This is a genomic window from Agrobacterium sp. D14 (assembly GCF_001526505.1).
GTDB lineage: Bacteria > Pseudomonadota > Alphaproteobacteria > Rhizobiales > Rhizobiaceae > Agrobacterium > Agrobacterium leguminum.
In genome coordinates this window covers 1-115,343 of the sequence record NZ_ASXX01000042.1, presented here as the reverse complement: position 1 = coordinate 115,343, position 115,343 = coordinate 1, and the positions used below count along the sequence as shown (strand labels likewise).

Genomic DNA, 115,343 nt, shown 5'->3' with positions numbered 1-115,343 from the left:
ATGCTCTTCCCTTGGCGTGTACTGTTGTCAGAGGTTTTCCCTTTCCAAGAATGACAAAACAGGTACTGGCGACGCGATTCTCTGCGTCACATAATGAAGGTGGCATCAAAGCATTAACTTTTCAAGATATGGACCCTTCGACACCCAGCACATACATCATTTGTGATCGAAGGCGTCATTTACGACCGTTGCGCAGCGCCGTGGAGCTGAGCGTCGAGCGTGGACCGTGAATGAAAACCCAGGCAGGGGCCGCTTTTTTCCACAAAACGCCGGCATCGTCCTCATCCACCCGTGCATGGCTGAAGGCCTGCGCCATGGTGGAGGAGAGATAAGAGAGCGTGGAGCCTGGCCGATCGATCACGGCAATCGGGAATGTCTCGGCGATCCGCCGCCATTTCTGCCAGCGATGGAAGCTTTTCAGATTGTCCGCTCCCATGATCCAGATGAAGCGCACATGCGGGTTTTTCGCCTTCACCTTGGCGAGCGTATTGGCCGTATAGCTCATCCCGAGTGATTTTTCGAAGGCCGTCACCTTGATGCGCGGATCGTGAACCAGCTTTTCGCAGGCGGCGATACGATCTTCCAGAGACGCCAGCTCCGAACGGCTTTTCAGCGGGTTGCCCGGTGTGACGATCCACCAGAGCTGGTCTAGACCGAGCCTGCGCAGCGCAATCTCGGCCACAAGCGCGTGACCCGCATGCGGCGGATTGAAAGAACCACCGAACAGGCCAACGACCATGCCGCGCTCCACATGCGGCATGGTGAGATAACGTCTGTCGAGGCGCTTGTCAGCCGGCAAATATCAGGTCCGTGTCTGGCCGGTGCCGTGCACACGGTATTTGAACGAGGTAAGCTGCTCGACGCCGACCGGGCCCCGCGCATGCATCTTGCCCGTGGCAATGCCGATTTCAGCACCCATGCCGAATTCGCCGCCGTCCGCGAACTGCGTCGAGGCATTGTGCAGCAGAATGGCCGAATCGAGTTCGTTGAAGAAACGCGCGACCACATCGGGATCTTCGGCAATCACCGCCTCAGTGTGGTTGGACGAATAGGTGCCGATATGCTCGATCGCGCCCGAAATACCCTCCACCACGGCGACGGAAATGATCGCATCGAGATATTCGGTGCGCCAGTCCTCTTCCGTCGCCGGCGTGAGACCCGCCACCACATCGCGAACGGCCTGCGAACCGCGCACTTCGCAGCCGGCTTCGATCAAGGCTTTGACGAGCGGCGTAAGATGCGTGGAAACGGCAGCGGTATCCACCAGCAGCGTTTCGGCCGCCCCACAAATACCCGTGCGGCGCATCTTGGCATTGACGACAATACGTTTCGCCATGTCGAGATCGGCGGATTTGTCGATGTAGACATGACAAATGCCTTCCAGATGCGCGAAGACCGGCACACGGGCTTCCGACTGCACGCGCGCCACGAGGCTTTTACCACCGCGCGGCACGATGACGTCAACCGTACCGTTCAGGCCACTGAGAAGCGCGCCGACAGCGGCGCGGTCGGTCACCGGCACCAGCTGAATGGCATGCTCGGGAAGGCCGGCGATCTTCAGGCCTTCCACGAGGCAGGCATGGATAGCACGCGATGAATGTTGCGAATCCGAGCCGCCGCGCAGGATGACGGCATTGCCCGCCTTGAGGCACAAAGCGCCGGCATCCGCCGTCACATTCGGTCGGCTTTCGTAAATCACGCCGATGACGCCGAGCGGTGTGCGCACGCGCTCGATCTTCAGCCCATTCGGACGATCCCAGGCGGCGATGACTTCACCGACCGGATCGGGCAGCGCCGCAACCGAACGGATGCCTTCGGCAATACCGGCGATCCTTGCATCGTTGAGGGTCAACCTGTCCACGAAGGAAGCGGCAAGGCCTGCGCTTTCCGCCGCAGCCAGATCTTTCCTGTTGGCGGCAAGGATCGCATCCCTGGATGCCTCGATGGCGGAGGCCATGGCAAGCAGCGCGCGGTTCTTCTGGTCTGTGCCGGCGATGGACAACGGTCGCGAAGCAGCTTTCGCCTGAGCGCCGATGGTGATCATCAGCGCGTCAATATCATGGCTCTGCTTCACGGCCTGTTCAGGCATGGACCTCATCCTTCTTTGCATTTTTAACTTTGACGGCAGCGCCCGTCATCACCAGATCGTCACGATGAATCATGGCCGCCCGCCCGACATAACCGAGGATCGCCTCGATCTCGTTGGACTTGTGACCGATGATAAGACGCGCCTCTTCAGCATCGTAACCCGCAAGACCACGAGCGACTTCACGGCCTTCCGCACCGATAATGGCGATTGCGTCACCACGGCCGAAATTGCCCTTCACCAGTCGCACACCCGCCGGAAGCAGGCTTTTTCCGGCATAGAGAGCTTTTTCCGCGCCGGCATCCACATGGATTTCGCCGGCCGGCTGCAATTGCCCGGCAATCCAGGTCTTGCGCGCCGTCACCGGCGTGCCCGAAGGCGCAAACCAAGAGGAGCGCGCGCCGTTTTCAATAGCCTTCAAAGGATTAAGCGTCTTGCCGGAAGCGATGATCATGCCGCAGCCGGCAGCGGTCGCGATCTTGCCCGCATCGATCTTGGTGCGCATGCCGCCGCGTGAAAGCTCGGATGCCGCACCGCCTGCCATGGCCTCGATTTCGGGCGTAATATCGGCGATCGTCTCAAGGAATTTCGCGTCGGGATCCAGATGCGGCGGAGCCGTGTAAAGCCCGTCAATATCCGAAAGCAGCACCAGAAGATCGGCGCCCGTCATGGTCGCTACACGCGCCGCCAGACGGTCATTGTCGCCATAACGAATCTCGGTGGTCGCCACGGTATCGTTTTCATTGATGATCGGGATAGCGCCGATCTTCAGCAACTGGTTGATGGTGGCGCGCGCATTGAGATAACGGCGACGCTCTTCGGTATCGGAGAGCGTCAGAAGAATCTGGCCGGCGACGATCTCGTGCCGCGACAGGCTTTCTGACCATGCCCGCGCCAGCGCGATCTGGCCGACAGCCGCCGCCGCCTGGCTTTCTTCCAGCTTCAATGCACCGGAAGGCAGGCCAAGCACGGTGCGGCCAAGCGCGATGGCGCCCGAAGACACAACCTGCACATCCGCGCCATTTTTCTTCAGCGCGGCGATATCCTCGCAGATGGCGTCGAGCCAGTCTTTCTTGAGACCGGTCTTCCGGTCCACCAGAAGCGCCGATCCGATCTTGATGACGATCCGGTGATGGCTCGCCAGCGGCTTGCGCGTCAGGCTCATAGACGGTCGTCCTCTTCCTCGGCCTCGCTCTCGGAAGGCATCGAACGATCAGGAAGGGCGGTTTCGCCGCCATTGCTCGCCGAGACAATGATATCGCGAAGGGCGCGCAACGCTTCCGTCATGCCGATATGGGCGGCAGCGGAGAGAAGTAGCGGGGGACGGCCGCAGGCCTTCTCCAGTTCCTTGGCCTTCTTTTTCAGCTCTTTTTCATCCAGCACATCGATCTGCGACAGCGCCACGATTTCCGGCTTGTCGGTCAGCCCGCCGCCATAGGCGTCCAGCTCGGCCTTGACAGTCTTATAGGCCTTGCCGACCTTCTCCTCCTGCGCGGAAACGAGATGCAGAAGCACGCGGGTACGCTCCACATGGCCGAGGAAACGGTCACCGATGCCCACACCCTCATGTGCGCCTTCGATCAGGCCCGGAATATCGGCCAGCACGAATTCACGGCCATCGATGGTCGCGACGCCCAGGTTCGGATGAAGGGTGGTGAAGGGATAGTTGGCGATCTTCGGCCGCGCACGGGTGACCGTCGCAAGGAACGTGGATTTGCCCGCATTGGGCAGACCGACGAGACCGGCATCGGCGATCAGTTTCAGGCGAAGCCAGACTGTCTTTTCCTCGCCCGCGAGGCCCGGATTGGCATGGGTGGGCGCCTGATTGGTCGACGACTTGAAATAGGCATTGCCGAAACCGCCATTGCCGCCGGCGGCAAGACGAAAGCGCTGGCCTTCCTTCGTCAGATCGACGATCAGCGTCTCATTGTCTTCCTCGAAGATCTGCGTACCGACGGGTACCTTCAGCACCACATCCGAACCCTTGGCGCCGGTGCGGGTCTTGCCCATGCCGTGCTGTCCGATGGAGGCCTTGAAATGCTGCTGGAAGCGGAAATCGATCAGCGTGTTGAGGCCGTTGACCACCTCAACCCAGACATCGCCGCCGCGTCCGCCATCGCCACCGTCAGGACCGCCGAATTCGATGAATTTTTCGCGCCGGAAGGAAACGGCGCCCGCGCCGCCGTCGCCGGACTTGATATAGACTTTTGCTTCATCGAGAAATTTCATCGGACTGCCGTTCTGTCGGTTTGCGGACGCAACAATCTTGCCGTTGCGTCGAACAAAAATATCGTCGTTTCGAATACAAGCGCTTCTTCACGAGGTCAAAGACTATCGTGCGGGAAGCCCATGCGCGAGACAAGGCCGGTTTGGATCAAACCGGCCTTGCAATGCTCCTCAAGTACGATGCGGCTGAATGAAATCCTCAGCCGTGATCTTCGTACCGATATGCGCCACCATGGCGGCGCGCGCCGTGGCGTAGACCTGATGGCAACCGGTCACCCGGAAGCCGAGTTTTTCCTGCACGCGCAGCGAAGCGGGATTATCCGCAAATACGCCGGAGTGAAGGGCCACTCCGGGCATACGGCGGAAGAACCGCTCGACCACGGCGGCCACCGCCTCGGTCATGTAACCCTTGCCCCAGTAGAAGCGGTTCAGCCAGTAGCCGAGATGCCACTCGCCGTGCCGCAATTCCACCGAGACGACACCGATCAGGGTATCGTCGCCGCTGGTAATGGCGAAATCCCAGTCGGGCAGGGTGCCGGAGGTGCGCAAGACCAGCCATTCCAGCGCATCCTGCTTGTGGTAGGGCGCCGGAACGCGGGCCAACATTCTGGTCACGGCGAAATCGCCAAGCGATTCCGCAATGCTGCCGGCATCGGAAAGCCGCTGCGGCCGCAGCACCAGACGCTTTGTCTCGATGACAGGGCAGGGGCCGGGCGGCGCTACGGCAGTGGCGGCGCGGCGACGGGTAAGCTCTATCGTGCTCATCCCATATCCCCCCAGCTCTTCAGCGAAACCCAGGTCTTGCGGTCCAGCCTGTACCATTCGACCGGCACCATGCCGCCAAGCGCCAGAGAACCGACCATGCCGGAGCCCTGGAACTGGAAACCGCATTTCTGGATGACGCGGCGCGACGCGATGTTGGTGACCCGGCAACGGGCATCGATCTGGTCGATTTCACGCGTGCGGAAGGCCATGTCGATCAGCGCATGCGCGGCTTCCGTCATGTAACCCCGGTTCCAGTAGGGTTCCCCCAGCCAGTAACCGATTTCCAGCGTCTTTTCGTCTTCCTGGGGTTCGAGCGCGCAGCAGCCCAGAAACTCGCCATTGTCCATGCGGGTAATCGCATAGACGCACTTGCCAATCTCGCCAGCTTTGGAGCGTCGCACAAAATCCGCGGCGTCTTTGGCCGTGTAAGGGTGCGGCATACGCGACACCATGGTCGCAATATTGGCATTGTTGGCAAGATGGGCAAGGGCGTCGATGTCTTCTTCGTGAGGCTTGCGCAAAACCAGCCTCTGCGACAGTAAAACGGGGCAATCGCTCCTCGACCGATCGGGCCTCGGCCGTTCCTCGGGTGACCGTGATTGGTCAACCCTCAACAATTCAGCTTGCATGGTTCAGTCCCTCCTTGGGGTTAAAGAAAAAGGGGAGTTGGGTGGTGCCCCATCTCCCCTGTTTTCTTGACTGAACCTGATACGTCTCAGCCGGGTCGATGGGACACCGGCTGCATATGACGCTTACCGGCTTATTCTGCGGCTTCCGCTTTCGGGGCCACGGATACGAATACGCGGCCGTTGGCCTTCGTACGGAAGTTCACGTTACCTGCGGTCAGTGCGAAAATCGTGTGGTCCTTGCCGATGCCAACATTGGCGCCCGGATGCCACTGCGTGCCGCGCTGACGCAGAATAATGTTGCCTGGAATGACAGCTTCGCCGCCGAACTTCTTTACGCCAAGGCGCTTGGATTCGGAATCGCGACCGTTACGCGAGGAACCGCCAGCTTTTTTGTGTGCCATTGGAGTTCTCCTTTAAACCTTGTTTCCCGTGTCGCGCCGATCAGGCAGCAACGATGTCCGTGATGCGGACGACAGTGTGATGCTGACGATGGCCGCGCGAACGCTTGGAGTTCTGACGACGACGCTTCTTGAAGGCGATGACCTTCTTGCCGCGATTATGCTCGACAACTTCAGCCTTGACGATGGCGCCCTTGACGAAGGGTGCACCGAACTTGGCGTCGGCGCCTTCGCCAACAACGAGAACTTCGGTGAATTCTACAGTTGCGCCTGCCTCTGCTTCCAGCTTTTCGATGGTCAGCACGGCGTCGGCCGCTACGCGGTACTGCTTACCGCCGGTCTTGATGACTGCGAACATTTTTTATCCTTTCATGTTCGTTCCGGCTCTGCCCGCAAATGCAAGCTGGCCGTCTTTTTATCAGTCGGAGTAGCGGAAATCCGTCAGGACTGAATGCCCCTTTGAATGTCTGCCGGTGAAGCCGCCTTTTGAAGGGCGGAATAAACAGAAGGCGCACTACGCCATCAATTTGGGTGCCGATTACGCGAGACGCCCGTTTATGTCAAGATGACGACGGCTTGAAAAGTAACTGTAACGCCAAGAATTTCATGCTTTTTCGGCGGGTGAAGCAGTCGGGTCTCGAAATTTGTCCAGCAAGTGTTTATATGGGCCTTCCAACAAGGAGCAGAAATGGCCCGCATAGACCAGACCGACGATTGGCGGGACCGCCATGCGCCGACACTTTCCGCCTTCGAGTCGCTTGCGATCGAGGCATATGGCCACCTGCCGGAAGAATTTCGCGCGCTGACGAAAGATCTCATTATCGAGATCGCCGATTTTCCGACCGATGACGTGTTCGAAGACATGGCGCTCGAAACACCCTTCGATCTTCTCGGACTGTTCGAAGGACGCGGCATCTCCGAACGTTTCACCATGGAAACGGGTGAGATGGTGAACCGCATCACGCTTTATCGCCGTCCCATTCTCGACTACTGGGCCGAGAACGAGGAGACGCTGGGCGATATCATCACCCATGTCCTCATCCACGAAATCGGCCACCACTTCGGCCTGTCGGACGACGACATGGAGCGGATCGAAGAAAGCGCCGACGAGGCCGCCGCCGATCGCTGATCGGGGCGGCTACCGCCGCTCACTGCTCGCCGAGCTTCATGTCCGGATGGTATTCCTTGCCCTCGACCACCTTGGTCACGGCCTGGCCGCAATGCATGACGCCGCTTGCGGCGTTGAAGGCATAGCTTGGCGAACCCGCGAGTTCCCATCCCTTGTTCAACGCCTCGGTGACCCGGTGACAGAATTTCGCGTCGTCCGGACCGGTTATGAAACGATAGACCTTCACGTCTTATTTGCCTCTCTTTGTGCGATGATATCGGCCACGGCGACCAACCTTTCGGCCTGCTCCACATGCAGCCGTTCGATCATTCGCCCGTTCATGTTGATGACGTTCAATTCCACAGATTCGGGTTTTGCGAAAGCGGCAATGATCTCGCGGGCTTCCGCAACAGCGGCATCGTCCGGGGCGAAGCGCTGATTGGCCGGCTCGATCTGTGCCGGGTGGATCAGCATCTTGCCATCGAACCCCATGGCGCGACCCTGCTCACATTCGGCTTCGAAAGCGGCGATATCGCGGAAATCGTTCGAGACGCTGTCGATGACATCCAGACCATAGGCACGGGCGGCAAGCACCACCTGCATCATCCAGGGCACGAGATAAGTGCGTCCAGGAAGGGCCGGCACCCGCGTTTCCTTGCGGAGATCGTTGAGCCCGATGACAAAAGCCGAAAGCCGCGCATCCGGCGTATGGGCCGCATCAGCAATTGAGGCGGCATTCAGGACACCAAGCGGCGTTTCGATCATCGCCCAGATTTTCAGGTGCTCCGGCACATCCGCCTCGGCCAGAAGATCAGCCACCTCGTGAATATCGGCCGGCTGCTCCACCTTCGGCAAAAGAATTGCATCCGGCCGGCAGGAAAGCACAAGCTGCAAATCCGCCTTCCCATCCGGCGTGGAGAGCGGGTTGATGCGGATAATGATCTCGCCCGCTGCAAAAGGCGCTTCCGAAAACAGCTTTTGCAGATTGTCCCGCGCCTCGTCCTTCATCCCGGGTGCGACCGAATCCTCCAGATCGAGGATCACTCCGTCACAATCGAGATCGCGGATTTTTTCCAGTGCCCGGACATTGATGGCCGGCACGGAGAGCAACGAACGACGTGGTCTCACAAGAATATTTTCGGAAAAGTTGACCATGCCGCACTTGTGTCAAGCTTTTGTGACATCTGCAAGCTGACAATCCACTGAATCCTCTTGCAAGCCGGAAGAAGAAGGCCCACATTCGTCTGGATAGAAAGGTTTGGATCATGCAAGGCATACGTTCGTTTTTCATCGCCGCATCCGGCATTGCAATTCTGGCGATAGTCGCCCTGTTCACCGCGTCGCTCACGGTCGCTTTCATCGGCGTGCTCGCGGTTCTCAGTGCTGCCCGCCTGCTTTCCTCGCGTCTTAAGCCGGCCCCCATTCCGGTCAAGCCCCGTAACCAGCGCGATATGCGCGTCTGGAACGACGGCAAGGGCACGATTATCGATCTCTGAGATCGTCTCGAATCGGCAAAAATGCCAGAGCGCCGCGCGCGGCGTACCGAAGAACGCGGGTTTGCGCTTCTAAAGTGATGAGTTTTGCAGTATTTCCCGGCAGAACACGTCCGGTGAGCTTTAACCAGCCCCGGATTTTGTCGAAGGGAAACACGGGAAGCGACAGATGGAAAAATTCACCAAGCTGACGGGCGTTGCCGCGCCCATGCCGGTGGTCAATATCGACACCGATATGATCATTCCGAAGGACTATCTGAAGACCATCAAGCGCACCGGCCTCGGCAAGGGCCTCTTCGCCGAGTCGCGTTATCTCGAGGATGGTTCGCCCAATCCGGATTTCGTACTGAACAAGCCCGCCTACCAGAACGCCCAGATTCTTGTCGCCGGTGACAATTTCGGTTGCGGCTCTTCGCGCGAACATGCGCCATGGGCGCTTCTCGATTTCGGCATCCGCTGCGTGATCTCCACCAGCTTCGCCGACATCTTCTACAATAACTGTTTCAAGAACGGCATCCTGCCGATCGTCGTCAGCCCCGAGAACCTCGAAAAGCTGCTGGACGATGCGTCGCGCGGATCGAACGCCGTTCTCTCCATCGATCTGGAAAGTCAGGAAATCAGCGGCCCCGATGGCGGCACGATCACCTTTGAGATCGATGAATTCAAGCGCCATTGCATGCTGAACGGTCTGGACGATATCGGCCTGACGCTCGAACATTCGGGCGCTATCGACACGTTCGAAAAGGCAAACGCTTCGGTCCGCCCCTGGGCCTGACCACATTTCCGCTCTTCAAAAAAGCCGATCCCGTACCAAACAGTACCGGATCGGCTTTTGCTTTGCTTGAAAAGCCCTTGAGGCGGAGATAAGAAGCCTCCGATCCCGTCCGGCTGCGACACGATTTGCCATGTGCAGGACGGAATGAGTTTGACGCCGCGCTCGCCGCAATCGAAAACCCTTCAGGATGTTTTTCGGCGCGCCGCCCAAGGAGGGTTCTCATGACAGTTCGTTCGCTTTTCCTGCTGCCCGGTGACGGTATCGGCCCCGAAGCCATGGCCGAAGTTCGCAAGCTGATCGATTATATGAACAGCGCGCACGATGCCGGCTTCACCGTCTCGGAAGGTCTGGTCGGCGGCTCTGCCTATGACGCCCATGGCGTGGCGATTTCCGATGCGGATATGGAAAAGGCGCTTGCCGCAGATGCGATCCTGTTCGGCGCCGTCGGCGGCCCGAAATGGGATGGCGTGCCCTACGAGCACCGCCCGGAAGCCGGTCTGCTTCGCCTGCGCAAGGATCTCGAGCTTTTCGCCAATCTGCGCCCGGCCATCTGCTACCCGGCGCTTGCCGCCGCTTCCTCGCTGAAGCCGGAACTGGTCGAAGGTCTCGATATCCTCATCGTCCGTGAGCTGACGGGTGGCGTTTATTTCGGTGAGCCGAAGCAGATCATCGATCTCGGCAATGGCCAGAAGCGCGGCATCGACACGCAGATCTACGACACTTTCGAAATCGAGCGCATCGCCAGCGTCGCTTTCGAACTGGCCCGCACCCGCGACAACCGCGTCTGCTCGATGGAAAAGCGCAACGTGATGAAATCCGGCGTGCTGTGGAACCAGGTGGTCACCGAAACCCACGCCGCCAAGTTCAAGGACGTTCAGCTGGAACATATGCTGGCCGATGCCGGCGGCATGCAACTGGTGCGCAAGCCCAAGCAGTTCGACGTGATCGTCACCGACAACCTCTTCGGCGACATGCTCTCCGACGTCGCCGCCATGCTCACCGGCTCGCTCGGTATGCTGCCGTCCGCTTCGCTTGGCGCACCTGACGCCAAGACCGGCAAGCGCAAGGCCATGTACGAGCCGGTCCACGGTTCGGCCCCGGATATTGCCGGCAAGGGCATCGCCAACCCCATCGCAATGATCGCGTCCTTCGCCATGTGCCTGCGTTACTCGTTCAACATGGTGGATGAGGCAACGAAGCTCGAAGCAGCGATCGCAAACGTGCTCGACAAGGGCATCCGCACCGCCGACATCATGGCCGAGGGCAGCCGTCAGGTCGGCACCTCCGAAATGGGCGATGCGGTTCTCGCCGAATTCAAGGCGCTTTCGGCGTAACGCTCGACGAAACCGGTTGGGCAGGCGGCACCTTTGCCTGCCCATCTTCCTTCGGCAGAAGATGCTCGTATCTTTTGTCGGTCAGCGTCTTCAGAAAGGCGACGATGGCGTCCACACGCTTGTCGTCCAGCGCCGGCGCGGATGTCAGTTCCGCCATGGCGATGTTTTCAGGCACTTCCGGCGCATCCCACGTCTTACCCGTTTCCGGATTGATCTGGCGGCTCGGCTTCTTGCTTTTATATTTCACATAAAACAGCACCACCGTGCGCAAATCCTTAAACACGCCATTGTGCATGTAAGGAGCGGTGACGGCGACATTGCGCAGCGTCGGCACCTTGAACTTGCCACGCTGGGCGGCATCGCCGGCAACTTCAGGATTTTGCGCCAGTCCCAGATCGACCGCACCCGGCTTGGAGCCGTTCACGGCCCGAACCGATATATTGGCGGGAACGCCGATGTTGAAATATTTGTGGTTGGTGAAGAGGCCGTCTTCCAGGCCCTTGGCGCCACGGATTTCATGGCAGGTATTGCAATTGGTAAATTGCGTCGAGGAGATCAGAACCCGGCCCAGCTCTTCCTGATCGGTCAGCTTCTCCTCACCGCGCAGGAAGCGGTCATATTTGGAATCGAAGGTGGAGAACTCATCCGAGCGCTCAAAGCTCGCCAGCGCCTTCGTCATCGCGGCATAGGCGGTGTCGTCGCTCGCAAAAACATCCTTGCCGAACTGCGTGCCGAAAGCCGCGACATAATCCGGGTTTTCCCTGAGCCGTTTGACGACCGAGGCCTTGTCCGGCATGCCCATTTCGAGGGGATTGAGCGGCGGACCGCCCGCCTGATCTTCAAGCAGGGAGGCGCGGCCATCCCAGAACTGCCCGCCGACATATTCTCCCGCCGCATTCCTGCCGAAAGGCGGCGTGAAGCGGGCATAGGCTGCAGTCGGCGCGTTGCGGTCGCCCAGTGAAATGCCGTCGTCGCCGAGCGATACATCCCGCCCGACCTTATCGCTCTCCCGCGCATCGGAAAAACCGGCGGCCTGCATATGGCAGGTGGAACAGGCCATGGTGCGGTTCATCGAAAGACTGGGATCGTCGAACAGCGCCGCACCGAGCTTTTCCAGCGTCGCATAGTCTTCACCGCCGTGGGCAGCCATACCATCGACACCGCTGCCCAAGGGGGCCAGCAGAATAGATGCGGCAAGAGCAGCGGAGACAAAAAATCCGGGTTTCATCATCGGTAGGCACGCTCGATATAAATACGCGAGAGCAGGTTCGGACCGGGACATATGAAGCGGCTTTCGGTCCCACTGCGCTTCACCGAACATGGATCACGGGAGATAACTCCGCTCTTCCATGCCCTAAAAAGAAATCTATAGCACTTTCCCGTGATCCAGGCCTACAAACTTTCGCAGCTTGGTCCACTTTGCCGCAGGTCCGCGGACCAAACCCGGAAACAATCAACCGCCTCTGGCGATGGCGTGGAAAAAGGTGCCCGAAACAAAACCTCTCCTGCCACCCGATGGCCCGAGCGGACGACCCTGCCCGTCAGCAATCTGGGCGAAGGGCTCATCGCAGCCGGCATCGGTAACCCGCGCATAATGGAATTCATGGCCGCGCAGAACATCACCCGCCGCGCCAAGCGGTCCGCTTGCCGCGATTGTTGCCTGCCGGTAGCCGAGATTCATCTTGCGCGTCGCAAAGCTGGTGGCATGGGACAGAAGCCCGGTCATGGCATGGGTCACGCCATCCGCATCTTCCAGCGCCTCGCCGAGCACCATGTAACCTCCGCACTCGCCATGAACAGGCTTTGTCGCAGCAAAGCGGGCAATACCCGCCTTGAAACCAGCCGCATCTGCAAGCTTTCCGGCAAAAAGCTCGGGATACCCGCCCGGCAGCCAGCAGATATCGCAGCTCCCGTCGGGCGCCTCATCCGCGAGCGGGGAGAACGGCACGATCTCGGCCCCTGCCGCCTGCCAATGCTTCCTGAGATGCGGATAAAGGAAAGTGAACGCCGCATCCTCCGCCAGCGCGATGCGCTGGCCGGGCGGTGCAATCGCCGCATCCACCGAGCCGGAAGGCACATTCACCGGCGCGGCGAGTGAAAGCAGGGCATCGAGATCGATGGATTTTTCCATCGCATCCGCCAGCCGTTCGATATGCGCGTCGATTTCCGGATGTTCGCTGGCCTGCACCAGCCCCAGATGCCGTTCAGGCAGGATGAGCGAAGGATCACGCAGCACACAGCCGGCAACGGGAAGGCCGATTTTTTCGATGGCTTCCGTGCACAGCGTCCGGTGTCTTTCGCTGCCCGCCCGGTTCAGCACCGCCGCCGCCATGGTAACGGCCGGATCGTAGTGGGCAAAACCATAGGCGATGGCAGCGGCCGTCTGCGACTGGCCGGACACATCCAGCACCAGCAGCACGGGAATGCCGAACAGCCGCGCCAGATCCGCCGCCGAACCCGTGCGATTTTCCGCAACCGGAATACCGTCGAACAGGCCCATGGCGCTTTCGATCAGAACGAGTTCCGCATCCCCGGTCTGCTGCGAAAACAGATGCCGCAGCAATTCCGGCCGCATGGCCCAGCTATCCAGATTAAGACCCGATGTGCCGGTGGCGAAGGCATGGAAACCGGGATCGATGTAGTCAGGCCCGGTCTTGATGCCGCGCACCTTGATACCGCGTCGGGCAAAGGCCCGGAGCAGGCCGATAGTTACGCTGGTCTTGCCGGAGCCCGAGCGCGGCGCACCAATGATGATCGCCCGCGCCGTCATGAACCGGAAACTCCAAGACGCGCCCGCATCGAAACAATCTCGCCGATGACGATCAAAGCCGGCGCTTCGAAATTTTCCCGATTTGCATCGTCAGCTATGCTTTCCAGCGAGCCGATGAAAATCCGCTCCTGCGCCGTCGTTGCCGACATGATGACGGCGACCGGCGTTTCGCCGGAACGGCCACCCTGCATCAAGAGGCTGGCGATCGTGCCGATATTCTTCAGCCCCATGTAAACGACGATGGGTTCCCGTGTTTTCGCCAGCGCCAGCCAGTCCAGATCCTCTTCGGTGCCCGCCGCGTGGCCCGTGGCCAGCGTCACGGCGCGGCTGATACCGCGCATGGTGGCGGGGATGCGAGCGGAAGCAAGCGCCGTGAACGACGAGGTCATGCCGGGCAATATGCGAAACGGAATGCCGGCTTGGACGAGCGCCTCCGCCTCTTCACCGCCGCGCCCGAAAATAAAGGGATCACCGCCCTTCAGCCGCAGCACCTTTTTGCCTTGGCCGGCGAAATCGATCAGCGAAGCGGTAATATCATCCTGCGTCGCGGAAGGCTTGCCACCCCTTTTGCCCGCAAAAACAATCTCCGCCTGCGGACCAAGCGCTATGACTTCGTCGCTCACCAGCGCATCGCGCACGATGATATCGGCCTGAGACAGCGCAAGCGCCACTTCCAGCGTCAGATAACGCACATCGCCCGGCCCTGCGCCCGCGAGCCAGACGTGGCCGGCTTCGAAGACCGGACCTTTTGCGGCAATGCTGTTCAAAATCTGCGCTATCGACATTCTTCTTGGCTGCTTTTTAACGATGACGGAAAAAGCCGTCCCGGCTATAGAAATTCATATGGATACGGATGGAAAGACCCTTCGCCGCGGCTGGACCACGGGCACCTGCGCGGCAGCCGCCACGAAGGCGGCCTGCGCCGCCCTTCTGACCGGCGAGTTTCCTTACCCTGTCGAGGTCGAACTTCCAAGCGGCGCGAGGCCGGCATTTTCCCTCGCCACCAAGGAAAAAGGCGAAAACTTCGCGCGCGCCGGCGTCGTCAAGGATGCCGGAGACGATCCGGACGTTACCCACGGTGCCCTGATCGAAAGCACGGTGCGGCGAGGTCAACCGGGAAGCGGGATCATCTTCAAGGCCGGAAAGGGCGTCGGCACCATCACCCGGCCGGGCCTGCCCCTGCCGCCGGGAGAACCCGCCATCAACCCCGTGCCGCGCAAGATGATCGAAACCGCCATTCGCGAAGTGGCTGGCGAGGAGGCCGATTTCGAGGTCGAGATTTCCGTCCGCGACGGCGAAAAACTGGCGGAAAAAACCCTGAACGGCAGGCTCGGCATCGTCGGCGGCATTTCCATCCTCGGCACCACCGGCATCGTCATTCCCTTTTCCTGCTCGGCATGGATCCATTCCATCTGGCGTGGCATCGATGTGGCGCGCGCCACCGGCTGCACCCATGTGCTTGGTGCTACCGGCAACACCTCCGAAAAAGCCGGGCAGGCGCTTTACGATCTGCCGGAAACCGCACTGATCGACATGGGCGATTTCATCGGCGGCATGTTGAAATACCTGCGCAGCCACCCCGTCGAGCGGGTGACGATTGCCGGCGGCGTCGCCAAGATGACCAAGCTTGCTCAGGGCATGCTCGACGTGCACTCCAAGAAGGGGCTGGCCGATCTCGATGCGCTGGCGGCATTGGCGACGGAGGCCGGAGGAGATGAAAATCTCGCCATTGCCATCCGTCAGGCCAACATGGTCGCACACGCCTTTGAATTGGCCGAGGGCGCGGGGATAGACCTCGGTGCGGTAGTTGCGGAAAAAGCCTGGGTAACCGCAGCGGCGGCGCTGAAGACGCCGGCCATTGCGCTCGATATTCTGGTGTTCGATCGTCAGGGCGCGCTCAAGGGCCGCACCGCCTCCACGCCGTCGCATCAGCCTTTCGCATCTTCCTTCGGAGACCGGAACCGCCGCACATAGTCGGTGCTATAAAGCGCGCTTTCGCGAAAATCCGTCGAGGCAAGTCCACGCCCAACGAAGATAAGGGCCGTCCGCTCCACCGGTTCGGCGGCGAGCTTGTCCTCAATGTCGAACAGCGTGCCGCGAATGACCCGCTCATCCGGCCAGGAGGCGCGAACGACGATGGCGACCGGGCAATCGGAGCCATAAAGCGGCGTCAGCTCTTCCACCACCTTGCCGATGGCATGAATGGCGAGATGGACGGCGAGCGTTGCGCCCGTCGCACCGAAAGCCTTCAGCGTCTCACCGTCAGGCATCTTCGATGCGCGCCCGGAAATACGAGTCAGCACAAGGCTCTGCGCCACTTCCGGCACCGTCAGTTCCCGCTGCAAGGTGGCGGCCGCAGCGGCAAAGGAGGGCACGCCCGGCGTGACGGTATAATCGAGACCCAGTCGCTCCAGCCGGCGAATCTGCTCGCCCATGGCGCTCCAGACGGAAAGGTCGCCGGAATGCAGCCGCGCCACATCCTTGCCGGCCTCTGCTGCGGCCACGAATTCCGCCTCGATCTCGTCAAGCGAAAGTGCTGCCGTATCGACGATGCGGGCGCCCGGCGGGCAATATTCGATGAGCGCCTTCGGAACCAGCGAGCCGGCATAAAGACATACCGGGCAGGCGGCGATAAGATCGCGCCCGCGCACCGTAATGAGATCGGCGGCGCCCGGACCGGCGCCGATGAAATGAACCGTCATTGTTGTTCTCCATATTCGATGGCGCAGCCACCATCATGCGAGGCATCGTCAGTGGTTGCGATGGCCACCGTCACATCGCCAACCACAAGACGCGGCGCGACCAGCCTTGCATTCTCTCCGGCGGCGGCAAGCGCCGCCGCTTCGCTCACACTTGGCGAGCCGGCATGATCAAGGCTTGCCTGTGAAAATGTCATTGTTTTCGAAGCAACCGCCTCAAGCCGTTCCTGCGATACGATTTCAAGCGGCAGCGACAGGCTTTTCGCCGCTTCCACAAGACCGGCTTCATCGGCTTTGAGCGGCGCAGTCGCCAGGCATTCCGCCCTCATTCCCAAAGCATGCTCCGCAGCGCGCACAGCGGCAATAACAGCATCTGAACCCGTGCCTCTGCGGCAGCCTATGCCAGCCACGGTCACCATGGCTTGTTCCAGCTCCACTGCGTCACCGGCATTGCCGGACGCCAGCCCGACATGGAGCCAACGGCCGTCACTCGCGACACATCCAGACGGATCATCGAGCCGCCGAGCCGCGCATGGGCGGCAAGCAGCACCGCCTCCATTTCCAGCGTCACCGCATTGGCGACCAGCCGCCCGCCGGGTTTCAGGGCCTCCATAGCCCCCTCGAGCACGCCCGCTTCACTGCCGCCGCCGCCAATGAAAATCGCATCCGGCTGAGGCAAGCCTTCAAAAGCCGCAGGGGCCGCGCCGATCATGACCTCAAGCCCCGGCACACCGAAAGCTTCGGCATTGCGAGCGATACGTTCCGCCCTTTCCGGGTGTTGTTTAAGGCGATGGCACGGAGGGAGGGGTGGGACAACATCCATTCGATGCCGATCGAACCCGAACCGGCACCGATATCCCACAGCAACTCACCCCGCCGTGGGGCAAGAGAGGAAATTGTCACGGCGCGGATTTCACGCTTGGTGATTTGCCCATCATGTTCGAACAGGCTGTCATCAAACCCAGCTGTAAAAGGCAGAACGCGCGCACCTTCATTCGCCATGACATCAATCGCCACCACGTTCAGCGGATCAATATCAGCAAATGTAAAATCAGCCGCCCTGACCTGCCGCCGCCTCTCCCGCTCTCCACCCAGGGCTTCAAGCAAGATGAATTCCGACTGGCCGAAACCCAAATCGGACAACAATTCCGCGATCAAGGCCGGGGCGTGGGCGTCCGAGGTAAGCGCGATGATGCGTGCACCGGCATGGAGATACGGCCGCAGGAGATCGATGGAACGTCCGTGCAGCGAAACGCATTCGACCGATTGCAGCGCCCAGCCAAGCCGTGCGGCGGCCAGCGAGAAAGCGGAGGGCGAGGGATAAGAAACTGTCTCACCCGCCTCAATCCGCCGCAAAAGCGTAACACCGACGCCATAAAAGAACGGATCGCCGGAAGCCAGCACACAAACCCGCTTGCCGCGCAGCGCCACGACATCGCCCATATCCGTATCGAACGGCACCGGCCAGCGCCGTGCTTCGCCAAGAATGGCCTCAGCCGCCAGTTCCAGATGGCGTTTGCCGCCGAAAACCACCTCAGCCGCCTCTATCGCCTTGATCGCGTTCCGGCCCAGCCCCTCAAGCCCATCCTCACCAATACCGACGATGGAAAGCCAGGGCTTTTCTTTCTTTTCTGTGGAAGCATCGCCCGTTCCGGAATATTCAGACGTCATGACACGCTCCATACTCATCCTTGGCGGCACGGCGCATGCCCGCATTCTGGCAGGCAGGCTGGCGGAAGAATCCGGCTATCGAATTCTGCTCTCCATGGCCGGCCGCACGCTCTCGCCGGTCGAACAGCCGGTGCCGATGCGCAGCGGCGGTTTTGGCGGCGCGGGCGGTCTCGCGGATTTCATTAGCACCGAGGATTTCGATATTCTGGTGGACGCCACCCATCCCTATGCGGCGAAGATTTCCGCCAATGCCATTGAGGCCGCAGGGCTTGCCAAAGTTCCGCTGGTCGTTCTTTCGCGCCCTGCCTGGCAATGCCAGCCGGGTGACAGGTGGCATGAGGTCGACAGCGTCGAACAGGCTGTCACCGCGCTCGGCGACGAAAGCAAACATGTATTTCTGGCGCTCGGCCGACAGGAGCTTCTTCCTTTCGAAACCGCGCCCCGGCACAACTATCTCATCCGCAGCGTCGACCCGGTGGAGCCTCCGCTGAAACTGCCGCATGCGCGCTATATTACCGCGCGCGGCCCCTTTGCGCTGGACGACGAAATCCGCATGCTGGAAGAAAACTGCATCGAGACGGTGATCTCGAAAAACTCCGGTGGCAGCGCGAGCTATGGCAAGATCGAAGCAGCGCGACGGCTCGGCCTGCCGGTCATCATGATCGACCGGCCGCGACAGCGGAACGGCGCGCCCCTGAATGACGTGACGGTGCCGGATATTGCCGCTGCGCTCACCGCCATTCGCCATCAGCTCTCTCTTCTCGAAAAACGCGGCGAATAAACCAGCGGTTCGTTGCCGGCACGTTCGATCAGACGGGTTTCAACCGAGCCGACGATGATGCAGGTAGCCATATCCGCCATATCGCTCGAGGCTTCCGAAAGAGGCACGACCCGAATACGCTCATCCGCCCGGCCTGCCGCCCGACCGAAGATCACCGGCACCGAACCGGGCAAATGCGCCCGCAATAGATCAAAAGCGGTACCGAGCTGGTGCGGCCGCGCCCTGCTGACGGGATTGTAGAACGCCATCACAAAACCTGCTTGCGCCGCCGCGATCAGCCGTTTTTCAATGATGCCCCAGGGTTTCAGATTATCCGACAGCGAAATGGCGCAGAAATCATGGCCAAGCGGCGCGCCGGCCTTTGCGGCTACGGCCAGCATGGCAGTCACACCGGGCACGACGGAGAAATCGATATCGCGCCATTCGGCGGGGCCACTTTCGATAGCCTCGCAAACCGCCGCCGCCATGGCGAAAACGCCGGGATCGCCGCCAGACACCACACAGACCTTGCCGCCGGAAGCTGCAAGTCGCAGCGCCTGTTCTGCGCGGGAGATTTCCTCACGATTGTCCGAAGCATGGCGGCGTTGATCGGGCCTCAGCGATAGACGGTCGAGATAGGGAATATAGCCGAAGAAATCCTCCGAGGCCTCGACAGCGGCAAGCGCCTCCGGCGTTATCTGCACCGCACTGCCCGGGCCGAGGCCGACAACGACCAGTCTGCCCGTCATGGCTTTTCACCAGCAGAGGGTCTGGTTTTCCAGCCCGGCACCAGAACCAGCGAAAAATAGGGTGCAGGCGATGCATCGCGTTCGATGAGCCGCACCGCTTGGCTGTTGACCATGGTGCCGCGCTCGACATAAAGCGCCTCTTCAAGCTTACCGGCCTTTTCCAGCGCCCGGCGAATCTTTGGCAGGTTGCGTCCTACCTTCATGATCACCGCGCCATCCGTGCCGGACAGACGTTCCGTTAGAACATCTTCGCCGAGCGTACCGGGAAGCACGCTCAAAATATCGTCGCCCTGTACCAGCGGCAGGCCGGCCATGGACCAGCAGCCGGACATGGCCGTGATGCCAGCAACGACTTCCGCCGGGTAAGATGGCGCAAGCCGCAAATGAAGGTGCATATAAGAACCGTAAAACAGCGGATCGCCTTCCGACAGCACGGCGACATTGCGCCCGGCTTCGAGATGCACAGCGATGTCCTTCGCCGACTGATCGAAAAAGGCGGCGATGGCATCACGGTAATCGTTACCGTTTTTGTCGCTTTCGACGGTTACCGGATAGACCAGCGGCATTTCCAGCGTGCCGGGCCGGATGAAGGCTTCGACAATACCGCGACCGTTGCCGCTGCCGCCTTTCTTGCAGAAGAAGGCAAGCACATCGGCGTTTTCAATGGCGCGGACAGCCTTCAGCGTCAGAAGCTCGGGATCTCCGGGGCCAGTGCCGACGCCCACGAGTTTACCCTTCGGATGTTCGAAAAGCGCCGCACTCACAGGCCAGCCCTCGCAACCGCGTTGATGGCGGCAGCCGTCATGGCCGAACCACCCATGCGTCCCTTGACGATGGCATAAGGAATGCCGAGCGAACTTGCCTCCAGCGCGTCTTTCGATTCCGCCGCACCGACAAAGCCAACCGGCATGCCGATGATGGCGGCCGGGCGCGCGGCACCTTTTTCCAGCATCTCAAGCAAATAGAACAGTGCAGTCGGCGCATTGCCAATGGCAACCAGAGCGCCGTCCAGCTTCTCTGCCCACAGATCGAGCGCGGCGGCGGAGCGGGTGTTGCCGATCTTTTTCGCCAGCTCCGGCGTGCGGGGATCGCGAAGGGTACAAACCACATCATTATCAGCCGGAAGGCGGGCGCGCGTCACGCCATGGGCAACCATTTCCGCATCGCAGAGAACAGGCTTGCCGGCTCGTAGAGCACCACGTGCAGCGGCAACAAAATCCGGCGAAAAGCGGAAATGGCTGGCTGCCTCCACCTGCCCGCAGGCGTGGATCATGCGAATGGCGATATCCGCCTGCTCTTCGGCAAAGGCAGACAAATCCGCTTCCTCACGAATGATGGCAAAGGAGCGCTCATAGATCGCATTACCGTCACGAATATAGTCATAGTCGGTCATCGGTCATCCTGTCGAAGCGTCGCACCGATCGCCTGTTTGCCCAGCCGGGCAAACAGGGTGGCGGCGTTTTCACCGGGCTTATGTTCTTTTTCGTAAAGACGGGCAAGCCGCGAAAGCGCCGTCCTCTGATGCTGGAAAGGTAAAATGCCATCCGGCACGTCGCCGGCGCGGCCCGAAATCGAAAAGGCCAGGCCATCGGCGGTGCCGGAAAAAGTGAGAAGCGACGGCGCGGGGTGCGCGCAACCTTTGCCGCAGCCGGAAATATGCAGCGTGAAGGAGCCATCCAGGAACGAGGCGTATTCCTCAGATACAAAGGCCGCCAACTCATGGGTGGGAAGAAAAGCCGAAGCGCAGCCCGGCGCGCCGGGACAGGCGGCAATAGAAGAGCGGGCATCACCTGCCGTCGCGATGAAACCGGACGCCCTTGCAATCTGAAGCAATGCGCCGCAGGCAGAGGACGATCCAAAGAATAGCAGGCTATGGTTTGGTGCCGGCCGCAGGGCCGTGATGCCGAGGGTACCGGCCTGTTCGCAGAGATGCGACAAATCGCAGGCCCGGATTTGCCCGAAAGCAGGCGCGACAGCAATGGCGAAGCGATCCTTTCCCGTCATCATCAGTCCGAGAGACGCAGAGGCCGCCCTAGCGTCATCAACAATCACACGATCCAACAGGCGATCACCGCAGATCGCTTTTATCGTCGAATGGTCCAGATCGCGGCCACGGGCAAGCGGCCCTTCGCCGGCCAGATAGACGAGCAGCGACAGGACGACACCCGCCGCTATGTCCGTCTCGACCAAGCCGGCATTCAGCGCCCTGCTTTCCGGCCCACCCACGAGCAATCGCCAGACGCTCCGCCCATCAAGCGACACAGCTTTCAAGCGAATATCGGCCAGCAAATCTTCCATGGAAAGGCGCCCGCCGCCATCAATGACGACAGACATTTTAGCGGCAAGCTTTTCATGGAGAACGAGCCTGTCGGCCTCTTTTCGAATCTCCTCGGCGAGAGGGCCACCATCGGCAATCTCCGTGTCATCCCGACCGGCGAGAGGCGACGTCTCGACCCCGAGCCCCGCGCGCAGCGGCAACTCCAGCGCCAGAACGTCTTTTTCCAGAGCGCAGGCGCTTTCCGGCGTCAGGCCGCGAAATTGCAGGCTGCCGCGGGCGGTAATGTCGATCAATCCGTTGCCATGCCGCTCGGCAAGATGGCAAAGCACCACCATGTCACGCGGGTCGATATCCGCCTCGAAAGCGATCCGCGACAAAAAACCGTCACCGGTGCGCATGGGAGCGGACAGGGCCGGGCAGAGACCACGGCGGCCAAATGGCTGAACGGGATCGGCAGCGGCCATCATCACGCCTCCATCCTTTGGGAGCGCGGCAGGATCAGCATTTCAAGTTCCGCATCCACCGCGTTGCGGCGGCTATGCCACAACCCGCGACGACGGGCGGATAAAAAGCGTCCGGCCATCACCTGCGCCGCTTTCGGGTTTTCCCGCAGGATGAAATCGCGCACATCCTCATCGCCGAAGTAGGCATCGTAAAGCGCCTCGATCAACGAGGAGGACACCGCATGGGTGGTTTCGGCAAAACCGATCAACCGGTCCACCGTCTCGAGGAATTCCGCCGCCCCGCGCGGACCGTGCCGCATCTGGCCGGCAATGAAGCGGGGATTGACGGCACGCGCGCGCACCACCCGCGTCAGCGCCTGCGTCATCGACCTTGCACGCGGGCGCGCCGGATCTGTCGTATCCAGCGCAACAATATCGGCGACGCCGCCAAGCACAGCTTTCGCGGCGGAAAAACCGCCGATGAAGGCGACATCCGAAGAACCGTCCAGAAGGTCGCGGCCCGGATCGTCCCCGGTATGAACCAGAAGATCGGCGCGCCTGACCAGCTCCACAAAACCGGTATCTTCGAAAATCTCCAGCCCGTCCGCACCGCCGAAAGCGTGGCTCGCCGCATCGAGATAGGCCTGCCCCAGCTCTTCGCGTTCGTCCCATTTCCCGCTGGCAAGCTTTTCTTCGATACCGGCACCATAGGTGCCGGGCGCCGAGCCGAAAATACGCGCCGGAATATGCCCGAGCGTGGCGGCCTCTTCCGCAAGCGGATTGTCGCCAGGCGCTTCCTCCCGCCGCGCAATGGCCTTGGCGGCGGCGTCGAGAAGCGCGATCAGCGCCGGAAACATGTCGCGGAACAGGCCGGAAATACGAAAGGTGACGTCGACACGCGGCCGCCCCAGGATCGCCGGCGGCAGAACCTCGATACCGGTGACCCGGCCGGTGGCGGGGTCGTGGATCGGTCTCGCCCCCATCAGATACAGCGCCTGCGCCACATCCTCACCGCCATTGCGCAGGCTGGCGCTGCCCCACAGATCGAAAACCAGATGTTTCGGCCAGTCGCCATGGGACTGCAGATGATGGCGCAGCACTTCTTCGCCCGCCATGCGGCCCAACTCGAACGCCGTCGGCGTCGGCATGGTGCGCGGATCGGCGGCATAGAGATTGCGGCCCGTGGGCAGCACATCGAGCCGCCCGCGCGCAGGTGCGCCGGAAGGGCCGGGGACGATATGTCGGCCATCGAGCGCAGCCAGCAGGGCAGCTTTTTCCGATTTGGCGCTTTCGAGCCTCAGAAGATCGGTCTCGTCTTTCGCGCAGCGGCCAAAAACATGCTGGCCATCCTTGATGGCGAAATCCTTGAGGTCGCAGAGAAAAGCGTCGATACGTGAGAGGGCCGCATCGGCATCATCTTTCGCAGCCACGCCCGCTTCCGCCGCAAGCCCGGTCTCCAACGCCTTTTCGACGATCAGTTTCGCCAGCCGATCACGGCGGCGGCGATCCAGACCATCCGCCTGCGCATATTCATCGACCAGCTGCTCCAGCGCCAACTGTTCCGGCGAAAGCCCGGCATTGACCAGCACGGGCGGGACATGGCCGATGGTCACAGCCGCGATCCGCCGCTTGGCGACCGCCGCTTCGCCCGGATTGGAAACGATGAAAGGATAGACCACCGGCAGCGAGCCGGTGACGATTTCGGGAAAACAATCACGGGAAAGCGCCACCGTTTTGCCGGGCAGCCATTCCAGCGTGCCGTGCGCGCCAACATGCACGATGGCATGCGCACCCGCAATCCGCCTCATCCATGCACCGAAGGCAACAAGCGCGTGACGCGGCGGCAAGGCAGGGTCGTGATAGTCCACCCGACGATCCTCATTGCGGCCCCTGTCCGGCGCTAGCGCCACGAACACTTCGCCGAAACGGGCGGCGTGGAACCGGAATACACCATCGACGAGTGCATCGTCATCGGTTGCCACGCCCCATGTCGCGTTTACGGCCCCGGCAGATGCCGAGGGCAAGGCGGAGAAAAAAGCCTCGTAGGTGGAAAGATCTATTGTCGCTTCCTGCTGTTCGACACAGTCGAGCAGCGCCCGCGCGGTCTTAGGAATATCCTTGACCGTATAACCGGCCCCGGCGAGATCCTGCATCATTTCGAGAACGCTTTGCGGCACATCGAGACCGACGGCATAACCGGTTCGTCCGGGCGCCGCACCGGGATAATCCGGCATCAGAATGACGATGCGGCGATCCCGTGGAAGGGCATTCCTCAGCCGCAGGAAAGCGGCGATCCGATTTGCCACCTGCTCGACGCGATCAGCCTCGGGTACATTGAGCAAACTCGCGCTGCCATCCATGCGCGCGTGTTTGAACGAAATCGCACCGGCGAGAATCCGACCATCCAGTTCCGGCAGGACGACATGCATGGCGAGATCGGAGGGATTGAGACCGCGCGCATTTTCCGCCCATCCGTCCCGCCGTGTCGTCGCCATCACCACCTGAAACACGGGCACGCCGAGACGGTCGAACAGGGTTGTGCCGTCGTCATCCGTCTGGCTGGCGAAGGCGGTAGCGGCAATGATGGCGGCGGGCTTCAGATCGGGCAGCACCGTTTCGAGGAAACGGATCGCCTCGCTATCCTTCAGACCGCTGACAAAAATCGGCAAGGGTGCAAAACCGCGCTGCGAGAGCGCCTCGAAAAGCACGTCCACCGGTGCTGCATCTGCCGCCAGAAGCATGGAACGGTAAAACAGAATGGGCAGAACGGGCGCACCGTCAGGAAAACCCGCGCAGGCTTCCGCCCTATCCACAACGCCCCTGCCGGGCCGGTAGAAACCGGCTTTCGGCAGCGGTTCGGCTTCAATATCCGGCCATGCCTCACCCCTTGCAAGAGCGGCGAGACCAAGGGCAAGCCGGTCCATATTCTCCTGCCCGCCCTCACGGAAGAAGGAGAGGACCGAGGCCAAAATCCGCCGATCGACGGTCGAGGCCGCTTCCAGTTTCTCGTCCCTTTCGCTGCACTCACCCGGCAAAAGCAGAAGCTTGATGCCGCGCCTGCGCGCAAGAATGGAAAGTTGATCGACACCGTAACGCCAGCGTTCCGCACCGCCGAGAATCCGGATAAGAATAACCCTGGCATGTTCTGCCGTCTTTTCGATCCAGAGATCGACCGACATGGGATGTCGAAGCTCGGAGAGGTTGGCGGCTGACACGGAGGGGAGCGCACCCTCTGTTCGCCGCCAGGCCTGTTCCAAGCCGGCCAGATCGCTTGCCGAAAAAGACAGCATCACCACATCAGACCGGGGCTGGTTGAGATCAACCGGCTCGATCAGGTCGTCCAGAGACGAGGATGTGGTGGCGAGGATGTGCATCGTCAGGCGGCCAGCATCTGTTCGATCTTTTCGCGGTTGATGCCCTTTTCCCCGATGACGACGAGGCGGCTGCGCCGTTCCTCACCCGCGGCCCAGGGCCGGTCGTAATAATGGTTGACGCGGCTGCCGACAGCCTGCACCTGCAGGCGCATCGGCTTTGCGGAAACCTCGATGAAGCCCTTGATGCGCAGGACATTTTCCGCAGCCGCCGTCTCGGCGATACGGGCTGCCAGCGCTTCCGGGTCGGTCACGGCCGGCAGATCGATGACGAAGCTGTCGAAATCGTCATGCTCGTGGTCGAGTTCGCCATCATGGTGGGTACGGCGGTTTTCGATATCCTCTTCCACCGCAAGGCCAAGACCGATCAGCACGGCGGGGTCGATGGCGCCGTTGGAAGCCACGACGATCTTTGCCGCCTTCGGCAGATGTTCGAGAACATGCGCCTTGGCCTTGTCCAGGCCGGCATCGTCAAGAAGATCGGCCTTGGTCAGCACGATAAGATCGGCGCAGGCAACCTGATCTTCGAAAACCTCTTCGACCGGGTCATCGTGATCGAGCGCCTCGTCATTGGCCCGCTGGGCCGCGAGCGCTTCCATGTCGTGCGCCACCTGCCCTTCGGCAAGGGCAGCGCCATCCACCACGGCCACGACGGCATCCACCGTCACCCGGCTCTTGATCGCCGGCCACTGGAAGGCCTGCACCAGCGGCTTCGGCAGGGCGAGGCCCGAGGTTTCGATGAGGATATGCTCCACCTTCGGCTGGCGGCTCAGAATCTGTTCGATGGCGGGCTGGAAATCATCCGCCACCGTGCAGCAGATGCAGCCATTGGCCAGTTCGACGATGTTTTCTTCCGGGCAGCTTTCAATACCGCAACCTTTGAGAATCTCGCCATCGATGCCGATATCGCCGAATTCGTTGACGATGATCGCAAGCCGCTTGCCGTCCAGCTTTTCGAGAAGGCCGCGCAGCAGCGTGGTTTTGCCAGCCCCCAGAAAGCCGGTGACGATGGTGCAGGGAACGCGGTCCAGAAGGGTGCTCATGATCTCTCCTCGGTAAAATCGAATGGGGGAATGCGCGCCACCATGCCGCGCTTTAAGGGTTCGGGGCGGCCGCGCCAGGGCATCAGGCCGTCGGGGGCGGCAGCCAGCAGCCGCGCACCGGTCAGCAAATCTTCCGCGTCACTTATTGTCAGCCCGCCAAAGACATAGGACCAGCCATTGGCTCTGCGCAGCACGGCGCTAAGCCCGCGCTTGCAATTGGCGAGGCAGTTGACGGAACGAACGGTGACACCCGTTTCCTCCGCCTTTGCGATGACGGCATCGGCGAGGCGTGAGCCGGGGCGCGGTTCGGCATTGGGGTCGGCTTCATCGCGACAGCTTCTGCAAACGAAGACGGTCACGCCGGACGCCGTTTCGTCCTGCGTGTTTCCGCCTGCACATGAAGATGTCGCTGAAATATCCAAACCGTATCGTTTCCCGCGCCTTGCAAAAAAATCTCGGGGGTGCGGATGTCGAATACGGTATGCGGACAGGCGCAAACCGGATGTTCGATCTAACCGACTGACCGGAGCACCCCGCCCGGCAGACGTTTTTCCTGAAACGGCAGGTCTCCTGGCTCGCGGCTTTACACCCTGACACCGCCTTCCCGAACCCGTTGAGGTGTCCAGTGGCTTTACGGTGCGGGCTTACCGCTTACAGTTGCGGGGGCAGCCACGGAATGACCCGGTAGTCGGGCTGGAACCGTGTTCCCTCTTAGCTTTTCCCGTTGCCGGGAAAAGACCGTCAGTCCGTTACCCTTAGGCTGAACGGGCGTGAGGGTCAATGCCGCAGCCCTGTGGCCCGCACATTGCCGGGTGCGGCAAATTGGGTATAGTCGCCGCTCCGAATGGCGGGGGCACCGGGTCCCGCGCCGCTGGATGAAAAGGAAAACGCGATGACACGCGACATCAGCGACAGCGAAGCCGAACGTCACCGGCAGAAAATGGTCAACCGCAAGACGGTGCAGGACGCCGAGGTTGCGGAAAAGACCATCGAAAAAGGTCTGCTGATGATCAATACCGGTCCTGGCAAGGGCAAATCCACCGCCGCTTTCGGCCTTGCCCTGCGCATGCTCGGCACCGGGCGGCGGGTGGGCGTCGTTCAATTCATCAAGGGCGCATGGTCGACGGGAGAACAGCAGGCGCTGACTTTGTTCGGCGACAGGGTCGTGTGGCGCACCATGGGCGAAGGGTTCACCTGGGACACGCAGGATTTGAAACGCGACGTCGCGGCGGCGGCAAAGGCCTGGGAAGAAGCCAAGGTCCTGATGGCGGATGAGACCATCGGCCTGCTGATCCTCGATGAGCTGAACATCGCGCTCCGTTACGATTACCTGCCGCTGGAGGAGGTGGTCGAAACGCTTTCCAGCCGCAGGCCCGATCTGCATGTCATCGTCACCGGCCGCAATGCCAAGCAACCGCTCATCGACGCGGCCGATATGGTGACGGAAATGACCCTCGTGAAACATCACTTCAAGGCGGGCGTGAAGGCGCAGGCGGGGATAGAATTCTGATATGACTGCGCGCGTGCTGATGTTTCAGGGAACCGGCTCGGATGTCGGTAAATCGCTGATGGTGGCCGGCCTTGCCCGTGCCTTCGTCAGGCGCGGCCTGTCCGTCATGCCGTTCAAACCGCAGAACATGTCGAACAATGCGGCGGTCACCGCCGATGGCGGCGAGATTGGCCGCGCGCAGGCGCTGCAGGCACGGGCGGCGGGCGTGCCGCTTTCCGTGCACATGAACCCGGTGCTCCTGAAGCCGCAGAGCGAGACCGGCGCGCAGGTGGTGGTGCAGGGCAAGATCGCCGGCAATGCCAAAGCGGCCGATTATCAGCACATGAAGGCCGGGCTGATGCCGCGCGTGCTCGAAAGCTTTAACCGCCTGAAACAACAGGCCGATCTGGTGCTGGTGGAAGGCGCGGGCAGCGCGTCCGAAATCAACCTGCGTGCCAATGACATCGCCAACATGGGTTTTGCGAGAGCTGCGGACGCGCCTGTGATCCTGATCGGCGATATCGACCGGGGCGGTGTCATCGCCAGCCTCGTCGGCACCAAAGCCGTACTCGAAGCTGAAGACGCGGCGATGATCGAGGGTTTCATCGTCAATCGGTTTCGCGGTGATCCGGCCCTGTTTTCAGACGGCATGCGGATAATTGCGGAAAAAACCGGCTGGGCCTCCATCGGGCTCTTGCCGCATTTTGCCGATGCCGCGAAGCTACCGGCTGAAGATGCTCTCGGGCTTTCTGGCCCGGCTGAACGGAAACTTGGCGCGAAGATCCGCATCGCCGTGCCGATCCTGCCGCATATTTCCAATTTCGACGATCTCGATCCGCTGGACATGGAACCGGATGTCGAGCTCATCCGCGTGCGGCCGGGCGAAACCATTCCCGCCGATTGCCGGCTGGTACTGCTTTGCGGCTCGAAAGCTACCATCGCCGATCTTGCTGTGCTGAAAAATACGGGACTCGACATCGATATCAAGGCGCATGTGAGACGCGGCGGCCATGTTCTGGGCCTCTGCGGCGGCTACCAGATGCTTGGGAAAACCGTTGCCGATCCCGAAGGCATCGAAGGACCGCAGGCAACAGTCGACGGGCTCGGCCTACTGGATGTCGACACTGTTCTGACGGGGGACAAAAGGCTGGTTTCCGTTACAGGGAAAAGTTTCGACGGTATTGATTTATCCGGCTATGAAATGCATGTCGGTGAAACCACGAGCGGAACCGACAGCCTGCCTTTTTCGAAAATCGATGGGCATGAAGACGGCGCTGTGTCGTCTGACGGCCGCATCTTCGGTACCTATATTCACGGCCTGTTTTCGGACGACCGCCAACGCGGCGCGTGGCTTGAGCGGCTTGGCGGACAGAACACGGAACTGAACTACGATGCGCAGGTGGACGCCGTTCTTGATCGCCTCGCGGCGCATATGGAACAACACCTCGATCTCGACCGTCTGCTTGCTATAGCGCGATAAGGATCGCCAGAAGTCCCAACAGGCCGATCAACAACAGGTCGGCAATTCGCGCAAGCCGCAGCGCCCTGCGAATATCGCCGGCGACCAGCGCCGCCCTGCCGCCTTCGCCCATGAAACGCGCCTCGATCATCTGCCCGCCATAGGAGCGCGGCCCCGCGAGCGCAAAGCCGAGAGCGCCAGCCAGCGCCGCCTCCGGCCAGCCGGCATTAGGAGAACGGTGATGATGGGCATCGCGACGTATCGCGGCCATGGCCCCGCCGGGTGATGCGCCCCTAACAAAAAACGCCGCGACAACGAACAGACCGCCGCTCAACCGTGAGGCCGGCAGATTGACCAGATCGTCCAGCCGGGCGGAGGCCCAGCCGAAAGCCCCATGGCGGGGTGAGCGATGGCCGATCATGCTGTCGGCCGTATTGATCGCCTTGTAAGCCGCGCCGCCCGGCAGGCCCAGAAGACCTAGCCAGAAGGCGGGCGCGACGATGCCATCGGAAAAATTCTCGGCCAGACTTTCGATGGCCGCCCGACAGATCGCCGCCTCGTCCAGCTTTTGCGGATCGCGCCCGACGATCATCGATACCGCCTTGCGACCGCCTTCCACACCCTCACGCTCCAGCGCAGTGGCGACAGCCTCCACATGCTGCTCGAGACTTTTCTGCGCCGGCAGCGAAGCGCCAAGCACGGCGACCAGCAAAAGGCCGAAGGGCAGGAAAAGCAGAACGGATTGCGCTAACCATGCGACAAACAGCGTCAGTCCGACGAAAACAACGAGAGCCGCCACGCCTGCCTCCTTGCGCTGTGAAAATGACGCGCTCTCCCGGTTCCATTTTTTGTCCAGCAGCGCGATAAGCGAACCGATCCAGGTGACGGGATGGCCGATACGTTTGAACAGCCAGTCCGGATAGCCGGTCAGGCGTTCGATCACGAGCGACAGGAAAGCGAGAGCAAAAAACATGGGCGAGACAGTACCAGAAAAGGCGAAAGCTGCGATCCGTCACGGCGGCAATCTCGGCAGAGCGCGTCTGATGTTTCCTGAAGCGCCGGAACCGTGGATCGACCTTTCGACCGGGATCAATCCGCACTCCTATCCGCATTCGCCGGTCCCCGCCAGCGCATTCGCGCGCCTGCCGGAACCGGACGCCGCCGAAGAATTGAAACATCTGGCCGCAGCGCATTTCGATGCGCCTTCCGCCCGGCATGTGGCGCTTTCTCCCGGCACCCAGATGCTGATGCCATTGCTGGCTCAGATCGCTCTCGCCCACGGGGCCAAGAGCGGCGCCGTACTTTCACCCGCCTATGCGGAACATGCCCGGACCGCACGCATGGCCGGACTGGCTATGACCGAGGTGGAAAACATCAATGCGATGTCGGCTCATGACTATGTCGTGGTGGTCAATCCCAATAATCCCGATGGTCGCATCACGGATCGCGCCGCATTGTTGTCGCTGGCCGACGCCATGCGCCGCAAGGGTGGGCTGCTCGTCGTGGACGAAGCCTTCATAGAGACGGGACTTGCCGAAAGCCTCGCAGATGCCGCCGGTCAGGATGCGCTGGTGGTCCTGCGCTCATTCGGCAAATTTTACGGCATGGCGGGCGTTCGGCTGGGTTTCGCGATTGCGCAGCCCGATATCGCTGCTGAACTGGAGGCAAGGCTCGGCCCCTGGGCTGTTTCCGGCCCGGCGCTGCATATCGCAACACAAGCTCTGGCGGATGAGGAATGGCAATCATCCATGCGTCTGCACCTTGCCGAAGACGCCCGGCGCATGAACGCCATGCTGGAGAAAGCGGGGCTGGCAATTGCCGGCGGCACCTCGCTGTTTACTCTGGTGCGGGCTCCCCGCACCGCAGACCTGTTCAGCCATCTTGGCCGACACGGCATTCTGGTCCGCATTTTTGATGAAAGGCCGAACGACATGCGTTTCGGCCTTCCCGGTAGCGAAACGGAGTGGCAGCGGCTCAAGGAGGCGCTGTCATCCTTTGACTATTCCTCGAAAGTGTAGGTCTCAATCGACTCCGGCTTCATTTCGATGGAGAAGCCCGGCAGTTTCGGCGGCATGTAAGCGGCATTTCTGATATCGCAGGGCTCGATGAAGTGCTCGTGCAGGTGGTCGACATATTCGATCACACGGCCTTCCTTCGTGCCTGATACGACCAGATAGTCGATCATCGACAGATGCTGCACATATTCGCAAAGGCCGACGCCGCCAGCATGCGGCCAGACCGGCAGATTGTATTTGGCGGCGATCAGCAGCACCGCCAGCACCTCGTTCAGACCCCCCATGCGGCAGCTGTCGATCTGCACCACGTCGATGGCGCCTTCGGCGATGAACTGCTTGAACATGATGCGGTTCTGGCACATTTCACCGGTCGCCACCTTCACCGGGCCGATGGCGGCGCGGATCTTGCGATGGCCGGCGACATCGTCCGGGCTCGTCGGCTCCTCGATAAAGAATGGCTTGGCGAAAGCGAGCTTCTTCACCCAGTCAATCGCCTGATCCACTTCCCACACCTGGTTAGCATCGATCATGAGGTAACGGTCGGGACCAATCACCTCGCGGGCGATAGTGAGACGACGAATATCGTCTTCCAGATCGCGGCCGACCTTCATCTTTACATGGTTGAATCCTGCATCGATTGCTTCCTGGCAAAGGCGGCGCAGCTTGGCGTCGTCATAACCGAGCCAGCCGGCCGAGGTCGTGTAGCAGGCATAACCTTCGCTCTTCAGCGTCTCGATACGTTCCTTCTTGCCGCTTTCGGCTTTTTTGAGGATCGCAAGCGCCTCGTCACGGGTCAGCACGTCGGTCAAGTAACGATAGTCGACGATATCGGCGATTTCTTCCGGGCTCATATCGGCAACGAGCTGCCAGACCGGCTTGCCCGCCTTCTTGGCCAGCAGATCCCACACGGCATTGACGACGGCGCCGGTGGCGAGATGCATCGCGCCCTTGTCCGGCCCGATCCAGCGCAGCTGGCTGTCGCTGGTCAGATGCCGCCAGTATTTGCCGGGGTTCTCGGTGACGGTGGCAAGATCGGTGCCGACGACCAGATGACGCATCGCTTCGATGGCCATGCAGCAGATATCGTTACCGCGGCCGATGGTGAAGGTCAGCCCGTGGCCTTTGAGACCCGGCTCATCGGTATCGAGAATGACATAAGCCGCCGAATAATCCGGGTCGGGGTTCATCGCATCCGAACCGTCGAGGCTCTGGGAGGTCGGAAAACGCAGGTCGAAAACACGCAGATCAGTAATTTTGGTCATGGCCGTTCACTCGCGGTCAGTGTCAAAGGAAATCGTTCAATCGTGGTGGAAGGTTTCTTCCATCATCGCCCACCACTCGCCTTCCTTCCGGCTTTCGAGCGGTTGCTGGCAGGGAATGGTGAAAGACCACCATTCCTGGTTCTTGGGGCTTGCGGCCATCTTCGCCATGTCGGCGCTGATATCGCTGCCGTGATATTCCCAATAGCCGAAGAGCAGATTTTCCGGCTCGCGCAGGAAGATCGTGTAGTTGCGGATATTGCAGTCGCTGATAAGCGCCAGAATTTCAGGCCACACAGTCGCATGCAGCCTTTTATACTCCCCGATCATCTCCGGTTTGACGCCTATGACCATGCCCATGCGCTGCATGAAAAACTCCGTTATTGCTTTATGGTGGCGAGCGCAGAGCGCAGCTTCGACTGCGGCAGGTCCAAACCCAGCCGTTCTGCCGCGGCAATGACCGGGGCAAAGCGGCGGCGCTTCTTTTCATCGTGGTTGCCGGCGATATCGGAGAGCCGATGCGCGAGAAAGGGATTGCGCAAACGTTCCCGCAGCACGCCAATATAGGCCTGCGCATCGTCCCCCATGCCTTCAGCGGCAAAGACCGGCAGAACCTCGTCCCGCCAAAGCGTCTCAAGATCCGCAACGAGAGCATCGTCGGCCATTGCCTGACGCACCGTCTCGTCCTTCGCACGCGCATCCTGCAACCAGCGTTCCGCCAGATAGGAATGGCCGAGATTGAGCAGGAAAAGCTTCAGCTTTTCATAGTGATCGAGATCATCGGTCAGCACCACGGCAGGGTGCGTGCAGGGAAGGACAAGCCCGTCCTGCTTCTCTATAGCCCATAGCGCATAGGGTTCCGCCACCGCACCCACCGGGTCGATAGGCTCGGAGACGATGCGATCCACCAGACTATTGGCGAAACGGCACTTCTCATTCAGATAAAAGGCAAAACCCGCCGGCAATTGCCATTCATCGGCAAGCCGGCGAATGACCTGTTTCAGCTTTTCGCCATTGCGCGGCACGAGTTCGCAGGGGAAGATGGAGACAGGTGCTTCCGGATTGCGCTGAAAACGCTCCAGCAGCAACATGCAGAGTTTCGCCGGAAAGCTTTTCGGTACGATCATGAAATCGCCAGCAAGCCCAGCATTATCCGCCGAATCCAGCTCATAACCGCGATCGCCCGTATTGGACAGAATGACCTCGACCTCGCAGGCAAGGCGGCGCACTTCGGCCCAGTCGGTCGCAGCCGTCAATGCCCGCGCGACAGCCCCGCCCTGAATTTCCTCATCCACTTCCTGCCCATCACGGATGCCGCGAATACGCACGGGGTAAGGTGCCCCGCTGTTCAGCGCCGCAACACGCTTCAGGCTCTCCGCATTGCCGGTCGTCTGGACAATCGCGATACGCCCGAGAGCCTCGTCCTTATCCAGCGCCTGCGAAACAAAGAGATCCGCATGCGCCAGAAGAAAGCGGCTGGTGCCGAATTGCAGGATGGGCGTATCGGGCGTCATGCGACCTCCACCATGCCCTTGATCACTCCGGCCTTCGGATCGGTCAGGCCGGCGAATCTGGAGGGCACATCGGCAAGCGTCATGCGATGGGTAATCAGCGCTTCCGGTACCTTGCCTTCCCGAAGCGCCTGCAGGACGCGCTCAAAATCCTGAGGCGTTGCATTGCGGCTGCCGAGCAGCGTCGTCTCCCGCTTGTGGAACTCCGGATCGTTGAAGCTGATATCGCTGGCGACGATGGAGACCAGCACATAGGAACCGCCATGGCCGACAAAGGAAAAGCCGCGCTCCATGGCTTTCGGATTGCCGGTCGCATCGAAGACCGCATCAAAAAAATCGCCGCCGGTGATGTCGGAGAGGCGATCCCTGTCGCCCTCGCCGAGTGCCACCGTGTGTGCGACCCCGAGATGCTCCCTGCAGAAATCCAGCCGGTCGGTGCGCCCGTCGATCATGGTCACTTCGCCGCCATCGAGAACCGCGAAAACCGCAACTGCCATGCCAATCGGGCCGGCGCCGACGATCAGAACCTTCTGCCCCTTCTCGACTGCGCCACGGCGCACCGCATGCGCACCGATAGCCAGAAATTCGGTCATCGCCGCCTGATCGAGGCTCAACCCCTCCGCCTTCAACACGAATTGCTGCGGTACGCTCAGATATTCGACCATGCCGCCATCACGATGAACGCCCAGCACACCGATATTGCGGCAGCAATTGCTTTTGCCCTTCAGGCAGGCGCTGCATTTGCCGCACGAGATATAGGGAATGACGGTGACCACATCGCCTGCGGACAGATGGCTGCCTTGCGGCGCCTCTTCCACCGTGCCGGAAAGCTCATGGCCCATGATACGCGGATAGGAAAGATAAGGCTGGTTGCCGGTGAAAATGTGCAGGTCCGTGCCGCAAACCCCGATGCGGCGAATACGCACCAGCACTTCACCTTCGCCACGCGCTGGCTTTGGCAGTTCCTTGGAGACGAGTTGACCTGGGGTTTCGCAGAAAATCGCCAGCATGCATCACCTGTGGGAAAGGGAATAAAAACGAACGGCGTTACCGCCGAAAACTGCCGCATGGTCCTCTGCCGGCACGATATCGCGGCAGAAATCCAGCCATGCCTGATAATCGCCCGCCAGCCGCAACACCGGCCAATCACTGCCGAAAATCACGCGGTTGCCGCCAAAGAGCTCCAGAATGGTCTCGGCATAAGGCCGTACCGCTTCCGGCCGCTGCTCACCGCGCTCGGTTAGCAAACCGGAGAGTTTGCAGTGGACATTCGGGAGAGCCGCCAGAGCGGCCATATCCTTGCGCCAGTCGCTGTAGTGACCGGTAGCAATCAACGGCTTCGCACCATGGTCGATGACGATCGGCAATTGCGGATGGCGGCGGGCAAAGGCGAGGAGATGCGGCAGATTGGGCGGCAGGACCAGCGCATCGAACGCCAGACCATGTTTTACCAACGCCGCCACGGCGGGATCGAGTGCCGGATCATCGATCCAAGCGACATCCTCCATGCCCTGCAACATCGGGCGGACACCCTTGAACGCCGGATGTTTTGCCCGACGGGCGATTTCACTCGCGGCATCGGCGGATTTCATGTCCACCCAGCCGACCACACCCTTGATGAAATCGGTCTTTTCCGACAGTTCCAGCATGAAATCCGTGTCGGCCGCCGTCTCCATCGTCTGCACCAGCACGGTGCCGGAAACGCCGGCAGCGGCCAGCAAAGGCGAGAGGTCGGCGGGGAGAAAATCCCGGTAGATGGCGGCGAGCGACGGCGGCGGCCATTGCCCGGCGCGATCCTTCATCAGCCAGAAATGCTGGTGGGCATCGATGAGCATTGCCTCAGGCCTTTCCGCCGGGCACCGGCGCACCTTCGGCAATCAGACCGCGCCTGTGCAGTTCGGACCAGAATTCCTCCGGGATAGACTGTTCGAACCATTCGATATTGGAGGCGAGCTGCTGCGCATTGCGCGCACCCGAAACGACCGTGACCGACGCCGGATGGGCAAGCGGAAATTGCAGCGCGGCCGCCTGCAGCGATACGCCGAGTTCCTCGCAAACACCCTGCAGCGCATCGACACGCGTGAGAATATCGGCAGGCGCGTCGGCATAATTGAATTTGCGGTTGCCGGCCAAAATGCCGGAATTGAACGCGCCCGCGACAACGATGGCGACACCGCTTTCAGCGCAACGGTTCATGAAAGCAAGGCTCTGCTGCTCCAGCAGCGTATAGCGGCCGGCGAGCATCGCGACGTCGATATCGAAGACATCCATGGCGTCGCTGACGATTTCCCACTCATTGACGCCGAGGCCGACGGCCCCCGTCGATCCTTCCTCGCGCAGCTTGCCAAGCGCGCGGAAGCCACCGCCGGTGGTCAGCTGCTCCCAATAATGCTGGTGCTTTTCGCCATGGGTGAAGGAGCCGATATCATGCACATAAAGAATATCCGGCTTCAGAACGCCGAGCCGTTGCTGGCTTGCTTCGAAGGAACGCAGGATACCGTCATAGGAATAATCATAGACCGGGCGGAACGGCAGGGGCGCTATATAGGCATCCTCCTCCGGACCGACGGTCTCGTCAGGTACCATCACACGGCCGACCTTGGTGCTGAGCGTATATTCGTTCCGGTCATGCTCCGTCACCATGGTGCCGAGGCGGCGCTCCGACCGCGTATAGCCGTAAAACGGCGCGGTATCGAAATAACGCATGCCGCTTTCCCATGCCTTGTCGAATGCACCCTTGGACTCTTCATAGGGCGTGACGCGGTAGAGATTACCCATCTGGGCGCAACCGAGGCCCATGACGGTGACGTCGACGGCGCGGCGCGGCAATTTACGTGTATCGGAGACTTTCATCGCAGGGACTTTCCAGCTTGTCTTTGGAAAGACGCGCCGCCGCAAAGCGGCGCGTCATCACGCAATCAATAAAGAACGTTCTTGGCTTCCGGCTTTTCGATATTGTCCTTGGTGACAACAACGACACCGGTGTCGACGAACTTCTCGACCTTTTCCTTGCCGATGAGCTTGGAAATGGTCTCCACGCCCTTTTCACCCATCTGATAAGAACCCTGAACCACGATACCGGCCAGCGTGCCATCCTTGACGAAGCCCTGAAGGTCCTGGTTGCCGTCGAAGCCGATGGCGACGACCTTGCCGGCCTTGCCGCTCTGGGCGAGCGCGCGGCCGACGCCGATTGCCGTCGGCTCATTGGCGCCGAAAATGCCCTTGAGATCGGAATTGGCGGCCAGAACGTCGGTCGTCTGGTTCAGCGCGGTCGCCATCTGCGACTGCGAATAGAACGGGCCGACGATCTTCAGGTTGGAATTCATCTGGATGTAATCGGTGAAACCGCCGACACGGCCGATTTCAGAACCGGCACCAGCGACATAGGACATGACGGCGATCTTGCCTTCCTTGCCCACCTTGTCGATCAGCGCCTGCGCTGCCAGTTCGCCGGCTTTCTTGTTATCGGTCGCCAGGAACGACTGGTAATATTGCTCGGAGCCCTTTGCGAGCTGCGAGTCGATCAGAACGACCGGAATACGGGCTTCCCAGGCCTTCTTGACGGCAGGCACCAGCGCGTCCGGATCGGAAGGTGCCAGAACAATGCCCGCGACCTTACGGTTGATGGCGTTCTCGACCATGTTGACCTGATCGGCAATGGCGGACTCGGCAGCCGGACCCTGGAAGGTCATGGTATTGCCGGAAGAATTTTTCATCGCCGCATCAGCACCCTTCTGGACGTTCTGCCAGAAGGTGGAGTTGACGGTCTTGACGATGACGGCGATTTCGCCGGCCTGCACCGTGGAAACGCTCCACAGCGCAATTGCGGATGTCAGAAGGGCAGTCGCAATTTTCTTCATTTCTTCCTCCGTGATGTCGGCATACCGGGCCTCCCCTTGCCGATCTTTTTTGCGGAAAGGGTCCGCAGGCCCTTGATCAGCGGCGGTTGCGCAACTGGTCGATCCAGACGGTGACCAGAATGACGAGGCCGATGATGATCTGTTGCGTGAAGGCGGAGACGCCGTTCATATTGAGACCGTTGCGCAGGATGCCGATGACGAAGGCGCCAATGGCCGTGCCGGAAATCGTGCCGACGCCGCCGATCAGCGATGTGCCGCCGATAACGGCGCTGGCAATGGCGTCCAGCTCATACATCACACCCTCATTCGGCTGGGCGGTGACGAGGCGAGACATCAGCACGCAGCCCGTCAACCCGGCGAGCGTGCCGGACAGGATGTAGGTGAAATTGGTGACGCGGGCGACATTGACGCCGGAAAGGCGCGCGGCTTCGGCGTTGGAACCGACAGCGTAAATGTGGCGGCCGAGGATCGAGCGGTTGAGCATGAAGGAAACCGCAAGCGCAATCACCACCATCAGGATGACGGGGTAGGGGATGCCGGGAAACACCACATTCGGAAAACCGTCGTCACCGATAGTGACGATGCGGAAGAGAGCGCCATTGCCGAGTTCGCCGAAAGATTCGCCGAGGCCGGAGACGGCGCGCGCACCGGTGATCTGCAGCGCCACGCCACGGGCGATCAACATCATGCCGAGGGTGGCGATGAAGGGCGGCAGCTTGAAACGGGTGACCAGAAGACCGTTGATGAGACCGCAGAGCGACCCCGTCAGAATGCCGAGCAACATGCCGACCGGCACCGGCATGCCGAGTTCCTTCACCGCAAGGGCGGCGACGACGCCGGCAAGCGCAAGCACCGAACCGACGGAAAGATCGATGCCGCCGGTGATGATGACACAGGTAGCGCCGATGCCGAGCAGCGCGATGGACGTGACCTGCAACGCAATCGTCATGCCGTTATTGACGGTGAAGAAGGCGCTGCTGGTGGCGGAAAAGACCGCGACGAGAGCGAACAGGCTGCCTAGCGCCGCAAACTTCTGGATAATGTCCTTCTGGCGGTCGCTGACTGCGAAGCTCTTCTTGGTTTCTGCAATATTGGCCATGTCGTTCCTCACTGCGCAGTCCGGCCGTAACCGGACGCATACCGCATGATTTCTTCCTGATTGGTCTTGGCGGTTTCGAGCACACCCGTAATCCGGCCCTGGTGGAAAACGGCGATACGATCCGTCAGCCCAAGAATTTCCGGCAGTTCCGAGCTGATGAGAATGACGCCGATGCCCTGCGCGGCGAGCTCGTCCATGATCTTGTAGATCGCGAATTTCGCGCCGACATCGATGCCGCGTGTCGGTTCGTCGAAGAACAGCACGCGAGATTGCCGGAACAGCCATTTGCCGATGATGATTTTCTGCTGATTGCCGCCGGAAAGCAGCCGCACCGTCTGCCCGATCGAGGGAGTACGGATATTCAGGAGATCGACGTAGCGCTTTGCCACATCGTCATGCTTCTTGAAATCGATCAGGCCGAAACGGTTGGAAACCTCGCCGAGATTGGCAAGCGTCGTATTGGCCGCCACCGACATCTTGATGGCGAGGCCATCGCTTTTGCGGTCTTCCGAGAGATAGGCGATGCCTTCTTCGATGGCGTCCTGCGGCGAGCTGATCGAAAGTTCGCGCCCGTTGAAAACGATCCTGCCCGCATCGAGCGGATCGGCACCGAAGATCGCCCGGGCGACTTCGGTGCGGCCGGCACCCATCAGCCCGGCAAAACCGAGGATTTCACCACGTCGCAGCGAAAAACCGACGTCGTGGAACACGCCGCTGCGTGTCAGGCCCTCGACGGAAAAAATAACATCTTCCGTGGGGCGCGATGTACGCTCGGGGAATTTGTCTTCCAGCGAACGCCCGACCATGCGCGTGACGATGTCGTCAACGGTGATCGAAGCAAAATCGTCGGTCGAAATATAACGCCCGTCACGCAGAACCGTCACACGGTCGACGATTTCGGCCATTTCATCGAGACGGTGGGAAATATAAACGATCCCGACACCGGATGCCTTGAGATCGCGGATAACCTTGAACAGGAGCCGCGTCTCCTGCTCGGTCAGCGAAGAAGTCGGCTCGTCCATGATGAGCACTTCAGCGTCAAGAGAAAGCGCCTTAGCGATTTCCACCATCTGACACTGGGCGACCGAAAGGCCGCGGACGATCTGGTCGGGGTCGATATCGACACCCAGCCGGTCGAGACAGCGCCTGGCATCGAGGCGCAGCTTCTTACGGTCAACGAGGAAACCGCGCCGCGGTTCGCGCGCAAGATAGATGTTTTCGGCAACGGAAAGATGCGGAACGAGGTTGAGTTCCTGGTGGATGATGGCGATGCCGGCGGCTTCGGATTCCAGCGGCGATGCATATTGCACCTTCACACCTTTATGAAGGATGGTGCCGTCGCTCGGCTGATAGACGCCGCTGACGATCTTCATCAGCGTCGATTTTCCCGCACCATTTTCGCCGCAGACGGCGTGCACCTCGCCGGCGCGCAGATCGAAATGCACGTTCGACAGTGCTTTGACGCCGGGAAATTCCTTGCTGATGTTATCGAGGCGCAGGAGCACCGCACGCTGTCCATGCGCCATCTGTTCAGGCGAAAAATCGCCCCGAATTGTCGATGCGCCCTGCGACATCTGGAAACCTCCCACCCGTATCCCCGCTCCACCGGGGTCATGAACAGGCCAAATGGTTAGGCCGGTTTTTCAGAATGGTCAAGCCAATTAGGCCAAAATTTGCGAAGCCATATCCAAAACAGAAGCAATACATGAAACGATAACTGATAATAAATACGTTATTTCATATATTTAAGTAATTCCTTGCGTATTGATACGCTTGGCGTTACGGTAAGGCCAAATACGGATTGCAGACAGGACTCGTCGAAAAAAACATGAGTGGTCAGGCCAAAATAGCGGAACCGCGCAGGCTTTATCAGCAGATTGCGGACCAGATACGCGAACTCATCGATATGGGTGAATTCCTGCCCGGCACGCGGCTTCCCGCCGAACGCGAACTGGCACAGAAGCTCGGTGTATCGAGGCCTTCCTTGCGCGAGGCGCTGATTGCGCTTGAAATCGACAACACGGTCGAAATTCGCATGGGCTCCGGGGTTTATGTGTCGGCGGAAGCGTTGCAGACGACCCACCATACCAAATCGCTTGGTGACAGCCCCTCCGAACTGATGCAGGCGCGCGCCGCGCTGGAGGGTGCGACCATCGTGCTGGCAACAAGCCGGATGACCGATGAGACAATCGCGACCCTCCGTCAGATACTCAATACCATGCAGCGGGAAATAGAGGCCGGTCGCAAACCTCTGGATCAGGATCGGCTGTTTCACGTCACCATCGCCGAGCAATCCGGTAACAGCGTTTTGGCGCGAATGGTGGCGAACCTCTTCGATGAGCGCCACAGCCCCATTTCGGCCCAGCTTCGCGTAAAATTCGAGGACCGCGATACCTGGACGCATGCACTGCAGGAACACGAGGCCATTCTGGCGGCGCTTGAACTGAAAGACCCGCTGCTGGCGCAGGCCGCCATGCATACCCATCTGGAAGGTTCGAAGAGACGCTGGGTCGAAAACTGATCTAGAAACATAGCAGGCAATATACCGGGAGGAGGAAAACCCGTGAGTGAGAATTCCGAGGCAACCATTTTGCTGAACGCCAACGACAATGTCGCGGTGGCGCGCCGGTCCATTCCGGCCGGCGGCGCGACAGGCAGGGGCGATCTGGCGGCGCTCGAGCTGATCGGGCGCGGGCACAAGGTGGCCCTCAAATTCATCAAATCGGGCGATGAGGTGCTGAAATACGGACAGGTCATCGGTATCGCCACCCAGGATATCGAGCCCGGCCGACACGTGCACCTGCACAATCTTGCCATGGTGCCTTCCGAACACGCGCATCAGTTCAGCGTCGATATCGAAGAAAAGGGCATGGTGCCGGAAGCCGAACGCCGGACGTTCAAGGGTTATGACCGCGGCCTCGGTGGCGTCGGAACACGAAACTATATCGGCGTCATCGCTTCGGTGAACTGTTCCGCCACGGTTTCGCGTTACATCGCGGATTATTTCAACAAGCAGCGTGGTCTTGATGGTTTCGACAATGTCGATGGCGTCGTGGCGCTGACCCATGGCGGCGGCTGTGCGCTGAATACGAAATCGGAAGGTTACCGCCTGCTGATCCGCACTATTCAGGGCTATGCCCGCCATCCGAATTTCGGCGGCATTCTGCTGATCGGCCTCGGTTGCGAGACCAACCAGATCGCGCCCATTCTCGAACATTACAAAATGGAAGAGGGTGAGCGGCTACGCACCATGACGATCCAGCAGCATGGCGGCACCCGCAAGACGATCGATGCGGCGATTGCCGAGATCAGGGCCATGCTGCCGATGGTCAATGCCGCTCGCCGCACGGAGCAACCACTTTCCAAGCTGAAGGTGGCGCTGGAATGCGGCGGTTCGGATGGTTATTCCGGCATTTCCGCCAACCCGGCTCTGGGTTATGCCTCCGACCTCATCGTCCGCAACGGTGGAACCACGGTCCTCTCGGAGACGCCGGAGATTTACGGCGCTGAACACCTCCTGACGAAGCGCGCCGTCACCCCTGCCGTCGCCGAGAAGCTGCTACAGCGCATCGACTGGTGGCGTGATTATACCGCCCGTAATGGCGACGAACTCAATAACAACCCATCCCACGGCAACAAGCTTGGCGGCCTGACCACCATTCTGGAAAAATCGCTGGGCGCGGTCGCCAAGGGCGGCTCCATGCCGCTGAAGGCGGTTTATGAATTCGCCGAAACCGTGACGGAACAGGGTTTCGTCTTCATGGATACGCCCGGCTATGACCCCGTTGCCGTCACCGGACAGGTCGCCGGCGGCTGCAACGTCATCTGTTTCACCACCGGCCGCGGCTCGGTTTCGGGCTTTAAGCCGTCACCCTGCATCAAGATCGCCACCAATTCCGAAATGTATGAACACATGAAGGAAGACATGGATATCAATTGCGGCGAGATCGTCACCGGCGCTGAAACTATCGAAGAATCCGGCAAACGAATTTTCGAGCATATTCTGGCGGTAGCCTCCGGCGAAAAGACCGTCAGCGAAATCTACGACTACGGCGACAATGAATTTGTACCGTGGCAGGTTGGGGCCGTGACCTGAACCTGCGGCACCAAGACTGTCCCACGTGAAACAAAAGGCCCGGAAAGTGATTTCCGGGCCTTCGTTATTCCTGGTTGTTCCGCGCTTAGTGGCGGAAGTGGCGCATGCCGGTAAAGACCATTGCCACATTATGCTCGTTCGCGGCGTCGATCACTTCCTGATCGCGCATCGAGCCGCCCGGCTGGATGACAGCGGTGGCGCCTGCGGCAATCGCGGCGAGCAAGCCGTCGGCAAAGGGATAAAATGCTTCCGAAGCGACAGCGGAGCCGCGCGTCAACGGTTCGGCAAGGCCAAGAGCCTTGGCGGCATCTTCCGCCTTCTGGGCAGCGATACGGGCCGAATCCACACGGCTCATCTGGCCGGCACCGATGCCAGCCGTCTGCCCGTCCTTGGCGTAAATGACAGCATTGGACTTCACATGCTTGGCGATCTTGAAGGCAAACTTCATGTCTTCAAGTTCCTGCGACGTCGGCGCACGCTTGGTGACGACCTTGAGGTCCAGATCCTCGACCATGCCGTTGTCGCGGCTCTGCACCAGCAGGCCGCCCGAGACGGTCTTCGCGGTAATACCGGCCGCGCGCGGATCAGGCAGGCCGCCAGCGGCCAGAAGGCGCAGGTTCGGCTTGCGAGCGATGATGGACTTGGCTTCTTCGGTGACATCAGGCGCGATGATGACTTCAGTGAAGAGCTTGACGATCTCTTCTGCCGTTTCCGCATCGAGCGTGCGGTTCAGGGCAATCACGCCGCCAAAAGCGGAAACGGAATCGCATGCCAGCGCCCGCCGGTAAGCTTCGGCAAGTGTCGGACCCGTCGCCACGCCGCAGGGATTGGCATGCTTGATGATAGCGACTGCCGGCGCATTTTCCGGCAGGAATTCCGCCACGAGCTCGTAAGCTGCATCGGTGTCATTGATGTTGTTATAGGAAAGCTGCTTGCCCTGAAGCAGCGTCGCGGTTGCGACGCCAGGACGCTTTTCGCCGGTGAGGTAAAAACCAGCGCTCTGGTGCGGATTTTCGCCATACCGCATCTTTTCTTTCAGCGCGCCGCCGATGGCGCGGTAATCCGGCGTTTCGATCGCAAGCGCCTCGGCAAACCAGTTGGAAATCACCGCATCATAGGCGGCGGTGCGGGCATAGGCCTTGGCGGCAAAACGCTGGCGCAGCGCATAGGATGTCTGGCCGTCATCGGCCTGCAGGGCCTCAACCAGATCGGGATAGTCAGACGGATCGGTAACAACAGTGACATACGCATGGTTCTTGGCGGAAGCGCGGATCATCGCCGGGCCGCCAATATCGATGTTTTCCACCGTCGTCGGATAATCGCCGCCCTTGGCGCGAACTTCCTCGAAGGGATAGAGATTGATGACCGAAAGATCGATCGCCTCGATACCGTGCGCCTTCATCGCCTCGACATGCTCCGCATCGTCCCGGATGGCAAGGAGCCCGCCATGGACATTCGGATGCAGCGTCTTGACGCGGCCGTCCATGATCTCGGGAAAATTCGTTACGTCGGAGACATCCGTCACAGGCAGGCCTGCTTCGGCAATGGCTTTCGCCGTTCCACCGGTCGACAGAAGCTTGACGCCAAGCTTCGACAGAACCGTCGCCAGCTCGATAATATCAGTTTTGTCGGACACGGAAAGAAGCGCCGTGCGGATTTTGACCTTATCGGGGGCGGGGATTTTCTTGGACACGACGGCCATCAGGCATACTCCGTTTAACGGGGAGGACAGGCTGGAATGAGATTGATCCAGCAATTGCCGCCGCGTTAACACAGCTTACCGGATTAATAAACAGCGGGGATGCCGAACGGTGAAAACTATGGTGGTTTTTGACCGGCATCGCCGGAAATTGTCTAGGCCTGACGTTCGATGAGCCAGCGGATTTCCCGCGTATTTGCGAGATTGAAGGGGAGTTCGATCTGCTGCGACGGGCGCATACCGGATGCATCGGCCATGAAGACATCCTCGGTGACGAAAAGCTCCAGTCCGGGTGCGGAAAACAGCCAGACGGTTCCATCCGCTGCCTCCAGATAGACCGACTCCTCATCCCGCTGGTGTATCTGAATGTGGGGATGAATATGGAAACGTGAAACCGCCGTGACCGACTGCAATTGCGTTTTCACCGCACTCGCATCGGCCCGAAGCAGATCCCGACCCTTTATCTTGGTGCCGGCCGCATTCAATTCTATCTCCCGCTCATGGTAGCAGCCGAAATTCTGCAAATAACCGTCATGAGACGCCCAGAGAACGTCATTGCCGTTTGCATCCGTTCCACGCCGGCTGTCGACGTGGCTGACGCCTGACACCATGATCGGACCAAGCAGCCGCGAGCGCGAAAGTCTGCAGGAAGATGTATCCGCAAGCGTGACGGTGGAATGCGCCGCCGTGGAACGGCTGGCCCGCTGATATTCCGGCGCGGCGTTGCGCGGAAAGCCCGAATTGACGATGAAGCGGTTCTTGCCGCAAGACATTTCGAAAGACAGGCAACCCGAATGGGCATTGCGTGAAAGCTCCGCCGAGCCGGGATAGCCCGTATCCACGATGATGACCGTATCGTCCGTCGCAAGCCGATGGTAGTTCACGTCCGGCAGGACCTTGGAGGGCCGGCCGGCCGTTTCGTCATAACGCAGCACGGAAACAAGCTCATTGGCGAGCGTTGCCGTGGCGCCGTTGAACAGCGCGAGATCGCCACCCTGATGCCGGAAGAACCGGATCGCCGGGAACATGCGGTCTATGGCCGGCACCAGGCCGGGCGGCAGATCATGGCCGAGATTGATATAACTTTGCCGAAGCGGCAGGAGATCGAGCAGCAGGTCCAGCATGACGCGTGGATTGCGGGAAACATGCCCGCCATCGGGTAGAATCTGACGTTCCATTTCCTGAGCCAGCTTCATTCCATTCCGCGTGATCCGCGAAAGGCGCGTTGGCATGGCGATGGAAGCCATGGCCAATGCAATCCTGATCCTCAGCCGCGCTTCGCCATCGGGCGCGTGTCTGACGATTCTTTCGAGATAACGCACATGAAAGGCGAGGCTTTTCAGGAACCGGCGATAAAAACCGGCATCGGCCTCGTATAAAACGACGGGAGAGTGCGAAAGCCAGGCAATCAGCCTTTGTGCGGCGATTTCCGGCGACCAGGCAGTGCCTGCAAGCCGTTTGCCATGAAGCACCATCCATTCCGCAACGATGCGGCGCGCTCGTTTGCAGGCCTCGCTCGATTTATCGGAGCGAATATGCCGTAGCCAACTGAATGCATGCAGCCGTTCTTCAAAGACCGCCGATGGATATTCCACCTGGAATGGCGAAGCTCCGCCGGTTTCGACGACACGCCCGGCCAGCGCGATGCGGCCCCGCAACAGTTCCTCGGCGAAATAGGGATCGATGGCTCTGAGATCGGTCGGCGCCGCCACCAGACCGTCTGGCGCACGAGTGGCAAATCGCAACATATGCAGGCGCAAAGGGGTGAGGCCGACACACAGATGACGATACGCCATCCGCGACAGAAGACCGGCGGCATTCATGCTGCCTGCAAAGGACCCTAACAAGCTGTGTTTCCCGTTTCACATGTTTTGTTTTTATCAGTGAACCGCGACGACCGGAACGTTTTCGATAAATATCTAATGATTCGCGAAAGCTTGGCTTTTTTCTACTTCTTACGCAAGACACTGCTAAAAAACCCATCGACGCCGCCGAACATGTCCGGTGTCGTGCGAAGATCACCATTTAAGCTGATGGCCGCTTCCATTCCGGGCCAATCCTCGCGGCGGACGGCAACACGTTCCACGCCGGGATTTTCTGCCAGAACCTCGGCAATCATCGCTTCTCCTTCGGAAGGATCGAGCGAGCAATTGGAGAAGACCACGAGACCGCCCGGGCCAACAAGGGTCAGCGCATGCCGCAGCATCTGGCCCTGGAGGGCAGCGAGTTTGGCAATATCGTTCTCATCCTTGGTCCAGCAGACATCGGGATGTTTGCGAAGTGTCCCGGTGGAAGAACAGGGCGCATCGAGGAGGACCGCGTCAAAGAGCTGTTCCGGCTGGTACTTCAGCATATTGGCTTCCACCGTTTCGGCACGGAGGCCAAGCCGGTCGAGATTTTCCCTGAGGCGACGAAGACGGTTGCCGGACTGATCCAGCGCCGTCACATTGGCGCCCGCCAGTGCAAGCTGCGCGGTCTTGCCGCCCGGAGCAGCACAGAGATCTGCGACACGTTTGCCCGCTATGTCGCCCATAAGCCGAACCGGCATGCTGGCGGCGAGATCTTGCACCCACCACGCACCCTCGGCGAAGCCTTCGAGCGATGGGATTTGCCCCTCGAATTCACCCAGACGCACGCTGCCATTCGGCATGAGCGTACCGCCCAGTTTTTCCGCCCAGAGAGCAGGATCAGCCTTGATCGTCAGATCAATTGAGGAGGGTGTCAGCTGCGCCTCCGAAATCCTTTGTGCAACCTCATTGCCGTAAGCGGAAACAAGCCGCGCATGGAACCAGTCCGGCAATACCGGAACGCCGGCGACTGCCTTCTCGATATCCGCTTTTTCACGACCGAGCCGTCGGAGAACGGCGTTCACCAGTTTGACGAAACGCCTGTTGCGCGGATCGCGGTGAGCTTGTTCCACCGCAAGATCGACAGCGGAATGATCCGGCACATCGAGGTAAAGCATCTGCGCCGCACCGACGACAAGAACGTGATGCAGCGAACGCGCGCCCTGCGGCAGCGGCCCATCCAGCAGCATCGACAATGCCGTTTCAATCCGCGGGAGGTGGCGAAGCGCGCTGTTGACGATGGCTCTCACCAGCGCCCGGTCCGCAAGCGACAGGGCTCGATAGACGGGATTGCCGTTTTCGCTATCGAGCATTCCATCCAGCGAGGTCTTCTTTTCCAGAACGGCCGCCAGAATGCGGGTGGCGGCAATGCGCGCGGCGAGACCCGGCTTGTCCTGGAAAGACGAAGGGCCGTCTTCACGGCCCCTCCCATTGGCCGGTCTCGGTTTTCTGGACCGCGCCGGCTTATTCTGAATATCGGATGTCAAGACCACGGCCCCTTGCGCTCGTTTTCATTGCCTCGTCCCCAGCCTGTTTTGGGAACGGAGCCTGATTTGCGCAGAGGTCTATCACCCGATGGCGGCGGCGTCGATCCTCGCGGGGAAAACTCCTGCGCCATGGCGTGCAGCGCCGCCACGCGGTTTTCCGTATTCGGATGCGTGGAGAAGAGATTGTCCATGCGCTCACCGGAAAGCGGATTGATGATGAACATATGCGCCGTTGCCGGGTTACGCTCGGCATCGTCATTGTGAATGCGCTGCGCCATGCCCGAAATCTTCTGCAAGGCGGAAGCAAGCCAGAGCGGGTTGCCGCAGATTTCCGCGCCGCGCCGGTCGGCGGAGTATTCCCGCGTACGACTGATCGCCATCTGCACCAGCATCGCTGCCAGTGGCGCCACGATCATCGCGACCAGCACGCCGATAAAGCCGAGCGGGTTATTGTTGTTCTCCCGGTTGCCGCCAAAGAAGAAGGCAAAATTGCCGAGCATCGAGATGGCGCCCGCCAGCGTGGCGGTGATTGTCATGGTCAAAGTATCCCGGTTCTGCACATGCGCAAGCTCATGCGCCATGACACCGGCCACTTCCTCGGGCGTCAGACGCTCCAGCAGGCCTGTCGAAGCGGCAACAGCGGCGTTCTGCGGATTCCGCCCGGTCGCGAAGGCATTGGGTTGCGGGCTATCGTAAATATAGACCTTCGGCATCGGCAGACCGGCATTCTGCGACAGGTCGCGGATCATGTGAAAAAATTCGGGCGCATTCGCCTCGTCGACCTCCCGCGCATGATAGGCGGAGAGAACCATCTTGTCAGAGTTCCAGTAGGAAAAAATATTCATACCGGCTGCGATGACCAGGGCGATCATCATACCGCCCTTGCCGCCGATCAGAAAACCGACACCCATGAACAATGCGGTCATGAAGGCCAGAAGCATTGCCGTGCGCATCATGTTCATCCGTTAAACTCTCCTTGTCACTCACCGGGAATATTCCGGGGTTTATAAAGCCCCTCGGATTATATAATCTGGTAAGCGGCAAACGTATTTCAATATCCCGTCATAGGGAGGATTTCATGCAGAATGCGGATAATGACAACGCCACAGACAGTGGCGCGGAAAGTGTAAAGCGACTTTCGCCGGCGGCGCAGCGAGCGTTGAAAGAAGCGGAAGAACGGCGCAAGCAACAGGCCGATCTCCAGCTGCCGCCGGAAACCGGCGGCCGCGGCGGCGCGGAACCCGTGCGTTTCGGCGACTACGAAATAAAAGGCCGGGCCATCGATTTTTGAGCGCCATAAATAAAAATACCCGCCTTTGGCGGGTATTTTATATTTTAAAACAAATAGTTACTTATTTCTGCTCCAGAAGCCGGCATACCGCTTCAAGCTGTTCCAGTGTCCGATACCAATACGGATTTGCCCCGATCCGCCCTTGTGGCTGATCTTCACATCCAGCCCGAGAGCATCGGACAGGCTGCGTTCGAGCGCGATCGTATCGGAATCCTTTTCCGCCGCAGGTCGCTTCTCCGCGACATCGCCCTGCGATTTGATATCGTTCTGCGCCAGGCGCTCGGCATCACGGACCGAAAGTCCCTTGGATACGATTGTTTTCGCGAGCGTCGCCGGATCGGAAGTGGAAACAAGCGCGCGGGCATGACCTGCGGAGAGCGAACCATCCGCCAGCATATCCCGTACCGGATCGGGAAGCTTCAAAAGCCGCAGGCTGTTGGCAACGTGGCTTCGGCTTTTGCCGATGATTTCGCCGAGATCATTCTGCGTATAGCCGTGTTCGGCGATCAGCTGCTCATACCCCATCGCTTCTTCAAGCGGATTGAGGTCGGAACGCTGTACGTTTTCGACAATTGCCAGTTCCAGCGCCGTGCGGTCATCCACATCGCGAACGATGACGGGAACATCGGTAAAGCCCGCCAGCTGCGCCGCACGCCAGCGTCTTTCACCCGCAATAATCTCGTATCGGTTGACTCCAACCGTTCTTACAACTACAGGCTGAACAATTCCATGCTGACGAATGGAGGCGGCAAGATCCTGCAGCTCATTCTCATCGAAATGACGCCGCGGGTTTCTCTGGCTGCGAGCGATGAATTCGATGGGGATGGTACGATCGGCGTTAACAGCGCGCTGGGGCTCACCCACCGGCACAGGCTGGTCCATTTCTCCGATCAATGCGGCAAGACCGCGCCCCAGCCGACGCTTGGAAAGATCATCACTCATAAGATATTACTCCATACATTCCGGCAAACGTCAGGCGGCTTTGCGCAGACGCTCTCTCTGAATCACTTCGGACGCCAGTTGCAGATAGGCCTGGCTGCCGGCACATTTCAGATCATAGAGAATTGCCGGTTTACCATAGGACGGCGCTTCGGAAACACGCACATTGCGTGGAATGAGCGTGTGGTAAACCTTTTCGCCCAGATGCGTGCGCACGTCGGAAACAACCTGCTGTGCAAGATTATTTCGCGCATCGAACATCGTAAGAACGATGCCCTGTATATCGAGCTGCGGGTTCACCGATCCACGAATCTGACTGACCGTATCCAGCAACTGGCTAAGGCCCTCCAGTGCAAAGAACTCGCATTGCAGCGGCACGAGCACGGAATGTGCGGCCGTCATGGCATTCATGGTCAAAAGATTGAAAGAAGGAGGGCAGTCGACGAGAATATAGGAATAGCCTCTGGCTTCCTGTGTCTCCATGACCGCACGCAGCAGGAAAACGCGGTTGGAAACATTCGCGACCTGCATTTCGAAACCGAGCAAATCCATCGTGGAAGGTACGATGTCGAGATTTGGAACGGCGGTGGGAACAGCAACTTCCGCTACCCCATGATCTCCTACCAGAAGATCATAGGACGAAAGCTTGCGCTCTTTACGGTCGATTCCAAGCCCGGTACTCGCATTACCCTGCGGGTCCAGATCCACGATCAGCACGCGCTCACCAATAGCCGCCAGCGCGGTAGCCAGATTGATGGCGGTTGTTGTTTTACCAACCCCACCTTTCTGGTTTGCAACTGCGATAATCCGGTTTTTTTCCAAAGTCATGCCGCACCTGGCCAGCTCATCAGCGCCTCAAAGCGAGGTTGCTGATTTCAAGAACAACAGAATCTGCCTCAATGGCACTCTGATGTTTTACCAGATCAAACTCCCAGCGACCATGTGCTTTCTGCACTTCAGAATCATAATCCCGGCCTTTATTAAAATAGGCCTTGAGATTCGGATTATTCTGCGCCCAAGGATGGATATAATCGAAAAGCATATCCAGTTCGGCGAGTGCGCGCGCTGAAACAGCGTCGCAATTTTTGATGATTTCTGGTGCTGTCTCGATCCTGACGGGGTGGACTGCACCTCTTGCACCGGTTTCCTTCAGTGCAATTCGCAAGAATGCCGCCTTTTTATTGTTGCTTTCGACCAGATCAACCCAACCATCGCCAAGCTCCGCTAGAAAAATCGCGGTGACGACACCGGGGAATCCGCCACCGCTTCCAAGATCAATCCACTTTTTTGGCTGAGGGAAGAGCTGGAATATTTGCGCACTGTCGGCCACATGCCGGTTCCAGAGCTCGGCGAGAGTGGACGGCGCTACCAGATTTGTGGTTCTGTTCCACTTCTTAAAAAGCTCGACAAAATGTTCGAGCCTTTCCTGTGTTTCACGTGAAACACTCTGGCCGTTTATCTTCATAATCCGACTCGCTATTGGTGCATGCGTAATTTTTCACTTCGCGTTGCGGAATCCTTCCGCAGAAGTGCGAGCAGCAGCGATATCGCAGCCGGCGTCATGCCGTCAACACGAGCGGCCTGGGCAATATTCTCAGGACGGGCTTTTTCCAGCTTTTGTTTAAGCTCGTTGGAAAGGCCGGACAGACTCTTAAAATCAAAGTCATCGGGAATTTTTCTGTCTTCGTCCCGCTTGATATCGACGATATCAGCGCTTTGCCTCTGCATATAGACCGCATAACTCGCCTCGATCTGCAAGACCTCGGCAACTTTCCCGTCAAGGGCGCCCAATTCCGGCCAATGTTCGGTAAGGACTTCGAGAGTCATATCCGGATAGGCCAGCAATTCATAAACGGATCGGCGTTGACCGTCCTGATTAAGTTTCAACCCCTGCTTCGCCGCCTGGGATGGGCTGATGGAAATCGCCTTCATCAGCTCTCGACCGCGATCCAGATCGGAAATGAAATTTACGAAGCGTTCCTGCCGCGCGCGGCCGACAATGCCAGCCATCTGGCCGACTGGCGTAAGCCGCAAATCGGCATTGTCCACGCGCAGAGAAAGGCGATACTCCGCTCTGGACGTGAACATGCGGTAGGGCTCGCTGACACCCTTAGACGTCAGGTCATCAATCATGACGCCGATATAAGACTCTGTTCGGCTAAAATAGACCGGATCGGCATTGCCCGCATAAAGCGAGGCATTCAATCCAGCAACGAGACCCTGAGCGCCCGCTTCTTCATAACCCGTCGTGCCATTAATCTGGCCGGCCAGAAACAATCCCGGAATCTTGCGGCATTCCAACGACGGCTTCAGCTCGCGCGGATCGACATAGTCATATTCGATCGCATAACCCGGCTGCAGGATCGTCACTTGTTCGAGGCCCGGTATCGTTCGGATAAATTGTTCCTGAACGGAAGCGGGAAGGGAGGTCGATATGCCGTTTGGGTAAATGGTGTGATCGTCGAGACCTTCCGGCTCGAGGAATATCTGATGACCGTCCCGTTCACCGAAACGGGTAATTTTATCCTCAATCGACGGGCAATAACGCGGACCGACCCCTTCGATCTGTCCTGAATACATCGCCGACAGATGAATATTCTCCTGAATGATCTTGTGGCCAGCCGGAGTGGTGCGAGTTACGCCACATTCTATTTGCGGATTGAGAATACGATCCGTCATGAAGGAAAAGGGGACAGGATCCTCATCGGCAGCCTGCCGATCCACCGCATTCCAGTCAATCGTGCGTCCATCCAGTCGGGCAGGGGTGCCGGTTTTCAGGCGACCCATAACAAGACCCAGCCGTGAAAGTGTGTCCGAGAGGCCAACAGACGGCATTTCTCCCACGCGTCCGGCCGGAATCTTTTCGGAACCGATATGAATGAGACCGCGCAGGAAGGTGCCACTCGTCAGCACGACCGCGCCACAAGGAATCCGGCTACCGTTCTTCATGATAACGGCTGCGACGCGATCATCGTCCATCTCAATATCGAAAGCATCGCCTTCAATAATCGTCAGATTTTCAATCGCATCGATCTCACGCTGCATGGCTTCGCGGTAGAGCCGTCGGTCGGCTTGAGTGCGCGGACCACGGACGGCCGGTCCCTTTTTGCGATTGAGCATGCGGAATTGGATGCCCGCTGCATCGGCAACCCGACCCATCAAACCATCCAGCGCATCGATCTCACGAACGAGGTGTCCCTTTCCCAGACCGCCGATGGCGGGATTGCAGGACATGACGCCAATCGTCTCTCGCTTATGGGTAACAAGGGCGGTTTTTGCACCATGCCTTGCAGCAGCGGCCGCGGCTTCGCTGCCCGCGTGGCCACCGCCAATAACAACGACATCGAATGACTGGTGCATATCCTTGCGCCCTGTTCTGTCAACATCGACATCACCACCTCGGCCGTCGATGTTTCACGTGAATCATTTTCCTATGCAGAATTCCGAGAAGATCACGCCCAGCAAATCTTCCACATCAACGCGGCCGGTGATCCGTCCGAGCGATGTCGCCGCGAGTCTTAAATATTCCGACCTTATCGCAAGGTCCAGGGTCCCGGAATCGAGCGCATCACTAACATAGTTCAGCGTCTCTTCAAGTCGTTTTTTATGCCTAGCGCGCGCGGGAACCAAAGTCTGGCCGGCGCCGACGCGTTTTTCTATCTCCTGCTTCAGCATCGAACGCAGTTCGTTCAAGCCTATTCCTTCCTTGGCTGAGATAGACAAATCAAATCCATCATCCAAGATGGGGGAATGAAGCGCTGTTTTCGTTCTAACCCGCAAATAGCTCTGGTTCTTGAACGATTCGAGAGATTGTTTCGGAGGCGAATCTTTATCCTGCAGCAGGAGAATGAGATCTGCTGTTTCCGCCGTCAGAACCGCGCGCCTCACACCTTCAAGCTCCACGACATCCTGTGTTTCCCGTATTCCTGCCGTATCGAATACCCGGACCAGATATCCTTCCAGATTGATGTCAACGCTCAAGACATCCCTCGTGGTGCCGGCAATATCGGTGACGATAGCAACATCGCGGCCGCTAAGGGCGTTCAAAAGAGTGGATTTGCCCGCATTCGGTTCACCGACAAGCGCGACCTTAAACCCGTCGCGAATGATTTCTCCGCTTTCGCAACCCTGGAGATGATCGCCGATTTCCTTTTTGAGAAGCGCCATGGCTTCCCAAACCTGAGCCGCCACGGAATCCGGAACATCCTCCTCGTCGGCAAAATCCAGCTCCGCTTCGATGAGAGCGCGAGCGCGCGTCAGGCGACTGGCCCAGCCATCATAGAGTGCCGACAATTTGCCAGTGCTCTGTTCTACTGCCAGCCGCCGCTGCATTTCCGTTTCAGCCTGCAACAGATCGGCGAGGCCTTCGACCTCAAGGAGATCCATCTTGCCATTTTCGAAGGCTCTACGGGAGAATTCACCGGCATCGGCAGGCCGAAGTCCTTCGAGATTTTCAAGCTCGGCAAAAATCGAAGCCAGGACTGCGCGACTGCCATGGCTATGAATTTCAACACAATGCTCACCCGTGAAAGAGTTTGGAGCTGGAAAGGCGATTACCAGCGCCTGGTCGATGATCTCATCGTTTCGATTCCGAATCGAGAAAAGCGTAGCCTTTCGCGGTGAAGGAAGTTCCCGGCCCGTCAACATCTCCAAGGCATAGAAAGCCCTCGAACCGCTGATCCTGAGAACAGCCACACCCGCCGGCAGGGCACCGCTGGAAAGCGCATAGATCGTATCGGCGGAAGCTGGCATCATTCACCTCGGTCTAAAACAGTCAAGCCGCATCCGAATAAACGGATACGGCTTTAAAGCTCTTATGATGAATCCGGCTAAAGTTCGGATCAGGTATTCATCGATTCGAAGAAATCCGAATTGTTCTTGGTCTGCTTCAACTTGTCGATCAGGAATTCGATGGCGTCCATCGTACCCATCGGCGCGAGAATACGGCGAAGAACGAAAATCTTCTGCAGATCCTGACGCGGCACCAGCAGGTCTTCCTTACGCGTACCGGATTTCAGAATATCCAGTGCCGGGAAGATGCGCTTGTCGGCAACCTTGCGGTCGAGCACAATTTCCGAGTTACCGGTACCCTTGAATTCTTCGAAGATGACTTCATCCATACGGCTGCCGGTATCGATCAGCGCGGTCGCGATAATAGTGAGTGAACCGCCTTCTTCGATATTACGAGCAGCACCGAAGAAACGCTTCGGACGCTGCAGGGCATTGGCATCCACACCACCCGTCAGAACCTTGCCGGAGGAGGGAACAACCGTGTTGTAGGCACGGCCGAGGCGCGTGATGGAATCGAGCAGGATGACGACGTCACGACCATGTTCGACCAGGCGCTTCGCCTTTTCGATCACCATCTCGGCGACCTGCACGTGACGAACGGCCGGTTCATCGAAGGTGGAGGACACAACCTCGCCCTTCACGGAACGCTGCATGTCGGTCACTTCTTCCGGACGCTCATCGATCAGGAGAACGATCAGGTAGCATTCCGGATGGTTTGCCGTGATGGAATGGGCGATGTTCTGAAGCAGAACCGTCTTACCGGTACGCGGCGGTGCCACGATCAATCCGCGCTGACCCTTGCCGAGCGGCGCGACGAGATCGATCACACGCGACGACAGATCCTTCGAGGTCGGAACATCCAGTTCCATCTTGAAGCGCTCATTCGGATAAAGCGGCGTCAGATTGTCGAAGTGAACCTTGTGGCGGATCTTTTCCGGATCGTCGAAATTGATCGTATTGACCTTGAGAAGCGCGAAATAACGTTCGCCTTCCTTGGGGCCGCGGATCGGGCCTTCGACTGTATCGCCGGTTTTCAGCGAGAAGCGGCGGATCTGCGACGGCGAGATATAGATATCGTCCGGACCGGGCAGATAGTTCGCATTTGCGGATCGCAGGAACCCGAAACCGTCCTGCAGGACTTCAACGACGCCCTCGCCGATGATTTCGATGTCCTGGCTCGCGAGAACCTTGAGGATTGCGAACATGAGTTCCTGCTTGCGCATGGTGCTCGCATTTTCAACTTCCAGGGATTCGGCAAAAGTCAGCAAGTCGGTAGGCGATTTGCTCTTAAGTTCCTGAAGCTTCATTTCAGCCATGAAGAGAAGACCGTTTGATAATGTAATGTCGGGGGAGGGCGTGTTCGCGAATCAGATGCTGTGGGAGATACCGCAGATGACTGAATAATTCACATGCCACGAAGATGAGTGGCCCGAAAATAGCGATTGAACACGGCCGCTGCAAGAGGAAAGCACGAATTCCGCGAAATTTATCGTCGCACCGTCTTAACCGAAGGGTTTCACAACCACAAGTATGACGATGAGGATCATCAGCACCGTCGGAACCTCGTTCATCAACCGCCAGTGACGGGCAGGCCGCGTATTTTCATCCCGCGCGAAACGTTTTGCACTGCGCGTGAAATAAACATGGGCCGCAGTCAGAAGCACCACCAGCGCGATCTTGGCATGCAGCCAGCCGCCGGAAAAACCATAAACCGACCAGGCGAGATAAAGTCCCAATATCCAGGATATCATCATCGCCGGGTTCATGATCACCTTGATCAGCCGCTGCTCCATCACCTTGAAGGTTTCAGACTGCTGCGAACCGGCGGGTGCGTCGGTGTGGTAGATGAAGAGCCGTGGCAGGTAGAAAATCGCCGCCATCCAGGAAATGACGGCGATGATATGCAGCGCCTTGATCCAGAGATAGAGATCGGCCGGATCGGCATAAAATAACAGGGCAACGAAAGCAGCAAAGACACCGAGCGCGATGCCGGCGCGCAAAGCCGCCCGGTTTCCGGAACGGGCGGAGGTCTGTTTTTCGCCGCTCATGCCCCGACTCCGCCGGCACGCACCCTCTCAACAAGCAGTGTGACGTTTTCCGGGTCAGCCTGCGGGGTGATGCCATGACCGAGATTGAATATCAGCGGACCCTGTGCAAGAGCCTGCAGCACAGCATCTATACCATCCTGTAACGCCTTGCCGCCTGCCACCATCAGCATGGGGTCGAGATTGCCCTGCACCGGCCCTTCCTTCTGCAAGTCCCTGGCAAAGCTCAGCGGCACCGACCAGTCGAGCCCGATGGCGTCGGCGCCCGTCTTGCGACGATAATCCTTGAGAAGATAACCAGCCCCCTTGGCGAAGGCGATGATTTTTGCCGAAGGCCGACGGGCGCGCACCGATGCGATAATGCGGGCAACGGGTTTTATCGCATAATCCTCAAATTCCTTCTCACCGAGCACGCCGGCCCAGGAATCGAAGATTTGAACAGCATCCGCGCCTGTATCGATCTGTGCGACCAGATAATCGGCGGAAACGTCGGCGAGGAAAGCCAGCAGCTTTTCCATGGCGGCCGGCTCCTGATAACCGAACAGCCGCGCCGGGGCCTGATCCGGCGTTCCGTGTCCCGCGATCATATAGGTCGCAACCGTCCACGGCGCGCCGCAGAAACCGAGAAGCGTCGTTTCATCGGGCAAAGAGGTGCGCAGACGGGAAACGGTTTCGAAAACGGGAGAAAGATGCGCCATGACATTTGCGGCATCCAGCTTCTCGATACCGCTGACATCGATCGGGTCCATGGCCGGACCTTTTCCTTCGCTGAAAGACACGTTGCGATGAAGCGCATCCGGTATCACCAGAATATCTGAAAAGAGAATGGCGGCGTCGAGCCCGAACCGGCGAATGGGCTGAAGGGTCACTTCCGTCGCCAGTTCGGGGTTATAACAGAGATCGAGGAAACTACCGGCGCTCTTTCGCGTTTCCCTGTACTCGGGAAGATAACGCCCGGCCTGTCGCATCAGCCATATGGGCGGCGGTGTGACCGTCTGCCCGTTCAACACCGTCATAACCTTACGTTCGCTCATGGCACCCAGCTTCTAAAAAATAAAATCAAAGAGATTTAAAAGATTTTCTATTTCTTAGAGTCTGTGGGTAGCAAGGATTAAAATCATTCCAGTCGAAATGCCGCAGCCGCAAAGTTTCAAGCGCGCCTGCGGATGTTATCGATCCGCTTGCTTTGGAATAATCGGGAGAATAGAAATTTTATAAATAATTTCAGTCATTTATGACGAACCAGAAAAACACAAAGACTGTGGATAATCTGGGGAAAATTTTGAACAGTTTCACATTCTTCCAACAATTCACAAGCACGTCGGAGACGATTGAAGCCACTTGCGGATTGTGGAAAAACACCACCTTATTCACGTCGCGGTTCGACCCGCAGGACAATTCGGAGATTTGTCCCGGTTTATCAACAGCGGGAGAAAAACAGCGTGGAGAACAAAAAAAGCTTCTTCCATCTGCACCTGATTTCGGACTCAACGGGAGAGACTCTGATGTCGGCCGGTCGGGCCGTTTCGGCACAGTTCCACGCTTCCATGCCGGTGGAACATGTCTATCCGATGATTCGAAACCAGAAACAGCTCGCACAGGTCGTTGACCTCATCGACAAGGAACCGGGCATTGTTCTCTATACGATCGTCGACCAGCAGCTGGCCGAGTTTCTGGATCTGCGGTGCCATGCGATCGGGGTGCCCTGCGTAAATGTCCTTGAACCCATCATCGGCATCTTCCAGACCTATTTAGGTGCGCCGTCCAGACGGCGGGTGGGTGCGCAACATGCCTTGAATGCGGATTATTTCGCCCGGATCGAGGCGCTCAATTTCGCCATGGATCATGATGACGGGCAAATGCCCGAAACTTATGACGAGGCCGATATCGTCATCATCGGCATCAGCCGCACCTCAAAAACACCGACCAGCATCTATCTCGCCAACAGGGGAATAAAGACCGCCAATATACCGGTCGTTCCCAATGTGCCTTTGCCCGACAGCCTCTATGCGGCCACGCGACCGCTGATCGTCGGGCTGGTCGCAACATCGGACCGGATATCGCAGGTGCGTGAAAACCGGGAACTCGGCGCGACGGGCGGATTTGACAGTGGCCGCTACACGGACCGCGCCACCATCATGGAAGAGCTGAAATATGCGCGAGCGCTCTGCGCCCGCAACAATTGGCCGCTGATCGATGTCACGCGCCGTTCCATCGAGGAAACGGCGGCGGCGATCCTTGCCCTTCGTTCGAGGACACGATAATCCGAATCGCACCATTCGGAGCAGACAGTCGATGCAACAAGAATTGATCCTCGCCTCGTCCAGCGCATCCCGCCAGATGCTGATGCGCAATGCTGGGCTGACATTTTCGGCCATCCCGGCGGATATTGACGAACGTGCGCTCGATGAGCAGCTGGAACGAGACGGCGCCGGTCCGGAAGAGGTTGCACTGGAACTCGCCAGGGCCAAGGCTCTTGCAGTCAGCGCGCTTTATCCGAAAGCACTGGTTCTCGGCTGCGACCAGACCATGGCGCTCGGCACCCGTGTTTATCACAAGCCGAAAACCATGGCGGAGGCCGAAGGGCATCTGCTGTCATTGTCCGGCAAGGTCCATCGCCTGAACAGTGCCGCAGTTCTCGTCCGACATGGTGAGGTAGTGTGGCAGATCGTTTCCAGCGCCGAGCTGACCGTTCGGACTTTGAGCGCCGAATTTGTCTCCCGCCACCTGCAACGGGTGGGAGAAAAGGCCTTGAGCAGCGTCGGCGCATATCAGCTCGAAGGAGAGGGAATCCAGCTATTCACCTCGATCGAGGGCGATTATTTCACGATTCTCGGCCTGCCGCTTCTGCCGCTTTTATCGAAACTACGCGACATGGATGTCATCGATGGCTGATTCACGTGAAACATTAACCATAAACGCCTTCGTTGTCGGCTATCCGATCAAGCATTCGCGATCGCCTATTATCCATTCCTATTGGCTGAGGAAATTCGGCATTGCCGGTTCCTATAAGGCGGTGGAAATCTCTCCGGACGACTTCGCGAATTTCATTGCAACGCTGAAGCAGGGTAGGCCAGGCACGGCCGTCGGCGGCAATGTCACCATTCCCCATAAGGAAGCGGCTTACCGGCTGGCAGACAGACCAGATGCTCTGGCGGAAGAACTTGGCGCCGCCAATACTGTATGGATGGAGGAGGGCGAGCTTCACGCCACCAATACGGATGGTTATGGTTTCGTCTCCAATCTCGATGAGCGGCATCCGGGCTGGGACAGGACAGAGCGGGCAGTGGTTCTGGGTGCCGGCGGCGCAAGTCGGGCGGTGATTCAATCGCTGCGTGATCGCGGCATTGCCGAAATCCACGTCCTCAACCGTACCGTCGAACGGGCGCGCGAACTGGCCGACCGTTTTGGGCCGCGGGTTTTTTCCCATCCCCAGGCAGCACTTCATGAGGTCCTGCAGGGTGCCGGGCTTTTTGTGAATACGACGTCGCTCGGCATGGATGGAGCGGAAGCGCCACATATTGATTTTTCGCCGCTGGCAGATCAGGCCGTCGTAACCGATATCGTCTATGTGCCCTTGAAAACCCCGATCCTGAAAATGGCGGAAGAGCAGGGCGTCGCAACCGTCGACGGGCTCGGCATGCTGCTTCATCAGGCAAAACCCGGTTTCAAACGATGGTTCGGCAAAACGCCGGAGGTCGATGAGACCCTGCGTTCTCTCATCATCGAGGACATGGAGAAACATTGATGATCGTCATCGGTCTCACCGGCTCGATTGGAATGGGAAAAACGACAACGGCGAAGTTGTTTGCCGGAGAGGGGGTTCCGGTTCTCGATTCGGATGAGGTCGTGCACGGGCTTTACCGGGCGGAAGCCGTTCCGCTGATCGAAGCGGCCTTTCCGGGCGTTACCGTTTCCGGTGCGGTGGACAGGCAGAAACTCGGTGAGGTCTTGCGGCAGAATCCGGCTAATTTCAGTAGACTGGAAGAGATCGTGCATCCGCTGGTGCGCGGAAGGCAAGAGGCTTTTCTGGCGCAGGCGAGGAAAGAGGATCGGCAATTCGCCCTCCTCGATATTCCGCTGCTGTTCGAAACCGGGGCGGAAAGCCGCGTCGATAAAGTCGTTGTTGTCAGTTGCGCGCCGGAGATTCAGCGCGAGCGGGTTCTGTCCCGACCGGGAATGACGGAAGAGAAATTCGAAATGATCCTCGCCCGCCAGATGCCCGATGCGGAAAAGCGCCGGCGTGCCGATTTTATCGTCGATTCCGGAAATGGTGTCGAAGCGGCACGGGATCAGGTAAGAGAGATTTTGCAGAAACTGGCCGCTGAGTCGCGCCGCGGAGAAATGAATGCGTGAGATCATTTTCGATACGGAAACCACGGGCCTCGAATCGAAGCTGGACCGCGTGATTGAAATCGGCGGCATCGAGCTGATCAATCACTTTCCCACCGGCCGCACGCTGCATCTCTACATCAGCCCGGAAGATCGCAAGGTTCACCCCGACGCACTTGCCGTTCACGGGATTACCGACGAGTTTCTGAAGGATAAACCCAAATTCGCCGAGGTCGTCGACCAGATTCGCGACTTCTTCGAGGGCGCGCGCTGGGTGGCGCACAATGCCACATTCGACATGGGCTTCATCAATGCGGAATTCGCCCGTCTCGGCATTGAACCGGTCGCCGCCGATCTCGTGACGGATACGCTTTCGCTCGCCCGTCGCAAGCACCCCATGGGACCGAATTCGCTGGACGCGCTTTGCCGTCGTTACGGCATCGACAATTCCCACCGTACCAAGCACGGCGCTCTTCTCGACTCCGAACTGCTCGCCGAAGTTTATATTGAAATGATCGGTGGGCGCCAGACGGCGCTCGGTTTCGGTTCCGCCGCCAAGCAGGAAACCATCATCGTCGAGGAAGACGTGCCGCTTGAGCCGCTGCAAAGGCCGCGGGCTTTGCCCTCGAGGCTGGATGCGGAAACGGTCGCGGCCCATGGCAAACTCGTTCTCGGCATGGGCGACAAGGCGATCTGGAACCGTTACCAGAATTGATGCCTGTCCAGGCACCGGAAACGGTGAATGCCGTCAAAGAAAAACCCGGGCATGAACCCGGGTTTTGTTTTGTCTGAATTCTGCAGCGCAGAGCCGCGTCACTTAGTTCGGTACGGCCTGAACCTTGGCCTTTGCCTGTTCCTCGGCAACGCGCTGGGCGAACATCTGCGCGAAATCGATCGGATCGATCATCAGCGGCGGGAAACCGCCATTGCGGGTAACGTCCGCAATGATCTGGCGCGCGAAGGGGAACAGCAGGCGCGGGCATTCGATGAACAACACCGGCAGCATATGTTCCTGCGGGAAGCCGGCGATGCGGAACACGCCGCCATAAACCAGCTCGGCCGCGAACAGCACCTTGTCGCCATCCTTGGCTTCCGCGTTCAGCGTCAGGACAACATCGAAATCCGAACCCGAGATCGGGTTTGCATTGACGTTGACATTGATGTTGATCGACGGCGCATTGTCACGGGCCTGAAGCGAGCGAGGAGCACCCGGATTTTCGAAGGAAAGATCCTTGATGTACTGGGCAAGAATGTTGAGGGAAGGACTTACTGCGCCCTGTGCACCATTTTCAGCGGTCATTACATTTCCTCACGGCGTGAATTCGTGGAAGGCGGTCTATCATTTCGACCGGGGGCTTACAACCCTTCGTGATCGGGTCATCGCGATCCATTCCGCCCGGGATCAGGGTTTGGGCAGATCGCGATCGTCCGGTTTGCGCGACCATGGGGAACCCTTTGGCTCTTCGCGATGAAACTCCTCCTCGTCGAGATCCACTACCTTCGAATTGCGCGCATGTCCCGGATCATTCCGAAAGCCGGAAAAATCACCGGGTTGAGGACCGGATTGCCGAAAGGAACCCGCAACGACGACGCGCGGCCCGAAGGCTTTCCAGAAAAAGCGCCGCACGGTGGGTGACAGAAGCAGAAGGCCGAGAATGTCGGTAATGAAACCGGGAATGAAGAGCAGGATCCCGGCAACGACGCGCATGGCGCCATTCACCAGCTCATCCGCCGGCTGCGCGCCGGTGCGGCCCGCATCCTGAAGGTTTCTCACCATGCCGATGCCGCCCAGCCGCAGGATGAGCAACCCCAGAAACGAGGTGAACAGGACAAGCGCCAATGTCAGCCACAAACCGATTGCCTTGCCGACGATAATGAAACCGGCAATTTCGAGAATGGGCATCATCAGGATGACGATGGGGAGAAAGGAAAAACGCATCTTCTAGCCTTGCGTGTGCATCTCTGGCAGATTGCCGGTTCCCGGGACACCGATGATTGAATCTGCACATTTGAATGATGATAAGATGCAGACTATATGATGGTGTGGTTTTCGAATTTAAATGGCGGTTTTGGTAAAAGATGGGCTTCAGCGACTTTATCACATTGTTTTTTCTCGTTGCAGCGGTGCTGATCTTCTTTCAGCTGCGCAGTGTCCTCGGTCGCCGCACAGGCAATGAGAAGCCGCCATTCGACCCCTATAGCCCGCGAGATGTGGCAAAGGGTCCCGTTGCAGACGATAACAAGGTTGTGACCCTGCCGAGGCGCAGCGAGGGTGACGACGAAAACCGTTTTGCCGAGGCAGATGCGCTTGCGCCTGTCGATACGCCGCTCAATGTGTCGCTGCGTGAGGTGATGACCAGGGACCCGTCCTTCGGGCCGAAGGAATTCCTGAACGGCGCCCGCATGGCCTATGAAATGATTGTCATGGGCTTTGCAGATGGCGACCGCAAGACGCTCAAGAACCTTCTGTCGAAGGAGGTTTTCGATGGTTTCGAGGCGGCCATTTCCGAGAGGGAAGGTCGTGGTGAGGTGGTGAAGTCCACCTTCGTGGGTATCGAGAAAGCAGATATCACCCAGGCCAGTGTGCGCGATTCCGAAGTGCAGATCACGCTGAGGATCGTCAGCCAGTTGATTTCGGCGACCTATGACAAGGATGGCAAGCTGGTGGATGGCGATCCGGATGCGGTTGCGGAGGTGGACGACATCTGGACCTTCTCGCGCGATATCCGCTCGCGCGATCCGAACTGGAAGCTGATCGCTACCGAATCCGAGCAATGACCGCGCCCTTTTTGATCGAAGAAGTTTCTTTCAGCGACCTGCCCGGATGGCGGCAAGACGATCCCGGCAAGCTTTTTCCGGCGATGGCGACAATCCTGTCGCATCTTCGGAATGCAAAACCCTACAGGACGGGCGCGCTCGGGGTCACGGCGGCGGAACTGGTCTCGCTTCTGGAAAGCGCAGAGAAAAACCAAACAAGCAGCCCGGAACAGGCGCGCCGGTTTTTTGAAACCAATTGCGTGCCTTTCAGGATTTCTCCGGCTGAGGGAAAAAGCGGTTTCGTGACCGCCTTTTACGAACCCGAACTGGAAGTGTCGTCCGAGCCTGACGACATCTGGCGTTATCCGATTTATCGCCGGCCGCCGGAGTTGGTGGATATCGACGACGCCAATCGGCCTGCCGGTTTCGACACGTCCTATGCTTTCGGCAGGGAGGATGAAAACGGTATTTCCTATTTTCCCGACCGCCGGGAGATCGATGAAGGGTATCTGAAGGGCAGGGACCTTGAGATTGCCTGGGCAAGATCGAAGGTCGACCTGTTTTTCGTTCATGTGCAGGGTGCGGCGCGTCTGGTGTTTCCCGATGGCGCGGTAAAGCGCATCACCTATGCGGCCAAGGCCGGGCATGCTTTTTCGCCGATTGGCCGTCTGCTTCTCGATCGCGGGGAACTCGATCCGAAAACCGTGTCGATGCAGACGATCCGCAAATGGCTCGCTGACCATCCGGATGAGGTGGATGGGGTGCTATGGCATAACAGGTCCTATATTTTTTTCCGGGAGGCGGATGTCGCCGATCAGGATATGGGTCCGATCGCGGCTGCGAAGGTTCCGTTGGTCGCGGGGCGAGCGCTTGCGGTGGACAGGCTCGTCCATACGTTCGGGCTTCCCTTCTTCATCCATGCGCCGTCGCTCACCCATCTCGATGACGGAAAACCTTTTGCGCGGCTGATGCTGGCGCTCGATACCGGCTCGGCCATCGTTGGCCCGGCGCGTGGCGATATTTTCACCGGCTCCGGTTTCGAAGCGGGAGAGCTGGCCGGTACGGTGCGCAATGAGGCCGATTTCTATATACTGATACCGCAGGTGGCTGCGCAGAGGTATCGGCGATGAAGAGCAGTCGCAAGCTCGGCAAGGAAGAGCGCGTTCTGTGGGGAAAGGTCGCAAAAACCACGCGGCCGATCTCCGGCAGACTGGAAGACCTGCTGGCTTTTGACGACATAGAGGAACCGCCGGTGGAACCCGATGTTCCGCAGACCGGTAAAGGCGCTTTTCCGCGCATGCTTTTGGAGCCGGCCGAGCCGTTGCCACCCGCTCCGGACAAGAAGCCGAAGATTCATCAGCCGATGGAAAAACCGGTCAAACGCAAGCTCACCCGTGGCCGGCTGCCGCTGGAAGGGCGGATCGATCTGCACGGCATGTTCCAGAGCGAAGCCCATGCGGTGCTGCTTGATTTTCTGTTGCGCGCGCATGAACGAGGTCTGAGACATGTGCTCGTCATAACGGGCAAGGGCCGCTCCATCGGCAGCGACGGCGCATTGAAAAGGGCGGTGCCCATGTGGTTTTCCAAGCCGGAATATCGCCACCTGATTTCATCCTATGAGGATGCATCCGCCAATCATGGCGGCGACGGTGCGCTTTATGTGCGGTTGGCGCGTCGGCGGGGTGAAAAATCATGACGCCCTTTGCGGAGGCCGTGCGGCAGCTTCGCGAGCGCAAGGGCGTGACGCAGAAGGAAATGGCCGCCGCAATCGGCGTATCGCCGGCCTATCTTTCGGCGCTGGAGCATGGCAAGCGCGGCAAGCCGAGTTTCGATCTCCTCCAGCGCATCGCCGGATATTTCAACATCATCTGGGATGAGGCGGAGGAATTGTTCTTTCTGGCCGGCTCATCCGACCCGAAAGTGGTGATCGACACCATCGGCCTGCCGCCGCAATATACGGCTTTCGCCAACCGGCTGGCACGGGATATTCGCAAGCTGCCGCCGAGTGTGGTAGAGGAACTGTCAGCCGTGCTGCAAAAAAGCCGTTCTTGCGATTGAAACCCCTCTATCCCCTGCTTTATGCAGCATCCTGAAGCATGCGGCCTTTGGGATTGGGTGTAGAATTTCTATAGTCGCATGTCGGATTTGAGTGATTCGCTGGCTTCAGGCCCTCTCACTGGAAACCTGGCCCGAGAAAACTTTGGAAAGAGTATTTATGACCGAAACATCGTCAAGCGAAGTCGGCGCGAACGCGGAATATGGAGCCGATTCGATCAAGGTCCTCAAGGGCCTTGATGCCGTGCGCAAACGGCCCGGCATGTATATCGGCGATACCGATGACGGTTCCGGCCTGCACCACATGGTCTATGAGGTCGTCGACAACGCCATCGACGAGGCGCTCGCCGGTCATGCCGATCTGGTGACGGTGACGCTGAATGCGGACGGCTCGGTGACGGTGACGGACAACGGACGCGGCATTCCGACCGACATTCACTCCTCCGAAGGCGTTTCCGCGGCCGAAGTCATCATGACCCAGCTGCATGCCGGCGGCAAATTCGACCAGAACTCCTATAAGGTGTCGGGCGGCCTGCATGGCGTCGGCGTCTCCGTGGTCAATGCGCTTTCCGTCTGGCTGAAGCTCAGGATCCGCCGTAACGGCAAGCTGCATGAAATCGGCTTCACCCATGGTGTCGCCGATGCGCCGCTTTCCGTCATTGGCGAATATGAAGGCCGCTCGGGCACGGAAGTGACCTTCCTGGCGAGCCCGCAGACCTTCACCATGACGGACTATGATTATGGAACGCTGGAGCATCGCCTGCGCGAGCTCGCATTCCTGAATTCCGGCGTGCGCATCCTGCTCACCGACAAGCGCCATTCCGATATCAAGCAGGAAGAGCTGCTGTATGATGGCGGTCTCGAAGCCTTCGTTCGTTATCTCGACCGTGCCAAGAAGCCGCTGGTAGACAAGCCAGTCGCCATCAAGGGCGAAAAGGACGGCATTACGGTTGAGGTCGCGCTCTGGTGGAACGATAGCTACCATGAGAACGTGCTTTGCTTTACCAACAACATTCCCCAGCGCGACGGCGGCACGCATATGGCCGGTTTCCGCGCGGCGCTGACCCGTCAGGTGACCTCCTATGCCGAAACCTCGGGCATCCTGAAAAAGGAAAAGGTGAGCCTGCAGGGTGAGGACTGCCGTGAAGGACTGACGGCCATTCTTTCCGTCAAGGTTCCCGACCCCAAGTTTTCTTCGCAGACGAAAGACAAGCTCGTTTCCTCCGAAGTGCGTCCGGTCGTGGAAAGCCTTGTCAACGAAGCGCTCTCCACCTGGTTGGAAGAACATCCTTCCGACGCAAGAATCCTCGTGGGCAAGGTGGTGGAAGCGGCGGTCGCCCGCGAAGCTGCCCGCAAGGCGCGCGAACTGACACGCCGTAAAGGTGCGCTCGATATCGCCTCTCTGCCCGGCAAGCTTGCCGACTGCTCCGAGCGCGATCCGGCTAAATCCGAACTCTTCCTCGTCGAGGGTGACTCCGCTGGCGGTTCGGCCAAGCAGGGCCGCTCGCGCGAGACGCAGGCCATCCTGCCGCTGCGCGGCAAGATCCTCAATGTCGAGCGCGCCCGTTTCGACAAGATGTTGTCCAGCCAGGAAATCGGTACCCTGATCACCGCGCTCGGCACCTCCATCGGCAAGGACGAGTTCAACGCCGACAAGCTGCGTTACCACAAGATCATCATCATGACGGATGCTGACGTCGACGGCGCCCATATCCGTACCCTGCTCCTGACCTTCTTCTTCCGCCAGATGCCGGAACTGATCGAGCGCGGCCATCTCTATATCGCTCAGCCGCCGCTTTATAAGGTCACGCGTGGCAAATCCGTGCAGTACCTCAAGGATGAAAAGGCGCTGGAAGAGTACCTGATCTCCATGGGGATCGAGGAAGCGTCGCTGACGCTCGGTTCTGGCGAAGTGCGTATCGGCGCCGATCTTCGCGAAGTCATTCTGGATGCGGTGCGCATGCGCTCGCTGATCGATGGGCTGCATTCGCGTTACAGCCGCTCGATCGTGGAACAGGCGGCAATAGCCGGCGCGCTGAACCCCGAGCTTTCGGCCGATGCTACCCGCGCCGAGGAAACCGTTGCCGAAGTGGCGCGGCGTCTCGACATGATCGCGGAAGAAACCGAACGTGGCTGGTCTGGCACGGTGCTGCTGGATGGCGGTTTGCGCTTCGAGCGCATGGTGCGCGGCGTCAAGGAAGTCTCAACGCTGGATATGGGACTGCTCGGTTCGGCCGATGCCCGCCATATCGATCAGCTCGCAGCCCGCACGCGCGATATCTACGCCACGCCGCCGGTCCTGCAACGCAAGGATGGCACCATGGAACTGGCCGGTCCACGCGCGCTTCTGGATGCGATTTTCGCCGCCGGCCGCAAGGGTCTTTCCATGCAGCGCTATAAGGGCCTTGGCGAAATGAATGCCGAGCAGCTGTGGGAAACCACGCTCGACGCCAATGTTCGCTCTCTGCTGCAGGTAAGGGTGAGTGACGCGACGGACGCCGACGGCCTGTTCGCCCGCCTGATGGGCGATGAAGTGGAACCGCGCCGCGACTTCATTCAGGAAAATGCGCTGAGCGTCGCCAACCTCGACATTTAATCCTGTGGGGTGTTTCGCGTAACGATTCACGTGAAACGAAAATTTAACAAAAGGCCCGGCGGTCAATTTCCGCCGGGCCTTTTGTCATTCAGAGAACATCAATCAACCTTGCCGGTGAAGCGCCCTTCGAAGGCCACATCCGCCAAGGGCAGACGCTTGCTCGGCACTTCCCGTTCCGCCAGATCGTCAGGGAGGACGGACTTGTCGGTCAGCGTGCCGATGGCGACCCCGGCCTCCACCTTGTAGCCTTCCGGGATGTTCAGTTTTTCAACGATCTTGTCTTTCAATATGCCAGCCATGCCATGGGCGTGGTAACCGAGCAGGTGAGCCTGCATGGCAAGCGAAAACCAGGCAGCGCCGGAATCGAAGGAATGGGTCGCGGATGGTTTTTTCTCACCGTCGCGCGAGATGTTGTAGTCGCGCGAAATGACAAACAGCAGCACGGAGGCGTTTTTTGCCCAGCGCTGGTTGCCCTCCATCAGTAGGTCCACGAAGAGCGGCCAGTCCTTACTATCCTTGTGCGCATAGACAAAACGCCATGGCTGATAGTTGGAGGCAGACGGCGCCCAATGCGCGGCATCCAGAATGGTCATCAGATGCTCTTGCGGCATGGCGTGGCCATCGAAGGCGCGCGGAGACCAGCGATCGAGGAAGAGGGGATCGACGGGATATTCGGATTGCCGGGAATTGCTGTTCGTCACGAGCCATGTCCTTTTGATTGACGGGAAGGAAAAGGTATTTTTCGAAACTTGGCGCAGTCAAGGGGTGACAAGTATGAATGCATCGTTCATATATGCATCACCTTGTCTGACAACCGGGAGAGAGTTCCATGAAATTGATGCGTGTCGGCCAGCCCGGCCAGGAAAAACCTGCAATCCTCGATGCGGAAGGAAAAGTCCGCGATCTGTCCGCCCATGTCAAAGACATTGGCGGCGAAGCCATTTCTCCCGAGGGCCTCAAGAAGATCGCCGCGATCGACCTGAGTACACTTCCGGTGCTGAACGAAGAGCGCATCGGCGCCTGCGTTGCCGGAACCGGAAAATTCATCTGCATCGGCCTCAACTTTTCCGACCATGCTGCGGAAACGGGCGCCACCGTACCGCCGGAACCGGTCATTTTCATGAAGGCGACCTCGGCCATCGTCGGTCCGAATGACAAAGTCACCATTCCGCGCGGTTCTGAAAAGACCGATTGGGAGGTCGAGCTCGGCGTCGTCATCGGCAAGACCGCCAAATACGTCTCGGAAGCCGATGCTCTCGACTATGTCGCCGGTTATTGCGTTTCGCATGATGTGTCCGAACGCGCCTTCCAGACGGAGCGTGCGGGGCAGTGGACCAAGGGCAAGTCCTGCGACACCTTCGGTCCCATCGGCCCCTGGCTGGTGACGAAGGATGAAATCGCCGATCCGCAGAATCTCGGCATGTGGCTGAAGGTCAACGGCCAGACCATGCAGGATGGTTCCAGCAAGACCATGGTGTATGGCGTCGCCCACGTTGTCTCCTATCTCAGCCAGTTCATGTCGCTGCATCCCGGCGATGTCATTTCCACCGGCACGCCTCCCGGTGTCGGCATGGGCATGAAACCGCCGCGTTACCTGAAGGCTGGCGATGTCGTGGAACTCGGCATTGAGGGCCTCGGTTCCCAGAAGCAGACTTTCGTCGCCGATATCTGATCGCCACGGCGTTCAACGGAAAGTGAGGCGCTGGCGGGAAACCGCCGGCGCCTTCGATTTTGTGCACCTGCGAAAAGCTGCTATGGTTGAAAAAAAGAGCGTGATCGCGAGGGAGGCGTCATCAGTGTTCTACCACCTCTATGAAATGAACCATGCGGCCATGGCGCCGCTGCGCGCCGGTGCCGACATGATGCGCCAGGCTTGCAACAATCCGCTCAACCCGCTTTCCAGCACGGCTTTCGGAAGAAGCCTAGACGCCGGTTTTGAGGTCTTTGAGCGTATGACGCGCCGTTACGCAAAACCGGAATTCGCTCTTTGCAGTACGATTGTCGATGGCCAGACCGTCAATGTTGTCGAAGAAACCGTCTGGTCACGTCCGTTCTGCAATCTGCTTCATTTCAAGAAAGAACTTGATCCAGCCCGCCAGTCCGATCCGAAGGTGCTGCTGGTAGCGCCGATGTCCGGCCATTACGCCACCCTGTTGCGGGGGACGGTCGAGGCCCTGCTGCCTTCGGCGGATATCTACATCACCGATTGGGCCGATGCGCGTACGGTGCCGGTGAGTGAGGGGACTTTCGATCTCGACGATTACATCAGCTATGTCATCGAGATGCTGCGCGCGATCGGGCCGGGCGCGCATGTCGTCGCCGTCTGTCAGCCATCCGTGCCGGTGTTGGCCGCCGTCTCGTTGATGGAGGCTGATGGGGATAAATTCGCGCCGGCATCCATGACGCTGATGGGCGGTCCGATCGACACGCGCATCAATCCAACGGCTGTCAACGGTCTTGCCAAGGCGAAACCCATTGAATGGTTCCGCGACAATGTCGTCATGCAGGTGCCTTGGCCTCAGCCGGCTTTTGGCCGCAATGTCTATCCGGGCTTCCTGCAACTTTCCGGCTTTATGTCGATGAACCTCGACAAGCACATGACGGCGCACAAGGATTTTTACCTCAACCTCGTCAAGAATGACGGCGATTCAGCCGAAAAACACCGCGAATTTTACGATGAATATCTGGCCGTCATGGATCTGACCGCGGAGTTCTATCTGCAGACGGTGGAAACGGTCTTCATCGACCATGCGCTTCCGAAAGGGAACATGCTGCACCGGGGCAGGGCGGTCGATCCTGCGGCCATTCGCAATGTCGCATTGTTTACGGTGGAAGGCGAGAACGACGATATTTCCGGCGTTGGCCAGACAAAGGCGGCGCATGATCTCTGCCGGAACATCCCTGAAGACAAACGCGCCCATTACATGCAGCCGGATGTCGGGCATTACGGCGTCTTCAACGGTTCGCGCTTCCGCAAGGAAATCGTGCCGCGCATGCTGGACTTCATCCGCAAACACCAGACAGCTTAAGGGCAGACGGCGGGCCGTACCGCGCATTTGCATGGCCAAACGACGGACGAATCGGTTATGAAGAGTTCATGTTTTCGCTCCTCAGAAAATCCCTGAAATCGCCGACCCCAAAGAAGGTGCTGCCCAGCCAGCGCACCGTCGCGGTGGCGGGCAGGCAGGTGCCGATTACGGTCAGGGAAAATCCGCGCGCCACGCGCATTACGCTGCGCATCGAACCCGGTGGCAGGGCGCTGAAACTGACAATCCCGATGGGTTTGCATCACCGCCAGGTGGATGACTTTCTCGAAAGGCATCAGGGCTGGCTGGAAGGCAAGCTTGTGAAATTCAGCCCCGACGACGGTTTGCGTCCGGGTGCGGCCATCGATATTCGCGGTGTAGCCCACCGCATTGACCATACTGGCAACCTGCGAGGGCTGACACATGTCACGAAAGACGCCGATGGGGTGGCCGTTCTGAAGGTCAGCGGCGCGCCGGAACATCTGAGACGGCGGATAGCGACATTCCTGAAAAAGGAAGCGAAGGCGGATCTGGAACGGCTTGTGGCTGTGCATGTACGCACCGCCGGCCGGCCGGTGCGCTCCATCAGCATGAAGGATACGCGCAGCCGCTGGGGCTCCTGTTCCCATGATGGAAATTTGAGCTTTTCCTGGCGCATCGTCATGGCTCCGGAAAAGGTCATCGATTATCTCGCCGCCCACGAGGTTGCGCATCTCAAGGAAATGAACCACGGCCCGAAATTCTGGGCTTTGTGCGAAAAACTGTGCCCGCACACCGATGAGGCCAAGGGCTGGCTGAAACGTCACGGATCCAAACTCCACGCCATCGATTTCGATTGAAACCTGCAACGCGGATCGCCATCTGGATTCACGTGAAACATTCCATCGGGAATGGATGCAATTTGGCTCGACTCTTGTCGCATTTCATGTCAGGTCGCGGGTATGAAACCGGATATCAAGATTTGCGGATTGAAGACACCGGAAGCGCTGGAGCGCGCCGTCAGGCGTGGTGCGTCCCATGTCGGTTTTATTTTCTTTGAAAAAAGCCCGCGCAACATCGAGCCCGATATTGCCGGCAGGCTGGCGGAAGCCGCCCGCGGCGCTGCGAAGGTGGTTGCCGTCACGGTCAATGCCGATAATGATTATCTCGATGAAATCGTCGATCTCGTCAAACCGGACATCCTTCAGCTACATGGCAATGAAAGCCCGGAACGGCTGCTGAACATCAAGGCCCTGTATGGCCTGCCGGTGATGAAGGCCATTTCCATTCGCGATGCCGCTGATCTTGCCAAAATCGACCCTTATATTGGAATAGCCGACCGTTTTCTGCTGGATGCCAAGGCGCCCGCCGGTTCCGAGCTTCCGGGCGGCAACGGCGTCTCCTTCGACTGGACCATCCTGCGATCACTTGACGGAAGTGTGGATTACATGCTTTCCGGGGGATTGAACAAGGACAATGTCGCCGAGGCGCTGGCGGAGACCAGGGCAAGCGGACTAGATTTATCGTCCGGTGTGGAAAGCGCGCCGGGTGTCAAGGATCTGTCCATGATCGACGCATTTTTCGATGTGGTGAATGATTGGTCGAAAGGCCCAAAGGGAGCTTGAAGTGAACGACGCGCCAACACCCAATTCTTTTCGCGCTGGTCCCGATGAGGACGGCCGTTTCGGCATTTACGGAGGTCGCTTCGTTGCCGAAACGCTGATGCCGCTCATTCTGGATTTGCAGACGGAATGGGACAAGGCCAAGACCGATCCCGCGTTTCAGGCGGAACTCAAGCATCTCGGCGCACACTATACCGGCCGCCCGAGCCCGCTTTATTTTGCCGAACGCCTGACGGCGGAACTTGGTGGCGCGAAGATTTATTTCAAGCGCGAAGAGCTGAACCACACCGGCTCGCACAAGATCAACAATTGCCTTGGCCAGATTCTGCTTGCCAAGCGCATGGGCAAGACCCGCATCATTGCCGAAACCGGTGCCGGCCAGCACGGCGTTGCCTCCGCTACCGTCGCTGCACGCTTCGGTCTGCCCTGCGTCGTTTATATGGGCGCGACGGATGTTGCCCGTCAGGCGCCGAATGTGTTCCGCATGAAGCTCCTTGGCGCTGAAGTGAAGCCGGTGACGGCCGGCCACGGCACCCTGAAGGATGCCATGAACGAGGCCCTGCGCGACTGGGTCACCAATGTCGAGGATACCTATTACCTGATCGGCACCGCGGCCGGCCCGCATCCCTATCCGGAAATGGTCCGCGATTTCCAGGCCGTTATCGGCGAGGAAGCCAAGGCGCAGATGCTGGAGGCCGAAGGCCGCCTGCCAGATCTGGTCGTCGCGGCTGTCGGCGGTGGTTCGAATGCCATCGGCATCTTCCATCCTTTCCTCGATGACAAGAATGTCCGCATCGTCGGTGTCGAAGCCGGCGGCAAGGGTCTTTCTGGCGACGAGCATTGCGCTTCCATCACCGCCGGTTCGCCCGGCGTGCTGCATGGCAACCGCACCTACCTGCTGCAGGATGAGGACGGCCAGATCAAGGAAGGCCATTCCATCTCCGCGGGCCTCGATTATCCCGGCATCGGCCCTGAACATTCCTGGCTGAACGATATCGGCCGCGTGGAATATGTGCCGATCATGGACCATGAGGCGCTGGACGCCTTCCAGATGCTGACCCGCCTTGAAGGCATCATTCCGGCTCTCGAGCCGAGCCACGCCTTGGCCGAGGTCATCAAGCGCGCGCCGAAGATGGGCAAGGATGAAATCATCCTGATGAACCTCTCCGGTCGCGGCGACAAGGATGTCCACACCGTCAGCAAGTTCCTTGGAATGGATGTATAAGATCATGACTGCACGTATGGACAAGCGCTTTGCCGATCTGCGCGCTGAAAATCGCCCGGCCCTGATTACCTATTTCATGGGCGGCGACCCGGATTTCGAAACCTCGCTCGGCATCATGAAGGCGCTGCCGGAAGCCGGTGCCGACGTCATCGAACTCGGCATGCCCTTTTCCGACCCGATGGCGGATGGTCCGGCTATTCAGCTGGCCGGTCAGCGTGCGCTGAAGGGCGGCCAGACGCTGAAGACCACGCTCGATCTCGCCCGCGAGTTTCGCAAGCAAGACGATGCAACGCCGATCGTGATGATGGGCTATTACAATCCGATCTATATCTACGGCGTCGAAAAGTTTCTGGACGACGCAATCGCGGCCGGCATCGATGGCCTGATCGTTGTCGATCTGCCGCCGGAAATGGACGATGAACTCTGCATCCCCGCACTTGCGCGCGGCATCAACTTCATCCGTCTCGCCACGCCGACGACGGATGGCAAGCGCCTGCCTGCCGTCCTTAAAAATACCTCAGGTTTCGTTTATTACGTCTCGATGAACGGTATTACCGGTTCAGCGCTTCCCGATCCCTCGTTGATCTCGGGCGCTGTCGGTCGTATCAAGGCGCATACGGAACTGCCGGTCTGTGTCGGTTTCGGTGTCAAGACGGCCGATCATGCCAAGGCGATCGGTGCTGTGGCGGATGGCGTGGTGGTTGGTTCCGCCATCGTCAACCAGATTGCGGGCAGCCTGACCAAGGACGGGCAGGCGACCGCCGACACCGTACCGGCCGTTACGACGCTGGTAAAAGGACTTTCAACGGGCGTGCGTGCATCGCGCCTTGCCGCTGCGGAATAAGCGCGCGGCCCAGTCAGGAGTAGTCAGTTGAACTGGATCACCAATTACGTACGGCCCCGGATCAATTCCATGCTTGGCCGCCGCCCGGAGGTTCCGGAGAACCTGTGGATCAAGTGCCCGGAAACGGGCGAGATGGTCTTCCATAAGGATTTGGAAGACAACAAGTGGGTCATACCGGCTTCCGGCTACCATATGAAGATGCCGGCCAAGGCACGTCTTGCCGATCTTTTCGATGGCGGCGTCTATGAAGCCCTGCCGCAGCCGAAGGTAGCGCAGGACCCCTTGAAGTTCCGCGATTCCAAAAAATACACCGACCGCCTGCGCGACAGCCGCACGAAGACCGAGCAGGAAGATACGATCCTTGCCGGCGTCGGCCACTTGAAGGGCCTGAAGATCGTGGCTGTCGTGCATGAATTCCAGTTCATGGGCGGTTCGCTTGGCATTGCCGCTGGCGAGGCCATCGTCAAGGCCTTCGAGCGTGCCATTTCCGAGCGTTGCCCGCTTGTGATGTTCCCGGCCTCGGGCGGCGCGCGTATGCAGGAAGGCATTCTTTCGCTGATGCAGCTGCCGCGCACCACGGTTGCCGTGAACATGCTGAAAGAAGCCGGCATGCCCTATATCGTGGTTCTGACGAACCCGACGACGGGCGGCGTCACGGCCTCCTACGCGATGCTGGGCGATGTGCATATCGCCGAGCCGGGCGCCGAGATTTGCTTCGCAGGCAAGCGCGTGATCGAGCAGACCATTCGCGAAAAGCTTCCCGAAGGCTTCCAGACCTCGGAATATCTGCTGGAACACGGCATGGTGGACATGGTGATCGACCGCCGCGAAATCCCCGACACGTTGGCCAATCTGCTCAAGATCATGACCAAAGCGCCTGCTGGGAATGCAAATTCGGTCGTCCCGTTGGCCGCTTCGGCCTGAGGAAAAAAATATGTCGCCCGGAGGCATAAACTGCCTTCGGGATGATGCTATACGTTGCATGATATCATCTTTGGTGCGGCGGACAAATGGCAAGCAAAACGCCTGAAAGGCGAACGGAAGACATGACGAAGCCCGCGATCGGTGAGGCCGAGAAGATCATCGAAGAGCTGATGCAGCTCCACCCCAAGGGGTTCGATCTTTCGCTCGACAGAATTTCCCGTCTTCTTGAAAAACTCGGCAATCCCCAGAACAGGATGCCACCTGTTATCCATGTTGCGGGCACCAACGGTAAAGGTTCCGTCACGGCCTTTTGCCGAGCGCTTCTGGAGGCGGCGGGCCTTTCCGTTCACGTCCATACCTCTCCACATCTGGTGAACTGGCACGAACGTTATCGTATCGGCGTTTACGGGGAAAAAGGCCGTTATATCGAGGATGCCCTCTTTGCGGATGCGTTGCGCCGTATTGAAGCTGCCAATGCAGGCCAGACGATCACGGTTTTCGAAATCCTGACTGCCGCGATGTTCGTGCTATTTGCGGAACAGCCCGCCGATGCCGCCGTCGTGGAGGTTGGTCTGGGTGGGCGTTTCGATGCGACCAATGTGATCAACAATCCGGCCGTCTCCGTCATCATGCCGATTTCGTTGGATCATCAGGCCTATCTCGGCGACCGGGTGGAGCTGATCGCCGCCGAAAAAGCCGGCATCATGAAGTCCGGTTCCCCCGTCGTCATAGGCCATCAGGAATATGATGCAGCGCTCGAAACGCTCGTCGCCACGGCGGAGCGGCTCGGTTGCCCGGTATCGGTCTATGGGCAGGATTTTTCCGCCCATGAAGAATTCGGCCGCATGGTCTATCAGGATGAGTTCGGCCTGGCCGATGCGCCGTTGCCGCGTCTTCCCGGCCGTCATCAGCTTGCCAATGCCGCCGCCGCGATCCGCGCCGTCAAGGCCGCCGGTTTCGAGGTGACGGAACGGATGATCGAAAAAGCCATGACCTCCGTGGAATGGCCCGGCCGTCTGCAGCGCATCCTGACCGGCAAAATCGCTGAAATGGCCCCGAAGAATTCGGAAATCTGGATCGATGGCGGTCATAACCCCGGCGCGGGCGAAGTCATTGCCGAAGCGATGGCCGGCTTTGAGGAAAAGACGCCCCGCCCGCTGTTCATCATTGCAGGCATGATTAATACCAAGGATCCGGTGGGCTATTTCAAGGCCTTCGCCGATATTGCCGAATATGTCTTCACCGTGCCGATTGGCGGCACCGATGCAGCGATCGATCCCGTGGTACTTGCTCATGCGGCCTTCGATGCCGGTCTCGTGGCGGCCCCCACCTCGTCTCTCACGCATGCTCTGGAAGAGCTTTCGCGCCGCTTCGACCCCGAAGGACCGGCGCCGCGCATCCTGATCGGCGGCTCGCTTTATCTTGCCGGCAACGCGCTTGCCCTGAACGGCACGGTTCCCCAATAAAAAAGCCCGGCATCGCTGCCGGGCTTTTTTCATTCCACTGATATTGCTTATGCGGCGCCCGAAATCCAGGCGGACAGCGCTGTCTTGGGAGCAGCGCCAACCTTGATGTCGGCCACTTCGCCGCCCTTGAACATGGCGAGCGTCGGGATGGAGCGCACGCCGAACTGGGCAGCCAATTCCGGGTTTTCGTCGATGTTGAGCTTCGCGACCTTGACCTTGCCGGCAAGCTCGGACGAAATTTCCTCAAGGCTCGGCGCGATCATCTTGCACGGGCCGCACCATTCGGCCCAGAAATCCACCACGACGGGTTCGGCGGATTCGAGGACTTCGGACTGGAAGTTGGCGGCATCGACTTTTACGGTAGCCATATCTGGCTCTCCTTTCAGCTAAACTTTTCCGCTATCGATGTGATGCGGGCGCGTCGGAATTTCAATGCCCCGGTATCTCACTTTGTCTTTATTGCGGCAAGAGCCTGTGTCATTGCCTCATCGTCAACCCGCACAAAAGCGGCATTTTCCGTATAGATCAGCGCGCAGACGAATTCCTTGCCGGGATAGAGCGGTGCAAGAATTTCGCGGTAGATGGCAAGCTGCGCGGTGTGGGAGAAAGGTATCTCGCTTGCCGTGCGCGGCGGAACCCGGTTCGTCTTGTAGTCGACGAGAATAACGCGATCACCATCCACCGCCAGCCGGTCGACACGGCCGGACACGGCATAGTGCTGTCGGCCGATGGTCATCGTACCCATGATGGAGATTTCCGCGCGGCTGTTGGCGGAAAAGGCCGGTTGCACCGCCGGTTCGGAGATGACACGCAGAACCGCCCGGATCAAATGCTCACCTTCGGCCGCGGGCCAGAAACGGGCCGCTCGCTCCGCATAGCGGCGGGCAGCCTCCTCCCGCTCCGCCTCGGCAAAATCCGGCAGTGCCTGCAACATGCGATGCACCAGCCGGCCGCGCTGCAGCGCCAGCGAAGAGACATCGGCCTTCTCGCCGAAAAGCGGCGAACGCACGGCAAGATCATCCGCACCGTCATCGATGATGGTGCCTGCACCGGAAGGGCTGAGCGGCCTTGGCAAGGAGGGCAGGGCAGGCAGGGGGGCAAGCAGCCCGGGCGGAAGAGCATATTCTTCGTCCTGCTGTTTTTCCGGCAGCCTTTGCGGGAGAGATGTCGCGCGAGCCTCGGATTTACGCCAGACAAGCCCCTGCCATTCCTCGCCATCGGCCGTGAAAAGCTGCGGCTTGCAATGGTCTTCATTGTTGGCAAGCGCCGCCTTGACGATGGCATGCCAGCACTCTGGATTTTCCTTCTGACCGCGATAACCGCAGACGACGAGGTGATCGGCGGCGCGCGTCATCGCCACATAAAGCAGCCGCCGATATTCGTCTTCGGCGGCCGTCTTCAGCCGTTCCTCGTCCGAGCGAATGAGGTGGTTGGAAAAGCCGCTGCCGGGCAGCCAGACCGGGAAGGCGTCCTCACCCGCTTCGACAAAGCGCAGTTTCGGCACATGGCTGTGATTGAAGGCCTTCGAACCGCCATCGACGACAAAAACCACCGGCGCTTCCAGGCCCTTGGAGGCGTGCACAGTCATGATACGTACTTCGCCACGATCCTTGTCCTGCTCGCGTTTCACTTCCGGTGAATCGGTTTCCAAAACGGAGAGAAAGGCCTGAAGGCCGGGCAGACCGGTCCTTTCGTGGTCCAGCGCAAACGACAGGAACTCATCCAGAACGTCGCTCGCCTCATTGCCAAGCCGGCCGAGGAATTTTTTGCGCCCATCATGCAGGGTCAGGACCGCTGCAAAGAAATCATGCACTGTGGCCGTTTTAGAAAGCGCGATGAAGCCTTCCAGCTTGGCGGTAACGGTGGAAAGATGGCTATTCTCTTCCTGCGAAAGGATCTGCAGCCGTTTCCAGACGCTCTCCGTTTCCGATCGCATGGCGGCGATGTTGAAAACGTCATCTTCGGTCAGGTTGAAGAGCGGGCTCTTCAACAGTGCGGCGAGCGAAAGATCGTCTTCGGGCAGGACCACGAAATGGCCGAGCGCCAGAAGGTCCTGCACGGCAATGTGGTCGGTCAGGCGAAGGCGGTCGGCACCGGCAACGGGGATGTTCTTGCGCCGCTTCAGCTCGCGCGTCAGCGCATTGACAAAGGCATGGCGTTTTCTGACGAGAACCAGAATATCGCCGGGCTCCACGGCGCGCTCGACGCCCTTTTCGATAATGGTCTCGCTTCCGATCATATCGGCGATGCGCGCGGCGATCCGGCGGGCGACGATGGTGGCCGGCGCGCTTTCCCGCAGCGCATCGAAGGGCGCGGTCCAATCCTCTTCGTCTTCGGCGGTTTCCGGCGCCACCATGTCCCACACCTCCACGGTGCCGGGATGGCCGGCGCGGTTGGATCGGTGTTCCACCGGCTCGTTATCGGCGCTAAGACCGCTGGCGTTATTCGGGTCTGAAAACACCTGATCGACGGCGGCCAGAACATCCTCGGTGGACCGGAAAGAAAGCGGCAGGCGGATGCGGTGAAAGGCCTGCTCGACGGAATCGACGCGCTTTTTGGTCTCTTCGCGCTCCTGCGAAAACCGTTCCGGCCGGGCGCCCTGGAATGAATAGATCGACTGTTTTTCATCGCCCACGGCAAAAAGCGTGCGCCGCCCCAGGCGGGCGCTCTCGCCGGTGAAGAAATCCGCTGCCAGCGACTGGATGATCGACCATTGCACCGGGCTGGTATCCTGCGCCTCGTCAACGAGAATATGGTCGATCCCCTGATCCAGCTTGTAGTGCACCCAGGCGCCTGCCGTATCGCGGTTGAGGAGGTTGGCCGCGCGCTCGATCAAGTCTTCGAAATCGAGCTGGCTTCGCTGTTTCTTCAGGTCTTCGAAATCGCCGATCAGCCTTTCGGCCAGCACAAGAGCACATTTTGTCGCCGCCAGCATCCGCACCAGACGATAACGGTTGCGGCAGGAAACGACATGGTCCCGCGCCAGTGTCAGCGCATCGAGAAGTTCGGGGGCGGATTTCTGCATGCCCTTGTTGATGACATAGGCATCCGATTTCTTTTCGCCCTTGGCTGTCAGCAGCGCCGCTTCGATGAATTCCATCCGCCGCACGGGGTCCGACTGTCGTTTTGCCTCCCTGAGCGCATAAGCGACATCGATGACGCGTGATCCACCCACCTCGTCGGCAAGGGTGAGATACGTATCGAGCGCAAGGCCTGAGAGGCCAGGCAGAGGCCAGAAGGCCGCCGCCGCGGTTTCTTCGGTTTCCCCATCTGCGATCTGCATCGCCTGCCGCAGCCGCGCATCGATGCCGCCCGACTGTTTGGCGTCCAGAAGAAAGGCGCGAAGGGCGCTGCGATTGGCGATGATGGCGGAAAGCAGCGCTTCCAAACCGCTTTCGTCGGCGAGATCAAGCACATAAGCGAGCGATTGTGCGAGCTCCGCGTCCCGCTCCGTCGAAACCGCTGTCAGAAGCGAGCGGCGTGCTTCGGCAAGTAGGGTAGTAGCGGCGCGGTCGTCAAGAACGGAGAAATGGCCGGCGACATTGGCTTCCAGCGGGAACTGATGCAGCAGCGCCTCACAGAAGGCGTGGATCGTCTGGATTTTCAACCCGCCCGGCGTTTCCAGCGCCTTGGCAAACAGCCTGCGCGCTTCGGCAAGCTTGATGCGATCCGGCGCCTTGCCTTCGATGGCGGCGATGCGGTCCTTGAGATCGGAATCCGGCAAAGTAGCCCATTCCGCCAGACGGTCGAAGACGCGGCTGGACATTTCCGACGCCGCGGCCTTGGTATAGGTGAGACACAAAATCGCCGAGGGTCGGCAGCCGGCTAGAAGCAGGCGGATGACCCGCTGGGTCAGAACATGGGTCTTGCCGGAGCCGGCATTAGCCGACACCCATGCGGAACTGGCGGGATCGGAGGCAAGCCGCTGCCGGGCGCTGGTCCAGTCGATCCAGCTTTCAGGCGTGTCGGCGGCGGGGCCGGCATCGAAAGGATCAATCGTCATCGCCGTCTCCCGGTTCTGCCGTCGACCATTCCGAAACGCGGGCGAGGTGGTCATATTCCCCGCCATAGGATTGTTGCTCTTCCGGCACGAGGCGGGAGGCGAAGCCGTTTTCGCCGTCACGCAGGGAATGAACGAATTTGGTGAGCTGTTCGATCGATTCCGTCGCGAGTTCAATCGCCGATTTCGGCGGTCTTTTGCCGCTTCGGCTGGAATGTTCGTTATTGACCTGATCGGCAAAAAAACGCTCGCCCGGCCGCAGACGAACATAGAGAGGTTTTCCGGTGTGGGCGAACCGGCTTCGCGGAAGGCACCGCGCATCAGTGCCGCCGCCTCCAGCGCAAGCTGCGGATCGAGTAGCGCGCGCGCCTGATTGACGGAAGGCGCAAGCCCCGTCTTGTAGTCGATAATATCCGCCTGACCGTTTGTCTTGATGTCGATGCGGTCGGCGATCCCCGTCAGCCTTATGCCCGCTTCGGCAATTTCCTGCCCGGCGCGCGCCTCGTAGAAGCTGTGGCGAATGGATGGATGACGTTCTTTTTCCCAGTCGATAAAGGCGCGCGCTACCGCTGCAAAACGCGGCCGCCAGATGACATCCACATGGGGAGGCAGGTTTTCCGCATCGAAACACTCGTCCAGAATGCGCTGCATGGCCGCGAGCGAGGCCGGTGTGCCGGGAATATGCCCCTCGCGGGAATAGCGTTCGATAATCGCGTGATAGAGCGTGCCGCGATCGGCGGCGTTCGGATCGCGATTGAAGGGGTCGAGCGGGTCCAGCTTCAGGATGCGCCGCGCATAGATCGAATAGGGATCGCGACGTAGCCGCCCCACTTCGCTGAAGGAATAGCGCGTCGGCTGCAACTCGGCTGGCGGTTTCGGGGCAGGGCGCTTTGCCGCTTCCTGATCGATGCTTTCATCCATCAATCCCGCCCAATGGCGATAGGTCTCGCCACGCTTCCTGAGTCTATCGGCAAAATCCTCACCGCCCAGCGCCAGAAGACGCTGCAGCCAGCGTGAGGCAACAGCGGGCGTTGAGCCTTGCCTCAGCGCGCGGGTGTAAAAAATCTGCCGGGTGCCATTTGCCATCTCGAAATCATGCGCCAGCTGACCGATACGCCGTTCCGGCGGTTCGAGGCCAATGGCGGTCTTCATGGTGCGGGACAGGAATGGATTATTCGCCGTCTGGCCCGGCCAGAGCCCTTCATTGAGACCACCGATGACAACGGTATCGACGCTTTGCAGCCGTGCCTCAAGCGCGCCGAAGATGAAAATGCGCGGATGACGCATGGATCTTGGCTTGATCGATTCACCGGCTACCAGTGCCGCAAAAATATCGATCCATTGCGGTCCATCCGCATCGAGGATTTCGCCGCTTTCCATCAGCTCGCCGAACAGCTCGGAAAGCTTGTCTCCCGCTTCACCGGACCAGAGCGCGGCAAGATCGCTGTTTTCATCCGCGCAGATGGCTTCGATCACGCGGCCCGTCCGCTCCGCCCAAACGGACAGCGGCAATTTATCGGTGAAGGCGCGGCCGGATCGATCTTTGCGGACAAAGGCGGAGCCAAGCGGCTCGGTCGCAACGGCAATCCGCCGTGCCAGATCGCGCGCAGCCTCCGCGCTCGTCTCCGGCAGCGCCAGCCGCCAGGCCGGCGGGTGCCGGTCATCGCGCTGCGCCAGAAGCTGCGCTTCCAGAACCGCTTCCAGATTGCCGATTTCGGTCTCCACACGGCCGCCGCGCAGCGCGATCAGCTCCAGCGCTCTGGAGGCTTTTGCGAAAGCTTCATCGGAAAGCCCGAAACGGCTGAGCGTATGTTTCAGAAGGGAGATAATCGGCACCGGGTCGCCGGGCCGCAGGATCGCTTCCAGCGCCAGTTGCGTCAGCCCTGCTTGTGGGGTGGCGGAAAGCGGCGTACCAGCCGAGTCGTCGGCTTCGATGCCGAAGCGCTGCAACTCCGTCGCCACGCGTCGCGCCAGTCCGCGGTCCGGTGTTATCAGCGCTGCCTGCGACGGACGCCCAGCGCCGGGCGCTTCAAGCGCCAGCCGCAAAGCCACCGCGATGGCGGTCGCCTCCTCGCGCTCATTGGCGGCTTCTATCAGCGTGGCCGTTGCGAAGGCGTCGTCGAAAAAGCCGGGTTGCCTGTCCTCGCGCCAGCGATTCCAGCCGCTGGTGGATTTGGCCGGCGCGAGTGCGGCCGAAAACACGGCTGCTCGCTTTTCCAGATCGCTATCGATGGCGCCGATCTGAACCACATCGTCGCGCAGGATGCCGAGCTTCTGCAGCAGCATATAAAGCCCATATTGCGAGTGGGTGCGGCTCGAAGGATCGGTAGGGTCCTCGGCGATTGCCTCCCATTGCTCCTCCGGCATGGCAAGGTCTAGCCCCGGAAGCACGACGGTGCCCTGGGGCAGGGCCGCAACGGCGGCGATGAGATCGGCTGCGGCAGGAATGGAACCCGTCGACCCGGCGACAATGATCGGTCCCGTATCCGGCAAATTGGCAAGCCGGTTCGCTTCCGCCCGCAGGATGGCGTTGCGATGCCGACCGGCCGAGGAACGGTTGAGTTCGGCAAGCCGCGCCGGCCAGAAGACGCTGGCTATCCGCAGGAAATCCGCCGTCAGCTGCCACCATTGGGCGTGATCGCCAGTATCGAGATGCTGAAGCGCTTCCCAGTCCCTTTCTTCCGTATCCATTGCATCGATCACCTCGCCAAGCGCACGCGCCAGCCATATGGCGTCTGCGGGGCTGGCGGGGGCGACAAGCGGCGAATCCGAGTGAATTGCCCGGATGGCGTCCGGCAGGCTGTTGCGCCAGGCGAGAATGAGACGCGCCAGTTCGATCAGCCGGCCGGTGCCGGAAATCGGCGGCGCCAGATCCATGATTTCAGGATTTTCGATCTCGAAAAAGCCGCTGTCGTCATCCGTTTCGCCGAGCGGCCGGATCAGCGGCAGAATGGCGGACCGGCCGCCCAGAAGATCGACGAATTCGGAGCGCAGCACACGGGCGGAGCGCCGCGTCGGCACATAGATCGTCACCTTGGCAAGCGACAGCGGATCGGCCGGATCGTATTTATAGCCGGCTGTCAGTGTCCCGTCACACAGCGTTTCCGCGAGCGTCTTGAGGAACGGCGTTCCCGCAGCGATCGTCAGAACGCGCTTTGCGTGGTGGGTGAGCGTCATGCAGAGCGTTTTTCCCTGAATTGGCGGATGATGCTTTCAGCATCTTCTATCGCATCCGGCGTTCCGACGGTGATCCAGTGGCCGTCCAGAGAAAGCCCGAAAAGCCGGTCTCTTTCAATGGCGCGGTCGAAATAGATATTGAGGTTGAAGGCATCCGCCGGCGCATCGTCCAGCAGTCGCGAATCCATGGCGATGGCTCCGGCATAAACCACGGGGTTCGGATCGCCATCGCGATACCGCGTCAGTTTCCCATCGGCGGAGAGGTTGAAATCCCGCTTGCCATTGTGCCCGGTGGTGCGGTCCATGTCGACGCAGAGCAGCGCCATGTCCATTCGGGTCGGGTCGAAGAATTGCGCAAGCTTGCGCAGGTTGCTGACCGCATTCAGCTGCTCGCCAATCCAGAAGAGATCGGCATTCATGACGAAGACCGGGCCGGGTTCCAGAAGCTTCAGGCCCTTGGCGAGACCGCCGCCGGAATTCATCAGTTGCGTCCGCTCGTCGGAAATCAGGATTTCGGCGTCGGTGCGTTGCCCAAGATGGGCGACCATCTGTTCCGCGTGGTGGTGCACATTGACGACAATGGTTTCCGCACCGGCTTCGACAAGGGCGTCGAGCGCATAATCGATCATCGGCTTGCCCGCGATCTGGACGAGCGGCTTCGGGATCGTATCCGTGATCGGGCGCATCCGCGTGCCAAGCCCGGCGGCCAGCACCATCGCATTTTTAATCGTCATCGTGGTCAACCGTCTTTCAGTCGTCGAATTCCATGCCCATGCGCAGGCACCAGTCTTTGAGCGGTGCGAGTTCCGGATGCGAAAGCGCTGCACTGAGATAGCGGAACGTCCTTGGCATATGTTTCATATAACCGGGTTTTCCGTCCCGTTCCAACAGCCTCACCCAGATACCGGCGAGCTTGCAGTTGCGTTGCGCCGACATGATGGCGAAAGCCTTGAGGAAAGCAGCCTCATCGAAAGAGGGCTCGCTTCTCCTGCTGTCGAGATAGTGCGAAAGCAGGCGCGCCTGCAATTCGGGTAAAATGGTGACACGGGCGTCCTGCACGATGGAGGCAAGATCGTAAGCGCTCGGACCGATCATCGCGTCCTGATAATCGATCAGGCCGACCTGCCGGACGCCGCTGTTTTGCGACTGCCATATAAGGTTGGGTGAATGGAAATCGCGCAGCAGAAGCCCGGTTTCGCAGTCGGCGAGCTGGTCGATCAGCGTGTCCCATAGAGCGTAATAGTCGCTCTTTTCGCTATCGGTGAGGGGCTTGCCGCGTTTATGCGGCAGATACCATTCCGCCAGCAGTGAAACCTCGATCTTCATCGCCTGGCGGTCGAACGGGGGAACCTCATAGGCGCTGCCGTCACCCACCGGCAGCAGGTCAGGTCGCGGGGCCTGATGGAGTGCGGCAAGGCAGGCGACGCTTTGCAGATAGCGATCCTCTATCGGCGTTCCGTCAGGCGCAAGTACCCCATCCCGCCCGAGGTCCTCCAGCAATAGAATACCCTGATCGATATCCGCCGCCAGAATCTCGGGGGCGCAAAGGCCGTTGTTTCGAAGATAATTGCCGATCGCGACGAAGGAGCGGGCGTCCTGCGCAAGATGGGCGATTTCCGCGTAGGTCTTGCCATCCGCAATGATTGCACCCTTGAGGGGGCGTCGCCAATCCATAAGGATAAGGTCCGGGCCGTCAGTGGAAACGGTCTCATAGGCGCGTGTTGAGGCGTCACCGCTCAGGAAACGCCGGGCCGCGTCGCCCTTACCATTTTTTGCGAGAAACGCGCGGATGGCGAAAACCCGTTCAAGTCGTGCTTTCAGCTTTGCCGGAGCCTCGATGGAGGCGAGCCGCCCTTCGCCGGAATGCGTCAACCGGAGCGTGACGGTCTGCTCCGGCGGCAGAATCTCGGCGGCCATATCCGGCCATTCGATCAGGCAGATGCCATCCTCCAGCATCTCATCGATGCCGAGTTCGTCCAGTTCCGAAACATCCGAAAGCCGGTAAAGATCGAGATGAGCGACCGGAATGCGGGCGGCATAGGTCTGGACGATCGTGAAGGTAGGGCTTGGAACTTCAAGATCCGGCTCGTCCGCCATCGCCCGGATGAAGGCGCGGGCAAGCGTCGATTTGCCGGCGCCAAGATCGCCGATCAGAGCCAGACAATCGCCGGGTTTCAAAGCCAGCGCAAGGTCTTCACCGAGCCTGATGGTGTCCTTTTCTCCCGCAAGGGGAATGGTGATCGGCAAGATGTCTTCGCTCATTCTGCGGCGATGGAATGCGGCCGTGTGCCGGAAGGAATGCGGCAGGTGACGATGGTGCCGTTGCCGGGCCGGCTGTCGATGCTGACGGTGCCATGATGCAGGCTGACGAAGCTTTCCACGATGGAAAGGCCAAGCCCCGCACCGGTTCGCCGTCCGCCATTGCCGCGTGTCGCGAAGCGGTCGAACACGCTCTTCAGCATGTCCTCAGGAATGCCCGGACCCTTATCCGCCACCGAGAACACGAAGTCGCCTTCGCTGCGCTGGCAGGAAAGCTGCACGGAGGAACCTTCGGGTGCGAAATTGATCGCATTGGTCAGGAGCTTGATGAGAATCTGCTTCAGCCGCTGGTGATCGGCCACCAAACTGCCGAGATGGGCGGGTGCAACGATCTCGAGCGAAATACCGCTCTCCTGCAGCCGGTCGGCGATCTGCACCGAAACGTCTTCAAGCAATTCGTTCAGATCGTTTTCCGAATAATTGAGCTGCATGATGCCGGCATCGACGGTGGCGAGATCGAGAATATCGTTGACGATGGTCAGGAGCACCGAGGATGAAGTGGAAATATGGTCGAGATATTCCGCCTGCCGTTCCGTCAATTGTCCGATGCCGGGTGTCTTGAGGAGATCGGTGAAGCCGATGATATTCGTCAGCGGCGAACGCAGCTCGTAGGAAACATGCTGCACGAAATCGTTCTTAAGCTCGTCGGCCTTCAGAAGCGCATCGTTCTTTTCTTTCAGCGCCCGCTCGGCCCGCACACTGTCGGTCATGTTGACGAAGGTCAGCATGGTCTGCGCATCAGGCAGTGGAATGATGGCGTAGTCGAGCACAAGGCCGGAAAGCAGTTCCAGCGTGCCCTGCCGCGACGGCCGCTCATCGTCGAAGCTGGTGATGAACTGGCTGAAGGCGCGCCAGCCGTCCGGTCTGTCATAGGATTGCGTGCAGGCGGTTTCGATGGCGCGGATATGGGTGCCGGTCTCGGCCTGTTCCGCGGTCACGCCCCAGAGCGCCCGGAATGCCGGGTTGGAGAGGCGAATGCGCCCGTCCGCGCCGAACACGGCCACACCTTCGGCCAGATGGTCGATGGTTTCGCCCTGCACCTTTACCAGCGTGTTGTAGCGCATCTGCAGATCGACCTGCTCGGTCAGGTTCTCGAAAACCCAGGTCGCGCCGCCCTGCGGATGGGCAGTCGCGATAACCCGAAGCGTCTGGCCGTTCGGCAAGTGCCAGAGATCGGTCTTGGTATCCAGCGAGCGATAGACGGAGAGCGCCGTCTCCTTCCAGTTCTTCCAGTTCAGCTGCTCCGGCAATTTGCCGGCGGTGCGCAGCCTGTCCAGAAGCTCGGAATTGTCAGGGCTGGATTCGAGGAAAACGAGATCGAGACCCCAGAGAGCCGCAAAAGCCTGATTGTAGAATTGCAGCCGCTGCCGGCCGTCGAAAATGGCGACAGGCGTTGCCAGATGATCGAGCGTTTCGGCGTGGCTCTTCAGAACCCGCTTGAGTTCCTCGCCGATGGTCTCGGCCTCGGTGGCATCGATGGCAATGCCGGCAGACCCACCCGCCGTCTTGATGTCGACGACGTCAAAGAAGGTGCGGTTTCCGGAAACCACCGTCGAAATACGGTCGTGATAGGGCGATTCCGGTGTCGCGGCCGCGCGTATCTTCTGCCGGGTAACCGTGTTCAGCAGTTCGCGTTTTTCATGAACGGCCTGTTCGGTGTCACGGGCATCCACCGCCTGCGCATAGGCGTGGTTGACCCAGATGAGGTCACCTTCGCCATTGCGCCGCCAGACGGGCTGCTCGATGGAATCGAGAAGTTCCTGAAAGGTCGAAACGGAAGCGATCAGGCGCTCGCGCTCCACCTGCAATTCAGCGAGTTCGGCGCGCAGATTGTTGAGGGCAATAAACCGCGCAAAGGCGTTTCCGCCGGAAACCCGGCCCTGCACTTCAATGACTTCGCCGCGCTGCGTCTCGATGGTCAGGTCGAAACTCTGGGCATGGCTGCGGAGTTTTTCGATGGATTTTTCAAGCTGGCTTGCGGATGCCGGTTTCAGCCAGCGGCCAAAGGCCAGAAAATCCTGATCTGCCAGCGGCACACCCGTCTCCGCCGGCAGCTGTCCCAGAAATTCGGGCCGCTTGTCCGCGCCATCCCAGATGACGATGCGGCGGCTCTTGTCAGAAATCAACGCTTCGTATTTCGCGATCTTGTGGTGGGACTGGGCAAGCGCCTGTCGGTATTCGCTACTTTCCGCCTCGATATTACCGCGCTGGCGCACCAGCCAGACGACGGAAAACAGCGTTGCCGAAAGCATGCCGACGAAAAGCGAATAGGTGATGGTTTCTCCGGATGAGAACAACCGCGCGCCGGTCTTTGCCACGAGGCCGTCCTGGGCCATCACAACGGTTGTCGAGCCGGCCAGAACCGTGCCCGACATCAGGACAGGAAGCCTCGCAAAGCCAGTCTGAACCGCACTGACGACCTGCCGGCAACGCGCAAGAGCCGCGCTCAATGCCACGCCCGCTTGCGTGTTTTCAACGCGTTGAACTGTCTGCTTGCGCAGATCCGAATTTTGAACCGACATCCCCGGTCTGTCTCCGTCCTATGTGCCGCATCTTCGACAAGACATCCCATTTCGTCCCCGCCGCCCTTTGGCGTGTCCGAATCAAGTCTGATGACAATACCGCCTTCATAAATCTGCGAAAAGGGAGCGCGCAAAAAAGATGCCGCGCGCTTTGTCAAGCGCACGGCATCTAGATATTGTGTAATTTCAGTGGATATTAACTATGAAATTAATATCTGTAGTGTTCGGCCTTGAACGGACCTTCCTTAGAGATGCCGATATAATCTGCCTGCAGGTCGGAAAGTTCGGTCAGGCGCACACCGAGCTTCTCGAGATGAAGGCGCGCGACCTTCTCGTCGAGGTGCTTGGGAAGCACGTAAACTTCGTTCTTGTATTCGCCCTGCTTGGTGAAGAGCTCGATCTGGCCCAGCACCTGGTTGGTGAAGGATGCCGACATGACGAAGGAGGGGTGACCGGTGGCGTTGCCGAGGTTCAGCAGGCGGCCTTCGGACAGAAGAATGATGCGGTTGCCCTTCGGGAACTCGATCATGTCGACCTGCGGCTTGATGTTCGTCCACTTCAGGTTACGCAGCGATGCGACCTGAATCTCGTTGTCGAAGTGGCCGATATTGCCAACGATGGCCATGTCCTTCATCTCGCGCATATGCTCGATGCGGATCACGTCCTTGTTGCCGGTGGTGGTGATGAAGATATCGGCGGAGGAAACCACGTCCTCCAGACGAACGACCTCGAAACCGTCCATGGCGGCCTGAAGCGCGCAGATCGGGTCGATTTCGGTGACCTTCACGCGGGCGCCGGCGCCCTGCAGCGAGGCGGCAGAACCCTTGCCTACGTCGCCGTAACCGCAGACCACGGCAACCTTGCCGGCCATCATTACGTCGGTTGCGCGGCGAATGCCGTCCACCAGCGATTCCTTGCAGCCGTATTTGTTGTCGAACTTCGACTTGGTGACACTGTCATTGACGTTGATCGCCGGGAAGGGCAGCAGTCCCTTCTTGCTGAGATCGTAAAGACGGTGAACGCCGGTCGTCGTTTCTTCCGTGACGCCCTTCAGTGCGTCGCGCTGCTTGGTGAACCAGCCGGGCGAAGCCTTGAGGCGCTTGTTGATCTGCGCGAAGAGAATTTCCTCTTCTTCCGAACCGGGGTTGGAAAGAACGTCCTCACCGGCTTCGGCGCGTGCGCCGAGCAGGATGTACATGGTGGCGTCGCCGCCATCGTCAAGGATCATGTTGGAAAGGCCGCCATCGGCCCACTGGAAGATCCTGTCGGTATATTCCCAATATTCCGTCAGGGTTTCACCCTTGACGGCGAATACCGGGATGCCGGCTGCCGCAATGGCCGCCGCCGCATGATCCTGCGTCGAGAAAATGTTGCAGGACGCCCAGCGAATGTCCGCACCGAGTTCCTTCAGCGTCTCGATGAGAACGCCGGTCTGGATCGTCATGTGAAGCGAACCGGTGATACGTGCGCCCTTCAGCGGCTTGCTTTCGCCGAATTCCTTGCGGCAGGACATCAGGCCCGGCATTTCGGTTTCGGCGATGTCCAGTTCCTTGCGGCCGAATGCGGCAAGGTTGATATCGGCGACGATGTAGTCCTTCTCAAGGCTCATGAAGTTCTCCAGATCAGAAACGCCGCGCCTTGCGGCCCGGCTCTTAAACGTAGCAGCGGTTTAGCAGGCCACGAACGATCTGGCAATGATGATATAAAGAAGTCTTTATGTCTTTATATGGTGCCGGCTCAGGCTTCTTCGCCGAAGCGGTCGGCGACCAGCGCCTCCAGTGCTTCCAGTGCTTCTTTCGCCTGATTGCCGCTTGCCTCGACATAAACGCTGCAGCCGGGGCTTGCCGCCAGCATCATCAGGCCCATGATGGAGGTGCCGCCAACGGTCATACCATCTTTGGAAACCGTGATCGTCGCGTCAAAACCTTCGACCATCTGCACGAATTTAGCAGAAGCCCGGGCGTGAAGACCGCGTTTGTTGATGATCGGTAGTTCCCGGGAGAATGGCGACATGGGCTGACTTCTCACTTGCCGCTCAAAACGCGGCTGGCGACGTTGATATATTTGCGACCGGCATCGGATGCGTCCTGAAGGGCCTTGTCCATATTATCTTCGCTGCGAACGCCGGCAAGCTTGATCAGCATGGGAAGATTGACCCCTGCGATGACTTCGACATTGCCGTTATTCATGACGGAAATCGCGAGATTGGAAGGCGTGCCGCCGAACATGTCCGTCAGGATGATCACGCCATTGCCGTCATTGGCGCGTGCAACGGCGTCGATGATATCCTGCCGGCGCTGATCCATGTCGTCTTCGGGACCGATACAGACCGTCTCGATCAATTTCTGGGGACCGACGACATGCTCCAACGCATGGCGAAACTCCTCAGCCAGCTTGCCATGGGTGACAAGCACTAGTCCGATCATGAAATGCTCCCTTGCACACGCACTCTCATTGCCGACTATCGCAACGCGGCAATCCTGTCCATCGGTGGGATTTCATCTTGATGAGGAAAATGCGAATCGCAAGCCTAAAATCGCCCGAATCATCGTCACTTCACATTCGTTTCAAAAAGATTCTGAGCAAGTGCAGCAAATTTTCCATAGGGCGTAAGACTGGAAAGCGGAATGCGCAGAAGCCTGATATGCCCGCCGCAGGGCAGGGAAAACACCTCGTCATCTTCGGGAAGTCTTGGATTTGTCCCTGAAAGAACTGTCGTGACCGCAAAATGTAGTGGAGCGCGCGCAACGCTTTTGACGGAAACAATGCCGCTGCCGCGCAATTCCAGCAGGCCGGCGATTGCGTCCGGCCGCTCGGCAATGATGTTGTCGCCATCGCGATACACGAAAATCTGATCGTCCGCGATCAGCGCCGCCGGCAATCCGCAGCGTTCCGCCTCCGTCAGGAAGCTGAAGGCAAGCTCGCTTTTGCCGCTGCCCGACGGTCCGACGAAAAGGATGCCGGTGTTTTGAACGGTGATGGCGGTGGCGTGCAGGTTGAAGCGTTCAGCGTTCATGGGTTTCGGCCGCCGGCAGCGACAGGGTGAAGCGCGCGCCGGAAATCACGCCATATTTGTCGACCACGTTTTCCGCCCGCAGACTGCCGCCATGGGCTTCCGCGATCTGGCGGCTGATCGAAAGGCCAAGGCCGGAATTCTGTCCGAACCCTTCGCTCGCCGGCCGGTCGGTGTAGAAGCGCTCGAAAATCCGGTCGATGTCTTCGGCCTGAATGCCGGGCCCGTTGTCCTCCACCTGCACGACGCAACGATCCTTGTGACGGGAAAGGCGCACGGTGATGCGCCCGCTTTCCTCGGCAACGAAGGAGCGCGCATTTTCGATGAGGTTGGTGACGATCTGGCCGATACGCAGGTCGTGGCCATTCACCACGAATGAGGTTTTCGCGCCTGCTTTCCGGTCGACGACATAGTCTATCGTCACGCTTTTCTTCTTGGTGCTTATCTGGCGGGATATATCCACCAGACCCTTCATCAGCACATCGAGATCGAGCGGCGAGGCGTCGGCGCGTGCCAGTTCGGCATCGAGCCGCGACGCATCCGAAATGTCGCTGATCAGGCGGTCGAGGCGGCGCACATCGTGGAAGATGATTTCGGTCAGGCGCTGTTTCGACTCTTCGGTCTTGGCGCGCGGCAGGGTCTCCACGGCGCTGCGCAGCGAGGTCAGCGGGTTCTTGAGTTCATGGCTGACATCGGCGGCGAAGCTTTCGATGGCGTCGATACGGTCGTAAAGCGCCGTCGTCATTTCACGCAGCGCAATCGAAAGATTGCCGATCTCATCCTGACGCGCCGAAAAATCCGGTATTTCCTCGCGGGTTCTCGCCCCGCGGCGCACGCGGATTGCGGCAGCGGAAAGCCGCCGCAGCGGCGTGGCGATGGTCGAGGACAGGAGCAGCGAGAGCACGATATTGACCAGCGTGGCGATGCCGAAGACGCGCATGATGGCGAGGCGCTCCGCATGCACGATCTTGTCGATATCGCCCGCCTGCGTGGAGAGCAGCAGAACGCCGAGCACCGCCCGGAAGCGTTGCACCGGCACGGCGACTGAAACGATCAGCTCGCCCTTTTCGGTAACGCGCACCACCGCGCCGCGCACACCCGTCAGCGCATTCATCACCTCCGGATAGATCGAGCCGTCGCCGCCAGGCGCTTCCTTATATTGCGGCAGACTGCTCGGTTGCAGCATGCGGTTGAACATGCTGGTGAACCAGTCGCCCCAGGTCTGCGTCTCCGGCGTCACCGGCGGCAGATCGAAGCGCAGCACCTGGCCGCGCGAATAAAGGTGACGGGAATCCAGCAGCAGATTGGCGTCGGCATCGAACAGCCGCGCGCGGGTACGCGTTGGCGAAATCAGCCGCCGCAGCACCGGCGCCACCCGTTCCGGATTGATCGGGAAACTCAAGTCCTCATCATTGGGGGCAGGGGTAATGCTCTGTCCCGCCTGCAATTCGAGCAGCTTTTCCGGATTGATGGTGATGGAGTTGGTATCGACCGAGGCGGAAGCGGACACAGCGCCGGCGATGATCTCGCCCTGCGTCAGCAGGCTTTCCACGCGCGCATCGATCAGCCCTTCGCGGAACTGGTTGAGATAGAGAATGCCGCCGACCAGAACCACCGTCGCCGCGACGTTGAAAAAAAGGATGCGGCGCGTGAGGCTGGAAAACACCGCATTGCCGAAAATGCGCCGGATGATCGTCAGCGGATGGATACGATGGCGGCGTTCGCTGCCGCGTTCTTCGGCATCGTCGCTGTCCGAGACGGTTTCCGGCGTTTTCTTCAACACGTATTCAAGTCCTCACCACCCCCATATCGGGTGGTCCCTTCTGCGCGAGTCGGCTTGTTCAAGCCGCTTCGCGGAAGCGATATCCTACGCCATAAAGCGTTTCAATCATATCGAAGTCGCCATCGACCAGTTTGAACTTCTTGCGAAGGCGCTTGATGTGGCTGTCGATGGTGCGGTCGTCCACATAGACCTGTTCGTCATAGGCGGCATCCATCAGCGCGTCGCGGCTTTTCACCACGCCCGGCCGCTGCGCCAGCGAATGCAGGATGAGGAATTCGGTGACCGTCAGCGTCACGGGCTCACCCTTCCAGGTGCAGGTGTGGCGTTCCTGGTCCATGGCGAGCTGCCCGCGCTCCAGCGTACGCGCCTGCTGATCGGCGGTCGGCTTCAGCACGCTGCCGGTTGCGGCGGACGCCTCACGGCTGCTGGCACGGCGCAGGATGGCCTTGACGCGTTCCACCAGAAGACGCTGCGAGAAGGGTTTCGTGATGAAGTCGTCCGCACCCATCTTCAGGCCGAACAATTCGTCGATCTCTTCATCCTTGGAGGTGAGGAAGATGACCGGCAGGTCCGACTTCTGGCGAAGACGCCGCAAAAGCTCCATGCCGTCCATGCGTGGCATCTTAATATCGAAAATGGCGAGCTGCGGCGGACGGGCGATCAACCCGTCAAGCGCGGAAGCGCCGTCCGTATACGTTTCGACCCGGTAGCCTTCGGCTTCGAGCGCGATCGATACCGAAGTCAGAATATTCCGGTCGTCGTCGACAAGCGCGATCGTCTGCATGTAGTTGGTCTCCATCGTCATTTTCTCGTAACTCCCGACATTCACCCAGCCAAGGTTGTGCGCCGCGAGCCACTCTCTTGAGTATAAAGGTGGAACAAATTGTGGCAAAGGAAAACTCGCTCCGAAATCGCCGGTCAGGCGGGAGCGGATTTTGCGAAAAGGCCGCAGCTGGATTTTAATGCGTCTTCAACCGATTTAAAAAGAAATAAAATCTTTTAAATCGATTAATATATTGAAATCACTAAGTTTTTTAAAGTTCAGCTCTTGCGTTTCCAAAAGCTGCCACGTATTTTCCGAGGAAATTTCAACGTCCTTATCGTCATTAACAAGGAACGCGTCATGAACGAGCTTGGGGTTCATAATCCTGCCAATGGAGTTGCGGAACTCGGACTGGGCGAGGCCTCCCGCGTCTTTTATAACCTCAACGAGAGCGAATTATACGAAGAGGCGATCCGCAATGGCGAGGCCGAACTGACCATCGATGGCGCGTTGCGCGCCGTCACCGGCCAGCACACGGGCCGTTCTCCGAAGGACAAATTCGTCGTCCGCGACGCGTCCACCGAGAACACCATCTGGTGGGACAATAACAAGCCGCTTTCGCCGGAAAATTTCGAGCTGCTGCGCAAGGACATGCTGGCCCATGCCGCCGGCAAGACGCTTTACGTGCAGGATCTGATCGGCGGCGCCGATGAGGAAAATGCGCTGCCGACACGCGTCGTCACCGAACTTGCCTGGCATTCGCTGTTCATCCGCAATCTGCTGATCCGTCCGAAGCGGGAAAAACTGGCGGGTTTCAAGCAGAAGCTCACCATCATCAACCTGCCGAGCTTCAAGGCCGATCCGGCCCGTCACGGCGTCCGTTCGGAAACCGTCATCGCCTGCGATCTGACCAACGGCCTCGTCCTCATCGGCGGCACGTCCTATGCCGGTGAAAACAAGAAGTCGGTCTTCACGGTGCTGAACTACCTGCTTCCGGCCAAGGGCGTCATGCCCATGCATTGCTCCGCCAATGTCGGTCCGCAGGGTGATTCCGCCGTGTTCTTCGGCCTCTCCGGCACCGGCAAGACCACGCTGTCTGCCGATCCGTCGCGCACGCTGATCGGCGATGACGAACATGGCTGGGGCGAACACGGCATCTTCAACTTCGAAGGTGGCTGCTATGCCAAGGCGATCAAGCTTTCGGCCGAAGCCGAGCCGGAAATCTACGCCGCGACCCGCCGTTTCGGCACGGTTCTTGAGAACGTCGTGCTGGACGAAAACCGCGTTCCCGATTTCAATGACAACTCGCTGACGGAAAACACCCGCAGCGCCTATCCGCTGCACTTCATTCCGAATGCATCGGAAACGGGCATTGCCGGCCATCCGAAGACGATCATCATGCTGACGGCGGATGCCTTCGGCGTGCTGCCGCCGATTGCCCGGCTGACGCCGGAGCAGGCCATGTACCACTTCCTCTCCGGTTACACCGCAAAGGTTGCCGGTACGGAAAAGGGTGTAACGGAGCCGGAAGCCACCTTCTCCACCTGCTTCGGCGCACCCTTCATGCCGCGCCACCCGGCGGAATACGGCAACCTGCTGCGCGAACTGATCGGCAAGCATGGTGTGGATTGCTGGCTGGTCAATACCGGCTGGACCGGCGGTGCTTACGGCATCGGCAAGCGCATGCCCATCAAGGCGACCCGCGCGCTTCTGACCGCCGCACTGACCGGCGACCTGAAGAATGCGGAATTCCGCACCGACGCGAATTTCGGTTTCGCCGTGCCCCTGTCGCTGGATGGCGTCGACAGCGCGATCCTCGATCCGCGTTCGACCTGGGCCGATGGCGCAGCCTATGACGCGCAGGCGAAGAAGCTGGTGTCGATGTTCGTCACCAACTTCACCAAGTTCGAAGACCACGTCGACAGTAAGGTTCGCGACGCCGCACCGGGCCTTTTGCTCGCGGCTGAATGAATGAAGCCTCATTTATGAGGAGGAGGGGACCCGGCCTTGTGCCGGGTTCTTTCGTTTGGCCTGCTGTTTCCATTCCTGCCGATCTATGGCATCACCGGCGCGGAGAAAGATCATGGCCAGTGACCCGCTTTACATCAGCAACCGTATCACCATCGCCGGCTGGGAGCTGACGGAGCAATTCGTGCTGGCCGGCGGGCCGGGCGGCCAGAACGTCAACAAGGTCTCGACGGCGGTTCAGCTGTTTTTCGATATTGCCAATTCGCCCTCCCTTCCGGATCGGGTAAAGACCAACGCACTGCGTCTGGGTGGCAGGCGCGTTTCGAAAGACGGCGTGCTGATGATCGAAGCAAGCCGATTTCGCAGCCAGGAACGCAATCGCGAAGACGCGCGCGAAAGGCTGAAGGAACTGATCCTCGAAGCTGCCGCGCCGCCGCCGCCGGTGCGCAAGGCCACCAAGCCCACCAAGGGATCGGTCGAGCGCCGCCTCAAGGCGAAGTCCGGTCGCTCCGATATCAAGAAAATGCGCGGCAAGCCCTCGGGCGAATAAGCGACGGTGAGACGGCGAATGTTTCACCCTTGTCATAGAGCTTCAAATATCGTCTGGTAAGCCTCCCTACAACCAAGGAGGGTGCTATGGGTCTGTTCAATTTCATCAAGGAAGCGGGAAAGAAGCTTGGTATCGGCGGCGATGATGCCCCCGATGTCGAAGCGGTCAAGAAGGAACTCGCTTCCCACGATCTCGGCACGGACAAGGTTCAGGTCGAGGTGGTGGACGACAAGGTCGTTCTGAAGGGCGAAGTGGCCGATCAGTCGGTTTTCGAAAAGGCGGTCATCGCGGTCGGCAATACGCTCGGCATTTCCAAGGTCGAAGCCGGCGAGCTGAAGGTGACTGAGGCGCCGGCGAAAGAACCCGTCTTCTACACGGTCAAGAAGGGCGACAATCTCTGGAAGATTGCGGAAGCCCAGTACGGCAAGGCCAATGGCGCGAAGAACAACATCATCTTCGAAGCCAACAAGCCGATGCTGACGCATCCCGACAAGATTTATCCCGGCCAGGTTCTGCGTATTCCTGATCTTGCTTAATAACGGGTTTTAACCGCGGAAGATGCCGCCACGCGCGGCATCTTCACAGCTTGCGAAGCGCTACCGTATCGATCAGGTGGTTCTTGCCCTTGCGAAGGATAAGATCGGCGCGCGGGCGCGTCGGCACGATGTTCTGCCGCAGGTTCTTCAGGTTGATGTTTTGCCATAGCCCTTCGGCAATGCTCAGCGCCGCTTCTTCACTGATCGAGGCATAACGGTTGAAGAACGAATTGGGATCGCGGAAGGCGGTTTTTCTCAGATTCATGAACCGGTTCACATACCAGTTATGAATGAGGCCCTCATCGGCGTCGATATAGATCGAGAAATCGAAAAAGTCGGAAACGATCGGCACGATCCGCCCGCCCGCCGGCAGGTCGCGCGATTGCAGCACGTTGATGCCTTCGAAGATGAGAATATCCGGCTGGTCGATGACAGTGAACTCATTCGGCAGCACGTCGTAGGTCAGGTGCGAATAACGCGGCGCCTTCACATTCGGCTGGCCCGCCTTGATCGCCGAGAGGAAACGCAGGAGCGCGCCGATATCGTAGCTTTCGGGAAAGCCCTTGCGCTCCATCAGGTTTTCCCGCCGCAGAACCTCGTTCGAATAAAGAAATCCGTCGGTGGTGATGAGATCGACCTTGGGGCTGGAGGGCCAGCGGGCCAGTAGCTCCTTCAGGATACGCGCCGTCGTCGATTTTCCAACCGCCACGGAACCGGCAATGCCGATAACGAAGGGCGTCTTGTTAACATCCGCCATGTTGAGAAAGCGGTTGCGCTGTTCGAACAGCAGCTGCGACGCCTCCACATGCGATGACAGGAGGCGCGAGAGCGACAGGTAAATGCGCCGCACCTCGTCCAGATCGATCGGGTCGTCCAGCGAGCGCAGACGTTTGACCTCGTCGGCGGAAAGCGTCAGTGGCGTATCGGCACGAAACTTCGACCATTCTTCCGAACTGAAGAAGTGGTAGGGCGAATATTCATCCGGTCGGAAATGATCGAGTGTGCTCGGCATGCCTCTCTCCCCGCTGCCTGCCTCGACATTCATGATGTCGGCCTCGCTGCCTTTTCCGCAAGGCCGGTTTGCCCCGTACGACGCTCCAGCTCGGCAAAAACCTCATCTATCGGAATTTCGGCGATCTTGAGCACCACCAGCAGATGGTAAAGCAGATCGGCCGCCTCGTTCTTCAGCCCGTCGCGATCTTTCGCGATAGCGGCGATCACGGTTTCGACTGCTTCTTCGCCGAGTTTTTTCGCCGCACGCTCCTGGCCGGCAGCAACCAGCTTGGCCGTCCAGGATTCGTCAGGAGAGGCAGCGGCACGGGTCGCGACGATGCGTTCCAGATCGGAAAGGGAAAATGCGCTCATGGGAAGTTCCTGCAATCAGTCGAGACGCATGGCGATGCCGTGCTCTGCCATGTAGTTCTTGGCTTGCCCGATCGAATAGGTGCCGAAGTGGAAGATGGAGGCGGCAAGCACCGCAGTTGCATGGCCATCGCGCACGCCCGCCACCAGATCGTCCAGCGTGCCGACGCCGCCCGAGGCGATGACGGGCACGCGAACCTGATCGGCAATGCTGCGCGTCAGGCCGATATCGTATCCGCTCTTGGTGCCGTCGCGATCCATCGAGGTAACAAGCAGTTCGCCGGCGCCGCGTTCGACCATCTTGATGGCGAATTCCACGGCGTCGATCCCGGTCGGTTGGCGGCCGCCATGGGTGAAGATTTCCCAGCGGCCGGCTTCACCTTCTTTCGAAACCCTTTTGGCGTCGATGGAGACGACGATGCACTGGTTACCGAACTTGTCGGCCGCCTGCGCCACGAAATCCGGATCCTTGACGGCTGCGGAATTGATCGAGACCTTGTCCGCACCGCAAAGGAGCAGCTTGCGAATATCCGCGACGCTGCGAACCCCGCCACCGACGGTCAGCGGCATAAAGCAATGATCGGCGGTACGAGAGACGACATCGAAGATCGTGTCGCGATTATCCGAAGAGGCGGTGATGTCGAGGAAGCAGAGTTCGTCCGCTCCCGCCGCATCATAGGCTTTTGCCGCCTCGACGGGATCGCCGGCGTCGATCAGGTCGACGAAGTTCACGCCTTTGACGACGCGGCCGTCTTTCACATCGAGGCAGGGAATAACGCGGGCTTTGAGGGTCATGCGTTCACGTCCTTTGCAGCCTTGATAAGGGCAAGCGCCTCGGCAGGGTCGATGCGGCCGTCGTAAAGGGCGCGGCCGGAAATCGCGCCCTCGAGCTTTGCGGCATCCGGCTGCAACATGCGCTTGATGTCGTCGATGGAGGCGAGACCGCCGGAGGCGATGACCGGGATGGAAACGGCATCCGCCAGTTCCAGCGTCGCAGCCCAGTTGATGCCGGCCAGAATGCCGTCGCGATCGATATCGGTGTAAATAATGGCCGCGACACCGGCACCTTCGAAACGTTTGGCCAGTTCGATGACGCCGAGTTCGGAGGCTTCCGCCCAGCCTTCAACAGCGACCTTACCGCCCTTGGCATCGATGCCGACGGCGACCTGACCGGGGAAACGCTTGCAGGCTTCGATGACCAGAACCGGATCGCGCACCGCCACGGTGCCGAGAATGACGCGGGCAAGCCCACGGCTCAGCCACGCTTCGATATGATCGAGCGTGCGGATGCCGCCGCCGAGCTGCACCGGGTTTTTCGTGGCTTTCAGAATGGCGTCGACAGCCTCGCCATTCACGGTCTCGCCGGCAAAGGCGCCGTTAAGATCAACGACATGCAGCCATTCGAAGCCCTGATCCTCGAAGGCCTTGGCCTGTGCGCCGGGGTCCTCGTTATAAACGGTGGCCTGGTCCATATCGCCGAGTTTCAGGCGAACGCACTGGCCGTCTTTAAGGTCGATTGCGGGAAAAAGAATCATGTCAGGGCTTCCAGCGCAGGAAATTGGAAATCAGGGCAAGGCCGAGCGTCTGGCTTTTTTCCGGGTGGAACTGCGCGCCCGCCATATTGTCGCGGCCGACGAAAGCCGTCATCGCGCCACCGTAATTGGTGGTGGCGATGACATCGGTCGAATGCTTGGCGGCCAGATGATAGGAATGCACGAAATAAGCGTGCAACCCGTCCGCGCCGGTCTTGATGCCGTCGAACAGCGGGTGGGCGTGGCGAATTTCCAGCGTGTTCCAGCCGATCTGCGGAATCTTCAGGCTCGGATCGGACGGCGTCATTTCCACGACATCGCCTTCGATCCAGCCAAGGCCCTTGCTGACAGTCTTTTCCAGCCCGCGCGAGGACATCAGCTGCATGCCGACGCAGATACCAAGGAACGGATGGGCCTTTTTCTCCACGGCTTCGATAAGTGCGTCATGCATGCCGGGAACGGCGTCGAGACCAGCGCGGCAATCCGCGTAGGCGCCGACGCCCGGCAAAACGATGCGATCCGCCGAGGCGACGTGATCCGGCTTGTCGGTCAGATCGATGGTTGCATTGATGCCGGCTTCGCGGGCGGCACGCTCGAAAGCTTTTGTGGCCGAACGCAGGTTGCCCGAACCGTAGTCGATGATCGCGACACGCATGTCAGCGCCTTCCATTCAAGTCGAAAAGAAACGATCCGGCGGGATCGTTGACGAAGTTTTTGTCGCCGCTCTTTTGCGGCGAAGGGGTCCAGACCGGCTGGGACAGCTGTTCCGCCCTCTCGGTGTTTTCGGAGAGACCGGAGAAATATATGTCTTCGGCGCTCGAAAGATCAGGTGCGGAAACGACTGTAGTCAGCGTCCAGCCTTTGCGGATCAGGTGCCGGACGAGAAAATCGCGTCCCTCCAGTGCCGTGATGAGCCCGATGGCGAAACCGCAGAGAATGCCAACCGGTTCGAATCCGGCTAATATCGAGACCTGGCCGGCCAGAAGGAGCGCGATTACAACCACCGCCGTTGCCAGCCACAGGCGGTTGATGGCGAGCCATAGCCAGGGCGCAATGAGAGCCAGCCAGACGAAACGGTCTGCAACAAAGCGGGTCGTCTTGTGGTCCCTGTCCGGCCCGTTGGGGGCTTCCAGAACGAGATAGCTTGTCATGGGCTTCCTGACAGCTTTGGCGTCAGGCCAGCATACCCTTCGTGGAGGGAACGCGGCCTGCCTGCCGGGGGTCGATCTCGGTTGCCGTGCGAAGAACGCGGGCAACGGCCTTGAAGCATGTTTCGGCGATATGATGGTTGTTGGCGCCGTAATGATTCAGGATATGCAATGTGATGCCGGCATTCTGGGCGAGCGCCTGAAAGAACTCGCGCACCAGTTCCGTGTCGAAGGTGCCGATCTTCGGCGCGGAAAAATTGACGTTCCAGACGAGAAAGGGCCGGCCGGAAATATCGACGGCGGCCTTGGTCATCGTCTCGTCCATGGCAAGATCGAGCGAGGCATAACGGGTAATGCCGCGCCGGTCGCCCAGCGCTCTGGCAATGGCCTGGCCGATGGCAATGCCCGTATCTTCCACAGTGTGATGGTCATCGATATGCAGGTCGCCCTCTACCTCGATCTCCATGTCGATCAGCGAATGGCGGCTGAGCTGGTCCAGCATATGGTCGAAAAATCCCACCCCGGTGGAAATTTTCGATTTGCCCGTGCCGTCGATATCCACGCGCACCGAAACCGAGGTTTCGTTGGTCTTGCGGATAATCTCGCCTTTACGTTCTGCCATTTTGGCCGCTCCGTGAAAATGTTGCCGTTCCTTATCAGCACGGGACACAAATATCCAGTTGTTCCATCGTCTTGCCTGACATGCTCAAAACGGTGCGTCGCCTCGAAGATTGCAATCGCGAAAAGCAAACTTACATAGAACCCGAGAAGGGCCGCATCCCGGCCCGTTAACCGCAGGCCCGGCAGGGCAGACAGGTGTTTGATGACAACAATTATTACAGTCAGGAAGGGCGGCAAGGTCGTCATGGCTGGCGATGGTCAGGTAAGCCTTGGCCAGACCGTCATGAAGGGCAATGCCCGCAAGGTTCGCCGCATCGGCAAGGGCGAAGTGATTGCCGGTTTTGCCGGTGCGACGGCGGATGCTTTTACGCTGCTTGACCGTCTTGAAAAGAAACTCGAGCAATATCCGGGCCAGCTCATGCGCGCCGCAGTAGAGCTTGCGAAGGACTGGCGCACGGATAAATATCTGCGCAATCTCGAAGCCATGATGCTGGTGGCCGATAAATCCACCACGCTCGCCATTACCGGCAATGGCGATGTGCTGGAACCGGAACATGGCGCGATTGCCATCGGTTCCGGCGGCAACTACGCCTTTGCTGCCGCCCGCGCCATGATGGATACGGACAAATCGGCTGAAGAGGTGGCGCGCCAGTCTCTCGATATCGCCGCCGATATCTGCGTTTATACCAACCACAATCTCGTCGTCGAAACCCTCGACGCCGAATAAGCTAGTTTCTCACCCAAGGGTCCTGTGGGCCGGGCCGGAATGGCCGGCCGGAACAGGAAAGCCGAGAGGATAGAATGACCACTTTTTCTCCCCGGGAAATCGTCTCGGAACTTGACCGCTTCATCATCGGCCAGCATGAGGCCAAACGTGCGGTGGCGATTGCGCTGCGTAACCGCTGGCGCCGCCAGCAGCTCGACGAGAGCCTGCGCGATGAAGTCATGCCGAAAAACATTCTCATGATCGGGCCAACCGGTGTCGGAAAGACGGAGATTTCCCGCCGACTTGCCAAGCTGGCCGGTGCACCCTTTATCAAGGTCGAGGCGACCAAGTTCACCGAAGTCGGTTATGTCGGCCGCGATGTCGAGCAGATCATTCGCGATCTGGTCGAGATCGGCATCGGCCTCGTGCGTGAAAAGAAGCGCGCCGAAGTACAGGCCAAGGCGCATCAGAGCGCCGAGGAGCGGGTGCTCGATGCCTTGGTTGGTGCAACCGCCTCGCCCGGCACGCGTGAAAGCTTCCGCAAGAAGCTGCGCGACGGCGAACTGGACGACAAGGAAATCGATATCGAAGTGGCGGATAGCGGCTCGGGCATGCCCGGTTTCGAAATTCCCGGCATGCCGGGCGCCAATATCGGCGTTCTCAACCTGTCGGAAATGTTCGGCAAAGCCATGGGCGGACGCACCAAGAAGGTGCGCACCACGGTATCGAAATCCTATGCCGATCTGATCCGCGATGAATCCGACAAGCTGCTCGACAATGAAATGATCCAGCGCGAGGCGGTGAAGTCGGTCGAAAATGACGGCATCGTCTTCCTGGACGAAATCGACAAGATCGCCGCCCGTGACGGCGGCATGGGCGCCGGCGTCTCGCGCGAAGGCGTGCAGCGCGATCTGCTGCCGCTTGTCGAAGGCACGACGGTTTCGACGAAATACGGGCCGGTAAAAACCGACCACGTTCTCTTCATCGCATCGGGCGCTTTCCATGTGGCAAAGCCGTCGGATCTTCTGCCGGAGCTTCAGGGCCGCCTGCCGATCCGTGTGGAGCTGAAGCCGCTGACCAAGGAGGATTTCCGCCGTATCCTGACGGAGACGGAAGCAAGCCTCATCCGCCAGTACAAGGCGCTTATGGCGACGGAAGAACTCGACCTCGATTTCACCGATGATGCAATCGATGCTCTGGCCGATGTGGCTGTTCATCTCAATTCGTCGGTCGAGAATATCGGTGCGCGCCGTCTGCAGACGGTGATGGAGCGGGTTCTGGACGAGATTTCCTTCAATGCGCCGGATCGCGGCGGTTCCGCCGTCAAGATCGATCAGGAATATGTCCGCAAACATGTCGGCGATCTCGCCGCCGATACGGATTTGTCCCGCTATATTCTCTGAAGATTTCAGGGATCCAAGAAAGAAGAGTGCGGCCATATTTGCCGCACTCTTTTATTTTATCCGCCTTGTCTCGCATTCAGCCCGCATTTTGTTTATGGGAAGGGCTGCATTCCGGTTGGAACCGTTTTAGTGGAATGATCCGGTTTTCCCAGCTTATTTCGCTGGCGGAAGCCGCAGGCTTGAGAAAAGGCATTCGCTCGTGCGCAAAACTCTTCTGGCATTTGCCGCTGCTTTGACGTTCACCGTCATCGCGTCTTCCTACGTCGAAGCCGCGACGGTCGTTCCACCGGGCAATCGCAATGCCGAACAGCCCGGCGTTCCCGGCGCTTCCGCAAAAAGAACAAAGGCGTCCAACACCTCTTTCGAGCGCAAGTACCAGAAGGTCATCGACCTTTTGTCCTCCGACAAGGCTCTGATCGCCAAGATCAAGTCGACGGCCGGGCGCTACGGCATCGATCCGATCCATATGATCGGCGCGATCGTCGGCGAACATACCTATAATGTCGACGCCTATGACCGGCTGCAGTCCTATTACGTCAAGGCGGCGTCTTACGCGGGCAACAGCTTCCGTTTTGGCTACAAGGACGAAACCATCGCGCAGTTTCTGGCCCATTCGCAATTTGCCAAATGCCAGTCGAAAAAGGATTCCTACAGTGTCTGGAACTGTCGGGAAGATGTCTGGGAAGACAGTTTCCGCGGCAAGACGGTCGATGGTGTCGCCTACCCGAACAACCGTTTCAGCGCCGTGTTTTTCCAGCCCTTCTATGCCGGCCAGACCTTCGGCCTCGGCCAGATCAACCCGCTGACGGCGCTGATGTTGTCCGATATGGTGTCGAGAACTTCCGGCTATGAGAAGCTGGATGAGAACGACGCCACCGCTGTCTACACCGCCATTATGGACCCTGACCGGTCGCTCGCTTTCATGGCGGCGTCCATCCGCAAGTCTATCGACGACTATAGATCTATTGCCGACATGGATATTTCGAAAAATCCGGGTGTGACCTCCACGCTATATAATGTCGGCGGGTCGCAGCAGCGTGCCGCTGCGCTTGCCCAGAAGAACCGCCAGCGCGCCGCAGGCGGGGAGCAGCCCTTATTGCCGGAAGAAAACTACTACGGCTGGCTGGTGAATGATCGCATCAAGGATTTGCAGGCGCTTTTGTAGAAAAAGGCGACTATCGCCCGCATTGTTTCCAAAACGGAAATAATATTTGGCTGTCCGCCGCAATTGACGAGCGGCCGTCTCCGCGTCCAATCTGTGCCTTCAGAATAGAGGAGGCGCATGTGAGCCGCACGAATAAATTCGGTCTTTCCATCGATGACAGGCTTTATGCCTTTTTGACTGACGACGTCCTGCCCGGCACGGGTCTGGACAGCGAGGCGTTCTTCGAAGGTTTTTCGACCATTGTTCACGAGCTTTCTCCGAAGAACCGCGAATTGCTGGCAAAGCGTGACGCCCTGCAGGAAAAGTTGGATGGCTGGTATCGGCAGAATGGTGCGCCGGCGGATTTTGACGCCTATGAGAGCTTTCTGAAGGAAATCGGCTATCTGCTGCCGGAAGGTCCCGGCTTCCAGGTGGAAACCAGCAATGTCGACCCTGAAATCGCCGCCGTCGCCGGCCCGCAGCTCGTCGTTCCGGTCATGAATGCGCGTTATGCGCTGAATGCGGCCAATGCCCGCTGGGGTTCGCTCTACGACGCGCTTTACGGCACGGATGCTATTTCTGATGCCGACGGTTCGGAAAAGGGCAGGGGGTATAATCCGAAGCGCGGTGAAAAGGTCATTGCCTGGGCGCGAAACTTCCTCGATGAATCCGCGCCGCTGGAGACGGGAAGCTGGTCCAAGGTGACCGGTTTCAAGATCGAGAATGGCCTGTTGCAGCTTGCCATCGGCGACGCCAGGACTGGCCTCAAGGATGCAGCCCAGTTTGAGGGTTTCAGCGGCGAAGCGGCAAAGCCTGCAACGATCCTGCTCGGCAAGAATGGTTTGCACACTGAAATCGTCATCGATCCCACGACAGAAATCGGCAAGGGCGACAAGGCGGGAATCTCCGATGTCATTCTCGAATCCGCGCTCACGACCATCATGGATTGCGAAGATTCGGTTGCCGCCGTCGACGCCGAAGACAAGGTGCTGGTTTATGGCAACTGGCTTGGCCTGATGCGTGGTGACCTGACCGAAGAAGTCTCCAAGGGTGGCAAGACCTTCACCCGCAGCCTCAACCCGGATCGTTATTATACCGCTCCCAGCGGTTCTGCGCTCACGCTGCCCGGCCGTTCCCTGATGCTGGTGCGCAATGTCGGTCATCTGATGACCAATCCGGCGATCCTCGACAGGGATGGTCGGGAGGTTCCTGAAGGCATCATGGACGCCGTCGTCACGGCGTTGATCGCCCTTTACGATGTCGGTCCATCCGGGCGACGTCAGAATTCCCGCGCCGGCTCCATGTATGTCGTCAAGCCGAAGATGCACGGGCCGGAGGAAGTGGCCTTCGCCAACGAAATCTTCAGCCGGGTCGAAAAGCTTGTCGGCATGGCGCCGAACACCATGAAAATGGGCATCATGGATGAGGAGCGCCGCACCACGGTCAACCTCAAGGAAAGCATTCGCGCTGCGAAGGATCGCGTCGTCTTCATCAATACGGGCTTCCTCGACCGCACCGGCGACGAAATCCACACCTCGATGGAGGCGGGTCCGATGATCCGCAAGGGCGACATGAAGCAGGCGGCATGGATCGCGGCTTACGAGAACTGGAACGTCGATATCGGCCTCGAATGCGGCCTTTCCGGCCATGCGCAGATCGGCAAGGGCATGTGGGCGATGCCGGATTTGATGGCGGCTATGCTGGAGCAGAAGATCGCGCATCCGAAGGCCGGCGCCAATACGGCCTGGGTGCCGTCGCCGACGGCGGCGACGCTGCATGCCACGCATTATCACAAGGTCGATGTCGCTGCCGTTCAGGAAGGTTTGAAAAGCCGCGGCCGTGCGAAGCTTTCCGATATTCTGTCGGTACCGGTCGCGCCGCGTCCCAACTGGACGCCGGAAGAAATCCAGCGCGAACTCGACAACAACGCGCAGGGCATTCTCGGATACGTCGTGCGCTGGGTCGATCAGGGCGTTGGTTGCTCGAAGGTGCCGGATATCAACAATATCGGGCTTATGGAGGACCGCGCCACGCTGCGCATCTCCGCGCAGCACATGGCGAACTGGCTGTGCCATGGCGTGGTGACGCAGGAACAGATCGTCGAGACCATGAAACGCATGGCCGCCGTGGTCGATGCGCAGAATGCCGGCGATCCGGCCTATCTGCCGATGGCCCCCGATTTCGATGGCTCGGTGGCATTTCAGGCGGCTGTCGAACTGGTGCTGAAGGGCCGTGAACAACCGAACGGCTACACCGAGCCGGTTCTGCACCGCCGCCGTCTGGAACTGAAGGCCAAGCAGGCGGCCTGAAGCCGTCAGCCGTCCTGAGAAACAAAAAGCCGCCGGGGAAATCCACGGCGGCTTTTTGTTGTCTGGTATGTGATCTTTACTGGATCACGATGACCTTGGTGCTGCGGCCGGGACGAACGCGGCTGTAAAGGTCGATGACGTCCTGGTTGATCATGCGGATGCAGCCGGAAGAGGCGGCGGTGCCGATCGAGGCCCATTCGGGCGAACCATGGATGCGGAACAGCGTGTCCTGTCCCTTTTCATTGAAGAGATACATGGCGCGCGCGCCGAGCGGGTTGGTAAGACCCGGACCCATGCCGGCCTCGACATATTTGGCGACTTCCGGCTTACGGTCCGCCATTTCTTTCGGCGGATGCCACATCGGCCATTCCTGCTTCCAGGCGACATAGGCCTCACCGGCCCAGGCGAAACCTGCTTTGCCGACGCCGATGCCGTAGCGCACCGCGCGGTTGCCGGAGAGGATGTAATAGAGGTAACGCTCACGCGTATTGACGATGATGGTGCCGGCGCGTTCGGATGTCTGGAATTCGACGATCTGACGGCGGTACTTCTCATTCACACGATTGATCGGAATGGCCGGCAGCGCATAGCCCGCATCGGTCACGGGACCGTAGACATCGTTGAAGATCTGAACCGTTTCGACCTTCGCCGGAACGGGGTCAGCAACCGGTACGGACGCTGCGATCTTGCCGGAGGTCGGAGCGGAGGATTGGGAGGTAGTTTCGGCGCAGCCGGCCAGAGCCAGTGCTGCCGTCAGACCGAGTGCGGTCAATGGGGTACGGATGCGCATGTCGTTCTCGCGGAAAATTCGCCAAATTGTGCGAAAGAGTAGGCTTAATTGGATAAATCGGTTATTTTCCATTCAGCCGCTCTTGGCAAGCCGTTGCGCCGCCGCGAAACGGTCGGGCATTTAAAATTGCCGGTTGATTGCCTTTTTGCAACAATAGGCCAAACGCTTCAGCAGCCTTTATCCATGACTATTCTTTCCGTTACCAACAATAATCCGTTAATAGACGGCCGCCAGTCGGACAAGGCGATGCTGGTGCGCCGCGGCGTTCAGGTGCTTCTGCATGAAATGCGCCATTCGGTGCTGCCCGAACTGCCCCTTGCAAGCGGGCGACGGGCAGATCTCATCAGCCTGTCGGTCAAGGGTGAAATCTGGATCATCGAAATCAAATCCTCCATCGAGGATTTCCGCGTCGATCGCAAATGGCCGGAATACCGCCTGCATTGCGACCGGCTGTTCTTCGCCACCCATCCTGAAGTGCCGACCGACATATTCCCGGAGGAATGCGGGCTGATCCTGTCGGATGGATATGGCGCCCATATGCTGCGCGATGCGCCGGAGCATAAATTGCCGCCGGCAACCCGCAAGTCGGTAATGCTGGATTTCTCGCGAACCGCTGCGACCCGGCTGATGCTGGCGGAATGGACGACCGGGCGCAGCTTCGGAGAATGACTTCGGTTATTTGGGCGCGCGTTTGGCGAGAATGCGCTGCAGCGTTCGCCGGTGCATGTTCAGCCGGCGGGCGGTTTCCGAAACGTTGCGCTCGCACATTTCATAGACACGCTGAATATGCTCCCACCGAACCCGGTCTGCCGACATCGGGTTTTCCGGAACTTCGGTCTTTTCGCCCTTGCGCTGCGTCAGCGCATTGAACACATCGTCCGCATCGGCGGGCTTGGCCAGATAGTCCAGCGCTCCAAGCTTTACGGCGGTAACGGCGGTTGCGATATTACCGTAGCCGGTCAGAACGACGATCTGCGTATCGTCCCGGTTCTGCCTGATGGCCTCGATGACTTCCAGACCGTTGCCATCCGCAAGCCTCAGATCGACAACCGCATATTTCGGCGGCGCAGCCCTGGAGCGGGCAATGCCATCGCTCACTGTCTCGGCGGTTTCGACGGTAAAGCCGCGTGTTTCCATCGCACGGGCAAGCCGGCGCAGAAACGGACCGTCATCATCGACGATCAGCAGCGATCTGTCGGGTCCGATCGGGTCAATGTCGTCCGTTGGCACGTTGGTGGAGTTGTTCTGGTCTTCTGTCTTCATGTTTCCGGCCTTCCGGCAACTTCGTCGGCTTGGTTTTCTTCTTCTTATCGCCGCTTCAACGTGGATGGTAAAGTCAACGGCTTCTTTTATCGTCCATAAGCGCCCGAGGCCAGACGATTGTGACCCGTGCTCCGGTTCCGCTCGTGCCGCGATTTTCAAAGGTGACGGTGGCGCCGGAGCGCTCCAGCAAGGTCTTGGCGATGAAAAGCCCGAGCCCGAGCCCGCCCGCCCGTGTGTCGTTGTGACGTTCGGTCACATAGGGCTCGCCGATACGGGCAAGCACGTCATGGGCATAACCCGGCCCATCGTCTTCAATGATGACGGCGACGTTCTGTTGATCGTAATCCACCGTCACGGTCACCTTTTCCCGCGCATAATCCACGCCGTTTTCAATGAGGTTGCCAAGACCGTAGATGATGCCGGCATTGCGGATACCGACCGGTTCGTCGGCGCGATTGTTCTTTTCAACGAGTTCGAGGCGGATGCCGAATTCCCGGTGTGGCGCCATCACCTCCTCGATCAGCGAGGAGAGCGGCAGGCGGCGCATGTGCTCCTCATTGTCGGCGGAAAGCGAGGTGAGGCGGCGCAGAATGTCACGGCATCTTTCACTCTGGCTGCGCAGTAGGGCTATATCCTCGCCGAATTTTTCGTCGTTGCCGAGTTCCCGCTCCATTTCCTTCGCGACGACGCTGATTGTCGCGAGCGGCGTGCCAAGCTCATGCGCCGCTGCCGCCGCCAGCCCATCCAGCTGCGAGAGATGTTTTTCCCGCTCCAGCACCAGCTCGGTTGCAGCCAGCGCATCCGCCAGCTGGTTTGCTTCATGCGAAACGCGATAGGCGTAAAAGGCGGCAAAAGAGGTCGTGGCGATGATCGCGACCCAGGTGCCGACATGCAGCAGAAGCTGGATCGGCAAAACCTCGCCGGGATACCACGGAACCGGAAAGGGCGAAAAGGCGATCGCGGTCGAGCAGATGACGGCAAAGCCGAGGAGAATGAGCGAATGCCGCAGCGGCTGGGAGGCAAAGGCGATGATGACCTGCACGCAGATCAGCGGTGCGAAAGGATTGGAAAGTCCGCCGGTGATGTAGATGAGCGCCGTCAATTGCAGCAGGTCGAAAGCCAGCAGCAATGTCGCTTCCCAGGGCTCCAGCCGATAGGTGGAGGGAAAGCGGGCGGTGAGAAACAGATTTGCAAGAGCGAGCGCCGCGATCAGAAGGCCGCAGGCCAGAAGCGGCAGGGGGAAATTGAGCCCGAAAGCGACAAGCAGGATCGTTGCCGTCTGTCCCGCAACCGCCAGCCAGCGCAGCCAGACGATGGTCTGCAGCCTTATCCTGCGGCTGGCGCGGCCGAGCCTCGTGGTTTCGATAGAATGGCCAGCCACCGTCATCTCCTTTGCCCTGTTCATCATCATCACGTCCCGCGCGGTTTTGCACGGCTTGTCGGCGGGGCCGATGCCGGGTCCTCCGGCCATGGATGGCGTGGATAACGTCCGCGCATATCCGCCCGCACATCCTTCCAGGATCCCGCCCAGAAGCCGGGAAGATCGCGTGTCGTCTGTATCGGCCTGTGCGCCGGGGAGGTCAATTCCAGCAGTAGCGGCAACCGCCCCTGCGCAATGGACGGGTGGGCTCTCAGCCCGAAAAGTTCCTGCACGCGAATGGAAAGCGTCGGTTCGCTGGCGTCGTAACGAATGGGATGCCGCTGTCCCGTCGGTGCTTCGAAATGCGTCGGCGCCAACTTGGCGAGATCGCGCGCCACCTCATGCGGCACCAGAGACAGTATCCCTTCGGAGAGGCTGCCGGGCCGGATGTCCTGCAGGCTGCGCGCACCGTGCTGAAAAGGGACGAACCATTCGTCCAGCCGCGAAAGCAATGCCTCGTCGCTGACATCCGGCCAGGGCTCCCCGATACTGGCGTTCAGAAAGCCGATCCTGTCGCGTAACTGCAGCGTCTCTTTCGAAAAAGGAAGAATGCCGATGCCGAATTCCCGAACGCCATTGGCGAGCGCCTGTGCCGCCTGTTCGCCCTCGGGACGGGGCAGGGGTGTCTCATCGAGGATGATGGCGCCAAGCCGCGTCACCTTTCTTGCGCGCGCCTGGCCGCTCGCCTTGTCGAAAAGCAGCTGGTCCTGCTGAACGATGAGGTGCGGCATCCGCTCTTCTATATCGCTCCTCTCTATGCCTGCCGCCGCAAGGATGCGCGGCTGCGCCGCTCGCCCGGTAATATCGACAACCACCAGCATTTTGCTCGCCGCCAGCCGTTCTGTCTCGGCAAGCTCTGCGCCACGCCCATTGGCCATCACATAACGTCCCCGCGCGCCACGCTGAAGCGCGATCCTGTCCGGATAGGCATGCAGCAGCAACGGCCCGGCCTCACTCGGCAGCTCGGTTGCCGCCGTCTTGTCGCCGATCGCGTCGAACAGCCTCGATGCCAGCTTACGCGCCGCCTGCGCCCTTTCGCTCCTGTCGGAGAGAAAGCGCCGCAACCGCTCATCGAGATCGATGTCGTTTCCGCCGAGCCCCTGTTCCGTCAGCATGACGGCGAGCATCGCCGCCTTTTTCCCCGCGCCTTCGCTTGCCGCCGCAATCACCATGGCCGCCAGCCGTGGCGGCAATGAAAGGCCGCGCATCAGATGGCCGCGCTGCGTCAGCGCTCCGCCTTTGTCGAGCGCGCCCAGATTTTTGAGAAGCGCCACCGATTCTTTCAGTGCGGCTTCGGGGGGCATATCCAGAAAGGCAAGAGAAGAGGGATCCTGAACACCCCAATGGGCGAGATCGAGCGCAAGGCCGGCAAGATCGCTCGCCAGAATTTGCGGTGGCGTAAAGGCGTTGAGCGCCGCCGTCTGCCCCGGATGCCACAGGCGGATCGCAACACCGGGTTCCGTTCGCCCGGCGCGACCCGCCCGCTGGTCGGCGGAAGCGCGCGACACCCGCACCGTCTCCAGTCTCGTGATTCCCGTTGTCGGCTCGAAGACAGGTAGTCGCTGCAATCCACTGTCGATCACCACACGCACGCCATCGATGGTAATCGAGGTCTCCGCAATCGATGTGGCCAGCACGATCTTGCGCCGCCCAGCCGGCGCCGGCTTTATCGCTGCATCCTGCTCTTTCTGTGAAAGGTTGCCGTAAAGCGGGATGATATCCGTATCTGCGGGAAAACGTCCCTCCAGCCGCGTGGCCGTTCGGGTAATTTCCGCCTGTCCCGGTAGAAAGGCGAGGATGGAGCCGGTTTCCGACCCATGGGCCTCAGTGATCGCCTTGGTGACTTTCTCTTCAATCGGCACGCCCTGCCAACGATCCTCATAACGAACGTCGATTGGAAACGTCCGCCCAAGGCTCTGAATGACCGGGGCGTCTGCCATCAGCGTGCTGATGCGTTCGACATCGAGAGTGGCGGACATGACGAGGATACGCAGATCATCCCGCAACCCACCCTGCACGTCGAGTGCAAGCGCCAGTCCGAAATCGCCGTCGAGCGAACGTTCGTGAAACTCGTCGAAAATCACCGTCGAAACGCCGGCAAGTTCAGGATCGTCCAGGACCATCCGGGCAAACACGCCTTCGGTCACCACTTCTATCCGGGTTTTCGAGGAGACGCGATTGTCGAGCCGCATACGATAGCCGACGGTTTGCCCGACATCCTCGTGAAGCAGCTCGGCCATGCGCCCGGCTGCGGCACGGGCGGCAAGCCGGCGGGGCTCGAGAAGAATGATCTTGCCGTCACCCCGCCAGTCCTGCTGCAAAAGATGAAGCGGCACGAGCGTCGTTTTACCCGCGCCCGGTGGCGCAGAAAGAACTGCGCGCTTCGCCCCGGCCAGAGCCTCGGCGATATCGCCGAGAACGGCACTAACGGGAAGTTCGGGCAACTCGGTCTTTATAGGTACGGGCATTCTGGTCATGCAAACAGGCCTGCGGCATCTGGGGTGATGTTTAAGCGTCTCATATGCCGTTTCTAATGCACGGTCCCGCACTTTGACAGCCGTATGTAAGGAGCAGGCAAATGCTCCGTCGTCAAAGTTGCGGTTCCTTGCTCGCTATTTACAGTCAGGACCGGAGGGTAGGGCATTGGGCGTGTGGCGAAACGTCGGAAGATTCCGCCTTTTTCGCCTGTTCCCGTTAAAAAGA

107 protein-coding genes, 3 pseudogenes and 1 riboswitch (1 of these 111 running past the window's edge) are annotated in these 115,343 nt (G+C 59.4%); of the genes and pseudogenes, 38 read left to right on the top strand and 72 right to left on the bottom strand.

Features of this window, described 5'->3' with window-relative positions; genetic code table 11:
* From rsfS to rplU, 9 genes are all read right to left on the bottom strand, one after another.
* On the bottom strand, positions 1–106 hold the 5' portion of the coding sequence (rsfS, locus tag L901_RS19990; protein ID WP_082710734.1) for a ribosome silencing factor. Its footprint begins 383 nt before the window's first position; only the first 106 of its 489 coding nucleotides appear in the window; its start codon is at positions 104–106; its stop codon lies beyond the left edge, outside the window.
* 69 nt (positions 107–175) lie between these two features.
* Positions 176–760, bottom strand: a complete 585-nt coding sequence (locus tag L901_RS19985) for a nicotinate-nucleotide adenylyltransferase (protein WP_052025747.1) — start codon at positions 758–760, stop codon at positions 176–178.
* A gap of 42 nt (positions 761–802) precedes the next feature.
* The gene (locus tag L901_RS19980) at positions 803–2,089 is read right to left on the bottom strand and encodes a glutamate-5-semialdehyde dehydrogenase (RefSeq protein WP_059759777.1); all 1,287 of its coding nucleotides are present in this window, start codon (positions 2,087–2,089) and stop codon (positions 803–805) included.
* A complete protein-coding gene (gene proB / locus L901_RS19975; protein WP_059759775.1) occupies positions 2,082–3,251 on the bottom strand; it encodes a glutamate 5-kinase in 1,170 nt (389 codons plus the stop codon). Before proB ends, L901_RS19980 begins: the two co-directional genes overlap by 8 nt.
* Positions 3,248–4,315 (bottom strand): GTPase ObgE, encoded by a 1,068-nt coding sequence (gene obgE / locus L901_RS19970; RefSeq protein WP_059759774.1) that lies wholly within the window; start codon positions 4,313–4,315, stop codon positions 3,248–3,250. Before obgE ends, proB begins: the two co-directional genes overlap by 4 nt.
* A 168-nt stretch (positions 4,316–4,483) precedes the next feature.
* Entirely contained in the window at positions 4,484–5,077 is a 594-nt protein-coding gene (locus L901_RS19965) for a GNAT family N-acetyltransferase (RefSeq protein WP_035265260.1), read from the bottom strand.
* Positions 5,074–5,706, bottom strand: coding sequence for a GNAT family N-acetyltransferase (locus L901_RS19960; RefSeq protein WP_003505256.1), 633 nt, complete (start codon positions 5,704–5,706; stop codon positions 5,074–5,076). Before L901_RS19960 ends, L901_RS19965 begins: the two co-directional genes overlap by 4 nt.
* A 131-nt stretch (positions 5,707–5,837) precedes the next feature.
* Positions 5,838–6,107, bottom strand: a complete 270-nt coding sequence (gene rpmA, locus L901_RS19955) for a 50S ribosomal protein L27 (protein WP_003492686.1) — start codon at positions 6,105–6,107, stop codon at positions 5,838–5,840.
* A gap of 40 nt (positions 6,108–6,147) precedes the next feature.
* The gene (gene rplU, locus L901_RS19950; protein WP_003492690.1) at positions 6,148–6,462 is read right to left on the bottom strand and encodes a 50S ribosomal protein L21; all 315 of its coding nucleotides are present in this window, start codon (positions 6,460–6,462) and stop codon (positions 6,148–6,150) included.
* Between the two features lie 330 nt (positions 6,463–6,792).
* Here rplU and L901_RS19945 point away from each other — a divergent pair, with 330 nt between their 5' ends.
* The gene (locus L901_RS19945; protein ID WP_003520258.1) at positions 6,793–7,233 is read left to right on the top strand and encodes a metallopeptidase family protein; all 441 of its coding nucleotides are present in this window, start codon (positions 6,793–6,795) and stop codon (positions 7,231–7,233) included.
* 19 nt (positions 7,234–7,252) lie between these two features.
* Here the strand turns inward: L901_RS19945 and L901_RS19940 are convergent, their stop codons facing one another.
* Positions 7,253–7,459, bottom strand: coding sequence for a DUF1737 domain-containing protein (locus L901_RS19940; RefSeq protein ID WP_003505258.1), 207 nt, complete (start codon positions 7,457–7,459; stop codon positions 7,253–7,255).
* Complete coding sequence (locus L901_RS19935; protein WP_059759772.1) at positions 7,456–8,367, bottom strand: CoA ester lyase; 912 nt, start codon at positions 8,365–8,367, stop codon at positions 7,456–7,458. The genes L901_RS19940 and L901_RS19935 overlap by 4 nt, the downstream gene beginning before the upstream one ends.
* A gap of 110 nt (positions 8,368–8,477) precedes the next feature.
* On the opposite strand from L901_RS19935, the gene L901_RS19930 reads away from it, so the two are divergent.
* From L901_RS19930 to leuB, 3 genes are all read left to right on the top strand, one after another.
* On the top strand, positions 8,478–8,708 hold the full coding sequence (locus L901_RS19930; protein ID WP_059759770.1) for a hypothetical protein: 231 nt from the start codon (positions 8,478–8,480) through the stop codon (positions 8,706–8,708).
* A gap of 166 nt (positions 8,709–8,874) precedes the next feature.
* Positions 8,875–9,480 (top strand): 3-isopropylmalate dehydratase small subunit, encoded by a 606-nt coding sequence (leuD, locus tag L901_RS19925; RefSeq protein ID WP_003520255.1) that lies wholly within the window; start codon positions 8,875–8,877, stop codon positions 9,478–9,480.
* Between the two features lie 221 nt (positions 9,481–9,701).
* A complete protein-coding gene (gene leuB, locus L901_RS19920; RefSeq protein WP_059759769.1) occupies positions 9,702–10,814 on the top strand; it encodes a 3-isopropylmalate dehydrogenase in 1,113 nt (370 codons plus the stop codon).
* Here the strand turns inward: leuB and L901_RS19915 are convergent.
* From L901_RS19915 to cobA, 3 genes are all read right to left on the bottom strand, one after another.
* Positions 10,795–12,045, bottom strand: a complete 1,251-nt coding sequence (locus tag L901_RS19915) for a cytochrome-c peroxidase (RefSeq protein ID WP_059759767.1) — start codon at positions 12,043–12,045, stop codon at positions 10,795–10,797. The two genes, leuB and L901_RS19915, sit on opposite strands and share 20 nt — an antisense overlap.
* Positions 12,046–12,267: 222 nt before the next feature.
* A complete protein-coding gene (locus L901_RS19910; RefSeq protein ID WP_059759765.1) occupies positions 12,268–13,584 on the bottom strand; it encodes a cobyrinate a,c-diamide synthase in 1,317 nt (438 codons plus the stop codon).
* Positions 13,581–14,369: a uroporphyrinogen-III C-methyltransferase gene (cobA, locus tag L901_RS19905; protein ID WP_059759763.1), complete on the bottom strand. Its 789-nt coding sequence runs from the start codon at positions 14,367–14,369 to the stop codon at positions 13,581–13,583. The genes L901_RS19910 and cobA overlap by 4 nt, the downstream gene beginning before the upstream one ends.
* A 58-nt stretch (positions 14,370–14,427) precedes the next feature.
* Here cobA and L901_RS19900 point away from each other — a divergent pair, with 58 nt between their 5' ends.
* Positions 14,428–15,558, top strand: a complete 1,131-nt coding sequence (locus L901_RS19900; RefSeq protein WP_059759761.1) for a cobalt-precorrin-5B (C(1))-methyltransferase — start codon at positions 14,428–14,430, stop codon at positions 15,556–15,558.
* Here the strand turns inward: L901_RS19900 and cobM are convergent.
* The 3 genes and pseudogenes from cobM to cbiE form a co-directional block, all read right to left on the bottom strand.
* A complete protein-coding gene (gene cobM / locus L901_RS19895) occupies positions 15,513–16,286 on the bottom strand; it encodes a precorrin-4 C(11)-methyltransferase (RefSeq protein ID WP_059759759.1) in 774 nt (257 codons plus the stop codon). The two genes, L901_RS19900 and cobM, sit on opposite strands and share 46 nt — an antisense overlap.
* Positions 16,283–16,702 (bottom strand): cobalamin biosynthesis protein, encoded by a 420-nt coding sequence (locus L901_RS19890; RefSeq protein ID WP_059759758.1) that lies wholly within the window; start codon positions 16,700–16,702, stop codon positions 16,283–16,285. Before L901_RS19890 ends, cobM begins: the two co-directional genes overlap by 4 nt.
* Positions 16,696–17,954 (bottom strand): annotated as a pseudogene (gene cbiE / locus L901_RS19885) (precorrin-6y C5,15-methyltransferase (decarboxylating) subunit CbiE). The gene L901_RS19890 and the pseudogene cbiE overlap by 7 nt, the downstream one beginning before the upstream one ends.
* Between cbiE and L901_RS19880 the strand changes: the two are divergent.
* Complete coding sequence (locus L901_RS19880; RefSeq protein WP_059759756.1) at positions 17,953–18,735, top strand: cobalt-precorrin-6A reductase; 783 nt, start codon at positions 17,953–17,955, stop codon at positions 18,733–18,735. The pseudogene cbiE and the gene L901_RS19880 overlap by 2 nt on opposite strands.
* Here the strand turns inward: L901_RS19880 and L901_RS19875 are convergent.
* The 7 genes from L901_RS19875 to L901_RS19845 are packed head-to-tail and all read right to left on the bottom strand — an operon-like array spanning position 18,702 to position 27,020.
* Complete coding sequence (locus L901_RS19875) at positions 18,702–19,463, bottom strand: precorrin-3B C(17)-methyltransferase (RefSeq protein ID WP_059759754.1); 762 nt, start codon at positions 19,461–19,463, stop codon at positions 18,702–18,704. The genes L901_RS19880 and L901_RS19875 overlap by 34 nt on opposite strands.
* A complete protein-coding gene (locus L901_RS19870) occupies positions 19,460–20,227 on the bottom strand; it encodes a precorrin-2 C(20)-methyltransferase (RefSeq protein WP_059759752.1) in 768 nt (255 codons plus the stop codon). Before L901_RS19870 ends, L901_RS19875 begins: the two co-directional genes overlap by 4 nt.
* Positions 20,224–20,856: a precorrin-8X methylmutase gene (locus tag L901_RS19865; RefSeq protein WP_059759750.1), complete on the bottom strand. Its 633-nt coding sequence runs from the start codon at positions 20,854–20,856 to the stop codon at positions 20,224–20,226. Before L901_RS19865 ends, L901_RS19870 begins: the two co-directional genes overlap by 4 nt.
* Positions 20,853–22,208 carry a precorrin-3B synthase gene (cobG, locus tag L901_RS19860; RefSeq protein WP_059759748.1) on the bottom strand — a complete coding sequence of 452 codons (1,356 nt, stop codon included), beginning with the start codon at positions 22,206–22,208 and terminating at the stop codon, positions 20,853–20,855. The genes L901_RS19865 and cobG overlap by 4 nt, the downstream gene beginning before the upstream one ends.
* Positions 22,208–25,558: a cobaltochelatase subunit CobN gene (gene cobN, locus L901_RS19855; protein WP_059759746.1), complete on the bottom strand. Its 3,351-nt coding sequence runs from the start codon at positions 25,556–25,558 to the stop codon at positions 22,208–22,210. The genes cobG and cobN overlap by 1 nt, the downstream gene beginning before the upstream one ends.
* A 2-nt stretch (positions 25,559–25,560) precedes the next feature.
* The gene (cobW, locus tag L901_RS19850) at positions 25,561–26,598 is read right to left on the bottom strand and encodes a cobalamin biosynthesis protein CobW (RefSeq protein ID WP_059759744.1); all 1,038 of its coding nucleotides are present in this window, start codon (positions 26,596–26,598) and stop codon (positions 25,561–25,563) included.
* Complete coding sequence (locus tag L901_RS19845) at positions 26,595–27,020, bottom strand: DUF1636 family protein (RefSeq protein ID WP_059759742.1); 426 nt, start codon at positions 27,018–27,020, stop codon at positions 26,595–26,597. Before L901_RS19845 ends, cobW begins: the two co-directional genes overlap by 4 nt.
* A gap of 120 nt (positions 27,021–27,140) precedes the next feature.
* A riboswitch (cobalamin riboswitch) is annotated at positions 27,141–27,356 on the bottom strand.
* A gap of 134 nt (positions 27,357–27,490) precedes the next feature.
* On the opposite strand from L901_RS19845, the gene cobO reads away from it, so the two are divergent.
* A complete protein-coding gene (gene cobO, locus L901_RS19840) occupies positions 27,491–28,108 on the top strand; it encodes a cob(I)yrinic acid a,c-diamide adenosyltransferase (protein ID WP_059760031.1) in 618 nt (205 codons plus the stop codon).
* A 1-nt stretch (position 28,109) separates the two neighbouring features.
* A complete protein-coding gene (locus tag L901_RS19835) occupies positions 28,110–29,567 on the top strand; it encodes a cobyric acid synthase (RefSeq protein ID WP_059759740.1) in 1,458 nt (485 codons plus the stop codon).
* Here L901_RS19835 and cbiB read toward each other — a convergent pair.
* Positions 29,554–30,519 (bottom strand): adenosylcobinamide-phosphate synthase CbiB, encoded by a 966-nt coding sequence (gene cbiB, locus L901_RS19830; protein WP_059759738.1) that lies wholly within the window; start codon positions 30,517–30,519, stop codon positions 29,554–29,556. The genes L901_RS19835 and cbiB overlap by 14 nt on opposite strands.
* Between cbiB and cobD the strand changes: the two genes are divergently transcribed.
* Entirely contained in the window at positions 30,518–31,564 is a 1,047-nt protein-coding gene (cobD, locus tag L901_RS19825; protein ID WP_059759736.1) for a threonine-phosphate decarboxylase CobD, read from the top strand. The genes cbiB and cobD overlap by 2 nt on opposite strands.
* Here cobD and L901_RS19820 read toward each other — a convergent pair.
* From L901_RS19820 to L901_RS19780, 9 genes are all read right to left on the bottom strand, one after another.
* On the bottom strand, positions 31,546–32,823 hold the full coding sequence (locus tag L901_RS19820) for an L-fuconate dehydratase (protein ID WP_059759734.1): 1,278 nt from the start codon (positions 32,821–32,823) through the stop codon (positions 31,546–31,548). The genes cobD and L901_RS19820 overlap by 19 nt on opposite strands.
* Before the next feature lie 36 nt (positions 32,824–32,859).
* A complete protein-coding gene (locus tag L901_RS19815) occupies positions 32,860–33,189 on the bottom strand; it encodes an L-rhamnose mutarotase (RefSeq protein ID WP_059759732.1) in 330 nt (109 codons plus the stop codon).
* A gap of 11 nt (positions 33,190–33,200) precedes the next feature.
* On the bottom strand, positions 33,201–34,334 hold the full coding sequence (locus tag L901_RS19810) for a mannitol dehydrogenase family protein (protein WP_059759730.1): 1,134 nt from the start codon (positions 34,332–34,334) through the stop codon (positions 33,201–33,203).
* Positions 34,331–35,341, bottom strand: a complete 1,011-nt coding sequence (locus L901_RS19805; protein WP_059759728.1) for a zinc-binding alcohol dehydrogenase family protein — start codon at positions 35,339–35,341, stop codon at positions 34,331–34,333. Before L901_RS19805 ends, L901_RS19810 begins: the two co-directional genes overlap by 4 nt.
* A gap of 3 nt (positions 35,342–35,344) precedes the next feature.
* Positions 35,345–36,166 (bottom strand): amidohydrolase, encoded by an 822-nt coding sequence (locus L901_RS19800; RefSeq protein ID WP_059759724.1) that lies wholly within the window; start codon positions 36,164–36,166, stop codon positions 35,345–35,347.
* Between the two features lie 4 nt (positions 36,167–36,170).
* Positions 36,171–37,184, bottom strand: coding sequence for an aldo/keto reductase (locus L901_RS19795; protein ID WP_059759722.1), 1,014 nt, complete (start codon positions 37,182–37,184; stop codon positions 36,171–36,173).
* A 65-nt stretch (positions 37,185–37,249) separates the two neighbouring features.
* A complete protein-coding gene (locus tag L901_RS19790) occupies positions 37,250–38,191 on the bottom strand; it encodes an ABC transporter substrate-binding protein (RefSeq protein WP_003520222.1) in 942 nt (313 codons plus the stop codon).
* A 76-nt stretch (positions 38,192–38,267) separates the two neighbouring features.
* On the bottom strand, positions 38,268–39,290 hold the full coding sequence (locus tag L901_RS19785) for an ABC transporter permease (RefSeq protein WP_003520221.1): 1,023 nt from the start codon (positions 39,288–39,290) through the stop codon (positions 38,268–38,270).
* A gap of 8 nt (positions 39,291–39,298) precedes the next feature.
* Positions 39,299–40,864 (bottom strand): sugar ABC transporter ATP-binding protein, encoded by a 1,566-nt coding sequence (locus L901_RS19780; RefSeq protein ID WP_183044115.1) that lies wholly within the window; start codon positions 40,862–40,864, stop codon positions 39,299–39,301.
* 254 nt (positions 40,865–41,118) lie between these two features.
* Between L901_RS19780 and L901_RS19775 the strand changes: the two genes are divergently transcribed.
* Positions 41,119–41,811 (top strand): FadR/GntR family transcriptional regulator, encoded by a 693-nt coding sequence (locus L901_RS19775; protein ID WP_003520219.1) that lies wholly within the window; start codon positions 41,119–41,121, stop codon positions 41,809–41,811.
* 42 nt (positions 41,812–41,853) lie between these two features.
* On the top strand, positions 41,854–43,386 hold the full coding sequence (locus tag L901_RS19770; protein WP_059759719.1) for a UxaA family hydrolase: 1,533 nt from the start codon (positions 41,854–41,856) through the stop codon (positions 43,384–43,386).
* 85 nt (positions 43,387–43,471) lie between these two features.
* Here the strand turns inward: L901_RS19770 and purH are convergent, their stop codons facing one another.
* The 4 genes from purH to htpX all read right to left on the bottom strand — a co-directional run bounded on the left by purH (position 43,472) and on the right by htpX (position 49,381).
* Positions 43,472–45,088, bottom strand: a complete 1,617-nt coding sequence (gene purH / locus L901_RS19765) for a bifunctional phosphoribosylaminoimidazolecarboxamide formyltransferase/IMP cyclohydrolase (RefSeq protein ID WP_059759717.1) — start codon at positions 45,086–45,088, stop codon at positions 43,472–43,474.
* Positions 45,089–45,240: 152 nt separating this feature from the next.
* Positions 45,241–46,908 carry a heparinase II/III family protein gene (locus L901_RS19760; RefSeq protein ID WP_059759716.1) on the bottom strand — a complete coding sequence of 556 codons (1,668 nt, stop codon included), beginning with the start codon at positions 46,906–46,908 and terminating at the stop codon, positions 45,241–45,243.
* A gap of 125 nt (positions 46,909–47,033) precedes the next feature.
* A complete protein-coding gene (locus tag L901_RS19755; RefSeq protein ID WP_059760027.1) occupies positions 47,034–48,419 on the bottom strand; it encodes an RsmB/NOP family class I SAM-dependent RNA methyltransferase in 1,386 nt (461 codons plus the stop codon).
* A complete protein-coding gene (gene htpX, locus L901_RS19750; protein WP_020809853.1) occupies positions 48,416–49,381 on the bottom strand; it encodes a zinc metalloprotease HtpX in 966 nt (321 codons plus the stop codon). Before htpX ends, L901_RS19755 begins: the two co-directional genes overlap by 4 nt.
* A gap of 116 nt (positions 49,382–49,497) precedes the next feature.
* Between htpX and L901_RS19745 the strand changes: the two genes are divergently transcribed.
* The gene (locus L901_RS19745; protein ID WP_003520210.1) at positions 49,498–49,710 is read left to right on the top strand and encodes a DUF1674 domain-containing protein; all 213 of its coding nucleotides are present in this window, start codon (positions 49,498–49,500) and stop codon (positions 49,708–49,710) included.
* 61 nt (positions 49,711–49,771) lie between these two features.
* Here the strand turns inward: L901_RS19745 and L901_RS19740 are convergent.
* From L901_RS19740 to hemE, 8 genes and pseudogenes are all read right to left on the bottom strand, one after another.
* Positions 49,772–50,652: pseudogene (locus tag L901_RS19740) on the bottom strand (ParB/RepB/Spo0J family partition protein).
* Between the two features lie 30 nt (positions 50,653–50,682).
* Positions 50,683–51,477: a ParA family protein gene (locus tag L901_RS19735; protein ID WP_059759714.1), complete on the bottom strand. Its 795-nt coding sequence runs from the start codon at positions 51,475–51,477 to the stop codon at positions 50,683–50,685.
* Positions 51,478–51,496: 19 nt separating this feature from the next.
* A complete protein-coding gene (gene rsmG, locus L901_RS19730) occupies positions 51,497–52,114 on the bottom strand; it encodes a 16S rRNA (guanine(527)-N(7))-methyltransferase RsmG (protein ID WP_059759713.1) in 618 nt (205 codons plus the stop codon).
* Positions 52,115–52,125: 11 nt separating this feature from the next.
* Positions 52,126–54,009: a tRNA uridine-5-carboxymethylaminomethyl(34) synthesis enzyme MnmG gene (gene mnmG, locus L901_RS19725; RefSeq protein WP_059759711.1), complete on the bottom strand. Its 1,884-nt coding sequence runs from the start codon at positions 54,007–54,009 to the stop codon at positions 52,126–52,128.
* Positions 54,010–54,072: 63 nt separating this feature from the next.
* Positions 54,073–55,404 (bottom strand): tRNA uridine-5-carboxymethylaminomethyl(34) synthesis GTPase MnmE, encoded by a 1,332-nt coding sequence (mnmE, locus tag L901_RS19720; RefSeq protein ID WP_059759710.1) that lies wholly within the window; start codon positions 55,402–55,404, stop codon positions 54,073–54,075.
* A gap of 86 nt (positions 55,405–55,490) precedes the next feature.
* Positions 55,491–56,756, bottom strand: a complete 1,266-nt coding sequence (rho, locus tag L901_RS19715) for a transcription termination factor Rho (protein ID WP_004444236.1) — start codon at positions 56,754–56,756, stop codon at positions 55,491–55,493.
* Between the two features lie 186 nt (positions 56,757–56,942).
* Positions 56,943–57,488 carry a protoporphyrinogen oxidase HemJ gene (gene hemJ / locus L901_RS19710; RefSeq protein ID WP_059759708.1) on the bottom strand — a complete coding sequence of 182 codons (546 nt, stop codon included), beginning with the start codon at positions 57,486–57,488 and terminating at the stop codon, positions 56,943–56,945.
* The gene (gene hemE, locus L901_RS19705) at positions 57,485–58,519 is read right to left on the bottom strand and encodes a uroporphyrinogen decarboxylase (RefSeq protein WP_059759707.1); all 1,035 of its coding nucleotides are present in this window, start codon (positions 58,517–58,519) and stop codon (positions 57,485–57,487) included. Before hemE ends, hemJ begins: the two co-directional genes overlap by 4 nt.
* A gap of 408 nt (positions 58,520–58,927) precedes the next feature.
* Here hemE and L901_RS19700 point away from each other — a divergent pair, with 408 nt between their 5' ends.
* Genes L901_RS19700 through dnaQ form a run of 5 tightly spaced genes read left to right on the top strand, consistent with a single transcriptional unit; the run spans position 58,928 to position 62,532 of the window.
* On the top strand, positions 58,928–59,749 hold the full coding sequence (locus L901_RS19700; protein WP_003521149.1) for a pyruvate, water dikinase regulatory protein: 822 nt from the start codon (positions 58,928–58,930) through the stop codon (positions 59,747–59,749).
* Positions 59,750–59,780: 31 nt separating this feature from the next.
* Entirely contained in the window at positions 59,781–60,380 is a 600-nt protein-coding gene (locus tag L901_RS19695) for a Maf-like protein (RefSeq protein WP_059759705.1), read from the top strand.
* Positions 60,373–61,233, top strand: a complete 861-nt coding sequence (locus L901_RS19690) for a shikimate dehydrogenase (protein ID WP_059759703.1) — start codon at positions 60,373–60,375, stop codon at positions 61,231–61,233. The genes L901_RS19695 and L901_RS19690 overlap by 8 nt, the downstream gene beginning before the upstream one ends.
* Entirely contained in the window at positions 61,233–61,841 is a 609-nt protein-coding gene (gene coaE, locus L901_RS19685) for a dephospho-CoA kinase (protein ID WP_059759701.1), read from the top strand. The genes L901_RS19690 and coaE overlap by 1 nt, the downstream gene beginning before the upstream one ends.
* On the top strand, positions 61,834–62,532 hold the full coding sequence (dnaQ, locus tag L901_RS19680; protein ID WP_003521153.1) for a DNA polymerase III subunit epsilon: 699 nt from the start codon (positions 61,834–61,836) through the stop codon (positions 62,530–62,532). Before coaE ends, dnaQ begins: the two co-directional genes overlap by 8 nt.
* 102 nt (positions 62,533–62,634) lie before the next feature.
* Here the strand turns inward: dnaQ and secB are convergent, their stop codons facing one another.
* Positions 62,635–63,117 (bottom strand): protein-export chaperone SecB, encoded by a 483-nt coding sequence (gene secB, locus L901_RS19675; protein ID WP_003521154.1) that lies wholly within the window; start codon positions 63,115–63,117, stop codon positions 62,635–62,637.
* Between the two features lie 102 nt (positions 63,118–63,219).
* On the bottom strand, positions 63,220–63,756 hold the full coding sequence (locus L901_RS19670) for an FxsA family protein (protein ID WP_059759700.1): 537 nt from the start codon (positions 63,754–63,756) through the stop codon (positions 63,220–63,222).
* Positions 63,757–63,896: 140 nt separating this feature from the next.
* On the opposite strand from L901_RS19670, the gene L901_RS19665 reads away from it, so the two are divergent.
* From L901_RS19665 to gyrB, 5 genes are all read left to right on the top strand, one after another.
* The gene (locus tag L901_RS19665; RefSeq protein WP_059759698.1) at positions 63,897–64,595 is read left to right on the top strand and encodes a Tim44/TimA family putative adaptor protein; all 699 of its coding nucleotides are present in this window, start codon (positions 63,897–63,899) and stop codon (positions 64,593–64,595) included.
* On the top strand, positions 64,592–65,704 hold the full coding sequence (locus tag L901_RS19660) for a murein transglycosylase A (RefSeq protein WP_059759697.1): 1,113 nt from the start codon (positions 64,592–64,594) through the stop codon (positions 65,702–65,704). The genes L901_RS19665 and L901_RS19660 overlap by 4 nt, the downstream gene beginning before the upstream one ends.
* Positions 65,701–66,270: a Smr/MutS family protein gene (locus tag L901_RS19655; RefSeq protein ID WP_059759695.1), complete on the top strand. Its 570-nt coding sequence runs from the start codon at positions 65,701–65,703 to the stop codon at positions 66,268–66,270. Before L901_RS19660 ends, L901_RS19655 begins: the two co-directional genes overlap by 4 nt.
* On the top strand, positions 66,267–66,632 hold the full coding sequence (locus tag L901_RS19650; RefSeq protein WP_003521160.1) for a helix-turn-helix domain-containing protein: 366 nt from the start codon (positions 66,267–66,269) through the stop codon (positions 66,630–66,632). Before L901_RS19655 ends, L901_RS19650 begins: the two co-directional genes overlap by 4 nt.
* 157 nt (positions 66,633–66,789) lie before the next feature.
* The gene (gyrB, locus tag L901_RS19645; protein WP_059759693.1) at positions 66,790–69,225 is read left to right on the top strand and encodes a DNA topoisomerase (ATP-hydrolyzing) subunit B; all 2,436 of its coding nucleotides are present in this window, start codon (positions 66,790–66,792) and stop codon (positions 69,223–69,225) included.
* Between the two features lie 98 nt (positions 69,226–69,323).
* Here gyrB and L901_RS19640 read toward each other — a convergent pair whose 3' ends face one another.
* Positions 69,324–69,926, bottom strand: a complete 603-nt coding sequence (locus L901_RS19640; RefSeq protein WP_059759691.1) for a nitroreductase family protein — start codon at positions 69,924–69,926, stop codon at positions 69,324–69,326.
* 128 nt (positions 69,927–70,054) lie between these two features.
* Between L901_RS19640 and L901_RS19635 the strand changes: the two genes are divergently transcribed.
* The 8 genes from L901_RS19635 to L901_RS19600 all read left to right on the top strand — a co-directional run bounded on the left by L901_RS19635 (position 70,055) and on the right by L901_RS19600 (position 78,311).
* Positions 70,055–70,897, top strand: a complete 843-nt coding sequence (locus tag L901_RS19635; RefSeq protein WP_059759689.1) for a fumarylacetoacetate hydrolase family protein — start codon at positions 70,055–70,057, stop codon at positions 70,895–70,897.
* A 124-nt stretch (positions 70,898–71,021) separates the two neighbouring features.
* Positions 71,022–72,254 carry a polyhydroxyalkanoate depolymerase gene (locus tag L901_RS19630; protein ID WP_059760025.1) on the top strand — a complete coding sequence of 411 codons (1,233 nt, stop codon included), beginning with the start codon at positions 71,022–71,024 and terminating at the stop codon, positions 72,252–72,254.
* Between the two features lie 68 nt (positions 72,255–72,322).
* Entirely contained in the window at positions 72,323–73,090 is a 768-nt protein-coding gene (locus tag L901_RS19625; RefSeq protein ID WP_059759688.1) for a M48 family metallopeptidase, read from the top strand.
* 102 nt (positions 73,091–73,192) lie between these two features.
* Positions 73,193–73,855: a phosphoribosylanthranilate isomerase gene (locus L901_RS19620; protein ID WP_003521169.1), complete on the top strand. Its 663-nt coding sequence runs from the start codon at positions 73,193–73,195 to the stop codon at positions 73,853–73,855.
* Between the two features lies 1 nt (position 73,856).
* The gene (gene trpB / locus L901_RS19615; protein WP_059759686.1) at positions 73,857–75,077 is read left to right on the top strand and encodes a tryptophan synthase subunit beta; all 1,221 of its coding nucleotides are present in this window, start codon (positions 73,857–73,859) and stop codon (positions 75,075–75,077) included.
* 4 nt (positions 75,078–75,081) lie between these two features.
* Positions 75,082–75,921: a tryptophan synthase subunit alpha gene (gene trpA / locus L901_RS19610; RefSeq protein ID WP_031233963.1), complete on the top strand. Its 840-nt coding sequence runs from the start codon at positions 75,082–75,084 to the stop codon at positions 75,919–75,921.
* Between the two features lie 27 nt (positions 75,922–75,948).
* Positions 75,949–76,845 (top strand): acetyl-CoA carboxylase, carboxyltransferase subunit beta, encoded by an 897-nt coding sequence (accD, locus tag L901_RS19605; RefSeq protein WP_003521172.1) that lies wholly within the window; start codon positions 75,949–75,951, stop codon positions 76,843–76,845.
* Between the two features lie 86 nt (positions 76,846–76,931).
* On the top strand, positions 76,932–78,311 hold the full coding sequence (locus tag L901_RS19600; RefSeq protein WP_183044116.1) for a folylpolyglutamate synthase/dihydrofolate synthase family protein: 1,380 nt from the start codon (positions 76,932–76,934) through the stop codon (positions 78,309–78,311).
* Positions 78,312–78,358: 47 nt separating this feature from the next.
* Here the strand turns inward: L901_RS19600 and trxA are convergent, their stop codons facing one another.
* From trxA to chvI, 12 genes and pseudogenes are all read right to left on the bottom strand, one after another.
* Entirely contained in the window at positions 78,359–78,679 is a 321-nt protein-coding gene (trxA, locus tag L901_RS19595; RefSeq protein WP_003505361.1) for a thioredoxin, read from the bottom strand.
* 77 nt (positions 78,680–78,756) lie between these two features.
* On the bottom strand, positions 78,757–82,314 hold the full coding sequence (addA, locus tag L901_RS19590; RefSeq protein ID WP_059759684.1) for a double-strand break repair helicase AddA: 3,558 nt from the start codon (positions 82,312–82,314) through the stop codon (positions 78,757–78,759).
* Positions 82,304–85,488: pseudogene (addB, locus tag L901_RS19585) on the bottom strand (double-strand break repair protein AddB). Before addB ends, addA begins: the two are co-directional and overlap by 11 nt.
* Positions 85,485–86,222, bottom strand: coding sequence for a nucleotidyltransferase family protein (locus L901_RS19580; protein WP_059760021.1), 738 nt, complete (start codon positions 86,220–86,222; stop codon positions 85,485–85,487). The pseudogene addB and the gene L901_RS19580 overlap by 4 nt, the downstream one beginning before the upstream one ends.
* Before the next feature lie 16 nt (positions 86,223–86,238).
* Positions 86,239–87,750: a tRNA (adenosine(37)-N6)-threonylcarbamoyltransferase complex ATPase subunit type 1 TsaE gene (gene tsaE, locus L901_RS19575; RefSeq protein WP_059759682.1), complete on the bottom strand. Its 1,512-nt coding sequence runs from the start codon at positions 87,748–87,750 to the stop codon at positions 86,239–86,241.
* Positions 87,747–90,329, bottom strand: a complete 2,583-nt coding sequence (locus L901_RS19570; RefSeq protein WP_059759680.1) for a PAS domain-containing sensor histidine kinase — start codon at positions 90,327–90,329, stop codon at positions 87,747–87,749. Before L901_RS19570 ends, tsaE begins: the two co-directional genes overlap by 4 nt.
* A 208-nt stretch (positions 90,330–90,537) precedes the next feature.
* The gene (ahcY, locus tag L901_RS19565; RefSeq protein WP_035264116.1) at positions 90,538–91,938 is read right to left on the bottom strand and encodes an adenosylhomocysteinase; all 1,401 of its coding nucleotides are present in this window, start codon (positions 91,936–91,938) and stop codon (positions 90,538–90,540) included.
* A gap of 128 nt (positions 91,939–92,066) precedes the next feature.
* Complete coding sequence (locus tag L901_RS19560) at positions 92,067–92,342, bottom strand: HPr family phosphocarrier protein (RefSeq protein WP_003521181.1); 276 nt, start codon at positions 92,340–92,342, stop codon at positions 92,067–92,069.
* Positions 92,343–92,353: 11 nt separating this feature from the next.
* Complete coding sequence (locus L901_RS19555) at positions 92,354–92,755, bottom strand: PTS sugar transporter subunit IIA (RefSeq protein WP_003505374.1); 402 nt, start codon at positions 92,753–92,755, stop codon at positions 92,354–92,356.
* 125 nt (positions 92,756–92,880) lie between these two features.
* Entirely contained in the window at positions 92,881–93,345 is a 465-nt protein-coding gene (locus tag L901_RS19550; protein ID WP_059759679.1) for an HPr kinase/phosphorylase, read from the bottom strand.
* The gene (gene chvG / locus L901_RS19545) at positions 93,335–95,125 is read right to left on the bottom strand and encodes a two-component system sensor histidine kinase ChvG (protein ID WP_003521184.1); all 1,791 of its coding nucleotides are present in this window, start codon (positions 95,123–95,125) and stop codon (positions 93,335–93,337) included. Before chvG ends, L901_RS19550 begins: the two co-directional genes overlap by 11 nt.
* Positions 95,126–95,183: 58 nt before the next feature.
* A complete protein-coding gene (chvI, locus tag L901_RS19540; protein ID WP_003505377.1) occupies positions 95,184–95,909 on the bottom strand; it encodes a two-component system response regulator ChvI in 726 nt (241 codons plus the stop codon).
* A 339-nt stretch (positions 95,910–96,248) separates the two neighbouring features.
* On the opposite strand from chvI, the gene L901_RS19535 reads away from it, so the two are divergent.
* The 3 genes from L901_RS19535 to lysM all read left to right on the top strand — a co-directional run bounded on the left by L901_RS19535 (position 96,249) and on the right by lysM (position 98,942).
* The gene (locus L901_RS19535) at positions 96,249–97,859 is read left to right on the top strand and encodes a phosphoenolpyruvate carboxykinase (protein ID WP_035222020.1); all 1,611 of its coding nucleotides are present in this window, start codon (positions 96,249–96,251) and stop codon (positions 97,857–97,859) included.
* A 112-nt stretch (positions 97,860–97,971) separates the two neighbouring features.
* Positions 97,972–98,406: an alternative ribosome rescue aminoacyl-tRNA hydrolase ArfB gene (arfB, locus tag L901_RS19530; protein ID WP_020808712.1), complete on the top strand. Its 435-nt coding sequence runs from the start codon at positions 97,972–97,974 to the stop codon at positions 98,404–98,406.
* Positions 98,407–98,492: 86 nt separating this feature from the next.
* Positions 98,493–98,942, top strand: a complete 450-nt coding sequence (gene lysM / locus L901_RS19525; RefSeq protein WP_020808713.1) for a peptidoglycan-binding protein LysM — start codon at positions 98,493–98,495, stop codon at positions 98,940–98,942.
* 43 nt (positions 98,943–98,985) lie between these two features.
* Here the strand turns inward: lysM and coaA are convergent, their stop codons facing one another.
* Genes coaA through hisB form a run of 7 tightly spaced genes read right to left on the bottom strand, consistent with a single transcriptional unit; the run spans position 98,986 to position 103,606 of the window.
* Positions 98,986–99,987, bottom strand: a complete 1,002-nt coding sequence (gene coaA / locus L901_RS19520) for a type I pantothenate kinase (protein WP_183044117.1) — start codon at positions 99,985–99,987, stop codon at positions 98,986–98,988.
* Positions 99,984–100,307: a phosphoribosyl-ATP diphosphatase gene (locus L901_RS19515; protein ID WP_059760019.1), complete on the bottom strand. Its 324-nt coding sequence runs from the start codon at positions 100,305–100,307 to the stop codon at positions 99,984–99,986. Before L901_RS19515 ends, coaA begins: the two co-directional genes overlap by 4 nt.
* 15 nt (positions 100,308–100,322) lie before the next feature.
* Positions 100,323–101,099, bottom strand: coding sequence for an imidazole glycerol phosphate synthase subunit HisF (gene hisF, locus L901_RS19510; protein ID WP_059759677.1), 777 nt, complete (start codon positions 101,097–101,099; stop codon positions 100,323–100,325).
* Positions 101,096–101,839, bottom strand: coding sequence for a 1-(5-phosphoribosyl)-5-[(5-phosphoribosylamino)methylideneamino]imidazole-4-carboxamide isomerase (gene hisA, locus L901_RS19505; protein WP_059759675.1), 744 nt, complete (start codon positions 101,837–101,839; stop codon positions 101,096–101,098). The genes hisF and hisA overlap by 4 nt, the downstream gene beginning before the upstream one ends.
* A gap of 1 nt (position 101,840) precedes the next feature.
* Positions 101,841–102,491, bottom strand: a complete 651-nt coding sequence (hisH, locus tag L901_RS19500) for an imidazole glycerol phosphate synthase subunit HisH (protein ID WP_031233376.1) — start codon at positions 102,489–102,491, stop codon at positions 101,841–101,843.
* 1 nt (position 102,492) lies between these two features.
* The gene (locus L901_RS19495; RefSeq protein ID WP_059759673.1) at positions 102,493–102,987 is read right to left on the bottom strand and encodes a DUF2628 domain-containing protein; all 495 of its coding nucleotides are present in this window, start codon (positions 102,985–102,987) and stop codon (positions 102,493–102,495) included.
* Between the two features lie 22 nt (positions 102,988–103,009).
* Positions 103,010–103,606: an imidazoleglycerol-phosphate dehydratase HisB gene (gene hisB / locus L901_RS19490; protein WP_059759671.1), complete on the bottom strand. Its 597-nt coding sequence runs from the start codon at positions 103,604–103,606 to the stop codon at positions 103,010–103,012.
* Between the two features lie 201 nt (positions 103,607–103,807).
* Between hisB and hslV the strand changes: the two genes are divergently transcribed.
* From hslV to L901_RS19470, 4 genes are all read left to right on the top strand, one after another.
* On the top strand, positions 103,808–104,332 hold the full coding sequence (gene hslV / locus L901_RS19485) for an ATP-dependent protease subunit HslV (RefSeq protein WP_003521197.1): 525 nt from the start codon (positions 103,808–103,810) through the stop codon (positions 104,330–104,332).
* Between the two features lie 74 nt (positions 104,333–104,406).
* Positions 104,407–105,714: an ATP-dependent protease ATPase subunit HslU gene (gene hslU / locus L901_RS19480; protein WP_003521199.1), complete on the top strand. Its 1,308-nt coding sequence runs from the start codon at positions 104,407–104,409 to the stop codon at positions 105,712–105,714.
* Positions 105,715–105,913: 199 nt separating this feature from the next.
* Complete coding sequence (locus L901_RS19475) at positions 105,914–106,879, top strand: DUF1402 family protein (protein WP_059759669.1); 966 nt, start codon at positions 105,914–105,916, stop codon at positions 106,877–106,879.
* A 119-nt stretch (positions 106,880–106,998) separates the two neighbouring features.
* Positions 106,999–109,167, top strand: coding sequence for a malate synthase G (locus L901_RS19470; RefSeq protein ID WP_059759667.1), 2,169 nt, complete (start codon positions 106,999–107,001; stop codon positions 109,165–109,167).
* 76 nt (positions 109,168–109,243) lie between these two features.
* On the opposite strand, the gene L901_RS19465 is transcribed toward L901_RS19470, so the two are convergent.
* Positions 109,244–109,957, bottom strand: coding sequence for a L,D-transpeptidase (locus L901_RS19465; protein WP_003521204.1), 714 nt, complete (start codon positions 109,955–109,957; stop codon positions 109,244–109,246).
* Positions 109,958–110,140: 183 nt separating this feature from the next.
* Between L901_RS19465 and L901_RS19460 the strand changes: the two genes are divergently transcribed.
* Positions 110,141–110,626, top strand: coding sequence for an MmcB family DNA repair protein (locus L901_RS19460; RefSeq protein ID WP_004444350.1), 486 nt, complete (start codon positions 110,141–110,143; stop codon positions 110,624–110,626).
* Between the two features lie 6 nt (positions 110,627–110,632).
* Here L901_RS19460 and L901_RS19455 read toward each other — a convergent pair whose 3' ends face one another.
* From L901_RS19455 to hrpB, 3 genes are all read right to left on the bottom strand, one after another.
* The gene (locus L901_RS19455; protein WP_059759665.1) at positions 110,633–111,220 is read right to left on the bottom strand and encodes an ActR/PrrA/RegA family redox response regulator transcription factor; all 588 of its coding nucleotides are present in this window, start codon (positions 111,218–111,220) and stop codon (positions 110,633–110,635) included.
* A 73-nt stretch (positions 111,221–111,293) separates the two neighbouring features.
* Complete coding sequence (gene actS / locus L901_RS19450) at positions 111,294–112,601, bottom strand: two-component system sensor histidine kinase ActS (RefSeq protein WP_080857121.1); 1,308 nt, start codon at positions 112,599–112,601, stop codon at positions 111,294–111,296.
* Positions 112,602–112,630: 29 nt separating this feature from the next.
* A complete protein-coding gene (gene hrpB, locus L901_RS19445) occupies positions 112,631–115,117 on the bottom strand; it encodes an ATP-dependent helicase HrpB (protein WP_059759660.1) in 2,487 nt (828 codons plus the stop codon).
* Between the last annotated feature and the right edge of the window lie 226 nt (positions 115,118–115,343).

Coding starts and splice junctions, on each gene's coding strand:
- L901_RS19985 (WP_052025747.1), bottom strand. CDS start 760: ATGCCGCATGTGGAGCGCGGCATGGTCGTTGGCCTGTTCGGTGGTTCT.
- L901_RS19980 (WP_059759777.1), bottom strand. CDS start 2,089: ATGCCTGAACAGGCCGTGAAGCAGAGCCATGATATTGACGCGCTGATG.
- proB (WP_059759775.1), bottom strand. CDS start 3,251: ATGAGCCTGACGCGCAAGCCGCTGGCGAGCCATCACCGGATCGTCATC.
- obgE (WP_059759774.1), bottom strand. CDS start 4,315: ATGAAATTTCTCGATGAAGCAAAAGTCTATATCAAGTCCGGCGACGGC.
- L901_RS19965 (WP_035265260.1), bottom strand. CDS start 5,077: ATGAGCACGATAGAGCTTACCCGTCGCCGCGCCGCCACTGCCGTAGCG.
- L901_RS19960 (WP_003505256.1), bottom strand. CDS start 5,706: ATGCAAGCTGAATTGTTGAGGGTTGACCAATCACGGTCACCCGAGGAA.
- rpmA (WP_003492686.1), bottom strand. CDS start 6,107: ATGGCACACAAAAAAGCTGGCGGTTCCTCGCGTAACGGTCGCGATTCC.
- rplU (WP_003492690.1), bottom strand. CDS start 6,462: ATGTTCGCAGTCATCAAGACCGGCGGTAAGCAGTACCGCGTAGCGGCC.
- L901_RS19945 (WP_003520258.1), top strand. CDS start 6,793: ATGGCCCGCATAGACCAGACCGACGATTGGCGGGACCGCCATGCGCCG.
- L901_RS19935 (WP_059759772.1), bottom strand. CDS start 8,367: ATGGTCAACTTTTCCGAAAATATTCTTGTGAGACCACGTCGTTCGTTG.
- L901_RS19930 (WP_059759770.1), top strand. CDS start 8,478: ATGCAAGGCATACGTTCGTTTTTCATCGCCGCATCCGGCATTGCAATT.
- leuD (WP_003520255.1), top strand. CDS start 8,875: ATGGAAAAATTCACCAAGCTGACGGGCGTTGCCGCGCCCATGCCGGTG.
- leuB (WP_059759769.1), top strand. CDS start 9,702: ATGACAGTTCGTTCGCTTTTCCTGCTGCCCGGTGACGGTATCGGCCCC.
- L901_RS19915 (WP_059759767.1), bottom strand. CDS start 12,045: ATGATGAAACCCGGATTTTTTGTCTCCGCTGCTCTTGCCGCATCTATT.
- L901_RS19910 (WP_059759765.1), bottom strand. CDS start 13,584: ATGACGGCGCGGGCGATCATCATTGGTGCGCCGCGCTCGGGCTCCGGC.
- cobA (WP_059759763.1), bottom strand. CDS start 14,369: ATGTCGATAGCGCAGATTTTGAACAGCATTGCCGCAAAAGGTCCGGTC.
- L901_RS19900 (WP_059759761.1), top strand. CDS start 14,428: ATGGATACGGATGGAAAGACCCTTCGCCGCGGCTGGACCACGGGCACC.
- cobM (WP_059759759.1), bottom strand. CDS start 16,286: ATGACGGTTCATTTCATCGGCGCCGGTCCGGGCGCCGCCGATCTCATT.
- L901_RS19890 (WP_059759758.1), bottom strand. CDS start 16,702: ATGGTGACCGTGGCTGGCATAGGCTGCCGCAGAGGCACGGGTTCAGAT.
- L901_RS19880 (WP_059759756.1), top strand. CDS start 17,953: ATGACACGCTCCATACTCATCCTTGGCGGCACGGCGCATGCCCGCATT.
- L901_RS19875 (WP_059759754.1), bottom strand. CDS start 19,463: ATGACGGGCAGACTGGTCGTTGTCGGCCTCGGCCCGGGCAGTGCGGTG.
- L901_RS19865 (WP_059759750.1), bottom strand. CDS start 20,856: ATGACCGACTATGACTATATTCGTGACGGTAATGCGATCTATGAGCGC.
- cobG (WP_059759748.1), bottom strand. CDS start 22,208: ATGATGGCCGCTGCCGATCCCGTTCAGCCATTTGGCCGCCGTGGTCTC.
- cobN (WP_059759746.1), bottom strand. CDS start 25,558: ATGCACATCCTCGCCACCACATCCTCGTCTCTGGACGACCTGATCGAG.
- cobW (WP_059759744.1), bottom strand. CDS start 26,598: ATGAGCACCCTTCTGGACCGCGTTCCCTGCACCATCGTCACCGGCTTT.
- cobO (WP_059760031.1), top strand. CDS start 27,491: ATGACACGCGACATCAGCGACAGCGAAGCCGAACGTCACCGGCAGAAA.
- L901_RS19835 (WP_059759740.1), top strand. CDS start 28,110: ATGACTGCGCGCGTGCTGATGTTTCAGGGAACCGGCTCGGATGTCGGT.
- cobD (WP_059759736.1), top strand. CDS start 30,518: ATGGGCGAGACAGTACCAGAAAAGGCGAAAGCTGCGATCCGTCACGGC.
- cbiB (WP_059759738.1), bottom strand. CDS start 30,519: ATGTTTTTTGCTCTCGCTTTCCTGTCGCTCGTGATCGAACGCCTGACC.
- L901_RS19820 (WP_059759734.1), bottom strand. CDS start 32,823: ATGACCAAAATTACTGATCTGCGTGTTTTCGACCTGCGTTTTCCGACC.
- L901_RS19815 (WP_059759732.1), bottom strand. CDS start 33,189: ATGCAGCGCATGGGCATGGTCATAGGCGTCAAACCGGAGATGATCGGG.
- L901_RS19810 (WP_059759730.1), bottom strand. CDS start 34,334: ATGACGCCCGATACGCCCATCCTGCAATTCGGCACCAGCCGCTTTCTT.
- L901_RS19805 (WP_059759728.1), bottom strand. CDS start 35,341: ATGCTGGCGATTTTCTGCGAAACCCCAGGTCAACTCGTCTCCAAGGAA.
- L901_RS19800 (WP_059759724.1), bottom strand. CDS start 36,166: ATGCTCATCGATGCCCACCAGCATTTCTGGCTGATGAAGGATCGCGCC.
- L901_RS19795 (WP_059759722.1), bottom strand. CDS start 37,184: ATGAAAGTCTCCGATACACGTAAATTGCCGCGCCGCGCCGTCGACGTC.
- L901_RS19790 (WP_003520222.1), bottom strand. CDS start 38,191: ATGAAGAAAATTGCGACTGCCCTTCTGACATCCGCAATTGCGCTGTGG.
- L901_RS19785 (WP_003520221.1), bottom strand. CDS start 39,290: ATGGCCAATATTGCAGAAACCAAGAAGAGCTTCGCAGTCAGCGACCGC.
- L901_RS19780 (WP_183044115.1), bottom strand. CDS start 40,864: ATGTCGCAGGGCGCATCGACAATTCGGGGCGATTTTTCGCCTGAACAG.
- L901_RS19775 (WP_003520219.1), top strand. CDS start 41,119: ATGAGTGGTCAGGCCAAAATAGCGGAACCGCGCAGGCTTTATCAGCAG.
- purH (WP_059759717.1), bottom strand. CDS start 45,088: ATGGCCGTCGTGTCCAAGAAAATCCCCGCCCCCGATAAGGTCAAAATC.
- L901_RS19760 (WP_059759716.1), bottom strand. CDS start 46,908: ATGAATGCCGCCGGTCTTCTGTCGCGGATGGCGTATCGTCATCTGTGT.
- htpX (WP_020809853.1), bottom strand. CDS start 49,381: ATGAACATGATGCGCACGGCAATGCTTCTGGCCTTCATGACCGCATTG.
- L901_RS19745 (WP_003520210.1), top strand. CDS start 49,498: ATGCAGAATGCGGATAATGACAACGCCACAGACAGTGGCGCGGAAAGT.
- L901_RS19735 (WP_059759714.1), bottom strand. CDS start 51,477: ATGACTTTGGAAAAAAACCGGATTATCGCAGTTGCAAACCAGAAAGGT.
- rsmG (WP_059759713.1), bottom strand. CDS start 52,114: ATGAAGATAAACGGCCAGAGTGTTTCACGTGAAACACAGGAAAGGCTC.
- mnmG (WP_059759711.1), bottom strand. CDS start 54,009: ATGCACCAGTCATTCGATGTCGTTGTTATTGGCGGTGGCCACGCGGGC.
- mnmE (WP_059759710.1), bottom strand. CDS start 55,404: ATGATGCCAGCTTCCGCCGATACGATCTATGCGCTTTCCAGCGGTGCC.
- rho (WP_004444236.1), bottom strand. CDS start 56,756: ATGGCTGAAATGAAGCTTCAGGAACTTAAGAGCAAATCGCCTACCGAC.
- hemJ (WP_059759708.1), bottom strand. CDS start 57,488: ATGAGCGGCGAAAAACAGACCTCCGCCCGTTCCGGAAACCGGGCGGCT.
- hemE (WP_059759707.1), bottom strand. CDS start 58,519: ATGAGCGAACGTAAGGTTATGACGGTGTTGAACGGGCAGACGGTCACA.
- L901_RS19695 (WP_059759705.1), top strand. CDS start 59,781: ATGCAACAAGAATTGATCCTCGCCTCGTCCAGCGCATCCCGCCAGATG.
- L901_RS19690 (WP_059759703.1), top strand. CDS start 60,373: ATGGCTGATTCACGTGAAACATTAACCATAAACGCCTTCGTTGTCGGC.
- coaE (WP_059759701.1), top strand. CDS start 61,233: ATGATCGTCATCGGTCTCACCGGCTCGATTGGAATGGGAAAAACGACA.
- dnaQ (WP_003521153.1), top strand. CDS start 61,834: ATGCGTGAGATCATTTTCGATACGGAAACCACGGGCCTCGAATCGAAG.
- secB (WP_003521154.1), bottom strand. CDS start 63,117: ATGACCGCTGAAAATGGTGCACAGGGCGCAGTAAGTCCTTCCCTCAAC.
- L901_RS19670 (WP_059759700.1), bottom strand. CDS start 63,756: ATGCGTTTTTCCTTTCTCCCCATCGTCATCCTGATGATGCCCATTCTC.
- L901_RS19665 (WP_059759698.1), top strand. CDS start 63,897: ATGGGCTTCAGCGACTTTATCACATTGTTTTTTCTCGTTGCAGCGGTG.
- L901_RS19660 (WP_059759697.1), top strand. CDS start 64,592: ATGACCGCGCCCTTTTTGATCGAAGAAGTTTCTTTCAGCGACCTGCCC.
- L901_RS19655 (WP_059759695.1), top strand. CDS start 65,701: ATGAAGAGCAGTCGCAAGCTCGGCAAGGAAGAGCGCGTTCTGTGGGGA.
- L901_RS19650 (WP_003521160.1), top strand. CDS start 66,267: ATGACGCCCTTTGCGGAGGCCGTGCGGCAGCTTCGCGAGCGCAAGGGC.
- gyrB (WP_059759693.1), top strand. CDS start 66,790: ATGACCGAAACATCGTCAAGCGAAGTCGGCGCGAACGCGGAATATGGA.
- L901_RS19635 (WP_059759689.1), top strand. CDS start 70,055: ATGAAATTGATGCGTGTCGGCCAGCCCGGCCAGGAAAAACCTGCAATC.
- L901_RS19625 (WP_059759688.1), top strand. CDS start 72,323: ATGTTTTCGCTCCTCAGAAAATCCCTGAAATCGCCGACCCCAAAGAAG.
- L901_RS19620 (WP_003521169.1), top strand. CDS start 73,193: ATGAAACCGGATATCAAGATTTGCGGATTGAAGACACCGGAAGCGCTG.
- trpA (WP_031233963.1), top strand. CDS start 75,082: ATGACTGCACGTATGGACAAGCGCTTTGCCGATCTGCGCGCTGAAAAT.
- L901_RS19600 (WP_183044116.1), top strand. CDS start 76,932: ATGGCAAGCAAAACGCCTGAAAGGCGAACGGAAGACATGACGAAGCCC.
- trxA (WP_003505361.1), bottom strand. CDS start 78,679: ATGGCTACCGTAAAAGTCGATGCCGCCAACTTCCAGTCCGAAGTCCTC.
- addA (WP_059759684.1), bottom strand. CDS start 82,314: ATGACGATTGATCCTTTCGATGCCGGCCCCGCCGCCGACACGCCTGAA.
- L901_RS19580 (WP_059760021.1), bottom strand. CDS start 86,222: ATGACGATTAAAAATGCGATGGTGCTGGCCGCCGGGCTTGGCACGCGG.
- tsaE (WP_059759682.1), bottom strand. CDS start 87,750: ATGAGCGAAGACATCTTGCCGATCACCATTCCCCTTGCGGGAGAAAAG.
- L901_RS19570 (WP_059759680.1), bottom strand. CDS start 90,329: ATGTCGGTTCAAAATTCGGATCTGCGCAAGCAGACAGTTCAACGCGTT.
- ahcY (WP_035264116.1), bottom strand. CDS start 91,938: ATGAGCCTTGAGAAGGACTACATCGTCGCCGATATCAACCTTGCCGCA.
- L901_RS19560 (WP_003521181.1), bottom strand. CDS start 92,342: ATGTCGCCATTCTCCCGGGAACTACCGATCATCAACAAACGCGGTCTT.
- L901_RS19555 (WP_003505374.1), bottom strand. CDS start 92,755: ATGATCGGACTAGTGCTTGTCACCCATGGCAAGCTGGCTGAGGAGTTT.
- L901_RS19550 (WP_059759679.1), bottom strand. CDS start 93,345: ATGAACGCTGAACGCTTCAACCTGCACGCCACCGCCATCACCGTTCAA.
- chvI (WP_003505377.1), bottom strand. CDS start 95,909: ATGCAGACGATCGCGCTTGTCGACGACGACCGGAATATTCTGACTTCG.
- L901_RS19535 (WP_035222020.1), top strand. CDS start 96,249: ATGAACGAGCTTGGGGTTCATAATCCTGCCAATGGAGTTGCGGAACTC.
- arfB (WP_020808712.1), top strand. CDS start 97,972: ATGGCCAGTGACCCGCTTTACATCAGCAACCGTATCACCATCGCCGGC.
- lysM (WP_020808713.1), top strand. CDS start 98,493: ATGGGTCTGTTCAATTTCATCAAGGAAGCGGGAAAGAAGCTTGGTATC.
- coaA (WP_183044117.1), bottom strand. CDS start 99,987: ATGAATGTCGAGGCAGGCAGCGGGGAGAGAGGCATGCCGAGCACACTC.
- L901_RS19515 (WP_059760019.1), bottom strand. CDS start 100,307: ATGAGCGCATTTTCCCTTTCCGATCTGGAACGCATCGTCGCGACCCGT.
- hisF (WP_059759677.1), bottom strand. CDS start 101,099: ATGACCCTCAAAGCCCGCGTTATTCCCTGCCTCGATGTGAAAGACGGC.
- hisA (WP_059759675.1), bottom strand. CDS start 101,839: ATGATTCTTTTTCCCGCAATCGACCTTAAAGACGGCCAGTGCGTTCGC.
- hisH (WP_031233376.1), bottom strand. CDS start 102,491: ATGCGTGTCGCGATCATCGACTACGGTTCGGGCAACCTGCGTTCGGCC.
- L901_RS19495 (WP_059759673.1), bottom strand. CDS start 102,987: ATGACAAGCTATCTCGTTCTGGAAGCCCCCAACGGGCCGGACAGGGAC.
- hisB (WP_059759671.1), bottom strand. CDS start 103,606: ATGGCAGAACGTAAAGGCGAGATTATCCGCAAGACCAACGAAACCTCG.
- hslV (WP_003521197.1), top strand. CDS start 103,808: ATGACAACAATTATTACAGTCAGGAAGGGCGGCAAGGTCGTCATGGCT.
- hslU (WP_003521199.1), top strand. CDS start 104,407: ATGACCACTTTTTCTCCCCGGGAAATCGTCTCGGAACTTGACCGCTTC.
- L901_RS19465 (WP_003521204.1), bottom strand. CDS start 109,957: ATGCGCATCCGTACCCCATTGACCGCACTCGGTCTGACGGCAGCACTG.
- L901_RS19460 (WP_004444350.1), top strand. CDS start 110,141: ATGACTATTCTTTCCGTTACCAACAATAATCCGTTAATAGACGGCCGC.
- L901_RS19455 (WP_059759665.1), bottom strand. CDS start 111,220: ATGAAGACAGAAGACCAGAACAACTCCACCAACGTGCCAACGGACGAC.
- hrpB (WP_059759660.1), bottom strand. CDS start 115,117: ATGACCAGAATGCCCGTACCTATAAAGACCGAGTTGCCCGAACTTCCC.